Annotated in this window: 93 protein-coding genes and 1 pseudogene (2 of these 94 running past the window's edge); 60 read left to right on the forward strand and 34 right to left on the reverse strand. The window is 66.2% G+C overall.

From position 1 onward, the window contains the following. Positions 1 to 404, forward strand: the 3' end of a protein-coding gene (locus tag ABD231_RS23810) for a chymotrypsin family serine protease (protein WP_344156010.1). 841 nt of this gene lie to the left of the window's left edge; the window shows 404 of its 1245 coding nt (coding positions 842-1245); the start codon falls outside the window, past its left edge; its stop codon occupies positions 402 to 404. A gap of 6 nt (positions 405 to 410) precedes the next feature. Here the strand turns inward: ABD231_RS23810 and ABD231_RS23815 are convergent, their stop codons facing one another. The 7 genes from ABD231_RS23815 to ABD231_RS23845 form a co-directional block, all read right to left on the reverse strand. Continuing rightward, positions 411 to 3245: an AfsR/SARP family transcriptional regulator gene (locus ABD231_RS23815; RefSeq protein ID WP_344156013.1), complete on the reverse strand. Its 2835-nt coding sequence runs from the start codon at positions 3243 to 3245 to the stop codon at positions 411 to 413. A gap of 66 nt (positions 3246 to 3311) precedes the next feature. Then, positions 3312 to 4592, reverse strand: coding sequence for a guanine deaminase (gene guaD / locus ABD231_RS23820; RefSeq protein WP_344156015.1), 1281 nt, complete (start codon positions 4590 to 4592; stop codon positions 3312 to 3314). Further along, positions 4589 to 5425 carry a xanthine dehydrogenase accessory protein XdhC gene (gene xdhC / locus ABD231_RS23825; RefSeq protein ID WP_344156018.1) on the reverse strand — a complete coding sequence of 279 codons (837 nt, stop codon included), beginning with the start codon at positions 5423 to 5425 and terminating at the stop codon, positions 4589 to 4591. Before xdhC ends, guaD begins: the two co-directional genes overlap by 4 nt. Then, positions 5413 to 7752, reverse strand: coding sequence for a xanthine dehydrogenase molybdopterin binding subunit (gene xdhB / locus ABD231_RS23830; RefSeq protein ID WP_344156021.1), 2340 nt, complete (start codon positions 7750 to 7752; stop codon positions 5413 to 5415). The genes xdhC and xdhB overlap by 13 nt, the downstream gene beginning before the upstream one ends. Next, a complete protein-coding gene (locus ABD231_RS23835; RefSeq protein WP_344156024.1) occupies positions 7749 to 9170 on the reverse strand; it encodes a xanthine dehydrogenase small subunit in 1422 nt (473 codons plus the stop codon). Before ABD231_RS23835 ends, xdhB begins: the two co-directional genes overlap by 4 nt. After that, on the reverse strand, positions 9167 to 11077 hold the full coding sequence (gene uraD, locus ABD231_RS23840; protein WP_344156027.1) for a 2-oxo-4-hydroxy-4-carboxy-5-ureidoimidazoline decarboxylase: 1911 nt from the start codon (positions 11075 to 11077) through the stop codon (positions 9167 to 9169). Before uraD ends, ABD231_RS23835 begins: the two co-directional genes overlap by 4 nt. Before the next feature lie 122 nt (positions 11078 to 11199). Continuing rightward, positions 11200 to 12732: a PucR family transcriptional regulator gene (locus tag ABD231_RS23845; RefSeq protein ID WP_344156030.1), complete on the reverse strand. Its 1533-nt coding sequence runs from the start codon at positions 12730 to 12732 to the stop codon at positions 11200 to 11202. Positions 12733 to 12897: 165 nt separating this feature from the next. Here ABD231_RS23845 and ABD231_RS23850 point away from each other — a divergent pair, with 165 nt between their 5' ends. The 11 genes from ABD231_RS23850 to mads8 all read left to right on the forward strand — a co-directional run bounded on the left by ABD231_RS23850 (position 12898) and on the right by mads8 (position 35770). Further along, the gene (locus ABD231_RS23850) at positions 12898 to 13698 is read left to right on the forward strand and encodes a hydroxypyruvate isomerase family protein (RefSeq protein WP_344156033.1); all 801 of its coding nucleotides are present in this window, start codon (positions 12898 to 12900) and stop codon (positions 13696 to 13698) included. Then, entirely contained in the window at positions 13695 to 14594 is a 900-nt protein-coding gene (locus ABD231_RS23855) for a 2-hydroxy-3-oxopropionate reductase (protein ID WP_344156036.1), read from the forward strand. Before ABD231_RS23850 ends, ABD231_RS23855 begins: the two co-directional genes overlap by 4 nt. After that, a complete protein-coding gene (gene gcl, locus ABD231_RS23860) occupies positions 14594 to 16369 on the forward strand; it encodes a glyoxylate carboligase (RefSeq protein WP_344156039.1) in 1776 nt (591 codons plus the stop codon). Before ABD231_RS23855 ends, gcl begins: the two co-directional genes overlap by 1 nt. Continuing rightward, entirely contained in the window at positions 16369 to 17619 is a 1251-nt protein-coding gene (locus ABD231_RS23865; RefSeq protein WP_344156041.1) for a glycerate kinase, read from the forward strand. The genes gcl and ABD231_RS23865 overlap by 1 nt, the downstream gene beginning before the upstream one ends. Then, positions 17616 to 18953 (forward strand): allantoinase AllB, encoded by a 1338-nt coding sequence (gene allB / locus ABD231_RS23870; protein WP_344156044.1) that lies wholly within the window; start codon positions 17616 to 17618, stop codon positions 18951 to 18953. The genes ABD231_RS23865 and allB overlap by 4 nt, the downstream gene beginning before the upstream one ends. Further along, a complete protein-coding gene (locus ABD231_RS23875; RefSeq protein ID WP_344156047.1) occupies positions 18950 to 19765 on the forward strand; it encodes a bifunctional allantoicase/(S)-ureidoglycine aminohydrolase in 816 nt (271 codons plus the stop codon). The genes allB and ABD231_RS23875 overlap by 4 nt, the downstream gene beginning before the upstream one ends. Positions 19766 to 21011: 1246 nt before the next feature. Further along, a complete protein-coding gene (gene mads2 / locus ABD231_RS23880; RefSeq protein ID WP_344156050.1) occupies positions 21012 to 23096 on the forward strand; it encodes a methylation-associated defense system DNA methyltransferase MAD2 in 2085 nt (694 codons plus the stop codon). Then, positions 23093 to 24496, forward strand: a complete 1404-nt coding sequence (gene mads5, locus ABD231_RS23885) for a methylation-associated defense system restriction endonuclease subunit S MAD5 (protein WP_344156053.1) — start codon at positions 23093 to 23095, stop codon at positions 24494 to 24496. The genes mads2 and mads5 overlap by 4 nt, the downstream gene beginning before the upstream one ends. After that, a complete protein-coding gene (gene mads6 / locus ABD231_RS23890; protein WP_425554200.1) occupies positions 24496 to 28719 on the forward strand; it encodes a methylation-associated defense system protein kinase MAD6 in 4224 nt (1407 codons plus the stop codon). The genes mads5 and mads6 overlap by 1 nt, the downstream gene beginning before the upstream one ends. After that, positions 28710 to 30347: a methylation-associated defense system protein MAD7 gene (gene mads7, locus ABD231_RS23895; protein ID WP_425554201.1), complete on the forward strand. Its 1638-nt coding sequence runs from the start codon at positions 28710 to 28712 to the stop codon at positions 30345 to 30347. Before mads6 ends, mads7 begins: the two co-directional genes overlap by 10 nt. A gap of 2 nt (positions 30348 to 30349) precedes the next feature. After that, positions 30350 to 35770 carry a methylation-associated defense system ATP-binding protein MAD8 gene (gene mads8 / locus ABD231_RS23900; protein WP_425554212.1) on the forward strand — a complete coding sequence of 1807 codons (5421 nt, stop codon included), beginning with the start codon at positions 30350 to 30352 and terminating at the stop codon, positions 35768 to 35770. Between the two features lie 585 nt (positions 35771 to 36355). On the opposite strand, the gene serS is transcribed toward mads8, so the two are convergent. Further along, positions 36356 to 37648 (reverse strand): serine--tRNA ligase, encoded by a 1293-nt coding sequence (gene serS / locus ABD231_RS23905; protein WP_344156064.1) that lies wholly within the window; start codon positions 37646 to 37648, stop codon positions 36356 to 36358. 413 nt (positions 37649 to 38061) lie between these two features. Between serS and ABD231_RS23910 the strand changes: the two genes are divergently transcribed. Continuing rightward, entirely contained in the window at positions 38062 to 39108 is a 1047-nt protein-coding gene (locus ABD231_RS23910) for an NAD-dependent epimerase/dehydratase family protein (RefSeq protein ID WP_344156066.1), read from the forward strand. On the opposite strand, the gene ABD231_RS23915 is transcribed toward ABD231_RS23910, so the two are convergent. Both ABD231_RS23915 and ABD231_RS23920 read right to left on the reverse strand, forming a co-directional pair. Continuing rightward, on the reverse strand, positions 39096 to 39635 hold the full coding sequence (locus tag ABD231_RS23915; protein ID WP_344156068.1) for a GNAT family N-acetyltransferase: 540 nt from the start codon (positions 39633 to 39635) through the stop codon (positions 39096 to 39098). The two genes, ABD231_RS23910 and ABD231_RS23915, sit on opposite strands and share 13 nt — an antisense overlap. Continuing rightward, positions 39632 to 41044, reverse strand: a complete 1413-nt coding sequence (locus ABD231_RS23920) for an NsdA family TPR-like regulatory protein (protein WP_486336023.1) — start codon at positions 41042 to 41044, stop codon at positions 39632 to 39634. Before ABD231_RS23920 ends, ABD231_RS23915 begins: the two co-directional genes overlap by 4 nt. 582 nt (positions 41045 to 41626) lie before the next feature. Between ABD231_RS23920 and ABD231_RS23925 the strand changes: the two genes are divergently transcribed. Then, a complete protein-coding gene (locus tag ABD231_RS23925) occupies positions 41627 to 41953 on the forward strand; it encodes a hypothetical protein (protein WP_344156074.1) in 327 nt (108 codons plus the stop codon). Between the two features lie 379 nt (positions 41954 to 42332). On the opposite strand, the gene ABD231_RS23930 is transcribed toward ABD231_RS23925, so the two are convergent. Beyond that, positions 42333 to 43088 carry an alpha/beta fold hydrolase gene (locus ABD231_RS23930; protein ID WP_344156077.1) on the reverse strand — a complete coding sequence of 252 codons (756 nt, stop codon included), beginning with the start codon at positions 43086 to 43088 and terminating at the stop codon, positions 42333 to 42335. A gap of 84 nt (positions 43089 to 43172) precedes the next feature. Here ABD231_RS23930 and ABD231_RS23935 point away from each other — a divergent pair. The 11 genes and pseudogenes from ABD231_RS23935 to ABD231_RS23985 all read left to right on the forward strand — a co-directional run bounded on the left by ABD231_RS23935 (position 43173) and on the right by ABD231_RS23985 (position 53680). Further along, a pseudogene (locus tag ABD231_RS23935) lies at positions 43173 to 44030 on the forward strand (helix-turn-helix domain-containing protein). Between the two features lie 29 nt (positions 44031 to 44059). Next, entirely contained in the window at positions 44060 to 44278 is a 219-nt protein-coding gene (locus ABD231_RS23940; RefSeq protein ID WP_344156080.1) for a DUF397 domain-containing protein, read from the forward strand. Positions 44279 to 44287: 9 nt separating this feature from the next. After that, the gene (locus ABD231_RS23945; RefSeq protein ID WP_344156083.1) at positions 44288 to 45523 is read left to right on the forward strand and encodes an MFS transporter; all 1236 of its coding nucleotides are present in this window, start codon (positions 44288 to 44290) and stop codon (positions 45521 to 45523) included. Positions 45524 to 45739: 216 nt separating this feature from the next. Further along, positions 45740 to 45928, forward strand: coding sequence for a hypothetical protein (locus tag ABD231_RS23950; protein ID WP_344156086.1), 189 nt, complete (start codon positions 45740 to 45742; stop codon positions 45926 to 45928). Positions 45929 to 46269: 341 nt separating this feature from the next. Next, positions 46270 to 46410 carry an FxLD family lanthipeptide gene (locus ABD231_RS23955; RefSeq protein WP_344156089.1) on the forward strand — a complete coding sequence of 47 codons (141 nt, stop codon included), beginning with the start codon at positions 46270 to 46272 and terminating at the stop codon, positions 46408 to 46410. A gap of 64 nt (positions 46411 to 46474) precedes the next feature. Further along, positions 46475 to 49534: a lantibiotic dehydratase gene (locus ABD231_RS23960; RefSeq protein WP_344156091.1), complete on the forward strand. Its 3060-nt coding sequence runs from the start codon at positions 46475 to 46477 to the stop codon at positions 49532 to 49534. Next, entirely contained in the window at positions 49531 to 50688 is a 1158-nt protein-coding gene (locus ABD231_RS23965; protein WP_344156093.1) for a lanthionine synthetase C family protein, read from the forward strand. The genes ABD231_RS23960 and ABD231_RS23965 overlap by 4 nt, the downstream gene beginning before the upstream one ends. Before the next feature lie 83 nt (positions 50689 to 50771). Continuing rightward, the gene (fxlM, locus tag ABD231_RS23970; protein WP_344156095.1) at positions 50772 to 51986 is read left to right on the forward strand and encodes a methyltransferase, FxLD system; all 1215 of its coding nucleotides are present in this window, start codon (positions 50772 to 50774) and stop codon (positions 51984 to 51986) included. Positions 51987 to 52103: 117 nt separating this feature from the next. Then, positions 52104 to 52772, forward strand: a complete 669-nt coding sequence (locus ABD231_RS23975) for a YdcF family protein (protein ID WP_344156098.1) — start codon at positions 52104 to 52106, stop codon at positions 52770 to 52772. A 129-nt stretch (positions 52773 to 52901) separates the two neighbouring features. Continuing rightward, entirely contained in the window at positions 52902 to 53441 is a 540-nt protein-coding gene (locus ABD231_RS23980) for a hypothetical protein (RefSeq protein ID WP_344156101.1), read from the forward strand. A 47-nt stretch (positions 53442 to 53488) separates the two neighbouring features. Beyond that, positions 53489 to 53680, forward strand: a complete 192-nt coding sequence (locus ABD231_RS23985) for a hypothetical protein (RefSeq protein ID WP_344156104.1) — start codon at positions 53489 to 53491, stop codon at positions 53678 to 53680. A 187-nt stretch (positions 53681 to 53867) separates the two neighbouring features. Here ABD231_RS23985 and ABD231_RS23990 read toward each other — a convergent pair whose 3' ends face one another. Continuing rightward, positions 53868 to 54845, reverse strand: a complete 978-nt coding sequence (locus tag ABD231_RS23990; RefSeq protein WP_344156107.1) for a GlxA family transcriptional regulator — start codon at positions 54843 to 54845, stop codon at positions 53868 to 53870. A gap of 52 nt (positions 54846 to 54897) precedes the next feature. Here ABD231_RS23990 and ABD231_RS23995 point away from each other — a divergent pair, with 52 nt between their 5' ends. The 4 genes from ABD231_RS23995 to ABD231_RS24010 are packed head-to-tail and all read left to right on the forward strand — an operon-like array spanning position 54898 to position 58132. Further along, the gene (locus tag ABD231_RS23995; protein WP_344156110.1) at positions 54898 to 55293 is read left to right on the forward strand and encodes a cupin domain-containing protein; all 396 of its coding nucleotides are present in this window, start codon (positions 54898 to 54900) and stop codon (positions 55291 to 55293) included. A gap of 42 nt (positions 55294 to 55335) precedes the next feature. Then, positions 55336 to 56733, forward strand: coding sequence for a purine-cytosine permease family protein (locus tag ABD231_RS24000; protein WP_344156113.1), 1398 nt, complete (start codon positions 55336 to 55338; stop codon positions 56731 to 56733). Then, positions 56730 to 57176 carry a nucleoside deaminase gene (locus tag ABD231_RS24005; protein ID WP_344156116.1) on the forward strand — a complete coding sequence of 149 codons (447 nt, stop codon included), beginning with the start codon at positions 56730 to 56732 and terminating at the stop codon, positions 57174 to 57176. The genes ABD231_RS24000 and ABD231_RS24005 overlap by 4 nt, the downstream gene beginning before the upstream one ends. Beyond that, positions 57173 to 58132: an isopenicillin N synthase family dioxygenase gene (locus ABD231_RS24010; protein WP_344156118.1), complete on the forward strand. Its 960-nt coding sequence runs from the start codon at positions 57173 to 57175 to the stop codon at positions 58130 to 58132. Before ABD231_RS24005 ends, ABD231_RS24010 begins: the two co-directional genes overlap by 4 nt. Here the strand turns inward: ABD231_RS24010 and ABD231_RS24015 are convergent. The 4 genes from ABD231_RS24015 to ABD231_RS24030 form a co-directional block, all read right to left on the reverse strand. After that, positions 58129 to 58536: an ester cyclase gene (locus tag ABD231_RS24015; protein WP_344156121.1), complete on the reverse strand. Its 408-nt coding sequence runs from the start codon at positions 58534 to 58536 to the stop codon at positions 58129 to 58131. The two genes, ABD231_RS24010 and ABD231_RS24015, sit on opposite strands and share 4 nt — an antisense overlap. Positions 58537 to 58554: 18 nt before the next feature. After that, entirely contained in the window at positions 58555 to 58932 is a 378-nt protein-coding gene (locus ABD231_RS24020; protein ID WP_344156124.1) for a nuclear transport factor 2 family protein, read from the reverse strand. A 194-nt stretch (positions 58933 to 59126) separates the two neighbouring features. Further along, positions 59127 to 60161 carry a hypothetical protein gene (locus tag ABD231_RS24025; protein ID WP_344156127.1) on the reverse strand — a complete coding sequence of 345 codons (1035 nt, stop codon included), beginning with the start codon at positions 60159 to 60161 and terminating at the stop codon, positions 59127 to 59129. A 90-nt stretch (positions 60162 to 60251) separates the two neighbouring features. After that, a complete protein-coding gene (locus tag ABD231_RS24030; protein WP_344156130.1) occupies positions 60252 to 60638 on the reverse strand; it encodes a nuclear transport factor 2 family protein in 387 nt (128 codons plus the stop codon). Positions 60639 to 60843: 205 nt separating this feature from the next. Between ABD231_RS24030 and ABD231_RS24035 the strand changes: the two genes are divergently transcribed. From ABD231_RS24035 to ABD231_RS24050, 4 genes are read left to right on the forward strand one after another with little or no spacing between them, the layout of a single operon-like run. Continuing rightward, positions 60844 to 62424: a pre-peptidase C-terminal domain-containing protein gene (locus ABD231_RS24035; protein ID WP_344156133.1), complete on the forward strand. Its 1581-nt coding sequence runs from the start codon at positions 60844 to 60846 to the stop codon at positions 62422 to 62424. An 18-nt stretch (positions 62425 to 62442) separates the two neighbouring features. Further along, on the forward strand, positions 62443 to 63660 hold the full coding sequence (locus ABD231_RS24040) for an MFS transporter (RefSeq protein ID WP_344156136.1): 1218 nt from the start codon (positions 62443 to 62445) through the stop codon (positions 63658 to 63660). Next, positions 63657 to 64589 carry a TolB family protein gene (locus ABD231_RS24045; RefSeq protein WP_344156139.1) on the forward strand — a complete coding sequence of 311 codons (933 nt, stop codon included), beginning with the start codon at positions 63657 to 63659 and terminating at the stop codon, positions 64587 to 64589. Before ABD231_RS24040 ends, ABD231_RS24045 begins: the two co-directional genes overlap by 4 nt. Beyond that, positions 64586 to 65728 carry a YibE/F family protein gene (locus ABD231_RS24050; protein WP_344156142.1) on the forward strand — a complete coding sequence of 381 codons (1143 nt, stop codon included), beginning with the start codon at positions 64586 to 64588 and terminating at the stop codon, positions 65726 to 65728. Before ABD231_RS24045 ends, ABD231_RS24050 begins: the two co-directional genes overlap by 4 nt. On the opposite strand, the gene ABD231_RS24055 is transcribed toward ABD231_RS24050, so the two are convergent. After that, the gene (locus ABD231_RS24055; RefSeq protein ID WP_344156144.1) at positions 65701 to 66645 is read right to left on the reverse strand and encodes a hypothetical protein; all 945 of its coding nucleotides are present in this window, start codon (positions 66643 to 66645) and stop codon (positions 65701 to 65703) included. The two genes, ABD231_RS24050 and ABD231_RS24055, sit on opposite strands and share 28 nt — an antisense overlap. 116 nt (positions 66646 to 66761) lie before the next feature. Between ABD231_RS24055 and ABD231_RS24060 the strand changes: the two genes are divergently transcribed. Continuing rightward, a complete protein-coding gene (locus ABD231_RS24060; RefSeq protein WP_425554202.1) occupies positions 66762 to 67472 on the forward strand; it encodes a GAF and ANTAR domain-containing protein in 711 nt (236 codons plus the stop codon). On the opposite strand, the gene ABD231_RS24065 is transcribed toward ABD231_RS24060, so the two are convergent. Further along, positions 67469 to 68158 (reverse strand): GAF and ANTAR domain-containing protein, encoded by a 690-nt coding sequence (locus ABD231_RS24065; protein WP_344156148.1) that lies wholly within the window; start codon positions 68156 to 68158, stop codon positions 67469 to 67471. The genes ABD231_RS24060 and ABD231_RS24065 overlap by 4 nt on opposite strands. A gap of 60 nt (positions 68159 to 68218) precedes the next feature. After that, entirely contained in the window at positions 68219 to 68965 is a 747-nt protein-coding gene (locus ABD231_RS24070) for an SDR family oxidoreductase (protein WP_344156150.1), read from the reverse strand. A 129-nt stretch (positions 68966 to 69094) separates the two neighbouring features. On the opposite strand from ABD231_RS24070, the gene ABD231_RS24075 reads away from it, so the two are divergent. The 6 genes from ABD231_RS24075 (at position 69095) to ABD231_RS24100 (ending at position 79719) form a co-directional block, all read left to right on the forward strand. Then, on the forward strand, positions 69095 to 71866 hold the full coding sequence (locus ABD231_RS24075; protein WP_344156152.1) for an AfsR/SARP family transcriptional regulator: 2772 nt from the start codon (positions 69095 to 69097) through the stop codon (positions 71864 to 71866). Between the two features lie 72 nt (positions 71867 to 71938). Continuing rightward, positions 71939 to 72289, forward strand: coding sequence for a hypothetical protein (locus tag ABD231_RS24080; protein WP_344156155.1), 351 nt, complete (start codon positions 71939 to 71941; stop codon positions 72287 to 72289). Between the two features lie 60 nt (positions 72290 to 72349). Beyond that, entirely contained in the window at positions 72350 to 75052 is a 2703-nt protein-coding gene (locus ABD231_RS24085) for an AfsR/SARP family transcriptional regulator (RefSeq protein ID WP_344156158.1), read from the forward strand. 84 nt (positions 75053 to 75136) lie between these two features. Then, entirely contained in the window at positions 75137 to 75553 is a 417-nt protein-coding gene (locus ABD231_RS24090) for a hypothetical protein (protein ID WP_344156161.1), read from the forward strand. Between the two features lie 104 nt (positions 75554 to 75657). Next, positions 75658 to 76473 (forward strand): twin-arginine translocation signal domain-containing protein, encoded by an 816-nt coding sequence (locus ABD231_RS24095; RefSeq protein ID WP_344156164.1) that lies wholly within the window; start codon positions 75658 to 75660, stop codon positions 76471 to 76473. Between the two features lie 66 nt (positions 76474 to 76539). Continuing rightward, on the forward strand, positions 76540 to 79719 hold the full coding sequence (locus ABD231_RS24100) for an AfsR/SARP family transcriptional regulator (RefSeq protein ID WP_344156167.1): 3180 nt from the start codon (positions 76540 to 76542) through the stop codon (positions 79717 to 79719). 108 nt (positions 79720 to 79827) lie between these two features. On the opposite strand, the gene ABD231_RS24105 is transcribed toward ABD231_RS24100, so the two are convergent. Further along, positions 79828 to 81807 carry an APC family permease gene (locus ABD231_RS24105; RefSeq protein ID WP_344156170.1) on the reverse strand — a complete coding sequence of 660 codons (1980 nt, stop codon included), beginning with the start codon at positions 81805 to 81807 and terminating at the stop codon, positions 79828 to 79830. A 126-nt stretch (positions 81808 to 81933) separates the two neighbouring features. On the opposite strand from ABD231_RS24105, the gene ABD231_RS24110 reads away from it, so the two are divergent. Next, entirely contained in the window at positions 81934 to 82491 is a 558-nt protein-coding gene (locus tag ABD231_RS24110) for a hypothetical protein (RefSeq protein ID WP_344156173.1), read from the forward strand. Here the strand turns inward: ABD231_RS24110 and ABD231_RS24115 are convergent. Beyond that, a complete protein-coding gene (locus ABD231_RS24115) occupies positions 82460 to 83095 on the reverse strand; it encodes a response regulator (protein ID WP_344156176.1) in 636 nt (211 codons plus the stop codon). The two genes, ABD231_RS24110 and ABD231_RS24115, sit on opposite strands and share 32 nt — an antisense overlap. Then, positions 83092 to 84180 (reverse strand): sensor histidine kinase, encoded by a 1089-nt coding sequence (locus tag ABD231_RS24120; protein WP_344156179.1) that lies wholly within the window; start codon positions 84178 to 84180, stop codon positions 83092 to 83094. The genes ABD231_RS24115 and ABD231_RS24120 overlap by 4 nt, the downstream gene beginning before the upstream one ends. 110 nt (positions 84181 to 84290) lie before the next feature. On the opposite strand from ABD231_RS24120, the gene ABD231_RS24125 reads away from it, so the two are divergent. The 4 genes from ABD231_RS24125 to ABD231_RS24140 all read left to right on the forward strand — a co-directional run bounded on the left by ABD231_RS24125 (position 84291) and on the right by ABD231_RS24140 (position 88403). Continuing rightward, the gene (locus tag ABD231_RS24125; RefSeq protein ID WP_344156182.1) at positions 84291 to 85277 is read left to right on the forward strand and encodes a DUF418 domain-containing protein; all 987 of its coding nucleotides are present in this window, start codon (positions 84291 to 84293) and stop codon (positions 85275 to 85277) included. Further along, entirely contained in the window at positions 85256 to 86383 is a 1128-nt protein-coding gene (locus ABD231_RS24130) for an FAD-dependent monooxygenase (RefSeq protein WP_344156185.1), read from the forward strand. Before ABD231_RS24125 ends, ABD231_RS24130 begins: the two co-directional genes overlap by 22 nt. 177 nt (positions 86384 to 86560) lie before the next feature. Next, complete coding sequence (locus ABD231_RS24135; protein ID WP_344156188.1) at positions 86561 to 87412, forward strand: EamA family transporter; 852 nt, start codon at positions 86561 to 86563, stop codon at positions 87410 to 87412. Between the two features lie 85 nt (positions 87413 to 87497). Beyond that, positions 87498 to 88403: a hypothetical protein gene (locus tag ABD231_RS24140; protein ID WP_344156191.1), complete on the forward strand. Its 906-nt coding sequence runs from the start codon at positions 87498 to 87500 to the stop codon at positions 88401 to 88403. On the opposite strand, the gene ABD231_RS24145 is transcribed toward ABD231_RS24140, so the two are convergent. Then, positions 88369 to 88812: a hypothetical protein gene (locus ABD231_RS24145; RefSeq protein WP_344156194.1), complete on the reverse strand. Its 444-nt coding sequence runs from the start codon at positions 88810 to 88812 to the stop codon at positions 88369 to 88371. The genes ABD231_RS24140 and ABD231_RS24145 overlap by 35 nt on opposite strands. A 336-nt stretch (positions 88813 to 89148) precedes the next feature. On the opposite strand from ABD231_RS24145, the gene ABD231_RS24150 reads away from it, so the two are divergent. The 3 genes from ABD231_RS24150 to ABD231_RS24160 all read left to right on the forward strand — a co-directional run bounded on the left by ABD231_RS24150 (position 89149) and on the right by ABD231_RS24160 (position 91446). Beyond that, positions 89149 to 89604, forward strand: a complete 456-nt coding sequence (locus ABD231_RS24150) for a response regulator (protein ID WP_344156197.1) — start codon at positions 89149 to 89151, stop codon at positions 89602 to 89604. A gap of 70 nt (positions 89605 to 89674) precedes the next feature. After that, the gene (locus tag ABD231_RS24155; RefSeq protein WP_344156200.1) at positions 89675 to 90799 is read left to right on the forward strand and encodes a sensor histidine kinase; all 1125 of its coding nucleotides are present in this window, start codon (positions 89675 to 89677) and stop codon (positions 90797 to 90799) included. After that, positions 90796 to 91446: a response regulator gene (locus ABD231_RS24160; RefSeq protein WP_344156203.1), complete on the forward strand. Its 651-nt coding sequence runs from the start codon at positions 90796 to 90798 to the stop codon at positions 91444 to 91446. The genes ABD231_RS24155 and ABD231_RS24160 overlap by 4 nt, the downstream gene beginning before the upstream one ends. A gap of 74 nt (positions 91447 to 91520) precedes the next feature. Here the strand turns inward: ABD231_RS24160 and ABD231_RS24165 are convergent, their stop codons facing one another. The 4 genes from ABD231_RS24165 to ABD231_RS24180 all read right to left on the reverse strand — a co-directional run bounded on the left by ABD231_RS24165 (position 91521) and on the right by ABD231_RS24180 (position 96210). Then, positions 91521 to 92810 carry a family 43 glycosylhydrolase gene (locus tag ABD231_RS24165; RefSeq protein WP_344156205.1) on the reverse strand — a complete coding sequence of 430 codons (1290 nt, stop codon included), beginning with the start codon at positions 92808 to 92810 and terminating at the stop codon, positions 91521 to 91523. A 72-nt stretch (positions 92811 to 92882) separates the two neighbouring features. Further along, entirely contained in the window at positions 92883 to 93974 is a 1092-nt protein-coding gene (locus ABD231_RS24170; protein WP_344156207.1) for an acyltransferase family protein, read from the reverse strand. Positions 93975 to 94062: 88 nt separating this feature from the next. After that, positions 94063 to 95436 carry a condensation domain-containing protein gene (locus ABD231_RS24175; RefSeq protein WP_344156209.1) on the reverse strand — a complete coding sequence of 458 codons (1374 nt, stop codon included), beginning with the start codon at positions 95434 to 95436 and terminating at the stop codon, positions 94063 to 94065. A gap of 204 nt (positions 95437 to 95640) precedes the next feature. Further along, the gene (locus ABD231_RS24180; protein WP_344156212.1) at positions 95641 to 96210 is read right to left on the reverse strand and encodes a TetR/AcrR family transcriptional regulator; all 570 of its coding nucleotides are present in this window, start codon (positions 96208 to 96210) and stop codon (positions 95641 to 95643) included. A 74-nt stretch (positions 96211 to 96284) separates the two neighbouring features. Between ABD231_RS24180 and ABD231_RS24185 the strand changes: the two genes are divergently transcribed. The 3 genes from ABD231_RS24185 to ABD231_RS24195 all read left to right on the forward strand — a co-directional run bounded on the left by ABD231_RS24185 (position 96285) and on the right by ABD231_RS24195 (position 100698). Continuing rightward, positions 96285 to 97157, forward strand: a complete 873-nt coding sequence (locus ABD231_RS24185) for an NAD(P)-dependent oxidoreductase (RefSeq protein WP_344156215.1) — start codon at positions 96285 to 96287, stop codon at positions 97155 to 97157. Between the two features lie 291 nt (positions 97158 to 97448). Continuing rightward, complete coding sequence (locus tag ABD231_RS24190; protein ID WP_344156217.1) at positions 97449 to 100277, forward strand: AfsR/SARP family transcriptional regulator; 2829 nt, start codon at positions 97449 to 97451, stop codon at positions 100275 to 100277. Between the two features lie 19 nt (positions 100278 to 100296). Continuing rightward, on the forward strand, positions 100297 to 100698 hold the full coding sequence (locus ABD231_RS24195) for a hypothetical protein (RefSeq protein ID WP_344156219.1): 402 nt from the start codon (positions 100297 to 100299) through the stop codon (positions 100696 to 100698). Positions 100699 to 100784: 86 nt separating this feature from the next. Here the strand turns inward: ABD231_RS24195 and ABD231_RS24200 are convergent, their stop codons facing one another. Genes ABD231_RS24200 through ABD231_RS24210 form a run of 3 tightly spaced genes read right to left on the reverse strand, consistent with a single transcriptional unit; the run spans position 100785 to position 103126 of the window. Then, positions 100785 to 101720 carry an SDR family oxidoreductase gene (locus ABD231_RS24200; protein WP_344156222.1) on the reverse strand — a complete coding sequence of 312 codons (936 nt, stop codon included), beginning with the start codon at positions 101718 to 101720 and terminating at the stop codon, positions 100785 to 100787. 30 nt (positions 101721 to 101750) lie between these two features. Then, a complete protein-coding gene (locus tag ABD231_RS24205) occupies positions 101751 to 102374 on the reverse strand; it encodes an NADPH-dependent F420 reductase (protein WP_344156225.1) in 624 nt (207 codons plus the stop codon). Between the two features lie 17 nt (positions 102375 to 102391). After that, positions 102392 to 103126, reverse strand: coding sequence for an SDR family NAD(P)-dependent oxidoreductase (locus ABD231_RS24210; protein WP_344156227.1), 735 nt, complete (start codon positions 103124 to 103126; stop codon positions 102392 to 102394). A 131-nt stretch (positions 103127 to 103257) separates the two neighbouring features. Between ABD231_RS24210 and ABD231_RS24215 the strand changes: the two genes are divergently transcribed. Then, positions 103258 to 104142 (forward strand): LysR family transcriptional regulator, encoded by an 885-nt coding sequence (locus tag ABD231_RS24215; protein ID WP_344156230.1) that lies wholly within the window; start codon positions 103258 to 103260, stop codon positions 104140 to 104142. 43 nt (positions 104143 to 104185) lie between these two features. Here the strand turns inward: ABD231_RS24215 and ABD231_RS24220 are convergent, their stop codons facing one another. Continuing rightward, positions 104186 to 104683 (reverse strand): DoxX family protein, encoded by a 498-nt coding sequence (locus tag ABD231_RS24220; RefSeq protein WP_344156233.1) that lies wholly within the window; start codon positions 104681 to 104683, stop codon positions 104186 to 104188. 217 nt (positions 104684 to 104900) lie between these two features. On the opposite strand from ABD231_RS24220, the gene ABD231_RS24225 reads away from it, so the two are divergent. The 3 genes from ABD231_RS24225 to ABD231_RS24235 are packed head-to-tail and all read left to right on the forward strand — an operon-like array spanning position 104901 to position 106551. Then, the gene (locus tag ABD231_RS24225) at positions 104901 to 105563 is read left to right on the forward strand and encodes a hypothetical protein (protein ID WP_344156236.1); all 663 of its coding nucleotides are present in this window, start codon (positions 104901 to 104903) and stop codon (positions 105561 to 105563) included. Next, positions 105560 to 106378 (forward strand): hypothetical protein, encoded by an 819-nt coding sequence (locus ABD231_RS24230; protein ID WP_344156239.1) that lies wholly within the window; start codon positions 105560 to 105562, stop codon positions 106376 to 106378. The genes ABD231_RS24225 and ABD231_RS24230 overlap by 4 nt, the downstream gene beginning before the upstream one ends. A gap of 35 nt (positions 106379 to 106413) precedes the next feature. Continuing rightward, positions 106414 to 106551: a hypothetical protein gene (locus ABD231_RS24235; protein WP_344156242.1), complete on the forward strand. Its 138-nt coding sequence runs from the start codon at positions 106414 to 106416 to the stop codon at positions 106549 to 106551. 17 nt (positions 106552 to 106568) lie between these two features. On the opposite strand, the gene ABD231_RS24240 is transcribed toward ABD231_RS24235, so the two are convergent. After that, complete coding sequence (locus tag ABD231_RS24240) at positions 106569 to 107162, reverse strand: TetR/AcrR family transcriptional regulator (RefSeq protein ID WP_344156245.1); 594 nt, start codon at positions 107160 to 107162, stop codon at positions 106569 to 106571. A 97-nt stretch (positions 107163 to 107259) separates the two neighbouring features. Between ABD231_RS24240 and ABD231_RS24245 the strand changes: the two genes are divergently transcribed. Genes ABD231_RS24245 through ABD231_RS24255 form a run of 3 tightly spaced genes read left to right on the forward strand, consistent with a single transcriptional unit; the run spans position 107260 to position 111141 of the window. Next, entirely contained in the window at positions 107260 to 108396 is a 1137-nt protein-coding gene (locus tag ABD231_RS24245) for an FAD-dependent oxidoreductase (protein ID WP_344156248.1), read from the forward strand. Beyond that, positions 108393 to 109010: a DUF3159 domain-containing protein gene (locus ABD231_RS24250; RefSeq protein ID WP_344156251.1), complete on the forward strand. Its 618-nt coding sequence runs from the start codon at positions 108393 to 108395 to the stop codon at positions 109008 to 109010. Before ABD231_RS24245 ends, ABD231_RS24250 begins: the two co-directional genes overlap by 4 nt. A gap of 1 nt (position 109011) precedes the next feature. Beyond that, positions 109012 to 111141, forward strand: a complete 2130-nt coding sequence (locus ABD231_RS24255) for an MMPL family transporter (protein WP_344156254.1) — start codon at positions 109012 to 109014, stop codon at positions 111139 to 111141. Here the strand turns inward: ABD231_RS24255 and ABD231_RS24260 are convergent. Both ABD231_RS24260 and ABD231_RS24265 read right to left on the reverse strand, forming a co-directional pair. Further along, a complete protein-coding gene (locus ABD231_RS24260; protein WP_344156257.1) occupies positions 111138 to 112256 on the reverse strand; it encodes a hypothetical protein in 1119 nt (372 codons plus the stop codon). The genes ABD231_RS24255 and ABD231_RS24260 overlap by 4 nt on opposite strands. Further along, entirely contained in the window at positions 112253 to 113260 is a 1008-nt protein-coding gene (locus ABD231_RS24265) for a hypothetical protein (protein WP_344156260.1), read from the reverse strand. Before ABD231_RS24265 ends, ABD231_RS24260 begins: the two co-directional genes overlap by 4 nt. Positions 113261 to 114203: 943 nt before the next feature. On the opposite strand from ABD231_RS24265, the gene ABD231_RS24270 reads away from it, so the two are divergent. Together ABD231_RS24270 and ABD231_RS24275 are read left to right on the forward strand one after the other, a co-directional pair. Further along, positions 114204 to 115202, forward strand: coding sequence for a multicopper oxidase domain-containing protein (locus tag ABD231_RS24270; RefSeq protein WP_344156263.1), 999 nt, complete (start codon positions 114204 to 114206; stop codon positions 115200 to 115202). Positions 115203 to 115211: 9 nt separating this feature from the next. Next, positions 115212 to 115343 carry the beginning of a ThuA domain-containing protein gene (locus tag ABD231_RS24275; protein ID WP_344156266.1) on the forward strand. 3819 nt of this gene lie beyond the right edge of the window, so only the first 132 of its 3951 coding nucleotides appear in the window; it begins with the start codon at positions 115212 to 115214; its stop codon lies off the right edge, out of view.

A 115343-nucleotide genomic window follows, 5' to 3' on the forward strand; every position in this document is an offset into this window, starting at 1 on the left:
GGAACAACTACGACGGGCCTACCCGCAACATCGAGTACCTCGGTGGGAACGCCATCGGCAGCTGGGTATGCAACGAGGGCGCCAACAGTGGAGAGCATTGTTCACTGCAGGTGTACTCATCGACGGTGGACACCAACGGTTGGACCCTGTGGAAGGCATCGAACCCGTTCAGCCAGTCTCAGGTGGTCAACGTCGGCGGCGACAGCGGCGCTCCCATCATCTCCAAGGGAGAGGTCGAGGCAACGGCGCGTGGCCTCAACCTGGGTTACACCCCGAGCCGGGGGGAGTCCTGCGCCGGGGTGCCGATGCGCAGAAGCGTCAGTAAGTGTGGCTCTGATGTGGTGTACCTGTCGTTGAGCCAGATCATCAATCATCACCCCGGGGCGACACTGATCGAGTACTGAGGCCCGTCACCCGGCCGACAGGAGCTTGTCCCGCTCGGGGTCGGCTCCGGGATCAGCGGCGGCCGTGAGCACTTGGGACCGGGCAGTCACCTGCCCGGCCCCTTCACACAGGTCCAGCGCTCGAGCCAGCTCGTCCTCGGCTTCGGTGACCTGGCCGAGACGATGGAAGACCTGCATCCGGGCGGTACGGCCCTCCCGTTCGAGGTCACGGGCGGACAGGTCGAACGACAGCTCGACCAAGGCGTCCAAGTGAATCAGCGCATCGTCGAGCAGGTCCGAGGCCAGATACGCCCGGCCGAGCTGGTACCTGGTGTAGGCCTCCCCCATGCGGTCCCCGATCCTGCATCGGATGGCCAGGCTGGCCAGCAGGTGGTCGGCTGCCTGACAGGTGTCACCGCGCCAGCGCGCGTTCATTCCCCGCGTGTTCAGAAGGAGTCCGGTCGCGGCCTCATCACTGTCGCCAACCAGGCCAAGTGCCTCGGCCAGCAGCGACTCGGCCAGATCGAAGTCACCGGACTCAGTGCTGAAGATCGCCAGGGTGTTGAGCGCGATCACGAGGTGCTCGCGCTGCCCTGTCTGCCGGCACAGCTCGATACCACGCGCGACGTACTCTCGAGCCAGCGTCCGGTTGCCCAGCCGCTGGTGGCAGCTGGCAAGGTACCGCCAGCCCTCGGCCGCCTCGACGTTGTCCCCGTTCCGCTCGGCGATACGGACCAGCGTCTCGTTGAGCTCGATCGTCTCGGGCAGCCGCTGTTCACGTTCCAGGTCGACCGACAGCGCGTCGACGACAACAGCGGTCGGCGCGTAGAGCACAGCTGACCCACGATCGGCAATCCGCACCATCGCCCGGAGCGCTTCGCGCTCGGCGTCGAACCAAGCTGCCGCTCGCTCGACCGTGTCGCACTGTGGAGGCGCTGCTCGCCGAGCGGTCGGCAGCACGACGGGAAGACTGTGCCGGATCGGCCGGAACTGCTCGCGGGCCTGTCGCGACGCGGCAGCACAGTAGGTGAAGGCACGCTCCAGGGCGGCCGCGCGTGCATTGCCCGCCAGATCGTCCTCGGCAAGCTCAGCAGCGAACAGCCGAAGCAGGTCGTGTAACACGAATCGGCCGGCCCGGGGCTGAACGAGGTGCAGATCGATGAGACGCTGCAGTGCCAGCCTGAGCTCTGCCGCACTGACATCAGCCAGCGCGGCCAGCACGCTCTCACCGAATGTGGGTAAGGGCAGCGCACCCATCAACCCGAAGAGCTCGGCGGCCGCGGACTCACCCGGCTTGTCGCCGAAGCGCAACGCGTCGTAGCTCGCCGCGAAGGTCGCCCGAACACTGACGTGCTCGGCACTCAGCTCGTCCAGCCGGCGGCGGTCGTCGGCGAGCTGCCGAGCCAGGTCAGCCAGCGTCCAGTCCGGGCGCGAAGCCCTCCGGGCGGCCGCGATCCGCAACGCCAGGGGCAATCGCCCGCACAGTTCGGCCACCTCGGCGACCGCACCCTCGTCGTGTTCGTCGGACGGTAGGTACTGCGTCAGCGTGGCGCGGGCTGCCGCCGACGACAAGACATCCAGCGACAGACTCAACGAAGCGTCCAGAGTCGTCAGCCGCTGCCTACTGGTGATCAGGGCCGTACAACCCGCGCTGGCCGGCAGCAGCTGCAATACCTGCCGGGTGTGAACAGCGTTGTCGAGCAGCAGCAAGAGCCTGCGGTCAGCCGTGAGGGTGCGAAAGCGGGCGGCCAGGCCGTCCTCATCCAAGCTGGTCTGTTGCCGATCGCCCAGAGACCGCAGCAACCCAGTGAGCGCGTGCACCCCGGACAGCGGCTCGAGACCCGCGCTGGTCCCGCGCAGATCGACGTACAGCTGGCCATCGGGGTGCAGGTCGGCGAGCAGATGCGCAGCCCTGAGGGACAGCGCCGACTTGCCGACCCCGGCCTGGCCGTCGATCGACACGACGGTCGGCCGAGCCCGATCTCGTGCCGCGCCGGAACAGACCGCCATGATCGCAGCCAACTCGTCCTCACGGCCCACCATCACCCGGCTGTCCCGCGGCAGTTGCCGCGGGATATCGGGCTTCAACGCCTCTGGGGTCCTCCGCGTCGCGCCGCCACCTTTCAAACCAGGATCCCGGGTGAGGATCGCCTGATGAAGGTCATGCAGCTCCTGGCCTGGCTGCATGCCCAGCTCCCGGTCCAGAGCGTCGACCGCTGCCCGGTAGACGGCCAATGCGCCAGCGGTGTCACCGCACCGGTACAGCGCCGTCATCAGCACCATCCACAACGGCTCCCGCGTGGGGTGCTCGGTCAGCAACGCGCGGATCTCGGTCACCGTCTGATGCAGGTCACCGAATTCCATCCGCAGGCTCAGACTGTCCTCCAGAACCTGCTGCCGCTGCTCGTCGAGCAGGTGCAGATGCCGGGTCAGCGGGACATCACTGGGCAGATCCTCACCACACCGGCCACGCCACTGGCCGAGTGCCTCTCGCAACCGGCTGTCCGCGGATGCTCTGTCTCCGGCGGCGAGATCTGCCCGGCCCCGCGAGACCAGTTCACCGAACCGCGCGATGTCCAGCTCGCCGGGAGCAATGACCAGTTCGTACCCGCCGTCCCGGGCCACCAGGCGATCACCGATGGCCCGGCGCAGGCCGGAAGCGTAGGTCCGAAGATTCGCGGTCGCTGACGCGGGCGGCTCGTCCCACAGCAGTCCGGCCAAGCGCTCCATCGCAACCCGCTGGTTCGCGCTCAACAGCAGCGCTGCAAGCAGCCCGCGCTGCTTCGGCCCGCCCAGCGCCAGCTCCTGGCCCGCGCGCGTGACGGAGAGCGGTCCGAGGATGCGGAAGTCGAACTCGCCCAACGACGCCTCCCCAGGACCTCGGCCAACGTGCCACCCGCGAGTGTCACCTCGTGGTGATGCTCAAGCCTAGGTGGTGAGTAGGTCGCCGTTGATCCAGACAGCCTGTACGTCGGTGGTGGTGCCTAGGGTGAAGATTCGGGCTACTGCTTCTTCGTAGTCTTCGGCGTGGTTGATGCCGATGGCCAGGGGGGAGTCTTCGGCGGGGCGGATTAGTTGGGCGTCGAAGGCTTGGCCGGGGCTCAGGTGGCCTACTTGGGGGAGGTTGAGGGCTTCGGCGCCGGCGGTGGTGGCTAGGTAGAGGAGGTGGGTGCCGGTGAGGGGGCGGCCCTGGTCGGCTAGGAGTTGCTGGCAGAAGTAGGCCTGTAGGCCTTCTTTGAGGAGGGAGAAGCCGGCGCCGGCGCCGACGTCCGAGCCTAGGGCCACGCGGACGCCGTACTGGAGGTGGCGGTGCAGGGGGAACAGGCCGCTGCCTAGGGCTGCGTTGCTGGTGGGGCAATGGGCGACGCTGGCGCCGTTGACTCCTAGGAGCTTGAGCTCGACGTCGGTGGGGTGGACGTTGTGGGCGAGCACGGTACGGCGGTCGACCAGGCCGTGCCGCTCGTACGTCGTCACGTAGTCGCTGCCACCGAACAAGTCGGCGACGGTGGCGATCTCGGCCTTGTTCTCGTTCACGTGGGAGGTGAAGAGGGCACCGGGAATCGCTTCCATGAGTTCGCCGCAGGTGGCGAGTAGTTCGTCGGTGCACGACAACGAGAACCGTGGTGTCACGGCGTACCGGTTGCGGCCGGTGCCGTGCCAGCGGTTGGCTAGCGCGAGTGATTCGGCGTACGCGCGGACTGGGGTAGTGAGCAGGTCGGGGCGCAGCAAGCGGTCGCTGAGGACGAGACCGCTGGTGATCCGGAGGCCGACCTCGGAGGCGGCGCCGAACAGGGCGTCCATCGCGTCGCTGTAGTGCGCACCGAAGACGAGGGCGGACGTCGTACCGGCCGCGGCCAGGCCACGCACGAACTCCTTCGCGACTCCGGCGGCATAGATAGCGTCAGCCATCCGGGCTTCCTCGGGGAGCGCGTACTTGTCCAGCCACTCGAGTAGCGGCAGGCCGAGACCGCCGACCGCGCGGATCTGCGGGAAGTGCACGTGCGAGTCGACGAACCCGGGCAGTACGACGCCGCCGGTCAGGTCGACCACCGGTTCGGCCGGGTGCGCCCGGCGGATGTCGAGGAAGGGGCCGCGGGCAACGATTGTGCCGTCCTCGACCAGCAGTCCCGCGTCGGAGTCGACGCGCAGGACACCACCGGTGAACGGGTTCTCCGGGATGTCGATGAAAGTGCCACGGAAGATCGTCATGCCTTCGCCTCACGATGAGCCGGCGCAGGGCGACGCTCGGCGGTGAACAGTTCGAGCAGCCACGCCGCGACGCTGACTGCGATGACGGCCGGCTCCTTACCGGTGATCCCGGAGACTCCGATCGGAGTGGTGATGCGCGCGATGGATTCGGCGGCGTTGCCGTCCTCGGCGAGCTTGCGCTGGAAGCGGGCCCACTTGGCCCGGGAACCGATCAAGCCGATGGTGGCCAGGTGATCGTTGCGGATCGCCGCGTCACACAGGGCCGCGTCTTCGGCGTGATCGTGGGTCATGATCACCGCGTGTGTGCCCGGGGGCAGCTCTCCGACGACCAACTCGGGCAGGACCGGCACATTGTGCACGTGCACAGAGGCGATCGCGTCATCCAGTACGGCGAGTCGTTCCGCCGTGAGTTGATCGGATCGTGAGTCGACCAGGTGCAGCTCGATGTCGTGGCGGGCAAGGATCCGCGCCAGCTCGAGCCCGACGTGGCCGACCCCGAAGATCGCCACCGACGGCACCACGGGCAACGGTTCGAGCAACAACGTGACCTCGCCTCCACAACACTGCACCCCATGCTGGTACGGCGCTTTGTCCGATAGCGCGGCGGTGAGTTCCTCAGGCGTGGTGACCGCCGAGGTGATCATCTCTCGTGCCCGCTCGATCGCCAGAGCTTCCAGGTTGCCGCCGCCAACAGTTGCCCAGACGTTGTCCAGGGCAACGACCATCTTCGCCCCGGCCTCCCGCGGCGCGTGACCGCGAACCGCGGTTACCGTGACGAGCACTCCGGCACGCCGACCGGCCCGCAAGGTCTGGATCGCTTTCACCCACTCCACGAGACACCTCCACGGGCGCGTTGCAGCGCCCAGTAGACAGCCTCGGGGGTGGCAGGCGACGGCAGGTCGACGCTGGTACCGGCGGGACCGAAGGCAGCGGCCGCGTGCCGCAACGCCTCGCGGACCGAGAAGGCCAGCATCAGCGGCGGTTCCCCGACAGCCTTGGAACCGTAGACGGCGCCGTCCTCATGAGCCTTCTCCAGCAGCTGGACGTTGAAGACCTCGGGCATCTCGGAGAAGCTCGGGAGCTTGTAGGTGCTGGCGGCCTGAGTCGCCAGCCGGCCACGCCGCTCGCCGGTGCTCTCGTCCCACCGCAGGTCCTCGAGCGTCAGCCAGCCGGCGCCCTGAACGAAACCACCTTCGATCTGCCCGATGTCGATCAGCGGACTCAGGCTGTCGCCGACGTCGTGCACGATGTCGACCCGACGCAGCCGGTACGCACCGGTGAACCCGTCGACCTCCACCTCGGACGCAGCAACGCCGTACGCGAAGTACTTGAAGGGCTCGCCACGCATCGCGTTGGCGTCCCAGTGCAGACCCTCGGTCCGATAGAAGCCGGCCGCCCACAGTTGAACGCGCTGCATGTACGCGGCGGCGACCAGCTCGTTCCACGGTAGACCGTCTCCCGACAGCCCCCGTACGACGCCGTCCGCGAACCGTACGTCGGACGGGCTGATGCCGAGTCGTCCCGCGGCTACCTGCGCCAGTCGCTCCCGGATCTGCTCGCACGCGTTCTTCACCGCAGCCCCGTTGAGATCGGCGCCGGAGGAAGCCGCGGTCGCTGACGTGTTCGGGACCTTGTCGGTGCGGGTGGGAGCGAGCCGCACTCGGCTGAGCGGTAGCCCCAACGCGGTCGCGGCAACTTGCAGCATCTTGGTGTGCAGACCTTGACCCATCTCGGTGCCACCGTGATTGATCAATACTGATCCATCTTTATACACATGGACCAATGCGCCGGCCTGGTTGAACGCAGTCAGGTTGAACGAGATGCCGAACTTGACCGGCGTCATGGCGAGTCCACGTTTGACGTGATCGTGCGACGCGTTGAACGCCGCGATCTCCGCCTGGCGAGCCGCGACTTCGCCGCCGGACAGCACCTGACTCCAGCAGGACTCCAACCGATCCGCGTGCCGCACCGGCTGCGCGTACGGCGTCGAGTCGCCCGGCTGGTAGAAATTCCGCCGGCGGAGCTCCAGGGCGTCGTACCCGAGTAGTGGTGCGCAGCGGCCGAGGATGTCCTCGATGACCAGCATTCCCTGCGGGCCGCCGAAGCCGCGGAAGGCCGTCTGCGAGGTCTTGTTTGTCTTGGCGATCCGGCCGTCCACGCGCACATGCGGGATCTCGTAGGCGTTGTCGATGTGGCACATCGCCCGGGCCAGGACAGGTTCAGACAGGTCCAGACTCCACCCGCCGTCCGCCGTCAACGTCGCGTCCAGGGCAACCAGCTTGCCGTCGGCGTCGAATCCGACTGTCCACGAGCTGTGGAACCCGTGCCGCTTCCCCGACATCGTCATGTCCTGAGTCCGGTTCAGCCGCAACCGCACCGGCCGTCCGGTCAGCGTCGCGCCCAGTGCCGCGATCGCGGCGAACCCGTGCGGCTGCATCTCCTTGCCGCCGAAACCGCCGCCCATCCGCAGGCACTGCACAGTCACCGAGTGACTGGACAACCCGAGTACATGTGCGACGATCTCCTGCGTCTCGGACGGGTGCTGTGTACTTGACTGGATAAAGATCTGTCCATACTCGTCAACCAAAGCCAATGCCGAGTGCGTCTCCAGATAGAAATGCTCTTGCCCGGCGAACTCGAACTCGCCCCGGAACACATGCGCCGCACCAGCCAACGCAGCCGAGACATCGCCGCGCTCCAGGTGCCGCCCGATGCCCTGGAAGCTCTCAGCCTCGATCGCCTCGCGAACCGTCACCAGCGAAGGCAGCGACTCGTACTCAACCTCCACCGCCAACGCACCGAGCCGAGCAGCCTCCAGCGTCTCGCCGAGCACCCAGCAAATCGCATGCCCGTGGAACATCACCTCGCCTGGGAACAGCGGCTCATCGTGCTTGATCCCCGCGTCGTTTACCCCGGGAACGTCCTCAGCCGTCAACACCCGCACCACGCCAGGTACGTCGTACGCCGGCTTCACGCGCAGCGCGGTGATCCGTGCATGCGCGTACGGCGATTGCACCGGCCAGGCATGCAATACGCCGTGGGTCCGCTGCACCAGATCGTCGGTATACAAGGCGTTTCCGGTCACATGCAGCGCAGCACTCTCATGCGGCATCGGCACCCCGACAACCGCGGCAGCGGGTCGCTCCGACAAGAGACTCATACGTCCAAACCCCCGAAATAGAAGCGCAGCAACGACTGCCCGAGCATCGCCGACCGGTACGACGAACTCGCCCGGTGATCGTCCATCGGCGTACCCTCATTCGCCATCACCGCGGCCACGGTCCGCACGGTGGTCTCGGTCCACGGCTGCCCGATCAACGCGGCTTCGGTGTCCCGCGCCCGCAGCGGTGTCGCCGCGACCCCGCCGAGCCCGATCCGCGCATCCCGGACGATGCCGTCCCGGATGTCGAGCGCGTACCCGATCGCGACGCTGGAGATGTCGTCGAAGCGGCGTTTGGCGATCTTGTGGAACGCCGTCATCGGTGCCAACGGCAACGGAATCACGATCGTCCGAATCAGCTCGTCGGCAGCCTTCACGGTCTGCCGGTACCCGGTGAAGTAGTCGGCCAGCGGCACAACCCGCTCACCGCGGCGGGATGCGAGCACCAGCGATGCATCCAGCGCGAGCAACGCGGGCGGGAGATCCCCGATCGGCGACCCGGTGCCGAGATTGCCACCGATCGTGGCCCCGTTACGGATCAGCCGCGACGCGAACTGCGGAAACACCTCGGACAGCAACGGAACCCGCCCAGCCAGCCGCCGCTCGATCTCGGTCAGCGTGAGCGCGGCGCCGAGCCGCACCTCTCCAGCAGAGACCTCGAACTCGCGCAGCTCGTCCAAGCGGTCGATCGCGACGGTCAGCGCCGGCCGCGAGCCGAAGATGTTGACCTGGACGCCAGTATCGGTGCACCCGGCAACGACCTGCGCATCCGGCCGATCCGTCAGTAGCGCGAGGGCAGCGTCGAGTGTGGTCGGCCGAATGAACTCGCCCTCGCTGGAATGCATGCCAGTGGCAACCGCCGCGGGCGCGGGTTCCGCAGCGCGCGCCCCAAACGCGTCGTTCTCACCAGGCGACCCGAGCGCATAAGCAGCATCCCGGATCGGCCGATACCCGGTACACCGGCAGAGGTTGCCGCTCAACGCGTGCAGATCGAACCCGTTGGCCCCATGCTCATGGTCACCAGCACAGGCCGACCGACCAGGACGGTAGTACTCCGCCGCCATGCTGCACACGAAGCCCGGCGTACAGAATCCGCATTGCGAACCACCGCGGACCGCCAGCTCCTCCTGCACCGGGTGCAGTGCGGCCGGCGTACCGAGACCCTCGGAGGTGATGACCTCCTGCCCGTCCAGCGAGGCGATTGGCAGCAGACACGCGTTCACCGCGGTCCACTCGGTCGGCGTATCGATCCCCGGCCGCGCGACCAGCACCGAGCACGCACCGCATTCGCCCTCGGCGCACCCCTCCTTGGCGCCGGTCAGGCCGCGATCACGCAGCCAGTCCAGCGCGGAGGTGTGCACCGGTACGGCGCCGATCGCGGTCCGCTCGCCATTGACGGTCAAGGCCAGGTTGGTCATCGGTTGCTACTCCAACGGGTTCTCGCACTGTGAATCGGGTTGGCCTCGGAGACGTAGTCGTCGAACCGGTAGCCGGCGATCTTCGCGATCTCGAGCAGCGCGGCGGCGTGCTCCTGGTTCTCGCAGTTGCCGAGCCGGATGCGGCCTTGCTCGACAATTCGAGCGTACGACTCGGCGTCCCGGACGCTGATCACAAGTGGGAAACCAAACCGTTCGCGGTAGGCGCCGGTAATCGTGGCCAGTTCGTCACGCTCCGGGTCGGACAGGAAGGTCAGGCCCTTGTCGGACTGGTCCTTCAGGGACGCCGGACCGCTCAGACCGTCGGCGACGAACTGCGACCCGAGCTGCGGATACGCCTCGATCAGCGCCCGCTGCTCATCACGCGAGCCCGAGAACAGCGCCTCCTGGAACGACCGCCGGAGCGCGTGAGTGTCGGCGTACGGGCGCAGTTCCCAGGCGCGCTCGACTGCCCAGCGCGGCCCCTGGAAGAGCTCGCCGAACGTCTCGACGAACTCTGCCTGGGTCATCTTGTTCACCTGGTCGAGCCGGATCGAGTCGCCCGGCTGCCCGGCCACGGCGGGTCCGAAGTCCTTGCCGACGTGGTGGAACAGGATGTTCAGGAAGATCGCGGTCAGGCTGCCGAGGGTGATGCCGCTGCCGAAGATGATCTCGGCCCAGTCCGGGACCGCTTGCGCGACCTGCGGTTGCGCGGTGACATACATGGCCAGGCCGACACTGGTTGCCACGATCACCACGTTGCGGTGGTCGTTGAAGTCGACCTTCGCCAGGGTCTGGAAGCCGACCACTGCAACGGTTGCGAACATCGCCAGCGCCGCGCCGCCGAGCACCGGGTGCGGGATGCCGGCAACGATCGCACCGGCCTTCGGCAGCAAACCCAGCAGGATCATGATCGCGCCGGCCGCCGCGACCACCCAGCGGCTGCGGATCCGGGTCAGCCGGACCAGACCGACGTTCTCGGCGAAGCAGGTGTAGGGGAACGAGTTGAAGACGCCGCCGATCGTGGTCGCCAGGCCGTCGGCCCGGAGCGCCTTCGCGATGTCCTCCTTGCCGATCCGCTTCTCGACGATCTCGCCAGTGGCGAAGACGTCACCGGTCGTCTCGACCGCGGTGATCAGCATGACCACTACCATCGAGATGATTGCTGCCACCGAGAACTTGGGCCAGCCGAAGTAGAACGGCTGGGTCACTCCGACCCACGCGGCATCGCCGACTGCGCCGAAGTGGGCATCCCCGAACGCCCAGGCCACCAGGGTTCCGATCACCAGGCCGGCCAGTACGGCGATGGTCGCCATGAAGCCCTTGAACACCCGCTGGATGAGCACGATCAGCGCGAGCGTGCCGAGCGCATAGGCCATGTTCTTCCCGCTGGTCGGCGCTGCAGTCGGACCCGCGCCACCGACGGCGTCCCCGGCCGCGACCGGCAGCAACGCCAGGCCGATGATCGTGATCACCGAGCCGGTCACCACCGGCGGGAAGAAGCGGATCAGCTTGCTGAAGAACGGCGCGATGAAGAAGGTGGCCAGTCCGGCGACCAGTACGGCGCCGTAGATCACCAGCAGACCGTTGGTTCCGCCGCCTGCGGCCATGCCGATCGCGATCATCGGCGAGACCGCCGTGAACGTGACGCCCTGCAACAGCGGCAGCCGAACGCCGACCTTCCAGAAGCCGACCGACTGGATGATCGACGCGATCCCGCAGGTGAAGAGGTCGGCGTTGATCAGGTGGATCAGCTGCTCGGTCGTCAGCCCGATCGCGTTCGCCAGCAGAATCGGCACGATCACGGCGCCCGCGTAGAACGCGAGCACGTGTTGCGCGCCGTACACGGCGAGTTTGCCGGGAGGCAGTACCTGGTCGACAGGGTGGCGGCTGGTGCGGGCTGCCTTCATCGGACATCGCTCCTCAGGGTTTGACCTGCACGCCAGCATCGGCCCGGAGCGGCCCGGATTGCACCCGAGGAACCTCCGAAGATGGACCGGCGACTCACCTCCGGATTTGGAGGATCCACCAATCAGAGTGACTTCAGCGCCAGAAACACGTCAACCCGGTTCTCGAGGGTCGACAGATCGCGCCCGGTCAGTTGCTCAACGCGTTCGATCCGGTACCGAACCGTGTTGACATGCAGGTGCAGGAGGTCCGCCGTACGGGTCCAGGAACCGTCGCAGCCGAGGAAGGCCTGCAGAGTGGTGAGCAGGTCGGCGTTGGTACGGCGGTCCTGTTCGAGCACCGGGCCGAGTACGCGCTGGGTGTAGGTACGACGGACGTCGTCGGGCAGCGTGGAGAGCAGGAGCACGTGCGAGGCGACCTCGTCGGACGTGACGACCGAGACCGGGGCCCGGCTGCCCGCGGCGGCGCGCTGGGCGAACCGGGCCTCCTCGAGCCCGCCGGCGAGCGCGTCGACGGCCGTTTCGCCGCTCACTCCGACCGCGAGCCGGGCTCTGTGCAGGCCGGGTGCGAGCCTTCCGAAGGCGCGTCGTAGCTGCTCCGCGAGACCGGGGGCGGCTGGCAGGAATCCGACGAGCAGACCGTCCCGCGCCGCTGCGACCACGGCCGGTCCGACGGTCAGCGCAACGTCCTCGAAGAGGCTGAGCGCCACCTCGCTGGGGCCGTCGTCCCGCAGGTCACCGACCGCCACAACCAGCGGCTGACCCGACAACGCGCCCGCCTGCCGCAGCCTGGCGGCGACCTCGGCATGAGGTGCGCCTGACTCGACCAGGGCAAGCGCATCGGCCACCAAGGGCCGCAGCGCACGCCTGCCTTCGTCCCGTCTGGCCCGATCCAGCGCGCCGATCGCGCACAGTTCGTGCACAGCTTCGACGTGATCGCGGGACCAGGTGGTGTAGTCGCCGTCTATCACCAGCACCCACGCAGTCAGCCGGTTGCCAAGCCCGGAACCGACCGGAAACAGGCTGTACGACGCCTCGCCCGCTGTTGCTGTTGCCGGAGTCCGATCCGCCGTGAGGAACCGATGGGTGATCGTGTCCAGGACCTCGGCCGGCAGCTCGCCGGGGCCGGGGACTACATGGCGCCCGGTCGGGGTGAGTACCCGGCAGTCGTGCCCGATCTCGGAGGAAATCCGGGCGGCGAGCTCGTCCAGACTGCGGCCGGACGCGATCGACGACAGCAGTTGCCGCTGACGGATCAGGCTCGCGGACAGGCGGGCTCCGGTCTCCGCCGACCCGGCAGCAGCGACGTACTCCGTGATGTCGGCGAACGCGATCTCGATCGGCACCTCGATCAACGTGACCTCGTGCCGCTGACACGCGTCCAGCAGGTCGGCCGGTACGTCGCCTAGTTGCGCTCGCCCGGCCAGGATCGTGCTGGCGCCGCGGGCAGCCATCGAGGCCACGAACAGCTCGCTGTCGAGCGGTCGGCGACGCCAAACCAGGCCGGTCAGGACGACTTCGCCGCCGTTCAGATAGCGGCCCGGATCCAGGAGATCGGTCGTCACCAGTCGCCCGACATGCCGGTCCAGTGCGCCACCTGCGGCATGCATCAACCGCAGTCCGAGCTCCGGCGCATCCAGCAACTCCGACAGCAGCACGCCGTACCTCCTGATGTTGTGCCTGTTCAGGCCCCAGCTCTGCCTTTAGAGGAACGTACAACGCGCACCCGCGTACGTGGGGCGCTTGACTCCTGGTTCTTCGTGAACTTATGGTCCTTTCGCAGAACAGAATTCAAATTCCGCAATACGGAAACTGGAGTGACCATGGCTCATCAGCTGCGCCACACGGTGAACTGCTCGCTGCTCTTCACCGAGCTGCCCCTGCTGGAGCGCCCGGCCGCGGCGAAGCAGGCCGGATTCGGAGCGGTCGAGTTCTGGTGGCCGTTCGTCGAGGCGGTCCCGCCGGACCGGCAGGTCGATGCGTTCGTCGCCGCGATCACCGATGCCGGGGTGCAGCTGACCGGGCTGAACTTCTTCGCCGGTGACATGCCGGGCGGCGATCGCGGTCTGGTGTCCTGGCCGAAGCGGGCCGGCGAGTTCCGCGACAACGTCGATGTCACCGTGGGTATCGGCTCGCGGCTCGGCACGGTCGGCTTCAACGCGCTCTACGGCAACCGCCTGGACGACGTTTCAGCTGCCGAGCAGGACGAGCTCGCGGTTGAGAACCTCGCGCTGGCGGCTCGTGCGGCCGCCCGGATCGGCGCGACCGTGCTGGTCGAACCGGTCAGCGGGGCCTCTCGCTACCCACTACTCACAGCTGCTGACGCCTTGGCGGTGATCGACCGCGTCGACGTACCGAATCTTGGTCTGCTTGCGGACCTCTATCACCTTGCCGTCAACGGGGACGACGTCGAGCGCGTGATCGCCAACCACACCAACCGGATCGCGCACGTGCAGATCGCAGACGCGCCGGGCCGGGGTGAGCCGGGGTCCGGCACCTTGCCGCTCGACCAGCAGCTGACCGCCCTCGAGGCGCACGGCTACACGGGGTGGGTCGGGCTCGAGTACAAGCCATCCACCACTACCGACGAATGCTTCGGCTGGCTGCCGTTCGAGCGCCGATGAACTTGTATAGGAGACACGACATGACGAATATCGCCTTCATCGGTCTCGGGATCATGGGCAACCCGATGGCTGTTCATCTGGCTCAGGCCGGTCACACGGTCGCTGGGCTGGACCGCAGTGTGGAGCGCACCGCGGAGTTGGTTGCGGCGGGTGGTCGCGCCGCCTCGTCGATCGCCGACGTGGTCAAGGGCGCCGACGTGATCTGCGTGATGGTGCCAGACTCACCGGACGTCCAGGACGTCCTCGAAGACGTCTTCCAGGAGGCCGAGACAGGCACCCTGATCATCGACTTCTCCAGCATCCGTCCCGACGTCACTCAGCAACTCGCCGCACAGGCTCAGGCGCTCGGCTTCCGGTTGCTCGATGCACCTGTCTCCGGCGGCGAGGCGGGCGCGAAGAACGCCGTACTGTCGATCATGGTCGGCGGGTCGGCCGAGGACTTTCTTGAGGCCAAGCCGCTGTTCGACGTGGTTGGCAAGACCGTTGTCCACGTCGGGCCCAGCGGTTCCGGCCAGACGGTCAAGGCAGCCAACCAGCTGATTGTTGCCGCGAACATCCAAGCTGTCGCGGAGGCCGTTGTCTTCCTTGAGGCGTACGGCGTTGATACCGCCGCGGCTCTCGAGGTTCTGGGTGGTGGGCTCGCTGGTTCGACCGTGCTTCAGCAGAAGAGGGCGAACATGTTGTCACGTTCCTTCGAACCTGGGTTCCGGATCGACTTGCACCACAAGGACATGGGCATCGTGACTGCGGCGGCTCGGGAGGCGGGCGTCGTCGCACCGCTCGGGTCGTTGGTGGCGCAGCTGGTCGCGTCGGCGCGCGCCAACGGTGACGGCGGACTGGACCACTCCGCGCTGCTGCGTGGCGTCGAGCGGTTGTCCGGCAAGGCGGTGTCCTGATGGCTCGCATGCGGGCGGTCGACGCGGCGGTGCTGATCCTGGAGAAGGAGGGCTCGACGCAGGCGTTCGGGTTGCCGGGAGCCGCGATCAATCCCTTCTACAGCGCGATCCGTGCTCACGGTGGGATCAAGCACGTGCTTGCGCGGCACGTTGAGGCCGCGTCGCATATGGCCGAGGGCTACACCCGGGCGGCTGCGGGCAACATCGGCGTGTGTATCGGTACGTCGGGGCCTGCTGGAACCGACATGATCACCGGGCTGTACTCCGCGTCTGCGGACTCGATTCCGATCTTGTGTATCACCGGGCAGGCGCCCGTGGCGAAGCTGCACAAGGAGGACTTCCAGGCGGTCGACATCTCGTCGATCGCGGCGCCGGTGGCGAAGTGGGCGGTCACCGTGATGGAGGCCGCGCAGGTACCGGGGACGTTCCAGAAGGCCTTCCAGATCATGCGATCCGGGCGTCCCGGTCCGGTGTTGGTCGACCTTCCGCTCGATGTGCAGCTGGCCGAGATCGAGTTCGACATCTCTTCTTATGAGCCGCTGCCGCTCGCGCGTCCGGCCGCGACTCGTTTGCAGGCTGAGAAGGTGCTGTCGATGCTGGCGAGCGGTTCGTGTCCGCTGATCGTGGCCGGCGGTGGCATCATCAACGCGGACGCGGCCGACCTGCTGGTCGAATTCGCCGAGCTGACCGGGATTCCCGTCGTACCGACGTTGATGGGCTGGGGTGCGATCGGCGACGACCACCCGCTGAGTGCGGGGATGGTGGGGCTGCAGACCTCGCATCGGTATGGCAACGCGACGATGCTCGCGGCGGACGTCGTACTGGGGATCGGGAACCGCTGGGCCAACCGGCACACGGGTGGACTCGATGTGTACACGGCTGGACGGAAGTTCATCCACGTGGATATTGAGCCGACGCAGATCGGGCGGGTGTTCGCGCCGGACTACGGGGTTGTGTCGGACGCGCGGGCGGCCCTCTCGGTGTTCGTGGAGGTTGCGCGTGAGTGGGCGGCGGACGGTCGGTTGCCTGACCGTACGGCGTGGGCCGCGGAGTGCCGTGAGCGCCGTACGACGTTGCAGCGGCGGACCCACTTCGACGCGGTACCGATCAAGCCGCAGCGCGTGTACGAGGAGATGAACCGCGCGTTCGGACCGGACACGCGGTACGTCTCAACGATCGGGCTCTCGCAGATCCAGGCCGCGCAGATGCTGCACGTGTACCGGCCGCGGCACTGGATCAACGCCGGCCAGGCCGGCCCGCTCGGCTGGACTGTCCCGGCCGCGCTCGGGGTCGCTGTCGCGGACCCATCGGCCACAGTCGTCGCGCTCTCCGGCGACTACGACTTCCAGTTCTTGATCGAGGAGTTGGCGGTCGGGGCCCAGTTCAACATCCCGTACATCCATGTCGTGGTGAACAACTCTTATCTAGGGTTGATTCGACAGGCTCAACGTGGATTCAACATGGACTACTGTGTTCAACTCTCGTTCGAGAACATCAACAGTCCGGAGGTTCACGGCTACGGTGTCGACCATCTCAAGGTGGCCGAAGGCCTGGGCTGCAAGGCCTTGCGGGTCGTCGAACCGGACGACATTCTCCCTGCTTTGGAGCAGGCGAAGAAGCTGATGGTCGAACACCAGGTCCCGATCGTCGTCGAGGTCATCCTGGAACGCGTCACCAACGTCTCGATGGGCCTCGAGATCGACAACATCATCGAGTTCGAGGACCTGGCCGTCGACCCGTCGGACGCGCCGACCGCCCTCGCCTTGCTCGACTGATGGTGCGGGTGCTCATTGCCTCCGACAAATTCAAGGGCAGCCTGACAAGCGCGCAGGTGGCCGCTGCGGTCGAAGCCGGGGTACGGCGAGTGCACCCCGGCGCGACCGTGGTCGCCGTACCGGTGGCTGACGGTGGCGACGGCACCCTGGCCGCCGCCGTGGCGGCCGGGTACACCCTGGTCCCAGTTGTCGCCTCCGGACCCACCGGCCTACCAGTCCACTCCGGCTACGCCCGCCGCGGCGACACCGCGGTCGTGGAGCTCGCAGATGTCTGCGGCCTCGTCCGCCTACCCGACGGCTTCGCCCCACTAACCGCCTCCTCCTTCGGCTGCGGCGAACTAATGGCCGCAGCCCTAGAAGCCGGCTGCACCCAACTAATCCTCGGCATAGGCGGCAGCGCCTCCACCGACGGCGGAATCGGCATGCTCCAAGCCCTCTCAGCCCCCGCCACCGCACAGCCCCGCGCCTTGGCCACCGCACCGCCCCCCGCCTCCGCCACTGCACCGCCCCCCACCTCCGTCACCGCACCGCCCCGCGCCTCCGCCACTGCACCGGCCCTCGCCTCCGTCACCGCACCGCCCTCCGCCTCCGCACCGCCCTCCGCCATCTCACCTGGTTGGACGCTCGACCTCGCCGCCCTGCGGGCCCGCCTCGACGGCGTGCAGGTCGTGGTGGCGTGCGACGTGGACAACCCGCTCACCGGACCACGGGGCGCGGCGTCCGTCTACGGTCCGCAGAAGGGCGCGTCCCCAGCAGAGGTCGCCATCCTGGACGCCAGACTCACCGACTGGGCCGACCACGTCGCCGCAGCCACCGGTCGCGACCTCCGCGACGAGCCAGGCGCGGGAGCGGCCGGCGGCGTCGGCTTCGCCGCACTGGCCCTACTGAACGCCGAACTGCGCCCAGGCATCGACCTCATGCTGGAGCTGGTCGGATTCCGCAACCAGCTCACCGGTGCAGACCTGGTCATCACCGGTGAAGGCGCCCTCGACGAACAGACCCTGCACGGCAAGGCGGTCGCCGGCGTCGCGGCAGCCTCCGACGTACCGGTCGTAGCGGTCTGCGGCGTCAACAGACTGCGCCCCGACCAACTGACCACGATCGGCGTACAAGCGGCGTACGCATTGACCGATGTTGAGCCGGATGTTGCGCGTTGCATCGCGGAACCGATTCCGCTGCTGGAGAAACTTGCCGGGCGGATCGCGAGCGAGCACCTTACGATGGCGAAAACCGGGGAGGGCAGCGCATGACTGGACTGGATCTGGTGATCCGGGCTCGACGAGTAGTACGCGCCACCGGCGAGCAGGCTGGTTCGATCGGCATCACCGACGGCCGGATCGTTGCCATCGCGCCGTACGACGCGGAGCTGGTAGCCGCCGCCGAGGTTCGGCTCGCAGACGACGAGGTGCTGTTGCCGGGTCTCGTCGATTCACATGTTCACGTGAACGATCCGGGCCGGACGGCGTGGGAGGGGTTCACTTCCGCGACCCGAGCCGCGGCCGCCGGTGGCGTCACCACGATCATCGACATGCCGCTGAACAGCCTGCCGCCGACCTGCGACGTACCGGCGCTGGCGTTGAAGCGGGAGACTGCAGCACCACAGGCGTTCGTCGACACCGGCTTCTGGGGCGGTGCGATCCCAGGCAATCTGGCGGAGCTCCAGCCGCTGCACGAGGCTGGTGTCTTCGGGTTCAAGTGCTTCCTGCTGCATTCGGGGGTCGACGAGTTCCCGCCGCTCGACTCGGCCCAGCTGGAACAGGCGATGGTCGAGCTCAGTTCGTTCGACGGTCTGCTGATCGTGCACGCGGAAGATGCCCACAGCATCGACCACGCCCCGCCGCCGCGCGGCGCGTCGTACGAGGACTTCCTGAACTCACGCCCGCGCGCGGCCGAGAACCAAGCCGTTGCCCAGGTCATCGATCTCGCCAAGCAGACCGGCTGCCGCGTCCACATCCTGCACGTCTCCAGCGCTGAGGTCCTGCCGCTGATCGCGGCCGCGAAGGCCGACGGCGTCCGGATCACCGCGGAGACCTGCCCGCACTACCTGACCTTCGCCGCCGAAGAGATTCCCGACGGCGCCACGCAGTACAAGTGCTGCCCGCCGATCCGCGAGGCGTCGAACCGCGACCAACTGTGGGCCGGGCTGCGCGCCAGCACCATCGATCTCGTCGTCTCCGACCACTCGCCGTCGACGATCGACCTCAAGCACCTGGACACCGGCGATTTCGGTACGGCGTGGGGCGGTATCGCATCCCTCCAAGTCGGCCTCCCGGCGGTCTGGACCGAGGCCCGCCGCCGCGGATTCACCCTCGCCGACGTCGTCGGCTGGATGTCGACCGCACCCGCCGTCCAGACCGGTCTGACCGCGAAAGGCCGGATCGAGGTCGGCGCCGACGCCGACCTCTGCGTCCTCGCCCCCGACCAGACCTTCGTCGTCCACGCTGACGAACTCCACCACAAGAACGCCATCACGCCGTACGACGGCCGCACCCTGTACGGCGTCGTCCGCGGCACCTGGCTTCGCGGCGTACCGATCGCCTCCGATCCGTCCGGCCGCCTGCTGACCCGAGGAGAACCCCGATGAACTACTACGCCCCCAAGGGCGGCCTGCCCGGCCAGACCGACCTCACCACGGACCGGGCAGTCTTCACCGAGGCCTACGCGGTCCTGCCCCGCGGCACCATGCGCGACATCGTCACCAGCCGCCTCCCGTTCTGGGACAACACCCGCCTCTGGGTCATCGCCCGCCCCCTCTCCGGCTTCGCCGAGACCTTCTCGCAGTACATCGTCGAAGTAGCCCCCGGCGGCGGCAGCACCAAACCCGACACCGACCCCGCCGCCGAAGCCGTCATCTTCGTTGTCGACGGCAACATTACGTTGACAGTCTCCGGTGTCGAACATGCTTTGTCGCCAGGCGGTTACGCCTACCTACCGCCAGGCGGCGACTGGACGATCCGCAACACGACCGACGCCACCTGCACCTTCCACCTGATCCGCAAGGCCTACGAGCAGATCGAAGGCATCGACGTACCAACTCCTTTTGTCACCAACGAGACCGACGTCGAAGGCATCCCCATGCCCGGCACCGACGGCGCCTGGCAAACCCAACGCTTCGTAGACCCCGACGACCTCCGCCACGACATGCACGTCAACATCGTCACCTTCCAACCCGGCGGCGCCATCCCGTTCCCCGAAACCCACGTCATGGAACACGGCCTCTACATCCTCGAAGGCAAAGCCGTCTACTTGTTGAACAAGGATTGGGTAGAAGTCCAAGCCGGCGACTTCCTCTGGCTCCGCTCCTTCTGCCCCCAAGCCTGCTACGCCGGCGGACCCACCCCCTTCCGCTACCTCCTCTACAAAGACGTAAACCGCCACCCCAAACTCACCCTGTAAGAGGGGGAAGGGAAGAAAGGGAAGGACCTTCCCCGCGTGCTACGCAGTCACTCCTTCGTCGCGCCTGCTACGCGCGCACCCGCCCACCCTTAGCTCCCTCCGGGCTACCGCCCGGTCTTGCGGGCTACCGCCCGCGCCAACCACCCGTGGCCGGCGTCATCCGGCGATTGCCGCCGTCACACCAACCGACGCCTGCCACCCACAGGAGGCACAGATCTCCTCATGAGGATCGTGAGCGAGAGGCGGCCTTGTCAATGACCGGTCCGACAGACACATTTGAGTCGAACTTGAAGGCTGGGTCAGGTGTGCCAGCCGGGTAAGCACGGAGAGCCGGGCGTGCGTCTCGATCCTCGTTCCAGCCCGCGATCTCGTCGCTGAGCTCCTGTGCGAGGTTGAGCCCACAAGTGCCGCGGCCGATAACGCCCAGCTCATGGATGCCGTCACCGACCCGCCGAATCGCGAGATAGGCCGCCAGCTTCCGCCCTGTCCCTTCGTATGTACCCGGCCGGCGCAGCACCAACCGGGCGTTCGCCAAGCCGCTACAGGGCGAGCACTAGAAGCCTGTCTGCTCGCTCCGGCGCGATGCCAGGTTCGGCGGTGCGTTGGTGGTCGCCGGCGCGGCCATTGACCTGCATCAACGCCGAGGTGGCCGAGCGGTCTCGCGAAGTACTGCACGTACCGGATCTGTCCGCCGTCGCAGTACGGTCACCGACCAAGGTGTGGAAGGCATCGCGGGTCTCAGGGGCGGAGAGTAGAGCGCCGTCCCACCGTACCGCGTGTGAGCAGAACCTCGTGAGTGTTGCGACGAGCGGGACGCAAGTCAGTCAGGCCTTCGAGGCACCGTCCCGTGCGGCGGATCGTGGTTGGCGTCGCGGTCCTTGCGAGCGTGCGGAGCCAGCTCTAAGCTCTGACCTGGGGTTCTTCGGGGGAGGGAGGGACCATTGCGCTGGCGGTACGACAGCGATCGCCCGAGAAGCGAGATGCGCTAACTGGCATACGAGAACTTGCGCTCTGTGTCAATCGCGTGTCGGTTCCGGGGGGCCTCGTCCGACGTCGCGAGGCGACGCCTCAATGCAGGCCGCGAGCGGAGCCGTCAGGGGGCGGGGCGCGACGATTCCGGATAAGTTTGGCTGCTGCCTGTTCCAGGTAGCTGATCACGAACTCCAATGGACTGGACGTACTGGTGACTTTGACGGGATCTGCTTTGGATGACGCAACTCGTGATGAGGGACCTTCTCGGGACGCCATGACCGAGTCTCAGGTGCATCATCTTGACGAGGGCTACCTCGTCGATTTCCTCACCGACAAGCCCATCAAGGACACGCCGAAGGAGCAGGTCAGACAGCGAATTGTGCGCGTCCTCTTTCATGAGTACCAGTTCGCTCCGGAGGACATGCAGCTCGACTTCGCGGTGAAGGTGCAGTCGGAGAAAGGGCGGCGGGCCAAGAAGGTCGACATTGCGATCTTCGCCCCTGGCAGCGAACATACCGAGGCCAACCTTCGTCGTGTCGTGGTCTGCAATAAGGAGCCCAAGCGCGGCAAGAGCGTGGTCAAGCTGCGTACGTACGAGCAGATGAAGTCGGAGATGTCCGAGCTCCAAGACCTTCTGGGGGCCGAGGACTGCCCCGAGCGCAGCTGGGGCTTGTGGACCGACAACGTCGACTTCTTCTTCGTTGAGAAGGAGACCACCCGCTGGGGCGCCGACTTTCACGAGCGCGCCGACTGGCCGATGGCCGACGGTTCGGTCGGCAGCGGCCAGGTCGTGTCGGCTCAGCAGTTGCGCCGCGCCGAGCCGGAGATGCTCAAGATCACCTTCCGGCGCTGCCACAACTACGTCCACGGCAACGAAGGCATGCCTAAGGACGCCGCCTTCTGGCAGTTCCTCTACCTGCTCTTCGCGAAGATGTACGACGAGCGTGCCGTCCGCACGGGCAGCCCGCGTCGCTTCTACACCTCTATGTCCGAGCCATACAGCGACGACGGCCGTACCGCGATCCGGAAGCGAATCGTCGACCTCTTCGAGGACGTGAAAAAGCAGTACGCCGCATCGGGGCTCTTCAAGCTCAGCGATGAGATCATCCTCTCGGACCGCGCGCTGGCTTTCATCGTCTCCGAGCTTGCTCCCTACGACCTCGGCCTGACCGACATCGACGCCAAGGGGCTCGCCTACCAGGAACTGGTCGGCACCAACCTGCGCGGCGATAGGGGGCAATACTTCACTCCGCGCGGCGCGGTGAAGCTGATGATTGACATCCTTGACCCACAGGAGGACGAGACGGTCCTCGACCCCACCTGCGGTACCGGTGGGTTCCTCCATGCCACGCTGACGCATCTGCATCACAGGATGCAGGACGAGGACGGCACACGCGGCCTGCCGGACAGCCCGGAGCAGGCCGAGCGCTACCGCGATCGGCTCCGCAGGTACGCCGACGAGCACCTCTTTGGCGCAGACTTCGACCAGTTCCTCGTGCGCGCCACTTCCATGAACATCATGACCCTCGCCGACACCCCCGGCAACGTATTCCACATGGACTCCCTCTCCTTCCCGAAAGGACACCTCAGCGGCGTCGAGAAGGCTGCCAAGCGAGTGCCCCTCGCCAAGGACGGTCGCACTGGGGTCGTCGACGTATTGCTCACCAACCCGCCTTTCGGTGCGGACATCCCGATCAGCGACGAGTCTGTGCTCGGCGACTTCCGCGAGGGCGTCGCTAAGACCTGGTCGCGCGATAAAGCCTCTGGCGAGCTGATCGCGAGTCCGAACCGGCCGAACTCCATGGCGCCCGAGCAGCTCTTCGTGCAGCGGGCCATCGAGTGGATCAAGCCCGGTGGCCGCCTTGGTATCGTGCTGCCCAACGGCATCCTCTCCAATCCCGGCCCGGCCGACGAGGGCATCCGTCGGTTCATACTGCAAGAGTGCTGGCTACTGGCCAGCGTCGAGTTGCCGGTGGAGACCTTCATTGTCGACGCAAACGTCAACATCCTAACCAGCCTGCTCTTCTTGAAGCGCAAGACCTTCGATGAGAAGGCCGCTGAGAAGCTTAACGGCGCCGTTTCCTATCCGGTTTTTATGGCGGTTGCGGAGAAGGTCGGCTTCGACCGGCGTGGCAACGACCTCTACAGGCGTTCCCCCAACGGCGATCTCATCATGGAGACCTACGAGGAAAGCGAGTACCTGACCATTGGCGGCGAGAAGCGGACCCGCAGGGTGACGCGTAGCCGCCCAGTCAGGGACAATGACCTGCCGGTGATCGCCGAGCGCTACCGGGAGTTCCGTGAGCGGCACCCTGTCCCGGGAATCAATCTCCGTGATGCCCGGGGAGCGGGCGCGTGAAGGTCTCCGACATCGACAGCCCTGTCCGTGCAGACTGGTTCTTCGACCAGGGCTTGAGGCTCGACGCCACTCCCTACCTGTCGGGTGCGATCGAAGCTCGCAAACGACTTGAATCTCTGCCCAACACTGTTCGTCTCGACCGGATCACGACAGACATCCACCATGCTGGACGATTCAGCCGCAAGTGGGTGAACGACCCGGAGCACGGTGTCCCATTCTTCTCCAGTACGGACATTCTGGAAGCCGACTATTCGTATCTGCCATACATTGCCAAGAGTGCTGCGGCACAGGCGCCGGAGCTGCTGATCGAGCCTCGATGGACGCTGATCACCCGCTCCGGGACAGTGGGTCGCGTCGCCTATGCCCGCCAGGATGTGGCGGGGTTTGCATGCAGCGAGCACGTGATGCGGGTGATTCCGAATGAGTCGGAGGTCCTGCCTGGCTACCTGAACACCTTCCTACGCAGCCGGTTCGGTGTCCCAATGATCCTGGCATCGGCATACGGCGCCATCGTCCAACACATCGAACCGCACCACCTGGTTGACCTACCGGTGCCGCGGTTCGACTCCGACCTGGAGATTCGAATCCACGAGCTCGTCGAGGCGAGTGCTCACCTTCGCGCGGCGTTCCAGTCCGGGCTGGAGAGGGCTACCGAAGACTTCTTTCGCAGCGTCGGTTTGCCAGATTTGATCGATTATCGCTGGCATGACGCTGATCGAGAGCATGGATTCGAGGTCACCAACTTCGGTCCCGAGTCGATTCGGGCGCTCAACTTCTCACCCCGTGCCCGTCGAATCGTTGAGAGGCTTGCGGCAGTCGAGCATCGGCAGCTGGGAGAGATTTGCGAAGGGGGTTTGCTCGGGTCTGGTGTCCGCTTCAAGCGGATCGACGCTGATCAGCAGCATGGCGTGCAGCTGATCGGGCAGCGACAGGGATTCTGGATGCGACCGGAGGGCCGCTGGATCAGTGCACTTGCCGCGCCGCCGGATATCTTCGCGCCAGAAGAAACGATTCTGATCGCCTCTCAGGGGACACTTGGGGAGAATGAGGTCTTCTGCCGTGCGCTGATGGTGTACGGCGCATGGAAGGAACACGCCTACACGCAGCACTTCTTGCGGGTCATCAGCGGCGATGATGACGTGAGCGGCGCCTACCTATACGCATTCTTCCGCTCCGAAGTGGCGTTCCGACTTCTCCGGTCCATGAGCGTTGGCGGGAAGCAGCAGGACATTCATGCCCACCTGCGTCGCAAGATTCCGATCCCGATGGCGGCGGTGGCTGATCGAGAGCGGATCTCCGAGACGGTTCGTCAGGCGTACCGGGACCGTGACCAAGCGGACCTCCTGGAGGACGAAGCGTTGGCGTTGCTGACGGCGGCGATCGAGGGGGCCGAGGGCTGATGGCGAAGATCGTTCAGATCGGGCAGCCCGTGAACGACGCGGAGCGGCGAGTCATCGCGCATCTGCGTGACCACGGGCCGGAAGATTGGACGGTCCTGCATTCCCTGGAAATCCCGGACTCCCGCGGCCGGCTCTTCGAGGTCGACCTGGTGGTCGTCACACCGCACATGGTTTACGTGATCGACGTAAAGGGCACGTTCGGTCGGATCGATGTACAAGGGTCGCGATGGATGCCGGCCGGGCGTTCGCCGTTTCATACCCCGCTGCCCAAGTTGCGAGAGAACGCCAAGCGGCTCAAGACCCTTCTTGAGGACGCCCACCGGGAGCTCTCGCGGGTCTACGTGGATGCGGTCGTCGCGTTGCCAGCGGGCGACGCGCGGCTGGTCGATCACAACACGCCGCAGCGTGACGCTGCCTCTACGGTGAACCTGCAGCACCTGGTGGCGCTGCTCTCCGACCTCTCCCGGGTGCCGACTGGGTCGTCCGCAGTCGACGCTGACATCGCGCGTCACCATGAGACGATCGTCGAGCAGATAAGGGCGATCGGACAGGCGCCGACCGGGCCGCTGCAGTTCGGCAACTGGCTGGTGCTCGACACGCTCAGCGAGACGATCCACGCCGCTGGGATCGATGTGGTCGGGGAATACCGGGCGAAGAACGCCAACGCGGTGCAGGGATCGGGCACGGTGCGACTCGTGGTGCGCCAGGCCGACCCATATTCGCCCTCCGCCGAGCGGGAAAGGAAGCAAAGGCAGATCGGGGTCGCCTACGAGGCGCTCGGCAAGCTTTCCCCGCACCCATCGATCGTCGGAGTGCGGGATTTCTTTCCGGATCCGGAGGACCGGGGATTCGTCACGGTCTACGACGACATCCCGGGCCATGCACTGCGGCTGCACCTGGGGGAGAAGCCGGTTGAGCCCCTCACCCGCGACCGGAAGCTGCTGATCCTGCGGCAGGTACTCGCCGGCCTGGCACACGCGCAGTCGCGCCGGATCGTCCACCGGGCACTGAGTCCCGCTACGATCCTGCTCACGCAGGACGGCCGGGCGATGATCACCGGCTTCGACTATGCAAAGACCGCCCAGATGCGGGCCCACACGGTTGCCCTCGATGCGCACGCAGCGGCCGATCAGGCCTATCTGGCTCCAGAGGCAATCGCGGATCCGACGAAGATGACCGACAAGGCCGACATCTACGCCCTCGGCGTGATCGGGTTCGAGATGCTCACTGGGCATCTGCCGTTCAACTCGGTCACATCTCAGGTGAAGGCCAACGGCAGGCTACCGGAGAAAGACCTGGAGCAGGCCGATGTTCCGGCGCCGCTGCGGCACTGGCTCTCGCTCTTGAGCGCGGCCAAGCCGGAGGACCGTCCCGATGCTCGGGAGGCGATCCGGCGCTTCGAGCTGGCGATCGGTGAGGTGCAGCGGCCGAAGCGCCGTGTGACCGGTGGCGATGGCGGGCAGCCGCCGAGGCCACCCGAGCAGGCTGAGGGCGGCGAGGACGACAAGCGGAGGGATCCGTCGTTCTGGAAGAACCTCCCGCGCGACTTCGCGCTGGGGACCAAGTACATCGTGCAGCATCGGCTAGGGAAGCCGGGCGCGAGCGGTGTGGCGTACAAGGTCTTCGACACTATGCGCAACGTCGACAGGGTGATCAAACTGATCCTGCGCGACGAGGAGGACAGCAAGGAGCGAGCCCGTCGTGAAGGGATGGTGCTCACCCGGCTTCAGGACGCGACCCCACATCCGAACGTCGTGCGGATGCTCGACGTGGACGTGTTGCCCAAGCCGTACCCCTACCCGTTCCTTGTCTTCGAGTTCGTTACCGGCGAGGACCTGGGCGAGGTAATTAGGAGCCGTACTCTGACCCCGAGCGACGTGCTGAGGATCGGGCTCGACGTCGTTGAAGGACTGAAGTACCTCCACAGCCTCGACGTGTGGCACTGCGACATCAAGCCGGGCAACCTGCTGTGGGCCGAGGGAGGAGTGAAGATCCTCGACTTCGGGATCGCCAAGACCCCCGAGTCCACCCAAGGGCACACCGCCAGCACACCTCGCTACACGCCGCCGGATCTCGACCAGGTCCCGGCGAGCGCCGCGGGTTATGTCGATCGGGACCTTTACGCGCTAGGGATCACGCTGTACGAGGCCCTGACGGGCGCCTATCCATGGGATGGGGCGAGCACACCGCCACCAGCGGTCGCGGCAGAAGACCCTCGCGACCGTTTCGCCTTGCCCGGCGTTCCGGTCAAGCTGGTCGAGACGATCCTTACGGCGATCTCGCCAGAGCGGGGCAGCCGGTTCACCAGCGCCGAGGAGCTTCACTCTGTGCTGCAGATGGTCGCCCTACCATCGAAGTCGGCGAGCTTGTCGCCGCCCGTCGTTCCGGTGACGCTCGACGGCGGTGGTGGGGCCACCAGTGATCACAACCCGTTCGTCTCTTACCTGCAGACCCTCTACAGCCAGAGCCGGCGCAGCAACCGCGGTACCCGCGGCATGGACGCTCCCGACGTACGTGTCTACGTGCCCACCGCCCTTGACCTTGCCCTGACCCCGAGTGTCCTGGCCGGAACACACTCGCTGGTGGTAGTGACCGGCAACGCCGGTGACGGCAAGACGGCCTTCCTGGAGAACCTCGCCGCCACCGCGCGAGAGCAGGGTGCGGTGTTTATCTCGAAGCGGGCCAACGGTGCCGACTTCGAGCTGAACGGACGCCGGTTCCACACGAACTACGACGGCAGTCAAGACGAGGACGGTGTCGTCAGCGACGAAGTGCTCACCGAGTTCTTCCGTCCTTTCGCCGGCGATGACCAGGTCGGTACGTTGGCCGGTGAAGTCCGCCTGATCGCGGTCAACGAGGGGCGCCTCGTCGACTTCCTCAGCCACCGCATCGAGGAATTCGCCGCCCTGACCAAGATCGTCGAGGTCGGCCTGCGTGGTGAGGACGACGAACCCGGGCCTGTCGCGGTGGTGAACCTCAACCTGCGTGACGTCACCGTCCGTCCGGCCGGTGCGGTCGACGGGGAGGGGTCGGCGGGGTCGATCTTGGAGCGGATGCTTGACTCGATGGTGCGGGCGGAGGTCTGGGGGGCGTGTGAGGGGTGCGCGCTCTTCGACGGTTGTTATGCCCGGCAGAACGCCGCCACGATCGCTCACCCCGTCGTCGGACAGCAGGTCAAGGAGCGGATGCGGCGCATTTACGAGGTCGCCCAGCTCCGCGGCCGGCTGCACATCACCTTGCGTGACCTGCGCTCGGCGCTCGCGTACACGCTGACCTCGGGGCGGGACTGCGCTGAGATCCATAAGCTTTATGCCACCTCCGAGTCGGCGACGATTCTGGCGAGCCACTACTTCAACGCCTATCGCGGCGGCCCCTCGATTATCGAGCGCGACCGGCTACTCATCCAGCTTCACGGGGTTGATGTCGCTCGCCCACCGCAGCCGGTGTTTGACCGGCGGCTGGCCGGCGAGGGGCTGCTGGAGCATTACCTGATCAATGCTGCCGACCGTGCGACTCCGGAGCGGGTGCTGCTCCGCGAGCTGCATGCGGCAGTGTCCTCCGCTGATGCGAGCCCGGACGAGGTCGTCGGCTTCGTCGCGGCGGCCAGGCGGCTGTCGTACTTCGAAATGCGGGACTCTGGCGAGGCGGTCAAGATGCTGCCGTATGCCTCTGTTCAGCACTTTCTGCAGCTGCTCGATGGGCAGCGGCCGGTCCCGACCGATCTTTTCCTCACCGCTCTCAACCGCAGCGAGGGGATCGTCTCGCCCGAGCTAGCTGACGGCGGCCTTGCCATCCGTGTCCGGGACGTGGTGCGTGGAACCGTCCGCAGCCTGCGGCGCTTCCCTGGAGAGGGTTTTCACGCCAGCCGGGTAGGCACAGACGCGCACCCATACCTGGAGACTCGGCCGACCGCGCTGCGGCTCACCTATACCGACACGTCGCGGGACGGCGTGCCGCCTGCGGAGCTGCGGGTCGGGCTTGACCTTTTTGAGCTGGTCGAGCGGTTCCGCCGCGGTTACCAGGCAAGCATCGACGATGATCAGGGGTATGCCCTGGCACTGACCGTGTTCAAGAATCAGCTCGCTGCCGTGCCGTACCGGGAAGTTCTGCTGACAGTCGATGGGTCCTCGATCCACACCGTTCGCCGCGACGACGACGGCGTTCTCCACTTGATCACACAGGCGGCGCTCGTGCCCGAGACCGAAGAGGCGGAATGGCGCTAGATAGCAAAGATCGCGCCTTTCGATGCGACGCCATCAGTCGGATCGACTACAAAACCCTCACTATGGATCGCGTCCTGACGGCGTTCCTCGCCCGCCTGTGGCACGGGGGAGTGACGAGCCGGATGCGCCGGGCCACCGACCTCGACGTCGATGCCTACGTAGAGCTGCTCGTCGACGATAAGACCGGCAAGTTCGTGGGGTTCGCTGTTAACGAGGACATCAGCCGCCGCTGGGTTGCTACCCATGTGCTGGACCTGGTCAACCGTGGCCGAGCCACCGAGGCCGTGGCCGGCCCACGGCCGCTGCATGGATTCGCCTACCGGCTCCGCAATGCGGCCCGGTCGCGTCCCTACGGTGCCGACGAGCAGCTGTACGAGCTCGTCGCCATTAATGACGTCGCACTTCAAGGGCTCAAGGAGTTCTTCTTCTCCGACATCGACCCCGCTACCGGCGAGGCCGTCTCTGGCCCGGACATCGACGTGGAGTCTCAGGCGCTGCTCAACATGGTCGAGGCGACCCAGGGCAAGGCACAGGACCGGCCGGGTGACGCCAACCGTCGTGAGCAGAGGCAGATGTGCCGCCAGCCAGCCGAGCTGCTCGGTGAGGACGTCCTGCGGCTCCTGCTACACCGCCAGTTCATGCCCCGCACCGTGCTGGTCGAGCACCTCAAGATCCTGCTCTCCTTCCACCTCGCTCTCTACCACCTGCGGATGTTCAAGCTCGTTCCTGCCGCCGTCCGCGACAGTGCCGTAGATCGCGCGTGCACCACCGGTCACCAGCATGGCGAGAAATGCCGTTATCGGCCGCACATCTTCGTTGACCTCGTTGGCTCCGAGACAGGGTTGCCGGCGGCGTACGCGACCAAGAGCGCCGCGACGTGGTACGGGAGGCTGCCACAGTTCGTCCGCGGAACCTTCGCGGTACTCAAACTCACCGACTTCGCCAAGGACCTTCAGCGGCAGGGCAAGTTTTCCATGCCGCCCGGCAAGGAGGATCTGCCCGCAACCGACGCGATCGGTCTACTCGACGACAAGTACAAAGCCGATCGGGAGATCTTCTTCGACATGCGGGTACGACGCATCCTCGATGACGAGGAGGAGCCGCTCGCCCCGGAGGTGCAGACAATCATCGACCTGGGGCTCTCGCGGTTCGAGACGTACCTAGAGCTGATCATGCACTACCGCGGAGCCTTCCAGCGCAAATACCTGGTTGACTGCCTCGATTCGATGTTCCTCAAGGGCCGTCCAGGGGAGTTGCTGACCCAGCCGCGCGGCAAGTCCAGGGCACGCCGCTTTGTGCTCGACTCCCGGCTCCTTGAGGTATTGCTCCAGGTGTGCCTAGTGCAGCACGACAAGGATGGTCGACCGCGGACTCGTCCGATGCGGGTCGACGAGGTCCTCGATACACTTCGGACCCGATACGGGATCTATATAGATACCCTCCCGATCGAGGACGGCTTCCACGGACCTGACCTGCCCGACCAAACTGCGTTGCGTGCCAACACTGCCGCTTTCGTGGACCGACTCCGGGAGATCGGCTACTACCGCGACCTCTCCGACGCCTACCTGACCCAAACCGTGACCCCGCGCTTCACCATCGGCGCCAACCCGGAGAGGACCCCGCGTTGACGGTGCCCGCGGTCGGACTGACGGAACCCACTGCCGCCGATGTGCGCAGCGCACTGGAGGAAGTGCTCGTTCCGCACTTGCTCGGTCTGTTGTCGGCCCGTCAGCCTGGGCACTGCATGCGCGTTACCGAGCTCGACGGCGGCCTCAGCTCACGGCTGGTCACCCGCTTGCGCACTGCCACCATGCCGGGCACCGTTGTGTGCCTGCTGGCCGCCGACGAGGAGGTCGCCAACGGCGATGACACGCTCGTGACCAGCACTCAGCTCGTCGAGCTGCGCAACCGGCCTGTTAACGAGTCGTCCGGGCCGCTCCTGGTCTTCGTGCCGCCCGGGTTGCGGGCGAGCGCTGAGGACTCCTTCGGCGTCGCGACATTCGAGGAGATCGAGGTTGGTAACGCTTACACGATGCTGCGCGAGGAGCTGATGGGTCGGATCCCAGCCGCACTGCGGGACAAGCTTGGGAAGCTTGCCACCATATTGGGCGGCAAGAAGGACGGCCGCTCCACCGACCAGGCCTGGGTACGCTACCTGCTCACCGTTGCCGCGAACGACTACGAGGTCGATGCGGCCGGAGCCGCGGTCTACTGCTTCGGGCTTGTCCCTGACCTTGCCCTTTTCACGTCGGGTGACGAGGTGCCCGAGCGTGTCGGGCGCAATCGTGTTCATGTCGACGATCTCAGCCGTGGTGAGATCGACGAACGTCAGCGCGTGCTTTCCCTAGGGTTGCCCGACCTCTCCTTCACCGCCAGCCTTGCTCGGTTCGCAGGGAAGGTCGGGCTCGAGGATCGCAACGTATGGACCCGACGAATTATCATCGACCGGGACAGCCGGGGACTCACCTTTGACAAGTGGCCGGCGCCAAGCGAGCGGGAGATCGCGCTCAAGGTCGACGTCCACACGATCGCCCTGCCCGTCGTCGGCGACGACCCCGGGCACCTCAAGCGGTACCCCACCCTGGAACGCCTCGCCGGCCAGCCATATCTCATCGCCGGCCCGAGCGGGGCAAAGGATGTCGCGGTTGCTTTCACCGTCGACCCCGCACTCACGCCGACGGATGGACTTCTGAAGCTGCGGGTCGAGCTGGTCTCCGAGGACGGCACACCGACTGGCAAGGCCATCAATGTCACCGCCGGAGCGCGGCCGAAGAGCGCCTACAAGGGCACCATCCGAAACCTGCGCAAGGCCCAGCTCGACGAGGGCTGGCACCGGCTTATGGTGACCCCCATCGCCGAGACCGATCGTCGGATCGTTGTTGCGACGGGTTCGGGGCAGAGTGAGTTGTTCTACGTCGTCAACGCCGACGACGATGAGGAGCCGCCAGAAACGCGTGCCCAGCGCCACGAGAGCCTCACGCATGCGATCGAGCGGCTCTCCTTCGGCCGGCTCGTCGACGGCCGCCCCGAACGCGAGCTCACCCCTGGGGAGGCCTCGTGGGTCATCGGGTCCCGCTCCTCGTCGTACGCCAGCGCCAACATCCACGTCCCTGGCGGCGGCAGCGTCGAGATCAGGCTGTCGCGGCTGCTGACCCAGATCGAGCGCGACACCCTAATCAGCCCTCGCGAGTTGGGGATCTGGCAGCTCGCGCTCGGTCAGGAGGGGGCCCCATCTGCGCCGGTCCGCGACGAGACCCCGTGGGTCGATGCGCTCGGGCCCGCGGCCGAAGGCGCGTTCGGCGAGTTCATCGACGTCCGGGACGCCCTTTTCGCCGCCATCGCGAAAGTTGACGGACGCGACGAGAGCGAACCGATCGGCGTTGTTGAGACCGTCTACGTCCCAGCCCTGAGTGCCGAGATGACCGCCTACGCGGCCAGTTTTCAGAAGATGATCGCCGAACAGGCCGCGTATGCGAGCTCAGTCACGGCAAGCGAGCAAGGTGCTGCGCTGCGCGCATTGGCAGGGCTTCAGCAGATCGATGCGGTCGCGGTGCGCTATCTCGATGCCCTCGGCAACTTCCACCGTATCCTGCTAGTCGGCCCGACCCATCCGCTAAGACTGTTGTGGGTCTCAGGCTGGTGCGGTGTCGCGAGCACGTGGCGCAAGGAGCTCGCCGAGCACACCAAGGAGGCCGCCGCCGACGCGGAAGCTAGCTTCTTCGACCGGCTCGACCCGCTCGGTTTCCCCTTCGCGGTGCCCCGCCAGGACAACCACGCCTTGCTCGTCGCTGTCGGCAATCTGACCCCGTTCTGGACCGTGCTCGTCCATCCGCGAACGGACGACGCCGTCGGGCTCCTCAATAGGGTCGGCACCGCGCTCGGCGTGCCTGATGTACCTCGTACGGGCAGCAGCGGTGCCCAAGCCGCCGTGGTTCTCGCCGAGCGCGTCGAGCGGTACGTACGCCAGCATTCCTACGTCCGCACGCTGGTCATCAATGTGATCAACCCCGGCGACGCCGGCCTGATCGTAGAAATGCTCCTCGATCTCCAGCTCCGCGCCGCGACGAAGGAGCTCACCTACGACCTGCGGCTGTGCACGCCTCAAACCGCGATGCCCGGCATAGGCGAACAGCTGGCCGAGCTGACCCGATCCGACAGCCGCTTCAACAGCGACGAGGCCGACGCCTTCAGTGCACGTGGTGGCAGCAGCGTGCCGAAGCTCGCCTACTCCATCCGCTCCATGGAAGAGTTCGAGGAGCGCCCCAGCGAGTTCGAGGCCCACCTAACCATCTTCGTCGATGCCTTCTCCGGCGAGGAGCACGAAACAGGCCCGCTGAACGAGATCGCCCACCCGCCGGCGTACGGACTCGTTCAGCACGCCACCACCGCCTTCGACGTCAACGATGACGGCACCAGCGTCACCTGGCGCAAGACTCCCGTCTTCGCCCGGCCCGGATCGGCCGCGAACTCCCTCGGCGACCTGCTCGCCGAACTCCCCCGGACGCTCGCCCTCGCGTCGGCGTCCGTAGCTACCGACGGTACCGCTTCCGGCCATGTCCCCACCACGACGCTCAACCTCGACGGCCAGCAGCGCTCGTTACTGCACCAAGCCCACGACGTCAGCGATTGGGTGGTCATCATTGACCGTACCCTTGGTCTTGAGTACTTTGACCGCGCCACTGACGCCACGCGCCGCAGCGATTTCGTGATTGACTACATCGCTGGCCGAGTCGGGCTCGGCCGCCAGGTGCTGGTCAGCTCGCGCAAGATCGAGGAGCTCCGCGGGCTGCTGACCGCGGTGGTCAGCGACCACGGCGTCGCGGTCGAGGACCGGCACTTGCGGACCTTCTTCGAACAGCTTCGACTGCTTTCGGGAAGCCTCGCCTTCAAGCTCTCCTCGGCGGCCCGCAACCAGCGCTCCGAGGTCCTCGGCCTCGCGTTGGCGCGGCTCTACCTCGAGGGCCAGCGGGCCCTCGGAGACCAGATCGTCATTCCCCTCGATGCCCACCAGGAGCTGTACGCCGAGGCACGTCGCCGTCCCGCGGTGGAGAGGTCGCTGCGGCGTACCGACCTTGCGTTGATCTCGTTCGACGCGAAGGCGCGGACCATCACCTGTCGACTGGTGGAGGTCAAGGCGTACTCGGCGATCCGCAATGTCACCGACTACGGGGTGCTGCAGCAGTCGATCATCGACCAGGTCGAGACCTCCCGGGCGGTGCTGGCTGCGCAGTTCGATCCGAACATGCACGACCCCGACCGGGTCGACCGCGCCGTGAAGAACGTTGAGTTCGCCGAGCTGTTGCGTTTCTACCTGGAGCGCGCCGAGCGTTACGAGATGGTCGGCCGCTCCGTCAGCACGCACGCTCGCCGTCTCCTGCAGACCCTCGATGACGGCTTTACGCTCTCGTTCGAGCGGATCGGGCTCATCTTCGAGCTCGCGGGGGACGGTAGCGAACCGGAGATCGTCGACGGGGTCGAGTTCCACCACATCGGCCGCGATGAGATCGACGAACTACTCGACGCGATCCCGACAAACCTCGACCGCCCCGGCGATGGCACCGAGTCGTATGCCACGACGGTTCCAGCCCTCACCCGCACGCGACGGGAAGACGCCGCCTTCCGGGCGGCGCCCCTCGAGGCTATCGATGACGTGGCGCCAGCTGAGGCTGACGAAGTGCAGACGAGTCGTAGTGGGCAGGCTTGGCAGGAGCCTCTCAAAGGGACGCCGACGGCGCCCACTGTACTCACAACAGGTGCTACCGCTGAATCCGTCGCCGCGTCAGTTGCATCCGTTACCAGTGGCGAACAAGCAACGGGTTCGGAGCCAAGAGACGCGGAGAAACCCCAAGATGCAGTGCCGTCGATTCTGGTCGGCACCAATGGGACCTCGCCCCAATGGGCAATGCTCGGCGAGGTTGCTGGCGGGCAGAAGACCGGCCTCGACCTCAACGAGACCCATACCATCAGCCTCTTCGGCGTCCAAGGGGGTGGCAAGAGCTACACCCTGGGATCGCTCATTGAGGGTGCCACTCTGCCTGCCTCAGGAATCAACGAACTGCCCCGCCCGCTTGCGACCATCGTGTTCCATTACAGCCGCACTCAGGACTACGCACCCGAGTTCACGTCGATGATTGAACCCAACGATCAGAACGCGCAGCTAGCGATTTTGCGGAACCGATACGGTGCCGAACCCACGGCCCTGGAAGATGTAGTGCTCCTTACTCCGGTCGCCCAAATGGTGGAACGACGCGCTGAGTTTCCGGGCGTTGACGTACAGCCGCTGCTCTTCGGGTCCGAGGAGCTCCAGGCCGCACACTGGTCATTCCTGCTTGGTGCGGTTGGGAATCAGGCAATGTACATACGTCAGCTCAAGCAGATCTTTCGTGCCAACCGGACGTCGCTGAGCCTCGACACGATCCGGCGCGGCGTCGGCGCCTCGACGATGGCCGACAACATGAAGGACCTCGCCTTCCAGCGCCTCGATTTGGCGGCCGAGTACATCGACGACTCGGTGCGGATCTCTGACTATGTCCGCCCTGGGCGGCTGATCATTGTCGACTTGCGCGACGAGTACATCGAGAAGGACGAGAGCCTGGGGCTCTTCGTTGTCCTCATGCAACTCTTCGCTGAGGCAACCGACACGGATGGCCGATTCAACAAGCTTGTCGTCTTCGACGAGGCTCATAAGTACATCGACAGTCCTGACCTCGTTGATGTGCTCGTCGAATCGGTCCGGGAGATGCGGCATAAAGGTATGAGCATCCTGGTGGCCAGCCAGGACCCGCCATCGGTCCCGACCTCGCTGATTGAGCTCTCTGACGTCGTCATCATGCACAAGATGACGTCGCCCGCTTGGCTGAAGCACATCCAGAAGGCCAACTCCGCCTTGACCGCGCTCCGTCCGGAACAGCTGGCGCGCCTGCAACCAGGTGAAGCCTATGTGTGGGCTGGAAAGGCCTCAGTGTCGGCCATCACACACTCGGCCGTCCGGATGACCTTGCGACCTCGAATCACCAAGCATGGAGGCCAGACCAAGACAGCGACCGGCTGACCTGAACGTCCCAGCTGGTAGGGCAGGGTGAACCACTCGCCCGAGTTGGGAGGGCGACGTTCAGGGTGACATCCCGGCGAGGTCGGTGCCAAAGAGCAGACCGCATGCATTTGGAGTCAAAGCGACGTGACTCGTCAGCGGTTGCGTCACGCAGCGGCAGCGGGCCAGCTCGCGGACGTACGAAGCACGCAGCCAGCAGAGCCAGTATTGGAGAATCATGCGTCTGTCGGTCGACACAATCTGAAGCAGCTGGCATGGAGATTTAACGTACACAGCACACACGATCACCTATTTAGCCGAGCGATCTTCGTCGCCAGGGACTGGGCTGAGAGCTGCGGTGACACCTCGGAGGGCCCACTGTCCGGTCTCAACGTTCTGTGAACGGTCCAAGCGGGCCACCTCAACGACGCTCTCGCATCTGCTGAGCGACCTCGGCACGGCCGGTCCTCAATCGTCGCGGTGATCTGGAACTCACAGGCCAGTCGCGCAGTCACAACAGCGACCGCCCAGAGTCAGCGCCCGACGCCGCCATAGGCGGTTGGAGAAAGAGGTAGTCACTTGGGAAGTCACAGACACCGACAAGCACTATTCCTCCGCTGATCCGTCCGCCGCGAGCCGGCGGAAGCCGAGATAGGTGACGAGAGATTGAGGGAGCGGGATCGATCCGTCTTCTTGCTGGTGTTGCTCGAGCAGGGCGGCCATGGTGCGACCAATTGGAAGGCCGGAACCATTGAGGGTGGCGACCAGTTTTGGTTTGCCGTCGGCGGCTCGGGTGCGGATATTGGTGCGGCGGGCTTGGAAGGTGCCGAAGTTGGAGACTGAGGAGATCTCGCGGTAGGTGTTCTGGCTGGGGAACCAGACCTCGATGTCGTAGGTGAGTTGTGCTGAGAAGCCGGTGTCGCCGGCGGCGAGCATGACGACCCGGTAGGCGAGGTCGAGCTCTTTCAGGCATGCCTCGGCGTGGCTGAGCATGTTCTCGAGTTCGGCGTCGGCTTGCTCGGGTTCGACGATACGGACGATTTCGACCTTCATGAACTGGTGCTGGCGGATCAGTCCGCGAGTGTCGCGGCCGTATGAGCCGGCCTCGGACCGGAAGCACGGCGTGCTTGCCGTCATGGCAATCGGCAGGTCTGCGGCCGGGATGATCTCGTCGGCGTACAGGTTGGTCAGTGGGACTTCCGCTGTGGGGATCAGGAATAGGTCGCGGTCGGCGACGTCGGTCTTGAACAGGTCTGCCTCGAACTTCGGCAACTGTCCGGTGCCGGTCATCGTCTTTCGGCTCACGAGGTAGGGGACCGAGTGCTCCACATAGCCATGGCGGCGGGTGTGCAGGTCGAGGAAGAGGGTGGAGAGCGCCCGTTCGAGTGCTGCCCCCGCTCCGCGAGTCACTGCGAAACGCGGCCCGGACAGTTTGGTGGCCCGGGCGAAGTCGAGAATCCCTGTCGCCTCTCCGAGGTCGACGTGGTCCTTCGGGGCGAATGCGAATGTGGGCGGGGCTCCGACACGTCGGATCTCGGTCGCGAACTCGTCTGAATCACCGTCGGGTGTCCGGTCGTCCGGCAGGTTCGGGATGCTCAGCAGGAGAGTGGTGAGTTCCTCTTGGACATGTTCCTGGTCGACCTCGATCTCTCGGATTTGATCCTTGTGCTTGCGCGCGGTCTCCTTCAGGGCCGAGATGTCTCCGCCTTGTCGTGCCGTCGCCTGAACCTCACTGGCAACCCGCTTCGACTCTGCTCGCAGCTCGTCGATCGAATGGATACCCCGGTTCCGCCGAGACTGCAGGTCCATGAGTATGGACAGGTCCAGGCTGTAGCCCCGACGAGCCAATCGACGGACCGCTTCGGGACCCATCTCGATGAGAGCACGAGCATCATGCATGGCGAGATTCCTTCATTTCCTGCAGTTGATACGAGACGTCGAAGTTAGCAGTCAGGCCAATTTCCGGGCGCGGGATTTATTGGCTGTCCTCGCGCAGCGCGCTGTTGCGTAGCGGGAGGACGCTGATGTCCTCGACTGGCCAGTGGGCGTAGGTCTGGGTGCTGCCGATCTTCTCCCAGCCCCATCGTTGGTACATCGCGTGTGCCTGAGCACCTGGTCGTGAGGTAAGGCTGGCGAATGCTTCTGGCCGGCTAGCTAAGAGAGCGTCGACCAACTGGCGTGAGTGGCCGCGGCCGCGAGCCTCCTTGTGTATGCCGCGAACAAGATTTGAGCTGAGGTGCACGGCACTGGCTGACGGCAGTAGCCAGACCTGGTCGCGCCCAACATCCAGAGCCGAACGATAGGTTCTCGCCATGAGCGACTACCGGGCACCGTGCCCCCGGCGACTGCTGTTTCTTGGCGGCTCCTGGTTCGTTGGCAGCGCCTTGATCACGGCCGCAACGGAAGCCGGCCACGACGTCACGGTCTTCAACCGCGGTCGGGCTGCGAATGCCTACCCGACGGGCGTGAAGCACGTCCGGGGCAACTGGGAATCAGAGGAGGACGTCGCGCGTCTAGCTTCGCTCGGGCCATGGGATGCGGTGATCGACGTTGCAGGCGTTATCCCCAGCCTGGTGCAACGCTGTGCGTATGCCCTGGCACCAGTGGCCGACCGATACGTGTTCATGTCGACTATCTCGGCCTATCGGGACTGGCCATATGAGGCGGTCGACGAGAGCTCGCCGCTCTGGGACGGTGACCCCGACTGGGATCCAGGCACTCGCACATGGGATCCAGACGCCTACGGACCACTCAAAGTGGGCTGCGAGCTGGCTGTGTCCCGAGCGTTCGGTGCAGACCGGGTGTTGGTCCTTCGGCCTCATGTCGTTCTGGGGCCGCGGGAGTACGTCGGTCGGCTGCCTTGGTGGCTCGCCCGAGTCGACCAAGGCGGGCGGCTGGTTGTGCCAGCGCCGGACCGCAGTATTCAACCGGTCGATGTCCGCGACCTGGCGGCATTCGCTCTCAACCGAGCCGAAGCCCTTGATATTGGCGTCTACAACGTGGCCGCTCCACCAGGACGAGACAGCTTCAGCGGGCTTCTCGACGTCTGTCGTGAGGTGACGGGCGGGGATGTGGACCCGGTCTGGGTCGAAGAGGAGTGGCTCATCGATCAGGGCATCACGCAGTGGACAGAGCTGCCGCTATGGCGAGCACTGCCGACCGCCTGGTCGATGGCGACCGATCGCGCTGAAGCGGTTGGACTTCGTTGCCGACCACTCAGACAGACCGTCGCAGACACCTGGGCTTGGATGCAGGCTGGTGGGCGTTCGGTCGAGCATGAGCGCACCGCGGAACACGGCCTCACCACAGAGCGGGAAGCCGAGCTATTGGCTGCATGGGACCGGCTTCAGCAGCCCTGATCGGCCGCCAACGTCTTGGCAAAGGCCCGATTGGTCTCGCGCCGCCCCTCGACGTACGACGGAATCGCCTCGTACCCGCTCGACGTGTACAGCCCGATCGCCGCGATGTTGAGTGCGCCCGTTTCGAGCACCATCTGCGTGGCGCCGCGGGCCGCGGCCTCGTGTTCGAGCTTGCTCAGGATCTGGTACCCGAGCCTCTGGCCACGCGCTGAGGGGTCGACGTACATCTTGCGGATCTCGGCGGTCTGCGTCGCTGCGTCATACGTTCGGTAGCCGCCACAACCGACCGGCTTGCCCGCAGAGGTGTAGGCCACAAGCAGCATGCCAAACGGCACAACGTAGTCGCTGGCAACTTCAGACTCCGGCGGATCGGCGAAGCCGTAGGTATCCAGTTGCTCGGCGTAGAGCGCTTGGACCAGTCGCTGTGCGTCTGGATTCTCGTACGGGCGGACAACGAGCCGGATCATTGACAGGACATTAGTCGCGCGATGCGAGCCGTCCTTACCCGAGGCCCAGGTCGTGGTCACCGCCCCTCCAGCACGGCATCAAGCTCTGGCAGGAAGTCAGCCACAACGGTCGCCCTCCGGCGCTGCGCCAGGCTCTTCCGCAGCTCCCGCAGCGTGGCCATGCAACGCCCTGACTGCACCTCAGGCGCACGAGCCAGCGCGACGCGCACCGTGGCAACCGTCCCATCGAGATCACGGCGCAGCATGTACGCCCGCGCCAATTGGCAGCCGTGGAGCAGCGCCGAACGCTGGTACGCCGGATCGTCGCCAATGCTGGAGAGCGGCGTCAGTAGTTCGATTGCCTGCTTCAAGAGCGGTTGCTGATAGAGGTCGGTGCGTTCGGCAATGGTCAAAAGCCCGTATCCCGCCTCCGCCGATAACTGATCTGGGCTCAGGTAGTACAGGTACGACGACAACTCGTCGCGTGCCGCGGACGCCAGCAGTTCCTGTGATCGGTCAGCTGCGATCCGAAACGCGCCGAGATCACCCACGCTGGCATAGGCAGTTGCAGCCCGGCCGGTGGTGCGGGCCTGCAGCAATTGGCTCGAGGTCTGCACGGTGTTGGCAGCGTCGATGATGCGGAGCGCATCAGACCCCGATCCGGTGTACGAGGCGACGTAGGCCAACATGCCGATGTTGTTGACCATCCGGCCGTCGTCGCCAGCCGCCCGAGCAAGGCGGATGGCCAGTAAGAGGTACCGCTGAGCGATGGCCGTCCCACCAGCGTCGAACTGCATCCAGCCTGCCAGCTGCGCCAGGTCTGCGACGATCATGAGGAGGTCGCGGCCAACCTCCGGCTCGTAGCTGGCACTGCGCACTAGATCGAGAACGCCGGCCAGTTCGTGCGTGACGTACCTCAGACTGAGGGCTCCACCGCCTTGCCGATCGTCGAGATGTCGAAGTGCCTTGACGTGCGACGCAATGAGCTCAGTCTGCGGCTGCCGGACTCGGTCTCGGCTGGTCTGGGCAGGGATAGAGGTGACGGTGGTCTGGATGCCCTCCAGAACCGCGGCTATGAGGTCCGGTCCACCGGTTGGCAGCGGTCGAGAACCGTTGGTGAGCTGTTCAAGCGAGCGGACGACGTCGTCCAAGCTGCTAGTCGTTGCGAGTTCGGCGACCCTGGTAGTCGTCCGTCGAGCCCGAGCGTGTCCCGGCCATAGCTGCTCGGCAGAGACATACACGCCGAGTTCATCGGTGAGGACCGTGGCAACGACTTCGGGGATTGAGCCGTGCGGGCAGTAGTTGACGCGTACCCAGGGGTACGCCGCCGTGATGTCCACTCGCTCAGAGGCGCGCCCCCGACGGCTGAGCCAGGTGTTAACCGCACGAGCCAGGTCTCGCGGCCCCCATCCGAGGGCTTGCAGGACTTCGGGTAGGGATCCTGGGCGCGATTCGTCGCCGTTACCCGGTGTCCCCCGTCCACTACTCATCTTGACAATTTACGCCCGAGATCGGGCGGCAGAACCGGCCACCGCGTGCCGGATTCGCCGTTCTGGCCAATGTTCACGACCTTCACGCCCCCTCCCATGGGGTTCGCACCGTTCACCGATTCATCCGGTTACGGGCGGTCAACGGCCGGTGTTCCACTGAATTGGTCAGCACATCGACCTAGTGAGGAGGCGGACATGGCGGATCTGATCGCCAGCTCGTGGCCGTTCGTCATCGGATACGCCATGGCTGTCGGGCTGTACGTCATCCTCCGCGACATCGCAGCGGAGGTGCGTGGCGAATGACGAAACTCGTCGGAGTTCCACTCCCGACTGATCGCCACGTTCGCGTCTGGTTCGGTTCACACGTCATCGCAGCCTTCGTCGGCCCGCCTGCAGATGCTGCAAAGTATGCGGCCGGGATGCAGCGGCGTTTTGCAGGGCTCCGGGTCACCAACAAGCCGGCAACTGTGGCGGCGGAATCAAATGCTGCTAACTCGTGAACGGGCAGCATCGTCGCGGCTGGTGGTCCCGAGTCGGGGAACGCTTGGTCGCTACCTTCCGCCGCTGGATGGACGAGGAGCGGTGACCGACTACACCCGGCCGCTGCTGCTCGGCTATGTGAGGCAAGATCTCTTGCCACCGGACTACGACGCCGAACGCATGAAGCGGCTGTTTGAGGGGTTCGCCCGGGCTGAAGGGTTTGCCATGGGGTCGGTGTACGCCGAGCATCGCTCAACCGCACCGGCCGCCTTCCACGCGCTGATCGAGTCGCTCGACCGCTACGAGCTGACTGCGGTGGTCATGCCGAGTTGGGAGCACCTTGAACTCGTCGGCGACCCAGCCGCGGTGAAGCAGCAGTTCGAGCGGGTCACGGGGGCTCGCTTCCTGCTACACGACCCAAGCCCATGATCTGGCGGAGCGGGTAGGGATCCGTCCTTACACCTCCTCGTGTGCAGCGGATCAACCTGCACACCCAGCGGTTCCGTCACCAAAGCGGTTCCTGTCTGAGTTGGCCCGGTGTTCCCCAACCCGGCCCCGGACTCAGGCAGGAACCCCTATACCGGCTGTCCCGGCGTTGAGAGCGAGTTAGCGGCGGGGCAGCCGTTCCAAAGCACCGAGGCCCGGACGGAGTCCTCGGTAAGGGCGGCCGGATGGTTGAGGCGCAATGCGCCTTGGCGAACAACCATCCGGTCACCCGTCAGCAGTTCAAGCGGATCGCAACAACCCGAGGAGAGCTGATGCCGAAGAAGCACAGAGCCCGGCGACGAGTCGTCGATGAAGTTCCGCGTTACAGTCGCGCCTTGGCGGCGAGCTGGACGAGCTCGTCGATCGCCCCTGCTACGAGTTCCGGCTGATCGTTCTGCACGTAGTGTCCGCCTACCTCGGCCACCCTCTGCGTTGCACCCAAATCGGCGGCCAGCGTCTTGTGCCAGCTCTGCCAACGCTGGTCTAAAACCTCGAGGCTGAACGGCCGAAAAAGCTCAGGGGTCTTCGCATCCAACCACCGGCCGACACGACTCGTAACAACAAAACTTGGCGCACTTAGGGGCCGTCTGCTCGCCGTGACCTCGGCAGCGCCGAGCCTCACGTCAAAGGAGGCATGGTCATCACGGTCGCCATCAGCCATCACAAGTTTTGGCTTGTCGTAGTCGAGCCAAAGCTGGGCGTCGCTCGGGTCAACGAGCACCAGCCCCGCAAGATCAGGTGGCCACCGGGCAGCAAAGATTTGCCCGATCAGAGCACCAATTGAGTGACCAACAACTACATAGGGCCCCTCTACATTTGCCGCTGTCAGGAGCCGATGCAACTCTTCGGCAGCTGCTCCGAGCGACCGAGGTGTCGAGTCCGCTAGCGAGTCGCTGGCGCCGATGCCGGCACGCGCGTATGTCACAAGCTGAACGGAGGATTCAAGCGCGGCGATGGTCGCATCCCATGCTTCACCCGCGTCGCCAAGCCCGGAGCTGAACACCACAGTTGGTGCGCCACTGCCAGTAATCTCTGCAGCCAACTTGTAGCCGCCGACGTCGATTTGGGTAGCCGCCATGGCGACGATCGTACGGCAGATGCCGCTAGGATGCATGAGAGTGCATAGACCTTGGGTGCGTGAGAAGGGCGGCTGGCAGTGGCAATGACACCTCCGCAGCAGCGTGCCCGCCTCGGCCAGGAGCTACGGCGGCTCCGCAGTCTGGCAGGCCTCAGCGGTGATCAGCTCGCGACCCGAGTTGGCATCTCACAGGCGAAGGTGTCGCGTATCGAAACCAACGTGACGGCGCGTCCAGCCATGGACGTCATCGCGCGCTGGCTCGATACCGTCGAAGCGAAAGCAGAAGATCGCGACCGGGTGATGGCGTTGGCTGAGGCCGTCGTCACCGACATCAGCAGCTGGCAGGCGATTCACCGCGGCAGCCTCGAGGATCGACAGCGACAACTGCTTGAGCTCGACGAACTAGCCAGCAACATCCGACACTTCCAGCCCTTCATGGTGCCTGGACCGATCCAAACAGCCGAGTACGCCCACGCCGTCATCGAGTCGACCCGGTTCTCAGCCGGCACTGACGTCGACGAAGCCGTGGCGATGCGCATGAAGCGGGGAGCCCGCATGCGCGACGACCAAGACGGCCCGAACTACCACGTCGTAGTTACCGAGGCCGCCACACGCTGAGTCCCACAGGGAAGTACGCACCTGCGGAAAGCCCAGCTCGAACACCTGCTGCTCACCGCAAAGGCACCGCGAATCAGCCTGCAAGTGATCCTGAACGACGCCGTCATGGAGATGCCTCCGATGACTGGTTTCGTCTGGGTCACATACAAGGATCCCGATCAGGCAGCTGTGGTGCGAGTCGAGACGCCGACCGTTGGTCTCGCCTTGGGCGGCAGTGATGATCTGGCGACCTACGCCGAGATCTGGCACCGAATGCTGCGGGCGGCCATGTCCCCCGAGGAATCGCTGGACTGGCTGACCGCAAACGCGCGCAACGCTTCCTAGTCGAACACCAACCGATTGGAGAACTCCCGATGATGTCTCCGAACCGCCCCGAACTGACCACCTTCACCAACTGGCACAAGGCCACCATCAGTGGCGACGACGGTGCTTGCGTCGAGGTAGCCACCGAGCCGGGCGGCTGGACCGCTGTACGCGACTCGACTGACCGCCAGGGCCCGGTTCTGATGTTCACGCCCAAGGAGTGGTCTGCCTTCATCGACGGCGCCCGCAAGGGCGAGTTCGACCAGTAGTCGCTAGAGATGGAAGACGCGACCATCCCGGTCCGCAGTCGACCGGCCATCCCGGCAAGGCTGCGTGCCGTCATTGCAGCGGCTTCCATCTCGTCCATTGGCGATGGCGCCTGGACGGCGGCGGTCCCCCTTGCGGCTGCCGCCGTCACGCGCGATCCCATCGCTATAAGTGTGGTTTCTGCCGCATCTCTTCTTCCGTGGCTGGTGGTGTCACCGTTTGCCCGCGCCCTCGTCGACCGATGGCCACACCGCTCAACACTCGTGATTGCAGACCTCACCCGCGGTATCGCTGTCGCTCTCATAACTGTGCTGGTCGTCGCCGACAAGGCGAGCGTTCTGTTGCTCGCCGCTGGTGCTTTCGTCGTCATGGCTGGCGCGGTCTTTCACGGAGCAGCAGCGCAGTCAGTCGTGGCAGACATGACTGATCACGATCCGGATCTACGGAACCGGGTCAACGGCTCGGTATCCGCAGCCGAGACAACGGGAACGTCTCTGGTCGGGCCACCCGCAGGGTCTGCCGCTTTCGTCGTGGCGCCATGGCTGCCGTTCCTGGCCGACGCCATCTCGTTCATTGGCTCGGCCGTGCTGCTCAGCACAGTACCCAAACGGCCTCGTCAGGCCGACGACGCTCCAACGCCTGCACGGGAATCTGTCCGGGTCGCCATCTGGTCAGGCATGAAATGGCTCGCTCGCCATCGCGAGCTCCGCACGTTGGCTCTGCTGACCGGCGCAGCTAACTTCACGACGACGATGGTCTACGCGCTACTAGTTCTCTACGCCACCAACAGCGATGGCCTCGGCCTGCATGATCGAGAGTTCGGCTTCTTGATCGTCGCACTCGCGATCGGCGGCATCATCGGTGGTCCAGTCGCACCGCGCGTCCTGCGCCGATTGAGCTTCCAACGAGCTGTCGTCCTTGCCATAGCCATTCGGACGCTGCTTTGGCCCCTGCTGGCACTCACCTCTTCCGCGATCCTTGCTGGTGCCTGTCTGGCGGTTGCCGGCCTCGCATCGTCCATCGTGACCGTCTCGGTGGTCTCGGCCCGCCAGCACTTCACTCCGCGCGAGATGCTCGGGCGGGTCGTCACCAGTTTCCGCACCATCGGCAACGGGGCAGGGCCGCTCGGCGCTCTCTTTGGTGGCCTTATCGCGAGCCACTGGAGCATCAACACCGCTTTCTGGATCGCCGGAATCGTCATGGCCTGCTGCCTCCTGCTGGCTAGTCGCACCATCCTTCGCCGCTAACTCTCTCGCTGGTCACTGCCAGCCACTTGCATCCAACTGAATGAAACTGCATACTCGATTCTGTTATGCAGTCTCATTCACTCTGCAGTCGTCCGATCCTCACATCGACGGCCCGAAACAGGGGAGCTGAAGAACCATGCCGGTCCTGACGCCAGGCACGCTGGCGCTGCGCGTAGTCGTCCTGAAAGACGTGCGATCCGGGCTCGGGAACGACTAATGACCACGCTCACGGGGTTGCCACAACCAGCCGACCGCTGCGTCAAGGTCTGGTTCGGTGAGCACGTCATCGCGGAGTACACCGCAGAGCCAGAGGCCGCGATGCGATACCAAGCCGCCATGACGCGCCGCTTCGCCAGTCTGTGCATCACGATCGAGCCAGCGGTGTCAGATGCAGCCCGCTCGTGAAGAGACAGCGTCACCACGGATGGTGGGAACGATTCCGGGAACGGCTCATCGCCAAGTTCCGGCGCTGGCAGGACGCGGAACGTTGAGCAGCGGCACCGACGACACGCGCCCGCTCCTCACCCCCTGATCTGGCGGGATCGGTGAGGAGTCGTGGTCCTCAGCCCCCTCACGTGCAGTGGATCGTCTGCACACCCATCGATCCCGTCGACGACGGTCTGTGCTCGAGCTTTCCCCTCCCCTGTGGAGGGCTCGGCCACAGATCCCTACATACCGGCTGCCCCGGCATTCGCAGCGAGTCAGTGCCGGGGCAGCCGCTCCATCACCAACCGAAGGGAATCGAAATGGATCCGAAGCAGGCACTCAACGCCGAGTTCGAATTGGACGTCCGTGTGATCACGGACGTCGTACCGCAGGCCAACTCCGGCTGCGGGACCAACGACGGCTGTGCGCCGTCATGTGCGTCGAGCTGCACCAGCGACTGACGTATCAACCGAGGGGCCGGAACGTTGCTCTGGCCCCTCTTCCGATCTCATCGCCGGAGGACTGATGGGCAACGACGACAGCAAGCTTCTGTACCGCCACAGCGGGGTTGGTCTGCTCCGAGCAGCCGCGGCGTCCGCACAGGATCGGCCTGCTCGCTGGCCTGACCTGAGCGACATCGACGATTGTCGTTCCTGGCTGCGGGAAGCCTGGTCCGATCAGCGTCTTGCGGCCGCAATTCGGCAGGCCAGCTACGGGCTGGCCAAGCGGGCCGATGCCATTGACGCCGGCGCCGATCTCTCGGACAAGCAGATCCGACGGGCAGCGCTGTCCGTCGTCCGGTACATCCTCCGGCTCACCGGTCGCCAGATGCAATTTGGCCTCTTCGCTGGTGTCGCACCGGTCAGTATCGGCGCACGCAGCTCCGCACACTGGGGAGCGGAGCATCGAGCATTCATCCGGGCAGACACTCAATGGCTCGAGGACGTGATCGATCGGTTGGAGCGGGAGCCCGGCCTCCTCGATCACCTCGAAGTCGTCTTCAACAATCTCGCGGCCAAGCGAGGAGACGACATCGCCGTACCTCAGGGGACGTCGCGGGTACTGATTCGTCGTACTCGACCAGTCCAAGCTGTCCAAGATCTCTGTCAGTCGCCGATTCAGTTCGTTGCTTTGATCAACAAGCTCAGCGGACAGTTCGAAGGTGTGCCTAGGTTAAAGATCCGGGACCTCGCCGCCAGTCTGGTGAAACAGGGGTTCTTGATCACGAGCCTTCGCGCACCGATGACGGTCACTGATCCCCTGACGTATGTCATCCAGCGGTTGCACGAGATCGAGCCCGAACCGGCTGCGGGCCTCGCAACGACCCTTGAAGACCTCGGGGTGATCGCGGCGGGCATCGAACGCCACAACCATCTGGACTCAAGCGACGAGGCGAAGGAAGCTATCCGTGCGGAACTTGCGATGCGGATGCGTCGACTGTCATTGGCTGGCCGGACACCGCTCTCGGCTGACCTTCGCCTGAACTGCGATGTACAGATACCCGAGCACGTTGCCGTCGAGGCGAGCTACGCGGCCACTGCGCTGATGCGACTCACTCGTCAACCGACCGGATCTGCGATTTGGCGCGACTACTACATAGCCTTCTGTGACCGCTACGGCATCAATACTGCGGTGCCGCTCGGCGACGTCGTCAACCCTGAGATGGGCATCGGGCTTCCCGCTACCTATCCCGGGAGCACGGCGACCACGAACTCCATCGGCCCTACGGAGCACGACGAGCGGCTGCTCGCCTTGGCCTGGGGTGCCATGGCCGACAACAGTCCTGAGATTGTCCTGACCGATCAGATCATTCAGAGTCTGGCAGTGGGTGACCCAACGGTCGAGCGGTCGATCCCACCGCATGCAGAAGTGACCGCGCAGATTCGAGCCGCGTCGACCGATGCACTTGATCGCGGAGACTACACCTTGGTGGTCCGCCCAGGGCGTTCAGCCGGGACGTTCACCTCGCGGTTGGCGTACTTGGTGCCAGAGGCCGGCCTGCAGGATGCCTACCGAGGCGTCCCGACCGGCGTCGACGGGGCATTGCCAGTCCAGCTGTCGTATCCGCCGACGTTCACCCACGCGGAGAACATCAGCCGCGTACCGGCCTACCTCCCGCACATCGTGTCGCTCGGCGAGCACCGCACGGAGGACGGCGACACGATTCCACTCGACGATCTCGCGGTGACCGCCACCCGCGACAACCTTTACCTCGTCAGCATCTCTCGGCGACGAGTCATCGAACCGCAGTCCTTCCACGCGCTGGCGATCGAGAAGCAGGCACCACCGATCGCGCGTCTGCTGGCCCATCTGTCCCAGAGCATCGGCGCATCCTGGCATCGCTTCGATTGGGGCCCTGCCACTCAGCAGCTGCCCTACCTGCCACGGGTGCGCTATCGCCGATCGATCCTGTCACCGGCCACGTGGCGATTGGACGCCACGGCCTTGTCGTCGCCCGCTGACGAATCGACTTGGCGCGCATCGCTTGAAGAGTGGCGCGCACGATGGGGCTGCCCGGTGACGGTGGAGCTGCAGGACGCTGACCGGTCGCTCCCCCTCACACTGACCGAACCAGCCCACGCGGCCATCGTGCGGGGCCAGCTCATACAGCATGGCTTCGTCACCCTTACCGAGACCGCCCAAGCTGGCGACTTCGGCTGGATCGGCGGCTACGCACACGACATTGCCATGCCCCTGGAGACCACTCGGCCGCCGGTTCCTCCACCTGCGGCAGCGACAAGCGGCGTGGTCACAAGTCGCAACCACGGACAGTTGGCTGGTTCCGCTGACTCAAGATGGCTCTTCCTCAAACTTCACTCGCACCCCGACCAGATGAACGCCGTGATCACTACCGAGCTCCCGCGACTGCTCGGTGAGATCGCCGAACCTGACTACTGGTTTGCGCGATACCGCAGCCCGCGCGAGACCGATCACCTGCGACTACGCCTGAGGGTGAGAGGCCAGATCCAGATCACACGGTTGCTCATAGCAACAGGTTCGTGGGCTGAGCAACTGCGAGACGAGGGTAAGATCGGGCGCCTGGTAGTGGATACCTACTATCCCGAGACCGGTCGATACGGCGGCCCGGCTGCAATAACCGCAGCCGAGACCGTCTTCGTTGCAGACTCGCAGCTGGTGGCCGCCCAGCTGCATCACCTACCAGCCACTGTCATCGATCCCGCCGCGTTAGCCGCGGTGAACATGCTCGGCATGCTCGAGGGCTTCTTTGGCGACATGGCTTCGGCTTGCACGTGGCTCACAAGCAACCCGCCGCCGCTCGCTGCACGCGCAGATCGGATTCTCACCCATCTGGTGGTCAGGTTCGCCCGGAGCGGTCTGCCGTTCAGCGTGCCGCGGTGGAACGGTGAACTGAGTAGTGCATGGAAGAGGCGTGCGGAGGCGCTGGAGGCCTACCGCGAGCAGCTACCAGATGCAGCTCGGACCAACGACGTTCTCGAATCGCTCCTGCACATGCACCACAACCGCGCGATGGGGATCGACCGCGAGGGCGAAGCGGTGGTTCGTCGCCTGGCCCGCCAGGCCGCGGTTGCCTGGAGCGCACAACCGACGAGGGTGCCCCGATGACCATGCAGCAACTTGTATCGGATGCAGCTCGGCAGTCGTTGGGGCGCGGCGCCGCTGGTCAGGCGCTGTTTTGCATTGAGCAGGCGCGGGCTGGCGAAGGCAGTTGGCCGAAAGCGCACGAGCACGTCATGCGGATGAGTGCCGCGCCCATCTCCGCACACGCCACGAGCGGTCTGTTCCAAGGCGCGCCCGCGATTGCCTATGTGCTCGCGTCAGCCGAACAGGCAGCATACGAACCTGCTCTCAGCACCCTCGACAGCTACATCGACAAACTCACCCGGGAACGAGTCCGACAAGGACATCAACGCATCGACAGCGGTTTGCCGCCGCATCTTCGCGAGTTCGACTTGCTCAGCGGGTTGACTGGTCTTGGCGTCTATCAGCTCCGTCGGCGCTGCGGTGATGACGTCCTCACTGAGGTGCTGCACTACCTCGTCCGCCTCTGCCAACCGCTGACCAGCGACGGTCTACCGGGGTGGTGGACCGCCAACGACACCGCAGATCTCCCCTCGGGCCACTGGCCGGGTGGGCACGGCAACTTCGGCGTCGCACACGGCATCTCGGGGCCCCTCGCCCTGATGGCTTTAGCCGCGAGGCACGGCATCCAGGTCGCCGGACAGCTCGATGCGATACATGCCATCTGCTCGTGGCTCGACCGCTGGCAGCAAGGCGACGGAGAGGCGGCCTGGTGGCCCGGGACGATCACGACACATGAGTTCGAGTCGAAGCGGCTGGGCCATCTAGGTCCTCAGCGGCCCTCGTGGTGCTACGGCACACCTGGCATCGCCCGAGCTCAGCAACTGGCAGGCATCGCGCTGAATGACACCGAGCGCCAGCACCTTGCCGAGTCGGTACTACATGGATGCATCACCGACGCCTCTCAACTCGCCCAACTCAGTGACACGTCCCTGTGCCACGGGTGGGCTGGGCTCACGCAGGCGACCAGACGTGTCACCGCGGACGCCGGCCCCGATAGCCCGCTCGTCTCTGCGCTTCCTGAGCTGGTTCTCCGGCTGAACGAACTAGTACGCGCTGACGAATCGCAGGGACGCGCGGAGCTGCTGGAAGGCAGTAGCGGTGTCCGCCTTGTCCAAGTCTCTGTTGCGTCAGCCGTTGAGTCCGTATGGGACGCCTGCCTGCTCCTGAGCGGCTAACTGTCGTCTCCGAGAACTGTCCGTCCGCCCAATTACGATCAGCCCGCCGCCCATCAGAGGCCCGGGCTTCACGAAAGGAACCAATGAACACCATCACGAACTCACCGGAGACCTTGCGCGCGGCCATGGTCGACAATGTCAAGGCGGCCGGCCATGCCACAAGCCCGGCAGTGGAACAGACGATGCGCTCCGTCCCGCGGCACAAGTTCGTCCCCGAAGCCAGCATCGAAGACGCATACGCCGACATCGCAGTTATCACCAAGAGCGCCAGCGATGGCTCGGCGCTGAGCTGCGCCTCCGTGCCCACGATCGTCGCCATGATGCTCGACCAGCTCCAGGTCCAGCCCGGCAACCGCATCCTCGAAATCGGCGCAGGCACCGGCTACAACGCAGCCCTGCTGGCACAGTTGACCGGCCCTGGCGGGGCTGTCACCACTGTCGACATCGATGCTGAGGTCACCGCTGGCGCCCGCCGAGGGCTCGACGCCACCGGTAACGAGCACGTCGACGTCATCACCCGCGATGGTTCGCTCGCCGCGGCCGAGAACGCCCCGTACGACCGGATCATCTTTACCGTTGGCGCTTGGGACCTGACGCCGGAGTTCTGGCAGCAGTTGGCCCCTGGGGGCCGCCTGGTCGTGCCACTGCGCTGGCGCGGACAAACCCGCAGCGTCGCCTTCGTACGCGACGGTGACGCTCTCGTGTCGGACTCGATGGACCTGTGCGGCTTCGTGCCCATGCTCGGGCAGGAAGGCGAGCGCAGCGGCACAATCGACACGGGCGACCTCGTCACGCTGTTCTGGGACATCGACCAGACGATCGACACCGAGAAACTGAGTGGTGTCCTCGACCAGCCAAAGGAGGTGGCGTGGTCCGGAGTGACAGTCGGACCATACGACTCCTTCGATGGCATTTGGTTGCGCATCAGCGGGACGGACTCAAGGACCTGTCGTATCGCCACCGACAAAGCAGCGGTCGAGGCGAAGCTATGCACGCCCGCCATCGCCGTCCGCAGCCCTGCACTGGCGGAGGATGACAGCCTCGCGTACCTCGCCATCCGGAAGGCCGGCGATGGCACCCACGAACTGGGCGCGATTGGCCACGGGCCCTACGGTCACGCCCTGGCTGGACAGCTCTGCGACGAGACCAAGGCCTGGAACAAGGACCGCGAAGCACTCCCGGCCCTACGCCTGTATCCGGCCGGCACACCCAACTCGGCCTTCAAGTTCGACTCGGACATCTTCTTCGGGCAGGTCATCGAGAAGACCACATCTCGGCTCATGATCAGCGTGAGCTGAGAGGTTATCCATAGGCTCAGCCAATGCCCGTTGCGCTCGCGACGATGTCGGATGGCACTAGAGCATCGTGCGTCTCTCGGTAGATCACACGACGAAGTTGGAGAGGGATATCAGCCAGTGGAGAAGAGTCCGACGGACGAGCAGTTCGAGGACGCCCAGATGATTTGGGACTACCACCTGATGCATCACGATCTGCATGCCGTGGATGTGGGCATTGGTCTAGGGAGTCATGACCTAGGGGTCGCGACGTTGGCTGCTGAGCTTTACGAGCGGGACTTGTTTCCCGCGCTTGTCTTCACCGGAGCGAACAGCCGGACGACAACCGCTCGGTTTCCTCGGGGTGAGGCGATCCACTATCGCGAACATGCGGTCGCGTTGGGTGTGCCGGAGTCTGCGGTGTTGGTTGAGTCGCGGGCGACGAACACGGGGCAGAACCTTGCTTTCACTCGTGACTTGCTGGCTGACTCGGCTGTATCCGTCGAGTCAGTGTTGCTGATCTGCAAGCCCTACATGGAGCGCAGGGCGTTTGCTACCTGTCGGAAGGTGTGGCCTGAGGTTGAGGTCATCTGCAGGTCGGAGCCGGTCGCTTTTGCTGACTACGTTGATGGGATCGGAGATCCGGTGCTTGTGATCGACATGCTCGTGGGTGATCTGCAGCGGGTGATCGAATATCCGGCTCTTGGCTTTGCGGTCGAGCAGGACGTGCCGGGAGAGGTGCGCCATGCGTACGAGCGTTTGGTCGCCGCTGGGTACATCAGCCGGCTGATCGGGCCTGGCCCTGGGTGACCACCAGACCGCGGAGTTTCATCGGCGCCCATTGACGAGCCGTCATCGGTTGGCGCAAGACGAAAGAGGAACGGTGAACACGAATACGAACCGTAGAACCGGGCGAAGTAGAGTGCGAAGGAGATGGTGATGTCCCACGGATCGTGGTGGCCACGACCCAAGCCGGACAACGATCGCGAAGTCTGGGATCTTGTTCCCTTGCTGCGGGTTGGACCTCTGCTCCTGGGCGGAGGGATGGATCAGGGTGACGTCGAGAAGGCTCTCGACGAACAGCCGAGCAGCTACGGGCAATACAACAGCTACGTGAAAAACGCGCGGTTCTCGAGGAACGGTGTGAAGACGCTTTACGATGCCGAGACTGGGCGGCTCAAAGCCGTTGCGGTTGATGCTCTGATTGGTCCTCGCGTCAGGTTTCTCGACGAGGTCGAGTTGATCGGTCGGCCTCCATCTGAGGTGGCCGGTTGGTTCTTCGACAACCACGAAGGCCTTGGCCTGGAGTTCCGGATCAATCAATGTGGGGACCCGGCTTTCGATGAGCTGGGCCTGGTTCTCTCGACTCAGCGTGCCGGCGATCACTTGTTGAGCCGGGCGATCTTCGTCGCCAGGGACTGGGCTGAGAGCTGCGGTGACACGTCGGAGGGCCCACTGGCTGGTCTGAACCTTCTGTGAACGGTCCAAGTGGGCTCACGCCGAACGAGGCAGCTGATCAGCTCGGTATGAGTCGTACCCACCTGTACGAGCTGCCCGACAGTGGCGGTCGCGATCGACGTATCCGCATGTGCGATCTTGCTGCCTTCGAGGTGCAGCGTGATGGCGATCGCTGCGAGCTCGCCGAGCGTTTCACGCGCCAGAGCAAGACGACCGTTGGTGCGATCGACGAGGTCGTCGTCTCCGCTGCCTCTACCTGACACGGGTTGGAGGACATGGGCGCGGCAGCGGGTATCTGGCGAATGGACGCCGACCCCGGTGGTTGGGCGCGGGCGGTAGCCCGCAGATGCCGGGCGGTAGCCCGGAGGAGAACTAAGGGTGGGTGGGTGCGCGCGTAGCGGGCGCGACGAAGGAGTGACTGCGTAGCACGCGGGGGAAGGTCTCTTCTTACTTCATTCCGTGGGCGGCGAGGCTGAAGCGGCGGCGGTAGGTGGTGGGGGTTAAGCCGGTGGTGCGTTTTAGTTGGAGGCGCAGGTTGGTGGGGGTGCCTAGGCCGGATTGGCGGGCGACTCGGTCTAGGCCGGGGGTGCCTCGTTCTAGGAGGCGGCAGGCTAGGGCTACTCGTTCGGTGGTTAGCCAGGCTAGTGGGGTGGTGCCTAGTTCGGATTGGAAGCGGCGGTGGAGGGTGGCTGGGCTTACGGCTGCTTGGTTGGCTAGGTCGGTGACGGTTAGTGGGTGGGCTAGTTGGGTGCGGGCCCAGGCGAGTAGTGGGGCTAGGGAGGTGTCGGGGGTGGTGGGGACGGGGTGGTCTATGAATTGGCGTTGGCCGCCTTCTCGGTGGGCGGTGAAGACTAGGCGGCGGCTTACTGCGTTCGCGATTTCGGCGCCGTGGTCGGTGCGGATGAGGTGGAGGCCTAGGTCTAGGGCGGCGGCGCTGCCGGCTGCGGTGTAGACGTTGTTGTCGGCAACGAAAAGGACGTCGGGTTGCAGGTCGACGGACGGGAACATCTGCTCGAACAACTGAGCCCATTGCCAGTGGGTGGTGGCTTGGCGGCCGTCTAGTACGCCGGCTGCGGCGAGGGTGAAGGCGCCGGTGCAGAAGCTGACCAGGCGAGTCCCGCGCGCGGCAGCCCGGCGTACGGCGGCTAGTACGGCGGGATCGACCGGCGCCTCGGGGTCCGGGCGGTTCGGGACGATGACGGTGTCGGCGGTGTCGACCTCGGACAGGTCGCCGACGCCGCTCAGGGTGAAGAAGCCGAGGTGCATTTCCACGGAAGGGGTCGGGGTGCAGAGGGCGAGGTCGTACCAGGGGATGTTGAGTTCGGGGCGGCGTAGGCCGAAGAGCTCGGTGGCTACGCCTAGCTCGAAGGGGTTGGAGCCTTCGTCGACGATCACCACGACTCGGTGCGAGGATTCTTTCGGCATGTGCCATTTCTAGCACTCACTACACAAGAGACGTAGCGGTCAGGCTGACGGAATGAATCAGCCAGTGGACCTGCACGCCGTACTGAAGACCTTCGATGATCTGTGGAGCCCGCGGATCGTGGCTCGGATCAACGACTACGACGTGCGGGTGACGAAGGTGGCCGGGTCCTATGTCTGGCACCTGCACGAGACGACTGACGAGTTCTTCCTGGTCCTCGAAGGCGAACTCGGGATCGGGCTACGCGATCCCGAGGAGCGGACGGTCATTCTGCCTGCGGGTTCGGTGTTCGTCGTTCCGAAGGGGGTCGAGCATCGGCCGTTCTCCGAGGACGGTGCCTCGATTGTGGTGATCGAGCCTGCTGGGATTCCGACCACCGGGGATCGGCATGAGGCAATCCCGGATCACATCAAGACCCACACGGGTTTGCCCCTAGGGGAGATGTCTTAGGAATCCGTTGCGGGCGCGATCAGCGCGGGACACAATCCTTGAATGACTGGGGCTGAGCCGACGACGGATGGCACGTACCGGGATCGCACGTTCGCCGTCGAGCCCGGCGGGAACGAGGTCATCGCCGATGAGGACCGGCACGGCAGGCCCAGCCAGTTGTTCTGGACCTGGACCTCGCCGAACCTCGAGTTCGCGACGATCTTTGTCGGCGTACTGTCCGTAGCCGTTTACGGGATGAGCTTCTGGCAAGCGCTCGGTGGCGTCGTGCTCGGTACCGGCCTGGGTGCGGTGGCCCATTACTTCCTCTCAGCGCGTGGTCCGCGGCACGGGGTTCCGCAGATGGTGTCGGGGCGGTTGGCGTTCGGGTTCAAGGGCAATGCGGTGCCGGCTGTGCTGATGTCGATCACTGCGGGCGTGGGCTGGTTCGCGACGAACAGCGTCAGTGGCGCGTATGCGCTGGCTGCGTTGTTCGGCATCGGTCCGTTGCTGGGGCTGGTCATTATCGTGCTAACCCAGACGGCGCTCGCGTTCGCCGGGCACAACCTGGTGCAGGCGTTCGAGCGGTACGCGTTTCCGGTGCTGGCGGTGATCTTCGCCGTCGCCTCGATCGCCATCCTGACGAAGTCGCACCTCGGTGCGCCCGCGCTGGAACCCCTTGTGGGTAATGGTTCTCTCGGCGGATTCTTGCTGACAGTCGGTACGGCGTTCGGGTACGCCGCGGGTTGGACACCGTACGCCGCCGACTACACCCGCTATTTGCCATCCACGGTGTCGGGTCGCCGTACCGGGTTGTTCGCAGCGGCTGGGCTGTTCGTGTCGTGCGTGGCGCTGGAGTTGGTTGGCGCTGCGTCGGTGACGATCGGGCCGGCGCTGTCCGAGAACCCGACTGAGGCATTCACCGGTGAGTTGGCCTCGCCGATTGCCAAGGCCACGCTGCTGGCCATCGCGATCGGGGCGATCGCTGCCAACTCGATCAACATCTACTCCGGCGCGATGGCCTTCGTGACGATCGGGGTGAAGCTGCCGGGGCACATCGCCCGCGCGCTGGTCACGGTGTTCTTCGGGATCGCCGGCTTTCTCGTTGCGTGGTGGGCGTTGCCCGACGCGGCCGCTAGCTACGAGACCTTCCTGTTGATCATCGCCTACTGGGTCGGGCCCTGGCTCGGCGTGGTGCTTGCCGATCAATACCTCAGAAGGGAACAGGCGATCGCCGGACTCCTGTACGACCGGTCGTACGCGAACTGGGGTGGTCTGCTCTCGTTCCTCGTCGGCTTGGCCGGATCGGTGCTGTTGTTCTCCAACCAGGAGCGGTTCACCGGTCTTGTCTCGAAGGCGATTCCCGGGATCGGGGACATCACCTTCTTCGTCGGATTCCTGCTCGCGGGTGGCGGCTATCTGCTGCTGTGCCGCGCGAGGATCAACCGGGAGGTGCTGGTATGACTCCCGAGGAGATGCTCGACGTCGCCATCGCAGAGGCTCAGAAGGGGTTGGCCGAGGGCGGGATTCCGATCGGGGCGGCGCTGTTCACCTCGGATGGCGTGCTGCTGGGGAGCGGTCACAACCGACGCGTGCAGAACGACGATCCGTCGGTGCACGGTGAGACGGATGCCTTCCGCAACGCCGGCCGTCAGCGCGACTACCGGTCGACTGTGATGGTGACGACGCTGTCGCCGTGCTGGTATTGCAGCGGTCTGATCCGCCAGTTCGGTATCGGTGCGGTGGTCATCGGCGAGAACCGGACGTTCGACGGCGGCCAGGACTGGCTGGCCGAGTACGGCGTCACGGTGACACTGCTCGACGATCCGCGGTGTGTGACGATGATGACCGAGTTCATTGCCGCGAATCCGGCACTGTGGAACGAAGATATCGGGGTTTCCGAATGAACGCGATTGCCACCATTGACATCTCCCGCTGGTACGCCGGCGGTGCCGAAGCCGACGCGGTTGCGGCGGAAGTCGACGCGGGTCTGCAGCGAGCCGGGTTCATCCTCGTCACCGGACATGGCGTCGATACCGACCTGGCTGCGCGGGTCCGGGCCGCCAGTCGCGAGTTCTTCGCGCTGCCCGACGACGTCAAGGCGCGGTACGAAGTGCCGGTCGGCGGACACGGCTGGCTCGGCCCCGGCGCGGAAGCAAACGCCCTCGTCGAAGGCACCGAAAGCCCGCCGGATCTCAAGGAGAGCTACAGCCTGGGAGCCGAGACCACGACCGGCGACCCGGAGGTCGACCGCGTCTGGTTCGCGCCTAACGTCTGGCCGTCCGAGGTTCCTTCCCTGCAGACGCTGGTGAACGAGTACACCGCAGCGATGCGCCGGCTGTCCGATGATCTGCTGGCGCTGTTCGCGCACGCACTCGGTCTGCCGAACAACCCGTTCGTCATGTTGGCCGATCACCCGACCTGGACGATGAACATCAACCACTACCCGCCGGTGAGCGTGGTGGGGGAGCCCGAGCCAGGACAGTTCCGCATCGGTGCGCACACCGACTTCGGGACCGTCACTGTCCTGGACCGAGAGCCCGGTGCCGGTGGCCTGCAGGTCTATTCAGAAGAAGGCGGCTGGGCCGACGCCCCATGGGAGCCAGGCGCCCTGACGGTCAACATCGGCGATCTCCTGGAACATTGGACCGGCCGCCGCTGGCCGTCCGGGCGCCACCGCGTGCTTCCCCCACAACCGCACGCGCCCGAAGAGGACCTGGTCTCCCTGATCTACTTCTACGAGGCCAACCACGACGCGGTAGTCACGCCGCTGGAACCTCCGATCGGTAAGGCAACAAACCTGAACCCAGTCACCACAGCCGCCTTCATCAAACAACGCCTGGACGCCATCACCGTGGGCTAGGGCGGCGGCATGTGGCCGAGCTGGACCATCATCGTGGTGGTGTCGTAGTAGATCGCGCCTTCGACGCACTTGCCGTCGCTCCACCGCAGCAGCTCGCAGAAGGGTGTGGCCAGTTCTTTGCCGGTGGGCGGGAGCTCGCCGAACGGGCCGTCGTTCGTGCCACGCGCCGTGAAGCGCGCGATGGTCCAGTCGCCCGCCTCCAGGTACGTCGCGTCCGCCACGCGGGCGTCGGAGAACGCGGTCTTCCACTCGGTCAGCCAGCCGGTGGTCTCGGCCTTGTCCTTCATCGTGAGACCGCGCGCCTCGTCGGTGTAGACGATGTCCGGCGCGAAGTAAGCCGACGCCTGCTCGGCACCCTCATTGCTCATCGCCTCGTGTGCCGCCTGGTGAAGCTCTATCGACATGATGTTTCCCCCTGCTCTTCAGTTCTCCGGCAGCGGAACGCTGTGGATCAGCGCCGCCCGCCATTCGCCGTCGACGCGCCGCAGCACGACCGAGGTCGGTGCTGAGACCTTCTGCGGCTCACCATCGAGCGTGTAGGACTGGTCCAGCCAGCAGGTCACCAGGCCGACCTCGCCCCACGTTCGCTCCTCGAGGTCCGACACCGTCGTACTGACGTCGTCGACCGAGCCCGCGAGCTGGTCGAAGTACGCCCCGATCTCGTCGGCGTCGCGCAGCCACCGCCGCGTGATCTCGTCGACCCCTTGCCCGTCCGGCGCCAGCATCGTCCGCAGCGCCGCGAAATCCTGACGGTCGAACGCCGTCATGATCTCCATGAAAGCCGTCGCCAATTCCCCCATCGCACTACCCCCTCAGGTCTGCGATAGCAGTCCCGGTCCTACTGTCGACCAGGGGGCAGGAACCCGCCCTCGACCACCCCGGTCACCTCCAGGCGCGCAAGTAGGCGCCGTGACCCCACAATGCCGCGCCCTCGGCGAGCATCTCCAGTTCCCACGCTCGCCCCACCGTGCGCCGCAGTCAAGCCCCAGCGGAGTCAGGTACCGCGGATGGTGAAGACGTTGCTCGGGCCGGGGACCTTGTCGGGGGTGCAGAAGGCGGAGGCGGGGAGGTAGGCGCGGTAGTAGATGGTGCCCTTGTACGGCGGCTGTGCGTTCAGCGTGAACCGCTCGCTCTCACGGACCTTTCCGGAGCCGACGACCCGCCACGCGGTGGCGCCGTACAGGCGTTGCAGCTGGACCTGGCAGCCGGAGCCGTCGAAAACGGTCCCGTTCACCGGGACGATGGTGCCGACGGGAGCACTGGTCTTCGACGGCGTGGCGGAGATGGCGGCGGGGCGCTTGACGCGGGTTTTCAGGTAGGCAATCTTGGTCGGCTTGCCGGGGATCTCCAGGCAGCTGGTCCAGTCGCCGTACTTGTCCGGCGGGAAAGCCCGGACAAAGTTGCCGCTGGTATCGCTCAGGACGGACTCTCCGGGGCTGTTCTCGAGACACCGTTCCTCGTACCCGAACAGCAGCTTCAGCCGGGTGCCGTACGGCTTGCCGGTCTGTGAGTCGAGGACGGTGTAGCGCACCGACCAGGGCTTGCCGTACGGGACCACCTTCGGCGTCAACAGCGACACAACCTTCGGGATGTGTACGCCGTTCACTGTCAGCCGCGGCGGATCCGCAACGGGCGCCGGGAAGCTGGCCGGTTCGCCTTCGACGAATTCGAACGCGTCCACCGTGGTCGCCTCGACGGCCCCATTGGCCGTGGACGGCACGTTCACCGTGCCCTTCCAGACGCCAGGTGTCCCGTCACCTTCCACCAACGCGAGCGGCATCGACGAGAACTCCTTGAGCGGTCCAGTCCCGGCAACCCGCTTGAACTGGACAAAGACCTCGTTGTCGGACCCAAGGTCCGCAAAGGACCCCTCGACCGTGACGGTGACCGGCACGGTGTTGAGCGACGAGACCGCGACATCGGCCCGGCTCAACTTCACCGTCATCGCCGGTGCCTCAGCAGCCTGCGCGACGCTCATCGGCAGACCGAGGGCCGGCACCACAAGAAGGGCCGCGAGAGTTCTATGCATACAACCGAGAATGCCGCCCAGCCACCCCGCGGCGCCAACGCCATGCCGCAAGGTTGCACGATCAGGCGCTCCGAGTAGACCAGTACCCGGTCAGTCGGCGACGGTCATCCGAGGACCGGCGTGACCGGCCAGGCATCGCCACCCGTCCCCGTTCCGGACCCAGGTCTGCGTCATCGGCATCCGGAACTCCTCGGGCCCCTGCCCGGCATCCACCCGGTCGCTCACAACACACCGCAGTACGGCGGCATCACCCACGACCGTCACCTCGATGTCGGCCAACGTCTGTGCGGCCCATTTCAGCGAACCGCCGGTGTTGCTCGCGAGGTAGCTGTCCCGATCGAAACTGTCGCCGACGTGCGAGGTCCACCTGAACTGCGGATGCAACCAGGCTTCCAGCGCCACCGCGTCCCCGGCCGCCAGCGCCGCGGCTCGCGCCTCGGCCGCCGCGACCACCTGCGCTTCGCTCGTCTCCATCATCAAGTCCCCTCAATACACGGAACAATCCGTTTCGGCTGGGTGAATTCGCCGTACCCACCGCTCGATCAGGGTAGTCAGCAGCGGCGTTCATTCACTGAACATCTGATGGCCAACGACGTGGTCTTGATCCTGGTTGGCAGGCCGCTACCTTGCTGTCTCAGAGCGTTACTCCGCCCCCTCCTCCGCCCCGAGGTGTGTGACAACCATGGTCCGATTCCGTACGACGTACAGCCGCGCAACCCTGGCTGCCGTGACTGCAGATGGTCTCTTGGTCGCTGCCGCGATCAGTACGGCGGTTGCGTCCGCAGCCGAAGGTGATGGTCCGCCGGCCGCCGCCCCGCTCATCGGCGAAGCGAACGAGCGTCAGCAGGTCGCCGAGAAGGGTGCCAGCACCGGGAAGGCTCTCACGACCTCTGCCGGTCAGGTCTGTGCGCCAGCGGGCGCGAAGTGGTTGCGGGTCCGCGTCGCGAAGCTGGATCTTCGTGGTACCGACTCGCTCGTGGTGTCCGGTGCGACCGGCGATTCCACCAGGTTGACCGCGACCAACTGGCAGGGCAAAGCCTTTCACACCAAGGCGTTCTCCGGCAGTTGCGTGACCGTGACACCGAAGCTCGCGGACCCGGCCAGCAGCTACTCGATCGATGCGTACCAGTCCGGAACGCAACCGTTGTCCTTGGCAACGGTCACGGTGGCGGGTGCCGGTGACATCTGCGGTTCCGCCTGCAACCAGACCCGTGATCTGCTCGACAGTATCAACCCCGACGCCGTCTACACCGCGGGCGACAACGCCTACGAGAGCGGCACACTGTCGGAGTACAACAACAACTACCACCCCGAGTGGGGTGCCTATAAGAGCATCACGCACCCGACGCCCGGCAACCACGAGTACGGGACCAGCGGCGCCTCCGGGTACTTCAGCTACTTCGGTTCCGCGGCCGGTCAGTCCGGCAAGGGCTACTACTCCTGGGACATCGGCGACTGGCACTTCGTCGCGCTGAACTCCAACATCTCCAAGTCGGCCGGTAGCGCGCAGGAGGTCTGGCTGCGCAACGACCTCGCCGCCAGCACCAAGCCCTGTACGGCGGCCTACTGGCACCACTCGCGTTTCGCCGCCGGGAACTACAGCGACGATTCGTCCCTGAAGCCGTTCTTCCAGGCGCTGTACGACTACCACGCGGACCTGGTGCTGAGTGGACACGACCACAACTACATCCGCTTCGCGCAGTCCAAGCCGGACGGCACCAAGGACACCGCCAACGGCATCCGCCAACTCCTCGTCGGCACCGGTGGACGGGCGCTCTACGGATCCGGCGGCAGCACCGCGGCGACCATCGAGAAGAGCAACTACAACACCTTCGGCGTCGCGAAGCTGACCCTGAACAGCACCAGCTACACGGCCGACTTCGTCCCGGTTGCGGGCCGCACCTTCACCGACACCGTAACCAGCAACTGCCACGCAAAGACGGGCAGTAGTGGCAACGTGCTCAGCAACGGGGTGCCGGTGACGGGTCTGTCAGGTGCACAGGGTGCGGTGCTGAAGTACACGATGGCAGTCCCGGCCGGCGCCACGAACCTGAAGTTTGTGACGGCGGGTGGATCGGGTGACGCGGACCTGTACGTGAAGTTCGGTTCGGAGCCGACCACGTCGAGCTACGACTGCCGACCGTACAAGGACGGGAACGACGAGACCTGCACGATCACGACCGCCCAGGCCGGCACGTACTACGTGATGATCCGCGGGTACGCCGCCTTCTCCGGTCTGAGTCTCACCGGCAGTCACTCGTAGCCGATGTACCTTTCTTCGATGCGAGCCGCGGACACGGCCCGCGCCGGAACCGTCGATGGCGGTCTCCGGCGCGGCCGGGTCCCGGTCACGGTCGTTGCCTTGGGCATCGTCAGCTTCGTGACCGACGCCTCCGCGGAGATGATCACCGCGGTGCTGCCGATGTACCTGATCTACGGGCTCGGCCTGGGCTACCTGCAACTGGGTGCGCTGGACAGTCTCTACACCGGCGCGACCGCGCTGCTGCGGCTCGCAGGCGGTTACGCCGCCGACCGGCTGAACCGGCCGAAGGCGGTCGCCATCGCCGGGTACGGCGTCTCTGCGCTGACCCGACTCGGGTTCCCGCTGGCCGGTGGATCGCTCGCCGGTATCAGCACCTGTGTCGCGATCGACCGGGCAGGCAAAGGCGTCCGAACTGCGCCCCGCGACGCGATGATCACCTTGGCCACGCCGACCGCCGATCTAGGTCGCGCCTTCGGGGTCCATCGCGCGCTCGACACCGCGGGCGCGCTGCTCGGGCCGCTGCTCGCCTTCGGCCTGCTCGCGCTGCTGCCGGGCGGGTACGACTCGGTGTTCGCAGTGAGCTTCTGCCTCGGCGCGATCGGCGTACTGGTTCTGGTGTTCTTCGTCCGCCAGCCCCGCCGAGCCGCTGCTCAACGCGCTGCGACCAGCCTGCGCGCGGGCCTGCGGGTCGCACTGCGGCCGGGCGTCCGCTCGCTGGTGCTCGCCGCGGCGTTGCTCGGTCTGCTGACCGTCGGCGACATGTTCTTGTACGTCGCCCTGCAGCGCCAGGCGGGTTTGCCCAACGAGGTGTTGCCGCTGCTGCCACTCGGAACCGCCGGAACCTTCATGCTGGCGGCGATTCCGCTCGGCCGATTCGCCGACCGGGTCGGTCGATGGCGGATGTTTCTGGCCGCGCACGTCCTTCTGGCGGGCGCGTACGTGCTGGTCGCGGGCGGTATCGAGGGCTGGGTCGTCGCGGGCGGTGTACTCCTGCTGCACGGCTTGTTCTACGCCGCGAGTGACGGCGTGCTGATGGCCAGCGCGGGTCCGCTGATTCCGGCGGAACTGCGTGCCACCGGGCTGGCCGTCGTACAGACTGCACAGGCCTTGGCGCGGGCGGTTGGGGCGCTGGCGTTCGGGATCGCGACGGCGGCGGCCGGTGCGCGGTCGGCCTTTGGTGTGTTCGCGGTGTTGCTGGTGGCCGGGGTTCTCCTGGCTAGGCGAGGTCGCACATGAGCCGAATCGTCACAGGGGTTGCGTTGATCGCGTTGTTCGTTGCTGCTGGCATCGGTTATGTCGGCTGGCGGGCGAGTGCGGCCGACGAGCCGACCGCGGCGCCGCTCGATCTTTCGCGCACCGGCACCCTCCTGTACGTCGACCGAACCAGTACCGTCCGGCAGGTGGCTCGCGACCACCCCGACCAGGTGATCGGCTCGGGCCCGTCATGCCACCGGGTCTACGCCGGGGCGGGAATACTCGGGTGCTTGCGGACTACCGGCGTACCGATGTCGGCCGAGCTCGAGGTCTATCGCAACGGCGAGCTGGCCAAGAGTTTGCCGGTCTGGGGAGATCCGAGCCGGGTGCGCGTTTCGCGGGACGGTCGGTTGTTGGGATGGACGGTGTTCCGCGCTGGTGACAGCTACATGCGGCAGGGCGCGTTCTCGACCACGGCAGGAATCTTCGACTTGAGCAGCGGCACGCAATACGGGTCGTTGGAGGACTTCACGACGTACGTCGACGGCAAGCGGTACAGCTCGCCGGACGTCAACTTCTGGGGCGTGACCTTCCTGAAGGACTCGACGTTCTACGCCACGATGGCGAGCAAGGGGCGGACCTGGTTGATGCGCGGCGACCTCTCCAGTCGGCGACTGACGAGCGTTCGGGAGAACGTCGAGTGCCCGTCGGTGTCGCCTGACCAGACTCGGATCGTCTACAAGTTCCGCACCGGTGATCAGTGGCGGCTGCACGTCCTTGACCTCGCCAGCGGTGCGGACCACGCGCTCGCCGAGACCGCGCACCTCGACGACCAGGCGACCTGGTTGGACGACAAGACCATTGCCTATGGCAAGAATGACGGTGCGGGACCGGCCATCTTCACAGTGCCGGCGGATGGGACAGGTTCGCCGTACCGGCTGCTGTCCGGCTCATCGCCAGCGCCGCTATGAGTCACGGTGCCGAGGTAGCTGTTGCGCGACGGGTGCGGATCCTCCTCGGCGCGATCCTGGCGCCGTTGCTGGTCGCGGCCGGGGTCGGCGTCGCCCTGCTCTGGCCCAGCCATGCGGTGCAGGTCGACGCGCTGGAGACTGCGAAAGCGCGCGGCGTCGTACTGTCCATCGCCCCTTGTGCAGAACGGCCCGACGAATGCGACCGCGCCCGAGTCAAGGTGACCGCCGGCGAGGGCACCGGCACCGAGGTCGACGCGCGCGTGGTCAAGCACCCGCTGGTCCCACGCGTCCAGCCCGGCAACCGGATCCTCATGCAGGTCATTCCGGAGGCCGGTGCCGACGAGCGATACAAGTACGTCGACCAGGACCGCGGCCGCCCGTTGTTGCTGCTCGTCGGGATCTTCGCCGCCGCGGTGATCGCCTTATCGCGCTGGCGCGGTTTGGCCGCTCTTGGCGCGCTGGCCGTCACTGCCGTGGTGCTGACCCAGTTCGTGATGCCCGCGATCCTGACAGGAGGCGATCCGTTGCTGGTCGCCGTCGTCGGATCGTTCGTGATCATGGGCGTCACGTTGCTGCTGACCCACGGTCCGAACGTGCAGACCGCGATCTCGATGGCCGGTACGGCGGGTGCTCTGGTGCTGACCGCCGGTCTCGGCGAACTGTTCGTGCGGGGTAGCCGGATCAGCGGATTGGACGGCAATGGCGCGTCCGAGGTGGCGTCGTACGTTCCCGGCGGGGTCAACCTGCAGTCGCTGGTGGTGGCGGGGCTGGTGATCGGAGCCCTCGGCGTACTGGACGATGTGACTGTCACCCAGACCGCGGCGGTGTGGGAACTGTCAGCGGCTAACCCTTCTGCGAGGCGGCGTGAGCTGTTCGCGGCGGGGCTGCGGATCGGCCGCTCGCATGTCGCATCCGTGGTCAACACGCTCGTGCTGGCCTATGCCGGTGCGGCCCTACCGCTGCTGATGCTGTTCGCCATCACGGGCACCCCGGACGCGTACGTCGTGTCGCTGGAGACCGTGGCCACGCAGATCGTCAACGGGCTGGTCGGCAGCCTCGGGATCATCGCCGCCGTACCGTTGACCACCGCTCTTGCGGCCGCCGCGGTGGGTCAGTCCCAAGCCCACGCGACCCGGTAGATCCCCGGCGACGGGTTCACCTCGACCAGCTGGGCCGTGTGCGACGCACCGAGCCACAGCTCGGTCTCCTTCGGCTCGCTGTCCGCGATCGACAGCCGGTGCGTGCGGTAGACCCTCACCGGGAGGCAGGACGGATCGAAGCGCACCTGAATCGAGAAATCCAGCAGCCCGGGCGCGGCCCGATGCGACTGATACGCGTCGATCTCCGCCGTCACCGACCGCAGTGTGTACCGCAACACCGTCAGCTCGCCCGCCCGCAACGGCCGCTCCAGCAACAGCTCATACGTGCAGAACCCAGTGGCCGCATCATCGCGCAGCCGGCCCAACCGGCAGCCGACAGTGTCCTCGATCCGCAGCGGCTCGACCATCCCGGCGTCGGTCCGGAACGCACCGACGTACCGATCGACGTCTTGCGCCGCGCGAACCACGACCAGATAGCTGGACTCGAGCATTTTGTGGTTCGACCCAACAGTGCTGGTGATGTGCACGCCCACCTTGGTGAGCCGATGCAGCGCATCCAGACTCGTCCCCATCCGCTGCAGTGCACGCGACAATCCATCCGGCCGAGCCCAAGCCTCATCCAGCCGCAAAGAATTCGGCTGCTGCGCCAACCACCGCCCTCGAGGCCGCGGCGGCCCCAACAGCGACGACAACGCCCCCGCCTCAAGCCCCAACACCTGCTCAACAGCCGCCAAAGCCCGCAACGACTCCGGCCGCTCCGGCCGCGTCCGCCCATGCTGCCAGTAACTCAACGCCGTCTTGCTGACCCGAGTCCCACGCTCTTCCAGCTTGTGCTGCAACCGATCAAGACTCAGCCCACTACCCCGGATCGCCAACTTCAACGCAAGACTGAACGGACCGCTGGCAAGCACCTCATCCAACCGCACGCGGTCACCATCGCGCCCGTCCACAACCACGAGCCCACCGTAACGGATCCGGGCTGGCGCTGCGGGCGTTGTCGTGTAAGGCTGTAGAGGAGCCGCTGTTAGGAATCCAGCAGAGGTAGTGGAGACACGTCTTTGCTGGAGTGCAGATGGCAATTGGTGACATCGATACGTCGTATCGAAAAGTGCAGGCGGACCACTTTGCGGCGCTTGCGTTGGAGCTTCACGAGTCTCGAGGGTTGACCGAGACGGTGCAGGCGGTTGTCGAGTTCTCTTTGCAGGCGTTGACGTGCTCGCATGCCGGGGTTGCGTTGAGTGTGCGCGGTCGGCCTGAGGTGCCGGCGGTGACCGATCCGGTGGTTCGGCAGATCTACGAGTGGCAGATGGAACTGCGAGCCGGTCCGCTGATCGAGTCGATGCGCGAGCACCGGACGGTTCTCGTGCGCGACACCGCCGTGGATACGCGTTGGCCCGACTGGTCGGCGAAGGTGCTGTCACTCGGGGTGCGCAGTGTCCTCGACGTACCGTTGACGACGGCGAGCGGGACGGTCGGCGTACTGGGGTTGTACAGCGTGGAGCCGGATGCTTTTGCTGCTGACGACCAGGCGATCGCGGCGATTCTGGCGCGGCACGCGTCGGTGGCTGTTGCGACTGCTCGCAAGGAGCAGGGCCTGAGTGTGGCGATCGATGCGCGCAAGTTGGTCGGGCAGGCGATGGGGATCCTGATGGAGCGGTACGACCTCGACGCCGACCGAGCCTTCGCGATCCTGAAACGCTATTCCCAGGACACGAATACCAAGCTGCGCGATGTCGCCGTACACCTCATCAAGACCCGCCAACTACCGGATTCGCGGTCTTAGGACTTCCGCAGTACCCGGGTGTCGATCAGTTCGCGGGCGACGTCGTGGAGTTTGCGGTTGTTGTCCTGGGAGTAGCGTTTCAGGACTGCGAACGCCTGCTCGTGGTCCAGGTCGTAGCGCTCCATCAGGATGCCCATCGCCTGGCCGACGAGGTTCCGCGCATCCGCCGCGAGGGACAGGTCGACCTCCCGACGGGCGCCGGCGATGGCGACCGTCGCGTGGTCGGCCAGGATCTGGGCCACCGCCAGCTCATCGGCGCCGAACCCGTTCGGTACGTCGCTGTACAGGCTCATCACGGCCCGCGCCCGGCCGCCGATCGGCAACGGCAGATGAATGGCCGAGTGGATGCCTTCGGCAATCAATGCGTCGGACCAGGCAGCCGGCCACCGGCAGTCGTTCGCGATATCCGGAACGAGCACCGCGACGTTCTCCCGGATCACCGTCAGCAGCGGCCCGTCGTCGGCCTCGATCACCGCTTCGTCGAGCTTGGTCAGCCGAGGGTCCGTCATAGCCATCACCTGCGGCTGCCGGTTCGGACCGATCAGCACCACCGACGCGTACTTGCACCAGACTGCAGTCAGAGCGAACTGGACGATCCCGTCGATCGTCAACTCGAGGCCGTCAGCGGCCTGCAGCTCGGTAGCCAGTCTCCCGAACGCTTCCGCGGACGAGTTGTGTTGGGGCATGCCGTGCTCCCGTAACTCCGTTCTTCCGGCAACCCACTTTCTGGAGCGGCCTAGACCATCCTACGACTTCTCGGCGAGGTAGTCCGCCCAAGTACGTGTGCCGGTGGTGGCGCCGACCAGGCTCAGATTCTCCGCCGCGCGATAGGCCCGACCCACCTTGCCCGGCATCCGAATCGGCAGGTGCAGCCGGCGCTTGCCGTGGCTCTGGAGGTAGCCGTCAACCAGCTCGCCCATGCCATAGACGGTCGGCCCCGCCAGATCCGGTACGGCGCCTGCCGGCTCACCCATGGCCAGTTCCGCGATCCGGTCAGCCACGTCCCGCTCGTCAACCGGCTGAAACCGCAACCCACCCGGCACCGGCACCACCGGCAGCCCACCCATCTTCTGCGCAACCGCGTAAGTAAGGCTGTTGAACTGAGCCGCCCGAAGAATCGTCCACGGCACCCCGGACGCCCGCACCGCCTGCTCAGCCCCCAGCTTCTCCCGGAAGTACCCAATCGGCATCGTGTCGGCCCCAATCACCGAGATATGCACCAGATGCCGAACCCCCGCCGCCGCAGCCGCCCGCGCCAGATTCCCCGCCGCCAGCGCATCCCCCTTCGCACCACCGGCCAGATGAACCACGGTGTCGATCCCGCTGACATCCAGTCCGCCGTCCACCAGCAGATCGCCCCGCACGTGCTCGACCCCGTCCGCGTTCACGCCCCCACGCCGGCTCAGCACACGCACGTCGTACCCGGCCGCCGTCAGTTGCGGAACCACCAACCTGCCGAGCGTCCCCGTCCCACCAGTCACCAGAATCGTCATCATCACTCCTCAGCGATCGTCTCTGATCTGCTGACGGATCCCCCGCAGACTCTGTGACCAACTGTGTCCCAGCTCACCAGCCGCGGCCCCGGCACGCGGTAAATTGCAGACCCGGCGTTGGAGGCGTCATTGGAGATTCGGCTGCTCGGTCCGGTTGAGGTACAGGTCGGCGACGCGCGGCTGGAGATCGGCTCCGCCAAGCCCCGGCTGGTCCTTGCGGTGCTGGCCGCATCTCCTGGAACCCTGGTGCCGGTCGAGGTGCTGATGGATCGGGTCTGGGGGCAGGAGCTGCCCGGCCGTCCGGCCGCGACGCTGTATCCGTACCTGAGCAAGCTCCGCAAGGTGCTCGAGCCGGCCGGCATCGAGATCGTACGGCGATCTGGCGGCTACCTCTGCGATGTCGCGGCAGCCGATGTAGATGTGGCGAGGTTCCGCGATCGGGTGCGGGCCGCGAAGGAATCCGATCAGTCGGGCGCGATCGAATTGCTCGACGAAGCGCTCGCGTTGTGGCGAGGTCGGCCGCTGGCTGATCTGTCGGGCGACTGGGTGGACAGCTTTCGGGCAACGCTAAGCCAGGAACGGCTCGCCGGGTGGCTAGGGCTCGCTCGACACCGGGAACGGGCGGGGAGCCTCGACCTGATCGCGGACGAACTGCTCGCGCTGACCGAGGACTACCCGTTGTCGGAGCCGCTCGCCGGGTACGTGCTGAGTGCGCTGACGCTCGCCGGGCGACGGGCCGAGGCCCTCGACCACTACGCAGGACTGCGGGAGCGGCTGGCGGATGAGCTCGGTGTGGAGCCCGGGCACGAACTCAGCGATCTGCATACGACCTTGCTCCGCAGCCCACCGGCCCGGTTGGCGGAACCGCGCCGCGATACCACTGCCGCCGTACCGCGCCAACTGCCTGCGGTCGCGCGGCCCTTCGTCGGTCGGGTGGAGCACCTGAAGCGGCTCGACGAGCTGGCCGACACGGTGGGAGTCGGCGCCGAAGGCGCGGCCGTGGTTGCGGCGATCACCGGCCCCGGCGGTATCGGCAAGACGACGCTGGCAGTGCACTGGGCGCATCAGGTGGCCGGGCGTTTTCCCGATGGACAGCTCTACTTGAATCTCCGCGGCTTCGACCCTCTCGGTACGCCGATGCCGCCCAGCGAGGCCGTCCGCGGTGTGCTGGATGCACTCGGACAACCGCCGCAGGACATTCCGCCCGGCTTGGAGGCGCGGGCCGCCTTGTTCCGCAGCCTGGTGGCCGGCCGGCGCGTGCTGGTGCTGTTGGACAACGCGCGCGATGCCGAGCAGGTCCGCCCGATGTTGCCGGGTGCCGGCGGCTGCCTGGTGCTGGTCACCAGCCGCAACGCGTTGACCGGTCTGGTCGCCGAGCGCGGCGCCGAGCCGATCTGCCTCGACCTGCTCGCTGCAGCCGACGCCCGGGCCCTACTGCAAGCCCGCCTGACCGAGGAACGACTCGCAGCCGAACCGACCGCAGTCGACAACCTCCTCCGCCCTTGTGGCGGCCTGCCACTGGCACTCGCCGTGGTCGCCGGTCGCGCAGCCCGATACCCCACGCAACCACTGGCCGAGCTGGCAGACCAGATGGCGACCATCCAGGGTCGACTGGATGCCTTCGACACCGACGATCCGAGGACGACGATCCGAGTCGTGTTCGATTCGTCGTACGACGCCCTCGAACCGGAAGCCCAGCGGACCTTTCGGCTGCTCGGGCTGCATCCGGGCCCGGACATCTCCCTGACCGCGGCCGCAAGCCTCACCGGCAACGCCGAGGTACACATCGCCTTACGCCAGCTAGAGGCGGCTCATCTGGTGACCGCGCAGAACGGCCGCTACGGCATGCACGACCTCGTCCGCGTCTACGCCGCCGGCCTCGCGGAGTCCGACCCCGACCGCCCAGCCGCCGCCCGCCGCATGCTGGACCACTACCTGTGGGGCTCGTACACGAGCGAGCGGTCGTTGACCCCACATCGCACTCCGCCTCCTCTGGTACCGCCGCCCGTTCAGCCTGGCGTGCGGCCCGATGAACCGGCCGACATCGAGGCGGCCGTGGCCTGGTTCGCCGCAGAACGCCCGATCCTGCTGAGGATCGTCCAGTTCGCCGCGACGACGGGCCTCGACGCGGCTGTGGTCCAGCTCAGTGACACGTTCGGGACATCCCTGTGGCAGCGGAAGTTGTTCGACGAGTGGATCACGGTCGAGGACCTCGCGCTGTCGGCTGCGGAGCGGCTCGGGGACCGGGCGGCGGTGATCATGGCCCGTCTGGGGATGGGCAGGGCCTGCATCGGCCTGGGCCGGTACGCGGACGCGAGCTGTCATCTCGAAGCCGCCCTCGAGATCGCCCGTGACAGTGGTGATCCGGTCAGCGAGGCGCAGTGCCACCAACTGATGGCCGCGCTCCATGAACACCAACTCGACTACGCAGCAGCCAGGCGGCACGCCCAGGAAGCCTGCGAACTCCACACGCGTCTTGGCAACGCGGCCGGCCGTGGAGGTTCGCTGAACCAGGTTGGCTGGTTCAGCGCACTGCTCGGCGAGTACGACGAGGCTGTGTCCGCCTGTCAGGCGGCGATCGCGATCGCCACCGAGATCGGCAGCGACAGAGGCCAAGGGGCCGCCTGGGACAGCCTCGGCTACGCGTACCACCAGACGGGCGATCACCGCGATGCCGTTGACGCCTATCGACATGCGGTTGCGGCCTGGAGAGACGCCGGTGACCAGCATTTCGTGGCCGATACCCTCGCGCACCTCGGCGACGCACTGGAGTCGGCCGGTGATCACGCCGCCGCTCGCCGTACCTGGCGACAGGCCCTCGACACACTCGCCGGCTTTGCCGGACCGGCCGCCGTACAGGCCCGTAGCGCTCTTGCTGAGCGGATGGGGGCCTCAAGGTAAGTCGAAGCTTTTCCCAAGCGCCTGCTGTTTGAGTCGTCGCACCGAAGCAACGGCACAGAACAGGAGAGCGACATGATCAAACTGGCATCGGCAGGCCGCGTACTCGCGGGGGCTGCTCTGGTGGGCTCGTCACTTGCGGTCGTCAACATGGGCGCGGCCCACGCCATCGACTGCAGCCAGTCCTTCCCGGACCGCGACACGAACAGCGTCCTGTGGACCGACGGATCCGTGCCGTACCACACCGGACCGGCCGGTCAATGCGCATCCGTCAACAAGTCCGGTCACGCGAACATCTTCTGCTACAAGTACAACGAGTTCGGCAATCTCTGGTACTACGCGAAGGACACCTCGTCCGGCTACAAGGGCTGGGTGTTCTCCGGCAATGTCGCCAGCACGGCCGGCGGTCCCCACGCGCGCTGCTGACTTCTGGCCTCTCCTCTGTCAGCATGTGCAGGCTGTTGTTGACGGGGGAGAGGTTTCGGGGTGGCAGAGATACGTCTGCTGGGGGCGGTCGAGGTGTGGGCCGATGGCGTGGAGGTCGACATCGGGTCTGCGAAACCGCGGATGGTGCTTGCCGCTCTCGCGGTGGCGGCTGGAGACGTCGTACCGACTGCTGTGATCGCCGACCGGGTGTGGGGCGGGCGCCCGCCCAAGCAACCGGCGGCGACGCTTTATCCGTATATCAGCCTGCTCCGCAACGCGCTGCGTCCGGCGGGCATCGAGATCGTACGCCGTGGTGGTGGTTACGTTCTTGAGGCTCAGGACGAGGTCGTCGACTCGGTGCGGTTGCTGCGGGTGCTGGCCGAGGCCAGGGCAGGGCGAGCGACAATTGCCGAGTTGGGCGAGGCGCTTGCGTTGTGGCGGGGTGTTCCGCTCGCGGGGATGGACAGTTGCTGGAGTACGGCGTACCGGGCTGAGCTGTCGAGTGCGCGGCTGTCGGCGTGGCTGCTGCTGGCGGAGCAGGCGGAGCATGCGGGGCAGCTCAGCGGATTGGCGGATGAACTCGCTGGGCTCGTCGGCGACTTTCCGTTGTCGGAGCCGTTGTCCGGCTATCTGATTCGGTCGTTGACACAAGCGGGGCGCCGCGCCGAGGCTTTGCAGCAGTACGTCGAGTTGCGCGAGCGGCTCGTCGCCGAACTCGGTGAGGAGCCGGGTGACGAGTTGCAGGCGCTCCACTTGTCGGTCCTCCGCCGCGATCCGATCGGTCGGGCTCGCGAGGTGCCGCGGCAACTACCGTCGACCACGCGGCATTTCGTCGGCCGGGCTGTCCAGTTGGAGGCCCTTGACAGGTTGCTCGCCGGTGGCGACTGGGTTTGCGCCATCGCTGGCACTGCTGGGATTGGCAAGACCACACTCGCGCTGCACTGGGCTCATCGAGTCGTGGATCGGTTTCCGGATGGCCAGTTGTTCGTTGACCTGCATGGCTTCGACCCGACCTGCACGCCAAAGGATCCGGCCGATGCGGTGCGCGCCTGTCTCGATGCCCTCGGCATCCATCCGACTCGGGTGCCCGAGGGGCTGGAGGCCCAGGCCGCCTTGTTTCGCAGCATTGTTGCGGGTCGGCGATTGCTGATCGTTCTCGACAACGCCCGGAACGTCGAACAGGTGCGGCCACTGATCCCGGCAGCTCCGGGCTGCGTTGTCGTGGTCACCAGTCGCAACCTCCTGACCGGGCTGGTCGCTGAGTTGGGCGCCCACGCGATGACGCTAGACGTGCTCAGTCCTGCGGAGGCCAAAGCGTTGCTGTCCGATCGGATCGGCCCAGGTCGGGTCGACGCCGAGCCGGGCGCTGCGGCCACGCTCGCCGAGCGATGCCACTTTCTTCCACTGGCCTTGTCGGTGTGTGCGGCCGAAGCCGCGCATGCGCCTGACCGGCCGCTGGCGAGCTTGGCCGACCACCTGACCGGCGACAGCAACCGGCTCGATCGACTCGACACCGCAGACCCGATGACCTCGGTGCGCACAGTCCTGTCGTGGTCGTACGCCGCACAGGATCCTGCCGAACGGCGTCTGTTCCGGTTGCTCGGCCTGCATCCCGGACCGGAGATCTCCCTGGCGGCGGCAGCAAGTCTCGCTGGTGCGACTTCGACCGAGACGGCTCAGCAACTGCGTCGACTCTGCCAGGCAACCCTGCTCAACAGCCCTGCCCACGACCGCTACTCCCACCACGACCTGCTCCGCGCGTACGCGGCCGAGGTGGTCGTCGCCGGGGAGTCCCACGCTGCCCGCCGGCGTCTCGTCGACCACTACCTCCACACGGCGTATCGAGCAGTTGGGCGGCTCAATCCAGGTCGGGACGAGTACACGCTCGGCGCACCCGGCCCGGACGTGGAACTCGAAGACATCAAGGACGTCGAGCAGGCACTCGCCTGGTTCGCCGCGGAACTCGCCGTCCTCGTCAGAGTGATCGACCTGGCGGCGAGCGCCGGTCTATGGGCCCGGTGCTGGCAGCTAGCTGATCTGACCGCCACATATCTCGGGCGCCAGGGCCGCTGGCGTGATGCGCTCGCCATCATTCGCGTCGGTCTGTCGTCGGCCCAGCTGCTCAACGACCCCACCGCGCTCGGGCTGGCTCACCGTGGCGTCGCCTACTGCTCCGCCCGGACGGGCGACTATGTCGAGGGTCGGCACCACCTCCGTCGTGCGCTCGAACAGACGCGAGCGACCGGTTGCCGCCTTCGCCTGGCGTACGTTCTGGGAATCGGGGGATTCGTCGCTGCCCGCGGCGACCGCTACGCGCTCGCGCTTGGCTACGCCGAGAACGCCCTTGCGCTGTTCGTGGCGCAGGGATCCCGGCGCGGTCAGCTCCGTACCCTCGAATCGATCAGCTGGTACCTGGCACGGCTCGGCCGGCTGGACGACGCAACCACCCACGCCCGAGCGGCTCTGCGGATCGCCGATGAACTCGGCGACGGCAAATCCGCGGCCGGCGTCCACGCCACCCTCGGCTATCTGAGTCAGCGAGACCGCCGCCACGACGAGGCGGCCCGCGCGTACCAGCACGCCGTACAGCTGTCTCGCCGTCACGGCGACAGGCCGTACCTCGCGAACGCCCTGCAGTCGCTGGGCGAGGTCCACGCCGACCTCGGCGCAGCCCGCGCCGCCAAGGTCGAAGCACTGCGCATCTTCGAGGAACTCGACCACCCCCAAGCAGAGTCCCTCCGCGCCGAACTCAGCGCTGGGTAACCGGCACAAGCAACTCCGAAGGTTCTCCGAAGGTCGCCCCGGCAGGCTCTGTCTCGACAATCGCCCAACCGGAGGAACATTCTGATGAAATCCACCCGGCGCATCGCCGCACCCGCCGCTATTGCCCTTGCCCTGCTTGTTGTCTCGACCGGGCCGGCTGCGGCCGCCGCTGAGGTTTACGTCGAAGCGGCCGCTACGCTGGACGGGAAGTGGAAGGCGCTTGGCACCTATTACCGCAATCTTGACGGTACGGTGAACGACCAGCTCTGTGTCCGCACGTACAACTCGGTGGCCGGGGCCGAGTCGTACGCCGCGATCAAGGACGCGCACACCGGCGAGTTCTACGCCTGGGTCTTCGACACTCAGGCCACCGACGGGGAACCGGCCTGCACCCCACGCCGCGACTTCCGGCTCGCCGGCAAGGATTTGGTGCTCATCGTCGAGCACAAGAACGCTTCCGGCAACCTGGACGCCAGAAAGACGAAGCCCTTCACAGGCTGACGCCCACGCTGTCCTGACCACGGGTTGGGACGGCGCTTTCTGGGGGCTTTCCGCGCAGTTTCGGGGGACTGCGCGGGGCCTTCGGGCGCGGTTAGCGTCGCGCCATGGTTGAGATGACATCGGAATCCAACGGACTGTCACGTCGACGACTACTGAAGATCGCGGGGGCGGCCGGGCTCGGCGGTGCCGCCGGTCTGATCCTGCCCGGTCAGGCGACCGCGGCGACGGCTGCGCTGGTGTCCAGGAACTACCTGGGCGTGACCAGTTGCGATCTGTACTACGAACCGGACGGCAAGGCGCGGAGCTTCAGCTTCGAGTCGAACTTCTACAACCAGCTCAGCTCGTGGCGAAGCTACCTCGACTCCAACGCTCCGACCTCGTGGGGAGCGCCGACCCGGGTCTACTCGTACGGTGCCTATACCGACAAGCCGGGGATGCACGGGGCGGGGCGGGCGTTCGATATCGGGCGGATCATGTTCGAGAACAGCAGTGGCACGCGGCAGTGGGTCAGCATGCGGTACGACGTCTGGCGCGGTTACGCGAACGCCGACTACTGGAAGCGCCGCTACTGGGGTACCGCGGCGGGTCTGATGCGCCGCTTCCGGCATGTGCTCACGTACATGGACAACCGGGAGCACTGGAACCACATGCACGTGGACAACGATCTGTACGGCGAGTTGGGCGACTGCAAGTTCACCACCAGTTCGTCGTCCCAGACGTACATCGTCCAGGCCGCGTGCCACCACGCCTGGGGTATCTCCACCGTGGTCGACGGGGACTGGGGCCCGAAGACGCAGGCGAACTCCACCGCCGTTCTGCGCCGGATCGGGCGGCCCTCCGGCACCATCACCGACAAGGCCAACTTCCAGGCGTTCTGTACGGCGTCGTACCGCAAGGCGCTCGGGACGCAGGCCTACTGACCCGCCGATCCTGAGCCGTCGCCCCCACCATCACCGATGATGGGGGTTCGGCTCGGGGAGGCGTGTGTGCGATTCGAAGTACTGGGGACTGTCCAGGCGATCGTCGACGCGCAGGTGGTGGCTCCGATCTCGGAGCTGCGCCGCCGGCTGCTCGCTGTTCTTCTGGTCAGAGCGAATCGCGCCGTACCGGTCGAGACTCTCGCCGAGGCGCTGTGGGGCGACGAGCCACCGAACAGTCCGTCGAACAGTCTCCAGGTCCACGTGCACCGGTTGCGTCAGGTGCTCGACCGCCCGGAGCGCCTCCGTGGCGTTCCGGGCGGTTACCTGTTGGAGGTCGGCCCGGACGAGTTCGACGCTGTCGAGTTCACCGACCGGCACACCGCGGCCCGGAACGCGGTCGCGGCCGGTGAGCTCGAGCGGGCGGTACCGCGGTTCCGGTCGGCGCTCGCGTTGTGGCGCGGGACGCCGTACGGCGATGTGACCGAGCCGCGCGTCGTCGCGGCCGAGGCCAACCGGCTCGCGGAAGCCAGACTGATCGCGTACGAGGAGCTGTACGACGCCGAACTCGCACTGAGCCGGGCCCGCGAGATCGTGCCCGAGTTGACCGAGCTGGTCGCGTCGTACCCGCTGCGGGAGCGGATCGTCGGTCAGTTGATGCTGGCCCTGTATCGGTCCGGCCGGCAGTCCCGGGCGGAGATGACCTACCAGGCCACTCGGCGTCGACTCGCCCAGGAGCTCAGGGCCGAACCCGGCCGCGCACTGCGTGAGCTCTTCGAATCGATTCGCTCCGAGAACCCGGAGCTCGACGGACCTCCCGCCCGGACCGGAGCGACGCCGGCGCAGCTGCCGCCCGCGCCCGGTGCCTTCCTCGGCCGCGAAACCGAGCTGGCCGCCCTGGATGCGGCAGCGGACGGTCCGATCGTCCTGTCCGGGATGGCCGGGGTCGGGAAGACCACGCTGGCCTTGCACTTCGCCCACCACGTCGCCGACCGGTACGGCGACGGTCAGCTGTACGTCGATCTGCGCGGACACTCACCGGCTCCCGCGCTGGAGCCACTGGATGCCTTGGGTCATCTGCTCCGCGGACTCGGCCGGGAGCAGGTCCCGGAGTCGGTCACCGACGCAGCCAACGAGTACCGAACGCTGATCGCTGGGCGCAAGATGCTGATCCTGCTGGACAACGCGGCGTCGCCCGAGCAGGTGCGCCCGTTGCTGCCGGCTGGTTCCAGCTGCCGGACGCTGGTCACGAGCCGCACCCGGATGACCGGACTCGTCGCCCGCGAAGGTGCGCACCGGCTCGAACTCGGCACGCTGGAGATGGCGGTGGCTCGAGACCTTCTGAACCGGCTCCTCGGCACCCAGCGGGTCGAGGCTGAGCCGGCGCCGGTCGCCGAGTTGATCGAGGCTTGTGCCGGTCTCCCGCTGGCCTTGCGGATCGCGGCCGCCCAGCTGACCGACGAGCCACATCGCACCATCGCCGACTACCTCCTCGAGCTGCAGGAACGCGGGCTCGCCGCGTTCGCCCTGTCCGACGACGAGCAGTCCGCGGTCGCTGGTGCCTTCGACCTGTCGTACCACCGGCTGGAGCCAGCAGTACGACGGCTGTTCCGGCTCGCCGGTCTGGTGCCCGGACTGGACTTCACCGCTCCCGCAGTGGCGGCCATGAGCGGGCTGTCCGCAGCTGACGCGCGGGCCGCGCTCCGGACGCTGACCGGCGCGCACCTGGTCGACGAGCATGCGGCTGGCCGCTATCGCTTCCACGACTTGCTCCGTGACTACGCACGCAGCCGCGCTCTGACGGAGGAGACGGAGCCGCAACGCGCCGACGCGATGAACCGCCTCTGTACCTGGTACTACCGTGGCCGCGAGGTCGCCGCCCGGCTGCTCATCGCCTGGCGTCTCGAACCACCATGCCCGCCACTGCCCGACGTACCGGTGGTGCAGCTTGCCTCCCGGACCGAAGCCCGTGGCTGGCTGAGGGACGAGTTCGACAACATCCACGCCGCGATCCGGGACTGTGCCGACCACGGCCCCGTGCACTGGTGCTGGCATCTGGCGATCGGCGTCGTCGCGGACATGGAGCGGTACGGCCGGCGGGTCGACGTACTGTCCATGCTGGACATGGTCGTGACGGCTGCCCGCGCTGCGAACGACCAGCAGGCGGTCGCGCTCTCCCTCGGAGAGCTCGGCATCACCAGCACCGGCATCGGTCGGCCCGTGGATCCTGAACAGATCACTCAGCTGGTCACCGCGGCCGAGCAAGCGGGTGACGACGCCATCCTGGGTTTCGGCCTGTACGCCGCCGGGACGATCGAGCTCCGCCGTACCGATCGGCCGGCTGCGCGTGAATATCTCCAGCGCGCCCGCGAGGTCCAAGAGCGTGCCGACGACACCGTCGGCCAGTCGCTGACGCTCCTCCAGCTGGGTTTTCTCAGCTACCAGGCGGGCGACCTCGGCTCCGCCGTCGACGCTTGGGAGCGATCGGTCGACCTGGCCGGCGAGGAGGCGCCGAGCATCGCGGTCGCCGGGGTGCTCTACGCCTGCCACGGCCGGACGACGCTGGGCCGTCTCGACGGGATCGACGAGCTGTTCGAGCGCGGCCGGCGACTGGTCGAGGAGCTGGACGACACGACCAGGCAGTGCGTCATCGGCTATCTGCGAGCGAGCCTGCTGCGCGACACGGGCCACCCGCGCGAAGGCAGAGACATGCTGCTGGCAGTGCGTGAGTTGGCCGACGAGCTCGACGTGATTCGGCCTCGCGCGCTCATTCGCAACGAGCTCGGGTTCTGTCACCTCATGCTCGGTGAGTTCGCTGCAGCACGCGAGGCGTTCGAGGAAGCCGCCGAGCTGGCGAGCGCGGACCTGCTGCGCGAGTACCGCGCCCACGCCGTTCGCGGACTCGCCGTCACCGCACTGGCCGGATCGGACCTCGACTCGGCCGAGTCACTCGCCCGAGATGCCGTCGAACTCGCGACTGGCTCTGACCGTATGCAGGAGGGCGAGGCAATCGTCGTACTGGCTCGCGTCAAACAGGCTCTCGGCGAAACCGAGGCCGCTGGCGAGCTTGCCGCTCAGGCCCTGTCCATCCTGGAGGAAACCGGCTACGCCCTCGGCATCGCCCGGGCTCACCACGCCCTAGGCGAAATCCGCGCCGATCGTGCCCACCTCCTGAAGGCCCTGCATCGCTTCGAGGCCTTCGGCTCCCCTGAAGCCGCCACCGTCCGCAAATCCCTCACCGACGTGTGAGAGCGGACCGCCCCCACTCACTAACCTTCGTCGGCTGGTCGGGATCACGCTCAGAGGCTGGTCCCTGGCCGGCGTTTTGGGGACTTGGTGAGTGTTGGCGGTCCGGGCTCAGCCGACGTGGATGCCGGGGCGGCGGGTTGGGTCCGACTCGTGTTGGCGGATGATTTCGCGGACTACGGGGGCGGTGTCGCCGCGGCCGAGGATCAGGTAGCGGAGGAGGTGGCTGAGGGGGTTGCCTTCGGACCATTCGAAGTGGCAGTGCGGGAGTACGTCGGTGGTGTCGCGGAGGGCGAGCAGGATGGCGGCGATGGCGTTGGGGACCGCGGGGCTGTCGGCGCGGAGGATGCGGTGCCCGTCGATCTCGACTCCGGTCACGCGGAGGACGTCGCTGAAGGTGGAGGGGTCGACGACGTCGATCTCCAGGAACAACACGTCGGTACGGCGGGGGACGGGGTCGGCGTCGCGGACGTCGGCCTCCTTCGCGGCGTACTCGGCGGCGTCGCCGGCCTGGCGCTGGTTGGCGATGATGTTGAGGATGCCGTCGTTGCGGATCGAGTCGGTGATGAAGGCGCGGGCCGCGTCGTCGAACTCGATCCGGTCGGCGCGGAGTTCGGTGGTGCGGGAGACGCGGGAGATCAGCGAGACGGTGATGATGCCGGCGATGAACAGGCCGGAGATGGCGATGCCGTCGGGCTTCTCGATGATGTTCTCGACCAGCGCGTAGAGCAGGATCAAGGTGAGAACGATGAAGGCGATGGTGGCCTTGCGTTGGCGCCGCCGGAGCGCGGAGATGGCGACCGCGACCGCGCCGGAGACCATCATGACCAGGATGCCGGTCGCGTAGGCGCCGGCCTGGGCGTCGACATCGGCGCCGAAGGCGATGGTGATCGCGATGCTGATCGCCGTGTAGACGAGAACGACCGGGCGGACCGCGCGGCCCCACTCGGGTGCCATCCCGTACGACGGGAGGTAGCGCGGCACGATGTTGATCAGCCCGGCCATGGCCGAGGCACCCGCGAACCAGAGGATCAGCACGCTGCTCAGGTCATACGCCGTACCGAAGGCTTCGCCGAGCTTCTCGTGCGCGAGGTAGGCCATCGCGCGACCGCTGGCCTCGCCGCCGGCCTCGAATTCCTTGGCGGGGATGAGCACAGTCGTGATGAAGCTCGTGGCGAGCAGGTAGACGCTCATGATCAGCGCGGCCGCCGTGAGCAGCTTCTTCGTGTTGCGGATCCGGTCGGCCAGCTTCTGTTCGGCGTCTTCGCCCTCGGCGGCGACCAGCGGCATCATGCTCACACCGGTTTCGAACCCGGACATTCCCAGCACGAGCAGTGGGAAGGCGACGATGGCCGGTCCGACGACTCCACCGATCCCTTCCCGGCCAGCGGTCAGCGCATCGACCCAGGCGTCGAACGCGCCGGGAACCGTAGCGACGTCGTACAGGCCGACGACGACGATGACGGCGTTGAGGGCGAGGAAGACGCCGACCAGCGGGATGGCCACGCCGACCGCTTCGCTGAAGCCGAGCAGGAAGACGCCGCCGAGGATGAGCAGCAGTACGACGGTGACCGCGACCTCTTGGCCGTGCAGGAAGTCCGGCGTGTACGGGTTCTCGATGAGGTGCACGGTGGCGTCGGCCGAGGAGAGCGTGATGGTGATGATCCACGACGTCGCCACGAAGCCGAGCAGTACCAGGACGAACAGCTTGCCGCGCCAGAACGGCAGCAGGTTCTCGAGCATCGCGATCGAGCCCTGCCCGTGCGGACTCTCCTTGGCCACCCGCCGGTACATCGGCAGCATCCCGAGCAGCGTCAGGGCAACGATCAGCAAGGTCGCCAGCGGCGAGAGCGCGCCGGCGGCCAGGGCGGCGATCCCGGGCAGATAAGACAGCGTCGAGAAGTAGTCGACACCGGTCAGACACATGACCTTCCACCAGGCCTGCGGCGGCGCGTGGCCCTCGCTCGCTTCCGGCCCGACCGGCTGCACCCGGTGCTGCAGCAGCCAACTCGTCAGCCCGCGCCCGGCGGCCGCCTGCTCATCCGGCCCCTTGACGACAGCAGGGACGACGTACTCGTCTGGAGTGGTCACGCGGGTCAGGATGCCCGATGCATGGGGCACGTCGAAATCGGTGTTAGAAACTTGTGAGAATCGCTGACAAGGGCTTGAAGTATTGAGCCGTGGGACGGTCGCCGGGGTAGCTGACAGGATGAGGATGTGACCAAGGACGAGGACCTCACGGTGGAGCAGGCGCGTCGCGCGGAGGCGGAAGCCGAGGCCGCAGCGGAGGCTGAGGCGGAACGCGTCCGTCAGCACATCGAGGATGCCACTGCCGATCCGGCGGTCCAGACGGAGTGGATCCGCCAGGCCAACCTCATGTACGGCGGCCTGGTCGCGGCCGGCCTGGTGATGGTCCAGCCGTTCCTGACCGAGACCGCACTCGACTTGTCTGCGCTGATCTGCGTCATCGCCTTCGCCGTCGCGATTCCGCTGCTGGCCGCCCTCCTGGTCCTGAACCGCCAGGAGGAGTTCCGGAGCCGGGCCACCCGGTCGCGACCGGTTGCGACGGCCAAGGCGATGGCCCAGGGCGCGGCGTTCGTCGGTCTCACGGCTGGTTTCTGGCACATGTCTCTCATTGCGGGGATCGTGTTCCTGGCCACGGCCGTCGTCGCGGTCGGGGTGCATTCCTCGGGATATGTGAATCTGGAATACGACTCGCGATTCCGCTCGAGGTTCCGTCGGTCTACATCAGACCGGACTGCCAAGCCCAAATAGCGATCTCGGTCCGATTGCGTACGCCGAGCTTGTTCTGAATACCGGCCACATGGCCTTTGACGGTGCTCAGCGAGATGAACAACTCGGCCGCGATCTCGTGATTGGTGCGCCCGCGCGCAATTGCCCGAATCACCTCGGCCTCACGATCGGACAACGGCTTCCTGGCTTGGCTCACCGGCGGCGTGAATTGCCGCAGCAGTCGCGCCGTGATCGAGGGCGACACGAGCGCATCCCCAGCATGTGCGGCCCGAACCGCCTCAGCCAGCAAGGCCGGTCCGGCGTCTTTGAGGATGAACCCGGCCGCCCCGCCGCGCAGCGCGCCGTACACGTATTCATCCAGATCGAACGTGGTCACAACGACTACCTTCAACGGCTCCGGTACGTCGGGTCCGGCGAGCGCGCGAGTCACCGCGACCCCGTCCAGCCGTGGCATCCGGATGTCGACCAGGCACACGTCCGGTCGCAATTCCCTCGCCAGCGCGATCGCCTCGACACCGTCCGCGGCTTCGGCGGCCACGCGGATATCGGGCTCGTTGTCCAGGATCAGCCTGAGGCCGTTGCGAACCATCGCCTGGTCGTCGGCCAGCAGCACGCTGATCGTCATCGGGTCGGCCCGAGTGGAAGGGATGCGGAGACGGCCCATCCTTTGGCGGCGCGAGGGCCGACGGTCAGGGTGCCGCCGAGCGCCTCGACGCGCTCCCGGATTCCGACCAGTCCGAATCCGGCCCGCTTGTAGCGCACAGGACCAGCCTCGGCGTCGTCCAGTACGTCGACGGTGACCTCGCGCCCGGTCTGTCGCACGTTCACCGTGACGGCGTCGGCGTGGGGAGCGTGCCGGGCGACGTTGGTGAGGGACTCCTGCACGATGCGACAGACGGTGGTTGTCACTTCCTGCGGCCACTCGGGTTCGCTGTCGGGGAGGCTCAGCTGCGGTGTCGGCCCGTTGAAGCGTTCGACCAGTTTTGCTAGTTGGGCCAGGCTCGTCGGACCGGAGACTGCGTCGCCGTCTCGCAGCAGTCCGACGACTCGACGCATCGCCGTCAGCGCCTCGGCACCGGCAAACTCGATGCCCGCCAGCGATTCGTCGTACAGGTTTGGTTGCCGACGGCCCGCAATTCGCGCACCCTGCGCCTGGAGGACGATGCCGGCGATGTGGTGGGCGACGACATCGTGCAGTTCTCGGGCGAGGTCCACCCGCTCCTCCTGCCGGATCCGCGTGGCGATCGCACGTCGCCGTACGGCGCGCAGTCTTAGCCAGGTCCCGATGGATACCGCGCCGAGCCAACTGATCACGTTCATCGTGGCGATGCCTGAGCCGTAGTTGAGCCCGAGCGTGCCGGCCGCGACCAGCAACCCGGCGGCCGCGACCACGCCTGCTTGTATTGCTGACAGCCTCGCGACCGCTTCGCCGACCAGCACGGCAAGGGCCAGCGCCATCGCCGGCCCTGGTTCGGTCGGCAGATCCGCCATCCACGCAACCCCCATGGTCACCGCCGCTGTGGTGAGCCCTGCGATCGCCGTACGCCATCGATTGCGCCTGCGCAGCAAGACGATCACGCTCGTCACCGCGCCCGCCGCAGCGTCAAGAATCCAGTACGTCGGCCCCCAGACGACCGCGAGCTGGTACGCCGTGAATCCGAGTAGTGCGGTGAGCAGGCCGCCCAGCGCGATGTCTCTCGCCCAACGCATCTGCCCAGCGTACTTTCGGGCGGTACCGGCGCAGAACCGGCCGAAAGTACCGTCCGGAACGTACTTCCGGCCGCTACCTCTCGCCGTACGGTCTCAGCAGGGTTGACCTCATGCCCACCTCATCAGGACAGCCGCGGATCCCGGAGCTCGACGTCATCCGCGGCTTCGCGCTGTGCGGGATCCTGCTCGCCAACGTCCAGCCGATCTCCGGCGGTCGCACGACCGCAGCGTCTACCGGCGTCGACGGCTCCACCTGGCTCGGCTTGCTCGTCGAGCAGCGGTTCATGCCGATCTTCGCACTCCTGTTCGGCATCGGCTTCTCACTCTTGCTCCGCTCTGCCTCCGCCCGTGTGGAGCGCCCGCGGATTCTGCTCTTGCGCCGTCTGCTCTGCCTGCTAGCGATCGGCGCCGCCCACTTCCTGCTCCTGTGGTGGGGCGACATCCTCTCCACTTACGCCCTGGTCGGCCTGCTCGTCCTACTCCCGTCAACCTGGCTGCCACGGTTCGCTGTGGCGACCTTGGGGCCGGTGTTCCTCCTCGTTGCGTTAGCCACCGGCGACGGTCGCTTCACCCTCACCGCAGCCCTGTTCCTCATCGGCTCAGCCTTGGTCCGCTACAACGTCATCGACCGCCTACCTAAGCCCGGCTTGGTCACCACCCTCGGGCTCGCTGTGGTCGCCGTACCAGTCCTGCTGTGGCAGACGACCGTCCAGCCTGGGGATCGGGCTTTCGCGCTGGCGTTGGCCGCCGGCGGTCTGCTCGTCGCGGCCTTCTACATCTGCGTTCTGCTCTTGCTCTTGAGGACTCGCCTCCGTGGTGTTTTGCAGGCGATCTTCACCCCACTAGGCCGAATGGCCCTCACCAACTACATCTCGGCAACCGCCCTGGTCCGGGCGATCGTGGCGGTCTTCGATCTAGACGCGATCACGACGACCGACGTCGTACTGATCGCCGCCGCAATCCTCACCACCCAATGTCTCTTCTCCACCCTCTGGCTCCGCCACTTCACCCAAGGCCCCCTCGAATGGCTCTGGCGCTGGGCAACCTGGACCCACCGCCGACCTATGCTCAAGACTTGGCAGAACGAACCGCGGTAATCGTCGGAGCGGGCATCGGCGGGCTAGCCGCCGCGATCGCCCTCCACCGACGCGGCTGGACCGTCAAAGTCCTGGAACGCGCCCCAGCCCTCCGCGAGGTAGGCGCCGGCATCTCCCTCTGGCCCAACGCAACCCGCGCCCTGGACCTACTTGGCGTAGGCGACCAAGTCCGTGCCTTCAGCGCAGTAGAAGGCCCAGGCGGCTTCCGCGACCACCAAGGCCGCTGGCTCTTCCGCTCAAACCTCCAAACCCCCTATGGCAACACCCTCATGCTCCGCCGCCCCCACCTCCTGGACATCCTCCGCCAAGCCGTCCCCACCGAAGCAATCGCCCTGAACACCACAGCCACCGCAGTCGAGTCCGTTGGCAACCAGGTGCTCGTCACCCACAACGGCGTACAGACCTCAGCCGATCTCCTAGTAGGCGCCGACGGCCTCCACAGCACCGTCCGCGCTTCCCTCTGGCCCGACGCCAAACCTCCCGTGTACGCCGGCTACACCACCTGGCGCCTCATCGCCCCACCCCTGGACCTCGACTCCGACGTCGCCGAATCCTGGGGCCGAGGCGAACGGGTAGGCCTCTTCCGCCTAGCCGACGAGTCCATCTACACCTACCTAATAGCCAAAACCCCACCGGGCACCCAGTACCCCGACAACCGCGCCGAACTCCAACGCCGCTTCAGCCATTGGCACGACCCAATCCCGACCATCCTCAACACCGTCACCAACGCCGACATCCTCCACCACGATATCTACCGCCTCCCCGCCCTACGCACCTACGTCGCCGGCCGCGCAGCCCTACTAGGCGACGCCGCCCACGCCATGACCCCCGACCTAGGCCAAGGTGCCGCCACCGCCCTGGAAGACGCAGTAGACCTAGCCGATGCCGTCGACAACGACATCACCCAAGGCCTCCACCGCTACAACGACAACCGACGCCCTCGAACCCAAGCCATAGCCCGCCGCGCGTCCACGTTCGCCACCTTCGCCCAAGCCTCCGGCCCCCTAACCGTCCCCCTCCGCAACACAGCCACCCGCCTCCTCCCCGAGCGCCTCTTCCAACGCGCCAACCAACCCCTCCTCACCTGGCGCTCGCACGAGCACTGAAAACGGTTCGGCAGCCGGGTTGAGCGGTTGCTAGGGTCGCCGACATGCATCGCATCATCACTCCGCCCTCCGCCGCTTAGCGGACGGCATTCTTAGCGCGCCCGGGTTGTGACCCGGGCTTCTTTGGGCTGTTCGCAGACGCCCCAATCTCTTCGTGCGAACACCCTGGAGTGTCTGATGCACCACCGTCTCGCGCCGTCCTCGGCGCGTGGTCTCCTGTACGTCGCTGTGGCCGGAATCGCCTGGGGTACCGGCGGCCCCGCCGGCGCCCTGCTCTTCCAGCACAGTGGCCTGAACTCGACAGCAATCTCTTTCTGGCGCCTAGTCGGCGGCGCCGTCTGGCTGGCCGCAGTCTGCCGGTTGCTCGGGCGGCGCCGGATAGGCCGCGAGTTCGCGGCCGCCCCGCTGCGTTATCTTCTGAGCGGCGTCGGCCTCGCCGTTTGCCAACTCGGCTATTTCGCCGCCATCCCGCGCGTAGGCATCGCCGTCGCTACCGTCGTCTCGCTCGGCGTAGGCCCACTCTTCATCGCCTTGGGCGCTCGCGAGCGCATCACCGGCGCCTTACTACTCGCAGTACTCGGCCTCGCCCTCCTCGTCTGGGGGAATGGAGGATCCGGCAGCGCGTCCATCCCGGGCATCGCCTTCTCGCTCGTGTCAGGTGCCGGTTACGCGCTCAGCACCCTGCTCAACCGCAACCAGCAAGACCCAGTCACGAGCGCCATGCTCGGCTTCACCACCGGCGCCCTCATCCTGTTGCCCTTGGCAATAACAGCAGGAATCACTCCGTCATCGTCCAGTTGGCCGTTGATCGCCTATTTCGGCCTCGTTCCAACCGCGCTCGCCTACACGACGTTCTATCTAGGTCTCAAGGCGATCCGTGCGTCGACCGCGGCCGTCGTCGCGCTGATCGAACCCCTCCTGGCCGCACTGATCGGCGTACTGGCGTTCAATGAGCACCTGACACCCCTCAGTCTCGTTGGCGCAGCCGTACTCCTCGTCGCGGTCGTCCTCCAAGCTCGCCGCGAGTAGGTACGGGCGCGGTACGGGCAGCGGGACGGCGGGGGTGCTTTCTAGGGTCGGCGGTCAGGCTGATTACTAGAGAAGGACTTGTGTCTTGCGTAAAACCATCTTGTCTGTCGCGGTGGCGTTCGTCGTCGCCGCGACTGGGCTTGTTGTTCTTAGTTCGTCGTCCGGGGCTGCTGTTGGTGATGTGCCGGATGACTGTGCGGTTGCTACGGCGGCTTACCGGTCTGATGGGCAGCGGCTTGGGTATCGGTATGAGCGGAACCATGACTCGCCGGCTCAGGTGTTGGCGATCGAGGGGGACAGGCTGCCTTGGGTGCCGACGTCGGTCACGTTGGGGAACCGGTGGGGTGGGGGCGGCGACAGCTTCAATCGGCTGGAGTTTGCGGTGCATCCGAGTGACGGCTATGTGTATGAGTTGGATCGAGCGGCCGAGCGGGGCGACGACCATGTGTGGCGGATGACCAAGAACACGGCCAAGCGGCTGACTGGTGGGTTCGCCGGGACTCGGATCATCGCGTACGCGTATCCCTACCTGTATCAGGTCAAAGGCACCGCGCTCTATCGGTACACGTTGACCTCGGAAGGGCTGACTAGTCGGGTGAAGATGCCCGGTACGGCGTGGGACACGGTCAAGACGCTGGTTTACGAGCGCGCGGGCGGAACCGACGCCGTACCGGTGCATGTATTGATCGGTACCAAGGCCAACGGGGAATTGAAGGAGTGGCGGATCAAGGCGACTATCGCCCCGCCCACCAGCATCCCCTCGTCCGTACTGCGGTCGACCGGTTGGGGCTCGTTCACCAGCGTCTCGACCGGTGTCTGCGAGACCCACCTCAGCGGCCGGGCGCTGCTCGGCATCGCCGCGACCGGTTCTGTCTCCGTGTACTTCGACGCCAACGCCAAGGACTGGGACGGCACCGACATCAAGGGCGGCTCCCTCGGCGACCTCGATTGGACTGCTAAGGCCTACGGTCAGACGGGCGCCGGGATGTGACAGACGGTTTCCAGGCCAGCGCCAGCACGGCGAGCGGCCAGATGACGCTCACGTAGGAGTAGCCCTCCAGGACCCTCGACCAGGTGACTGAGTCGCCGTGCAGGTGTTCCAAATGGAAGAGGCTGTGCGGTACGGCGAAGGCCAGGTAAGCGACCAGTGCGACGAGGACCAGCCTGCGCTCCATCCAGATGGTCGCGGCAGCGAGCATGACGCCGAGCCCGAGGGTGGCGCCGCCGAAGTCGCTGAAGAGATGCTCGCTGTACGGCGGCGTCCAGTCGACCGTCGGAACTTCGTTGTAGAAGTTCTCGGGGAAGAAGGTCGTCCACACCCCGAGGGTGAGTTCGAACGCCGCCAGCACGAGCAGGCTCAATCGGACGAGCACCCAGCGCGTGGCAGGAATTGTCGACATGTTGTTCTCCTTTGAGGTCACCAAATCCAGACACCCCGGCCCCGCCGATGTGTGACATCGGCGGGGCTTAACGTTTTCGCGGTCGATGACTCCTACTTGTCGAGAGGCCGTCGTCCGGGCGGTTCGGGAGTGAAGGGAGGAGCCGATGAGTCTCCTGATCGCGGGGATCGCGGCTGGGCTGATCAACGTGCTCGCGTTGTGGGTGCGTGAGCGGCACCGGCAGCGCCGGATCCCCAAGGTGGGCGGAGATCGACAACCCGCGGGCCTATCTGCGGGTGGCGATCCGCAACGGCTACTACCTGCAGCAACGCGGTGGGCGCCGCGAGGTCCTCGACCGTGCTGGTGGTCGAGGACGACAGCACCCTCGCCGAGCTTCTTGCCCGCCTTCTGGAGCTGAAGTTCGACGTCGTGGGTATCGCCTCCCGCGGTAACGATGTTCTTCCGATGGTTCGCCGGCACCGGCCGGATGTCATCACGATGGACCTCGGCCTGACGGATGCCGACGGGACCGATCTCACGACGATCATCACCCGCGAGCACCCGTCGTCCCGAGTGGTGATGGCGACTGCGCGGAGCGGACGTCGAGACCTGATGAGGGGGCTCGCAGCCGGGGCGGTCGGCTTCTTGACCAAGCCCTTCAGCGGCGACGAGTTCCTGGCCACCGTCGAAGAGGCCGCCCGCGGCGGCTTCCCGATCGCCGCCCAGACCCACCTGTCCGCCGAGGAGATCATCGAGACCCAGGAGCTGATCGTCGAGAAGATCAACCTCCGCAACGCCATCGAGAACCGCTGATCGTTATCGGCGTGGAAAGGTTTCCATCAATCGATGGAAACAGTTCAACGACGACCGCTATCCTCCCCCCGTGACCGACCTTCGGTGGATCCCGGAGCAGTGGCGCCGGTTCGACAGCGCTGTCCTGTACGGCGTGATCGGCGTACTGCTGTTCGCCGGGTCGCTGGTGCCCGCGTTGCACGGCCAGGGGACGGTGCTCGGCGGGATGCCGAACCGCCCGTTGGACCTGCTGGCCGTCGTGGCGGTAGGACTCCAGTGCGTGCCGCTCGTCAGCTGCCGCCGATCGCCGATCGCCTGTCTCGTGCTGGTGTCGATCGGCTTCGCCCTCGATCAGCTTCGCGGCTACCACTCGTTCGCGGGCACCGCCTTCGCGCTGGCGGTGCTGAATGCCGGGTGGCGTCTGGAGCGAGGCCGCCGTATCACCGTGCTGGCGTTGTCTGCGGGATACCTGCTCCTGGTCGCCGGGTTCCGCCTTCTCGGCGGTGGCGAGCCGCCGGGCGAGTTCCTGACGTTCTACCTGGCCATGGCCCTCGCCTGGGGCATCGGAGCCTGGCTGCGCTCCACGCGGGCGCTGGAGGCTGAACGCGCTCGCCTCCTGGCCGAAGAGACCCGCGTCGCCGAGCGTACCGAGCTCGCGCGCGACCTCCACGACATCGTGACCCACCACGTGACGGCCATGGTGATGCAGGCTGAGGCGGCCCGATATCTACCGTCGGAGCGGCTCGACCAGTCACTGACGTCGGTCGCCGACTCGGGCCGTCAGGCGATCACCGACCTGCGGCAGTTGCTCGACGTACTCGATCCCGGCGATCCTGGCGATGCCGGCCCACGCGATCTGCGCGCGCTCGTTGAGCAGACGCGGCGGGCCGGGCAGCCGGTGGAGTTCACCGAGGAGGGCACGCCAAGCGCAGATCCGGTGGCCTACCGCGTCGTGCAGGAGGCGCTGACCAACGCGCTCAAGTACGCGCACGGCAGCCGCACAGCGGTTCAGGTGCGTCACGACCACCAGCAGATCGCCGTTGAGGTGACCACGGACGGCTCCGGCACGGGTGTTGCCTCACCCGGCGGCAGCGGACGCGGGCTCGCCGGGCTTCGCGATCGGGTCGACATTCTCGGTGGTGACTTCAGCGCGGGCAAGCGAAAGGGTGGCGGCTTCGTGGTCCGGGCCAGGATTCCCGTCGGAACACCGTCGTGATCCGGGTCCTCGTTTGCGACGACCAAGTGCTGCTCCGCACCGGACTCGTGACGATCATCGACGCTCAGCCGGATCTCGAGGTGGTCGGTGAGTGCGGGGACGGCCGCACTGCGGTCGACCTTGCGGGCAAGGTGAACCCGGACGTCGTGGTGATGGATGTGCGGATGCCGGTACTCGACGGCATCGAGGCGACCCGGCTGCTGGCCGGTGCCGGTGTGCCGAATCCCGTCAAGGTTCTGGTGGTGACCAACTTCAACCTGGACGAGGCCGTCTACCAGGCGCTGCGCGCCGGCGCGAGCGGCTTCCTCCTGAAGGACACACCCACAGCGCAACTCCTGCAGGGCATCCGGACCGTGGCGACCGGCGCGGCGCTGCTCGACCCCGAGGTCACACGTCAACTGGTCGGCAAGTACGCCACCCGGATCCGGCCGGCCGACGGCGAACCGCAGGACATTCCGCTGACGTCGCGTGAGTTGGAGATCCTTCGCCTCATCGCGCTGGGCCTGTCCAACCAGGAGATCGCCGAGACCCTGACGATCAGCCGGGAGACCGTCAAGACTTTCGTCTCGCGCATCCTCGCCAAGCTGGGGCTCCGCGATCGCGTCCAGGCGGTCGTCTACGGCTACCGCCACGGCATGCTCGACTGACTCCGTCCCGCGCTCACCCGGAGTCCTGCTCGTCACCCCACAGAGGACACCTGCTGGTAGCTCACCTGGGGGAATCACTGCACTTCGAGGTAGTCGACTTCGGTGAAGGCGGTGCCCTTGGTCAGGCGGATGGTGTTCCAGCCGGCTTTCAGGGTCACGGAGGCTGACGACTGTTTCCAGTTGTCCCAGCCGGTGACGGGGTAGCTGACCTGGCCCTGGTTGGTGCCGTTGACAACTAGTCCGTGGGTGGCGGTCGTCGCTGAGCCGTTGGCGTAGGCGACGTGCACGGTGTAGTTGCCTGCCACGGGTGCGAAGACCGAGTTCTGGGTCCAGGAGTCGGTAAAGTCGATGTGGGCGACGACCTTGCCACCCGATGCGCCGGCGGCGTTCGACCGTACGTCACAATGATTGCGGGTGCCGCTTTCCGCCTCGTACCGGACGCGGCTGCCACGGACGACCGGATAGTCGTTCGCCCAGCCGAGATCGGCGACGTACACCTGTCGGGCGCCATTCACCCAGCCATGCAGGAACACCTTGTCCTGCACGAAGTCTGCGCCGCCGGGGCCGCAGACGTGGTCGTCGAACGTTGCCGTGGTCATCAGAGGTCGGGACGCCGTGGTCCACGGGCCGGTCAGACTGGTCGCGGTTGCGTACGACGTCAGGTAGTTGCAGCCCGTGTAGCTGCCGCCCGAGTAGAACAGCACGTACCGGCTACCGCGCTGGACCAGGTCGGGCGCTTCGATGATTCCGGTGGAGGTCAGGAGCGCGGTGTTCCCGCCGGAGAGCTTCGTGCCGTTGTTCGTCGTACGGGTCAGCCAGAGTGTCGACGGCTTCGAGACGGCGTTGCCGTCGTTCTTCCAGACCAGGTAGCGGGAACCGTTCGTGTCGACGAAGGTGTTCGCGTCGATCGCGCCGCCGAGGTCGAGCGGGCAGATCAGCGGCTGGTCGCCGACCGGCGTGAACGGGCCGAGCGGGGAGGACGCCGTCGCGGCACCGATGCATTCGCGACCGGATGCCTTGTGCCAGGCGGTGTAGGTGAGGGTGTAGCTGCCGTCAGGGTTCGGGTGGACGTCCGGAGCCCAGGTCCGGCCCGGCTGGGCCCAGGCGCTGGACGGTCCACCCGGCATCGCGTTGCCGCGAACGGTCCACGGACCTCGCGCACTCGGCGCGGTGGCGACCGGGACATGGCCGCGACTGCCGTTCGTCGCGTACGCGTACCAAGTCCCGTTCTGCTGGAAGACGTCCGGATCCGGGAAGTTCTCCCCGATGATTACCGAAGGGAACACGGCAGCCGTTGTCGCGGCCTGCACCGGCAGCGGGAAGAAGACAGCCAAGCTGAGCACGACCGCAAGAAGTCGTCGCATCGGGCACTCCTCAGGTTGGGGCGGGAACCTGCAGGAGCTACCTTTCCATCGATTCACCCAGAAGGCGAGGCCCTACGTTCGAGCGGCGCGAGTTGCGCGACGCGCGGCGCCTGGAAGGACACGGTCGAGGAGTCGCTTCAAGCGAGGCGCGAGTGGTTGCTCGACCCAGTAGTGCAGCGCGGCAGCGACCCCGAACATGGCAGCCGTCGTCAGCGTGACCAGGAGGATGCGGCCGAAGCGGTCGCCGAGACGCTCGAAGATGATGAACCCGATGTGTGCGTGCACGAGGTAGAGCGGATAGGTCAGGGCGCCGAGTACGGCGAACCACGGGCGGCCGAGCCGGATGGTGAGCTTGAGAGCGATCGCCATCATGATCGCGAAGATGGCCACGATCGTAGCGACGACGGCGGTCCGGTCGATCTCGGTGCCGTAGCGAAGACCGACCCGGTCGGCGAATCCGATGGCACGGTAGATCGCGTTGCCTAGACAGATCGCCACGATCAACAGGGCTTCCCGCGTGACGTCGTACCGGTAGATCAGGCAGAGTGCCATCCCGGCGATGAAGTAGTGCGAGAACTGCGTGTTCAGCACCAGATCGGTTGCTTGCGGCAACAGACCGGTCTGGAAGACGAAGGTGGCGGCGAGCCAGATCCACAGGAAGTTGGTGACCCGGCGACGGGTGATCCCGATCCAGGTGAGGATCAGGATCATCACGTAGAACCGCAGCTCGGCCCAAAGTGTCCAGTAGACCACATCCACGTTCTCGATGTTCGGCAGTGAGTTGAACATCGTCAGATTGGCCAGGTACTGCGGGATCGACACCGGGAACCGGCCCTGGCTGAGTCCGATCGACACGATCGTCGTCAGCGTGACGGCGACCCAGTACGCCGGATAGAGCCGAACCGCGCGCGAGATGACGAACGACCGTGGCGACCGCTCCCAGGCACTCAGCAGCACAACGAAACCACTGATCGTGAAGAACAGATCGACACCCAGATAGCCGTAGCGCGCCACCAGGCCGGCATCCGGGAAGTGGAGCGGCGACAAGCCTCCGGCGTACCCCGAGAACAAGTAGTGATAAGCCACCACCGACACGGCGGCGATGATCCGTAGCAGGTCGATCTCGTGCAAACGTGCCGCCGGGCGCAGCGGTGAGTGGTCCACTCCGAAGACGTTAGGTATCCGACCTGCTGACCGTCGTCACCCCACAGTGGACACTGATCCGTAGCTCTTCTGGGGGACAAGACCTACGTCAGGCTGCGGCGAGCATGACGTCCCGGAGGCGTTCGACGTACAGGCGCATGCTCTTGTACGCCGCGTCCGTGTCGGGGTACCGGCAGGCGAACTGCAGGCCCTCGTGGACTCGGCTGATCCACACGCACACCTGGTCGCCGTACGAGACCCGGATCAGGCCGTAGGCCTTCAGTTCCTGCCACCGCTCGGACCCGGCGACACCGCGGCCGTCAGCGAACGAGACGATCGAGTAGAGGTCGGGAGACGTGGGGCGGAAGTCGGTGCCGAGGAGTTGGAGGATGCGGGCGACAGGTACTCGCGACATCGGCCGGTTCTTGCGGAGTTCGGTGCGGACCGAGTCGAGCGCGGTGTCGAAATCCGTTGCCTCGGACACCGGAATCTCGAGGGGCGCACCACCGACGTACCAGCCGACCGATTCGGACAACTCCGACTTGACCCTCGTGTGGAACGGGGCGACGGTGCGATAGACCTCTTGGCCGGTCAGCTCGCGGACGATGAGGGCGGTGGCTGCGAGCACGCCGACCAGGCTCCCGCCGTACGGGCGGCAGTGTTTCTCGAATGCGGCCGCATCGGCGTCGTTCACCAGCATCTCGTGCAGGAACTTCTGGGTCGGCAGTGGGCCTTCGGGGTCGAGGCCGAGGTCGAGCGGGAAGTTCGGGAGCTTGCCGTCGCAGTTCGCCACGAATTCACGCCAGCGGTCGACGATCGGGTGGTTCGCGTCGATCTCATCGGCCTTCGTGCGTTCGGCGGCGCTGAAGTCGACGTAGCTGGCGACCGGTACGGCGTTCTCCGTTCGTCCTTCGAGGCCGGCTGCGTAGAGCTCGTGGATCTCCGTGGGGATGCGGTAGATCGAGTACGCGTCGACGTTGCTGTGGTCGAAGGCGAGGTAGACGCTCGTGCTGTCGTCTCGGACGACCGCTGTGTAGATGAAGTTCGGCCAGCTCAGCGCGTCCGCCGCGACGTCGAATCTGTCTTGCAAGTACTGCGTCAGTACGTCGGCATCGGGGAAGTTGCCGGCGTCTTCGCGATGCAGTACCAGCGAATCGGCCTCCAGCGTGAAGCGCTGCATCTGGCCGTCGACGGCGCGGAAGCCGCTGCGCATCGTCTCGTGCCGCAGCGTCCAAAGGCGAAGAGCTTGTTCGAGTACGTCGAGGTTGATCGGGCCCGGGATGTCGAAGGCCGTGCCCAGCCAGGTCGGTACGAACAGACCGCCGTCGCGCACCGACCGCGCGGTCTGCACGTGGGACTCCTGGACATAACTCGGCGGACGCGAGTCCTCCGGCAGCGTCGCCGCGGCCTCGATGGCCATCGGGTGAACAGTCCACTCCACCAGGTGGCCGGGACGAATCTCGCAACGCTGGATATCGGTCATGCGCATAGGTGTACTCCGGTTCGCAGGGGGCGTCGAAACATGAGTAGGGCAAGGGAAAGTAGCCGCGGACTGCCGGAAATGCGGAAGCACGTCCCAGCCCGATCGGACGTCAACAACCCTTGGGGGAGACGCGGACGCAGGTCAAGTGAAACTGGAAAAACCTACGGTGATCTCACAAGCTGATTGCCCTGGGCACCCATACGGCTAGCCGACGAGGGCTGGGGAGAGCGTGCTGACTGCCGTGGTGAGGGGCGTGAGGTCCTGGCGGAGGCGCGCGAACATGATGGCGCCTTCGAGGGTGCTGATCATCAGAACTGCGAGGCGGCGGGCTCGGCTCGGAGCGATGTCCATCCGGACCAGTTCGTCGGTGACGGCTTGCTCCCAGCGGTCGAGCGCGGTGCGGATCTGACTGGTGAGCGGCGCGTCGGTGCCGCCCAGGTCGGCGACCGAGGCCATCACCGGGCAGCCGCGCTCGAAGCCGCGCTTGGTGAACTCGTCCTTCCACTGCTTGACCATGTGGGCGAACAGGCCGGCTGGGGTCGGGTTGCTGGTCGTCTCCGGGTAGCGGGCAGCCCACGCCGCGGCGAAGTCTCCCGCCCACAGCAGCGCCTCGCCGACCAACTGGTCCTTGCCGCCGGGGAAGTAGTGCTGGAACGATCCGCGCGGCGCGCCGGCGTGCTCGATGATCTCGCGGACGCCGGTGCCGGCCGGTCCGCGTGCCCGGACCAGCTGAGCCGCGCTGTACACCATCCGCGCCCGCGGACTCCGCTCCATCTGAGAACTCCCTTGGCTATATGACAGCCGTCATAGTACCGTTCTATGACAGTTGTCATAGAACGGAGTCGGCGATGCGTATCGGGTTCCTCGGTCTCGGTGTGATGGGTCAGCCGATGGCACTCAACCTGGCCCGGGCCGGTACGGCGCCGATCGTCTGGAACCGGTCGCCCGATCGCTGCGACCCGGTCCGCGCGGCGGGCGCGAAGATCGCGGACTCGCCCGCCGAGGTTCTCCAGCAGGCCGACGTCGTGCTGATGATGCTGGCCGACGAGCCGGCGATCGACGCCGTACTCGGCCGTGGCACGGAGGCATTCGCAGCGGTCGCCGGCAGAACGATCGTGCACATGGGTACGACGTCGCCCGAGTACTCGCGTGAGCTCGAGGCCGCCGTCCGTGCCGCCGGCGGCCGGTACGTCGAGGCGCCGGTGTCCGGTTCGCGTAAGCCCGCCGAGGCCGGTGAGTTGGTCGCCATGCTGGCCGGTGAGCCCGCCGCGGTGGCGCAGGTTCGCGCCCTGCTCGGCCCGGTCTGCCAGCAGACGTTCGACTGCGGCCTGGTGCCGAACGGCCTGCTGACCAAGCTCGCGGTGAACATCTTCTTGATCACGATGGTCACCGGTCTCGCCGAGGCGACCCATTTCGCCGCCGAACACGGGCTCGCGTTGAATCAGTTCGCCGAGGTGCTCGACGCCGGCCCGATGGCGAGCAGCGTGTCCCAGGTGAAGGTACGCAAACTCGTCACCGGCGACCTCGACGTACAGGCCTCGATCTCGAACGTCCTCGAGAACAACCGGCTGATCGCCGAACAAGCCCGCGCCACCGGCATCGCCGTACCGCTGCTCGATGTGTGTCACAGCCTGTACGGCGAGACGCTGGCGCTCGGGCTCGGCGCCTCGGACATGGTCGCGGTGGTGCGCGCAATAGAACGCCGTACCGCTTCGGAATGACCTGTCGGCGGCGTTGCAATGCCGGTTAGCACCACGAGCCGGTACGACGTTGTGCACGGGTCAACCACGTGCGTGATCGAAAGGTGGTTGAGGGGTGCTCAAGGTGAGCTGGTCGGCGCGACCTTGAGCACGGTTCGACCGTTTCGGCGGCTCCCGGATGGTTGGTGGGCGCTCAAGGTGATCGCCGGGCAGTGGCCTGCTGGCAGTCGGCCCGCACCGCACCTCACCAAGACCGCACGGGCGTTGGGTAGATTGGGGGTGCGCACTGGGGCTCTGGGGGAGGGGACGCGCATGGGTTCTGCCGTGGACGCCGCGTTCGAGGTGCTGGTCCTCGGCCCGACCCTGCTTCGCGTGAGGGGTGCGGAGTTGCGTGTCGATCGGCCGTTGCAGCGAGCGCTGCTGGTTCGGCTTGCTATGGCCCGCGGTCATGGGGTGCCGGATGAGGTGTTGGCTGGGGCGGTGTGGGGCGAGGTCGAGAAGCCGCGGGAGCGGCTGCGGGTGCTGGCGCATCGGCTGCGGCGCTCGCTCGGGGACTACGCGGGGCTCGTGCACCGTACCGAGAACGGCTACGCGCTCACCGGCAGCGGACCGGCTGATCTGATCAAGGTCGAGCAGTTGCTGCCGGCGGTGGAGGTTGCTCGCCGGGACCAGGGTTACGGCGCGGTGAGTAGCGCGGCGGCCGATGCGCTCGCGCTGTGGCGTGGTCCGGCCCTGGCCGATCTTCGCGATACGCCCTTTGGAGCCGTCGAGGCGGCGCGGCTGGACGACCTGTTCATCGAGTTGCAGACGAACCGGATCGAAGCCGAGCTGGCCCGTGGCGCCGTCGTGGTCACTGAGGCTGACCAGCTCGCACGGCAGAATCCGCTGAACGAACGCCTGGTCGGGTTGGCCGTGATCGCGCTGTACCGGGCTGGTCAGCAGGCCGAAGCGCTGGCCCGGATCGCGACTCTGCGGACTGCACTCGCCGACCAGCTCGGCATCGACCCGTCCCGCGAAACCACCGACCTCGAACTGAAACTCCTGCGCCAGGACCCCTCGCTGCTACCACCCGTCCAGCCGCCCGCAGTCGCCGTACGGGCCGGTGTCCGCCGTGCCGCAACACCAAGGCCCGGGGCACCGACGCCCGCAACGCCGGCGGCCGCACCACCGACGGCCGGCGCTTCGCGGGCTGGTACGTCGATGGTTGGGCGGGACGGCGATCTCGCGGTCCTGCTGGATCGGCTGAGCGGACCTGCCGTGATCACGCTGACCGGCGGCCCCGGGGTGGGGAAGACACGGCTGGCCAAGGAGGTTTCGGCGACTGTCAGTGGGTCGGGCAGAGCGGCGTACTGGCTGGATCTCACCGCGATCACCACGCCAGAGGCGATATTGCCCAGCCTCGCCTCGGTGACGGGGGTCGAAGCTAGCGCGGATGGGTTGTTGTCGCGCTGTGTCGAGAGGCTCGCCGGCGGTCTGCTGGTCCTCGACAACGCGGAGCACCTGGTCGAGCCTGTCGGGACCCTGCTGTCCGAGATCGGCGATCAAGGTGTCTCGATCCTGGTGACGTCGCAGCAGCCGGTTCGGGTCGTCGGCGAGCAAGTGCATCCCATCGGACCTCTCGACCGCGAGGCCGCCGCTCGCCTGTTCCGGGAGCGCAGTCGGCTGCCACCGGACGGCCAGACACAGCTGATCGACGAGATCTGCACTGCCGTCGACCGGCTGCCGCTGGCTATCGAGCTCGCGGCCGGCCTGACGCGGACCATGACCGTCGAGCAGTTGGCACTGCGGATCGAGGACCGGTTGCGGTTGCTTGTCGGTGGCATGCGCTCGGCCGGTCGACGCCATACCAGCCTCCGTCGGGCGATCGACTGGAGCAGCTCGCTCCTCGACCCGCTCGGCCGTGAAGTCCTGTACCGCGTCGCCGTCTTCGTCGGCGGTTTCACCCTCGACGCCGCCGAACAGGTCGTGTACGACGATCCGGATCCCGTGGACCTGAAGGCGATTCTGGCCGATCTCTGTGAGCGGAGTCTGGTCACGATCGAGTCCGGCGACCGCTTCGTCCTGTTGCAGAGCATCCGGGATTACGCCCTGGAGCAGTTGCATGCCACCGGCAACGAATCCGCGGTTCGCGGTCGACACGCGACCTGGTGCGCCGAGCTCGCCGCGCGGACCTTCCGCGACGGCGGCCCCGACCACGAACTGGTGGTCGCCGAACTGAACAGCGAAGCAGGCAACCTGCGAGCGGCGATTGAATGGGCCTTGCGTACTCCGGGCGAGGCCGGTCGGGTCCTCGAGATCGCGGCACCCACCGGTTGGTACTGGATGGGCCACGGCCTGATCGCCGAAAGCCGCGACTGGCTGCGCCGAGCCCTCGATGCCGAGGACGGTTCGCCGACCGAGACCCGAGCCGCAGCGCTCCGGGCCGCGGCCTCGCTCACCCGCAACAACGGTGACCCGGCCGGCGCCCGACTGCTCGGCGACGAGGCGCTCCGCATCTACCGACACCTCGACGACCTGCCTGGCATCATCTCCGCGCTGATAGGACTCTGTTTCACCAACCTGACCCTGGGTGACCTTGACCTCGCCGCGCAACAAGGGCAGGAGGCCGTCGCCCTCGCCGAGCCGACCGGAAACGCCCGGCTGCTCGCTACCGCGCTCAACGTCACTGCCGCCGTACTGCAACGGCTGGGCCGGACTGCCGACGCGGTGCAGGCGTACGTCGACGCGTGCGACCTGTGGCGCAGTTCCGACGACCAGCGCGGCCTGGCCGGCACCCTCAGCAACCTCGGCCAGCTCTACCTGCAGATGGGAGACCTGGCCGCCTCGCGAGAGCGAGCCCTGGAAGCGTTGCGGATCTACCACGAACTCGACCTGCTCGACGCGCTGGTGGACTGCATGGACCAACTCGCCGCCAGCGAGCTCGCACTGGGCAATCACCAGCAGGCCTTGCGATTGGTCACAGCGGCCGAAGCCCAACGGGTCAGGGCCGGCACTCCGCTACTGATCTCCGACGAAATCGAATCCAGGAACGCCGTCGAACAGACCGCCCGTGCCGCACTAGGCCCCGCAGCCGAAGCAATAGCCGCCAAAGCCCACGACGAACCGATCACCGACCTGGTCGCCGAACTGCTCCGCGGGTGACGCTCTATCGTTGGGCGGCATGAGCTACCAGCAACAGCCGCCGCAGCCTCCGATGGGAATGCTGCACCTGACCATCCAGGGCAGCGTCATGACCAGCAGCATGATCCCGCCGACCGTCCACCTGAACGGCCACCCGGTGCGCGTGAAGTACGGCGAGAACGCCATCCCCGTCTTCGCCGGCCCACTGCACATCGACGTTCACTCCCAGTGGATGCGCCGCTTCGGCCAAGCCGCCCTCGACTGCACCGTCCAGCCGAACCAAGCGGTCCCGGTCTTCTACGCGTCGCCGTACCACCAGTTCACCACCGGAAGCATCGGCCACACCAAGGTGAAGCGAAAGGGCCTCGGCTTCTTCGTAGGCCTGATGGCCGTAGTCCTCGTCGTAGCCGTCCTGGTAGTCCTAGGCGCAGCACTGGGCTAACCACCCACGAGAAAGCGTCGGTCCGCGACCCCACGGACCGACGCGTACGACGACGGTGTCGTCCGTAGCCTGCCGACTGGCAGACGTCAGGGGCCGGGGAAGTAGTGGCCGTTGTCCAGGTCGGCGAGCAGGGTGGGTTGAGTGGGTTGCCAGCCGAGGGTTTGGCGGGTGAGGTGGTTGGACGCGGGGTAGGTCTGCGTGACTATGTTCGCCAGGAATCCGAAGTAGCCCGGCAGCATCAGTTCGTCCAAGGGGATGCTGACGGTGGGCAGGTTCAGGCGGTTGCCGATGGCCTTGGTGAGCTTGTGGAGGGGGATGCCCTCGTCGTTGACGGCGTGCCAGTAGGAGCCGGCTGGGGCCTTCTCCAGTGCGAGGCGGAACAAGGTTGCGACATCGCGGATGTGTACGGCGTTCCACAAGTTGTCGCCGTCTCCGGGGTAGCCGGCGAAGCCCTTCTGCTTGGCGAGTGCGATGAGCGTGGGGAGGAAGCCGGCGCGATCGGTGGTGCTGTGCGCGATGTTGGCGATCCGCACGACTGATGAGCGCACTCCTTCGTCGGCTAGGTCGATGACGGCGGTTTCGACGATGTTGCGGGCCCGGAGGGTGCCTTTGTGTTCGTCGCCGACGGGGAGAGCGGGGTCGGCCTCGGTGGCCGGTCGGCCCAACTGGCCTGGCGAGCCGATGCTGCCCGCAACGACCAGCGGCTTCCCGGTTCCGGCGAGAGCCTCGCCGTACGCGTGCATGATCGGGAGTTCCGCGGCGGCCACGGCGTCGATACCGCCGGACGGCAGCAGGTCTTGCCGGTGCGCGACGTGGATGACGCCGTCGGAGTCTGCGGCGGCCGCCTTGAGGCCGTCGAGATCCGTAAGGTTGCCGCGACGCACCTTTGCGCCGAGTGCGGACAGCGTTGCCGCAGCCGTGTCCGACCGGGCCAGGCCGGTGACCTCGTGCCCGGCGGCGACTAGCTCCGGAACGATGTACGAACCGGAATGGCCGGTCCCGCCAGTGACGAAAACGCGCACGCTACTGCTCCTTGTGAGATCGAATGGGGCTCAGCCGGCGAATTCGTCGACGCCGAGCGCGAAGTCCCAATGGCCGACTCCGTTGCCGGCGAGGCCCATGGTGATTAGGCCCATTCCTTCCAGCCAATGCGCCATTTTCAGACCGCCGACGTCTCGCGGGCGAAGGCCGAGACTTTCGATGAATGCCGCCACGCTCGCCTTCGCCTGCGCATTATCGCCAGCGAGAAATACGTTGGGTCGGCCCTTCTCCAGGACATTTCGGAAGATGGTGTTGAAGGCTTTCACCACGCTGGCGTCGGCGGGGGCGACCTTGGCGGCTTCCTGCGCGATCGAGGTCTGCTCGCTGTGGGCCAATCCGTCGAAGGTGGCATTGAAGGGGTTGCTGATATCGACGATGACCTTGCCCGCGAGGGCGTCTCCGTACTCGGCGACGACCGGCACAACGCCGGCGTACAAGAGGGCTGTGATGACGATGTCCCCGGCCGGTACGGCGCCCCACTTGCCCGCCGTCGCGCCGTTGCCCAGAGCCCCGGCGAGGTCGTCGGCCTTGGACTGATCGCGGCCCAGGACCTCGACGGTGTTGCCGCCCGCCACCGCGAGTGTGCCGATGGCACGGGCCATGTTCCCCGTGCCGATAAGGGTGATGCTGCTCATGAGGTGCTCTCTTCCAATTAGATGGCAGTGGTGCCGCCGTCGGCGACCAGTTCCAGGCCGTTGACGTAACTGGAGTCGTCGGATGCGAGGAACAGAGCCACGGTGGCGATTTCTTCAGGGCGGCCCATCGCGCCGCGGGGGATGAGGGATTCGAAGGCGGCCTTCGTGGCCTCGTCGAACAGTTCTGCCTGCTTGGCGGTGGCGACCTGGCCGGGAGTCAGGACGTTGACCCGGATCTTGCGGTCGCGCAGTTCGTTGAGCCAGACGCGGGCCCAGGCCTGCTGGACGGCCTTGCTTCCCGCGTACAGACTCCAGCCGGGGAAGGCACCGAGGGAGGCGTTGGATCCGGTCATCAGGATCGAGCCGTTGTCGTTGAGCAGCGGCAATGCCTTCTGCACGGTGAACAGCGTGCCGCGAGCGTTGAGCCAGAAGGCGCGGTGGAACTGCTCCTCGGTGATATCGCCGAGTACGGCGGGTTCGCCCATCCCGGCGCTGGCCCACAGCACGTCGATCGAACCCGCTTCCCGCCGGACGACGTCGTACAAACGGTCCAGGTCGGCGAGGTCGGCCGCATCACCCTGAACGGCGGTCACGTTGCGGCCGATCAGTTTGACGGCGTCGTCCAGTGCCTCTTGTCGCCGAGCCTGGATAAACACGTGCGCGCCTTCTTCGACAAACAGTTTGGCGCCGGCCAGCGCCATACCGGTCGATCCGCCGGTGATCACCGCTATTTTTCCGTCGAGCTTTCCCACGATCACTCCGTTGTATTGATAAGGCAGAAAATACTCTGCTCAATCAACGATGCCATCGGCGTGAAGTTGATGTCCAAGACCCTTTTCAGACGTGGTGATACCTTGGAGGCATCGCCGGACGGGGAGGCTTCATGGATCTCGACCTGCGCAAGGTGCGCTACTTCGTCACTGTCGCCAATCGGCTGCACTTCGGCCGCGCCGCCGACGAGCTGCACATCGCGCAGCCGGCGCTCAGCCGGCAGATCCGCGCGCTGGAGAAGGATCTCGGCGCCACGCTCTTCACCAGAGACAGCCATGGCGTAGCCCTGACCGACGCGGGCCGGCAACTGCTGGACGACGCCGGCCCGCTGCTCGCCTCCGCGCATGCAGTACGGCGTCGCCTGTCCGTGGCCGCTCGCGGCAGCCAGCGTTTGGTGGTCGGCTTCCGAGCCGGCATCCCGGTCATCCCGGCGATGCGGGAGTTCGAGGCCCAGCACCCGGACGTGGTTGTCGACGTACAGCGAATGGAGTGGGACGACCAGGCACTGATGCTGCTCGACGGCCGCGTTGACGTCGGCTATGTGCGGCTGCCCATCGATGAGACCGGTCTGCGCCTGAGCCCGCTGTACACCGAGCCGCTTCTGGTCGCGTTGCCCGTCGGTCACCGATTGGCAGGCAAGGAGGAGGTCACCCAGGCCGACCTGGCCGGTGAACCGCTGGTCTGGCACGCCGACGCGAACACCCAGCCCACCAGGCGCCCGCATCCCGACTCCGGGCTTCGGGTGCGCGGGGTGGACGAGAAGCTCGAGCACGTCGCGGCCGGCCGTGGCATCTCATTCGTGGGGCGTTCGGAGACCTTGTTCTATTCACGTCCGGACATCAGCTACGTGCCCGTCCCCGATCTGGCGCCCGGCCAAGTGCTGGTCGCGATGGCGGCGTCGCGGACTTCGCCGTTGGCCGACGACTTCTTCGCCGCCGTACAAGCGACAGCCGAGCTCACCGCAGAATGCGGGAACTACGAAGCGTTCCGAGACTAAAGCTTGCGACCCACGGCTGCGTGGGTCGCAAGCTTTCCTACGGTCACGCAGCTTTGATCAGATCGGATCGGGTCGGCTTCGCGTCGTACTGGGATCGGTCGAGGTTGAAGGCGCTGCAGGCGATCACCAGGGCGGCGGCTGCGAGCACGATGTCCTTCAGGACGTACTGCCCCTCGATCGTCGGAGTCCCGCCAGGGAACAGATCGCTGAAGAACAACACCAGCGGCGCCATGATCCCGCCGAGCGACACCGCGAGGACGAGCAGCCCGGTACGGAGCAGCCGGCCCGTGATCAGGGTGAGCCCGATGAAGCACTCCAACGCGGCTGTCATCAGTACGGCGTTGCGCCCGTCGACCACGCCGAAGGTGAGTGCGTCGACGGTCCGCGCCACCAGCGCCTCCGCCGGGCTCGCCCCGGGGAAGAACTTGAGGATGCCGAAGCCGAAGAAGATCAGTCCGAGGCTGACCCGCAGGATGTCGACGTTGTGCCGGCTCAGCCAGCCGAGGGTCTTGGTCAGTCGGGTGTCGAGCAAGGTGCTCATGGTGGGTTCTCCTGTCGCTGTGGTGTGGCACCAGCCTCCCCGCGACCACCCGCCTACCGCGTCGCCTCGACGGCTGCACTCGCCGTACCGCTTCTGCAGTACCGATCAGGGTCATCACCTAGTCGCTGCGGGGTACACGATGACAAATCGGTGACTACGCAAGGTTCAAATGATCGATCCATAGACTCACGCACAGTAGCTGCGTAGCATCGCGCAAATGTGGGGAACCAGGGGTGGGAACCGAACATTCGGGGTGGGTCTGTTGGCCGGAGCGCTGCTCCTGGCCGCCGGATGCGGGGGAGCAGCTGAAGGCAGTGGTCAACCAACGGCCACCGTCACCGTGACGACAACGGTCGAGGCGCCGTCGGCGTCGTCACCGCCGACCGAGGCACCGTCGACGCCGGTGGTGAGCGACGACTCGAGTGAACCGACCGACTCGGCGACGCCGGTCGCGCTGGCCGCGGACGTCGCCGGACGACCATTGGTGCTGAGCAATATCTTCAAGTATCCCGATGGCTGGAAGGACGGCCGGTACGACGTTGCCGACCGCAAACAGGCGACCGGTATCGGCGGCACCCTGTCCGCTTGCGGGTACGACGAGACGCTGGAGCTGCGACTGGCGAACAACTTCGGCCGGTTGAAGCTGGAGTTCGGCCAGAGCAACTCGTCGGAGAGCTCCGACCTTGAGTTGGTGGTCCGGATCGACACCAACGGTCAGTACCGGGACCAGAAGAGCGTGAAGCTCAACCAGATCGCCGCCATCGACCTGCCCGTACCGAAGGTCAACGCGCTGAAGATCATCGTTTCGCTGAAGAACACTGCGGCGTGCGGCACCAGCGGCGCCGTCGAGGCGGTGCTGATGAACATGGTCCTGTCTTGACCGATCCGGACAGCCCGGAGGTGCAGCCACCTCCGGGCAACCGGTCCGCCACGCTGTTCCGGCATCTTCATCGCTTCAACGACCACCCGGTCATCACGACGCTGGTGGTGATCGGTGAGATCGCGGGACTGGTCGCGCTGGTCGTCGGCCTGATCAAGTGGGTCCTCCCCAATGACCCGGCCACGGCCGAGGTCCCTATCGTGACCGTCAGTACGTCGAGCACCCCGCCGCCGGCCTCTTCGAGTACGCCGGTGTCCTCGCCTGCTGCAGAGCCGGGCTGCTGGACCTCACGCCGTACGGCGATCGACTGCCGCGAGCCGCACCAATACGAAGAGATTCCGCAGGCGGCGACCTGCGACTACGCCGCCGTGATTGATTTCCTCGGCGGTCAGGTCGGCCTGGACATCACGGTCGCCAAGGTCGCGCAGCTATCCGCCGGACGGTGCTCGGTCGACGCCGGCCGGGAGGTCAGCGGATCGGCACGCGATGCTCTGCAGGGCCCGACCAGTGCAGGCTGGCGACGCTGCGTCGACCGGCGGGTCACCAAGAACGTGCCCTGCTCCGCCTTGCACAGCGGCGAGTACGTCGGCACCGGCAGCCTGCGCCGTGCGACCGACCCCGAGTGCCAGCTTGCGGCCGCCAAGTACCTCGACCAGGTGCCGGGAGCGCTGGTCGAGGATCTCGAGGTCAGGGTCTTCGCCGTCGCGAGCGGAACCAAGGACCCGGCCCGCTGCATCATCGATGCCCGAGGCAACCACCTCCTGACCACCTCGGTCCGCAACCTGGGCACCCGCCCAGTCCCAATCCTCTCGTAGCAGCCGAGGTCACCCCGACACCCGCCGTACCGACCATGCTGACCTTCTTCGTGCTGTACTTCCTGGTCGACGACATGGAGGTCTCGTCCGCCTACTGCGTCGGCAGCGCCGGCGAATTCGTCCTGCTCCAGCAGCAAGCTAACCACCGGGGGCGACGGTTGCCGGCTCGGTGAGTCGTCGTACCGGAGATTTAGTCGGTGAGGCAGCGGTTGATGATGGGGCCGAACCAGGCTGCTAGGTCGTCGACGGTGGCGGAGGCGATGGGTTCGAGTTTGACGATGTATCTCGACACGGTGAGGCCGAGGATCTGGACGTTCACCATGCCGGCTCGGGCTTGGGCGTCTGGTGTGTCGATCAGGTCGGCTAGGCGGCTGGTGATTTCGCGGTCGATGTACTCGCGCACTAGTGACTCGGACTGGTCTGCGGGTGGGCCGAAGCGGGTCAGTAGGCCTAGCGGGGTGCGGTCGGAGTTGTCGACGTTGGTGATGAGGGTTCGGACGATGCGTTCGCCGATGCCGTCGAGGCCGTCGGTGAAGATCGATTCGATCGCTGGGGGGACGGCGGCGGACATGTCGACGGCGGCGCCGAAGAGGCCCTGTTTGGTGCCGAAGAAGTAGAAGACCATCGCCGGGTCGACGCCGGCCTCGGCGGCGACGGCGCGGACTGTGGTGCCGACGTAGCCGTGGCGGAGGAACTGGGCGCGGGCGGTGTCGAGGATCCGCTGCTTGCTCTCCGCACCGGAACGCCAGCGGCCGGGGCGGCCGGAAGGGGTCGGCTCCGTCATGACCCTGAGCGTACCCCCAGATTCTTCATCGCTTGGTGGAGTTTCGGCGATTCGCCCGCTACGGTTTCTCCATCAGTGATGAAGAAAGGGTGTCGCGATGCGGGTGATGGTGGTGGGAGCGGGGCTCGGCGGGCTGACTCTGGCTCAGGGGTTGCGTCGGGCCGGGATCGACGTGGCCGTGTACGAGCGCGATGGAGCAGACGGGCGTCCGCAGGGTGTCAGCCTCCATTTCGACGACCGGGGAGCCGCGGCGTTGCGCGCCTGCCTGCCGCCGGCTCACCTCGCCATAGCGGAGGCCACCATGGGCGCACCCCGTGGACAGGCGTTGGCCCTGAGCGAAGTGGATGGCGAGCTCGTTGTCGTGGGCAACCGAGTGCTCGACGGTACGGCGGGCCGCGTGCCGCCGGGTCGTCAGGTCAGCCGGCGGTTGCTGCGAGCCGTGTTGCTGGCGGGTCTCGAGGACGTGGTGCGGTTCGGGGCGAAGTTCACGCATTTCGAGCAGCGGCCCGATGGGACTGTGCAGGCGTGGTTCGCCGACGGCAGCACGGACACGGCGGATGTCCTGGTCGGTGCGGACGGGATCGGTTCCGGTGTGCGGTGGCAGTACCTGCCGCAGGTCCAGGTGTACGACACAGGCAAGCGCATGCTGATGGGTGCGTCACCGCTGCGGGCTGTGGCCGATACAGGCGTGCCTGAGCTGATCGGCGACAACCCAGCCAGCGCTCAGATCGGCACCACGATGATGGCGATGGGGGCGTTGCGATTCCAAGAGTCGCCGCGCGCCGCCCGCGACCAGTGGTTGCCTGACCTGCGATCCAGCGCAATCGACGACGCAGAAGACTTCCTGATGTGGGCGGTGCCGGTCACCCAGGAACGACTCGGCGCTGCCGCAACGCCGGCCGCGATCTGGCGCCGTACCCGAGAGGTTGCAGCAGACCTCCCCGCGGTGTTGCGGGCTGTCGTCGATCACGCCTGGCCGGACCTCACGGTCGCGCTTCGAATCGGCATGATCCCGCCGGTGCCGGCGTGGCCGAGCAGTCAGGTGACAGTCATCGGCGACGCCATCCATGCGGCCCCGGGGTTCGGCGGCAATCTGGCGATGCAGGACGCACACCTCCTTCGCGATGCCTTGGTCGAAGTGGCGCAGGGGAGGAGTGAAGTGCGTACCGCGATCAGTGAGTTCGAGGACGCTGTACGACGGAACAACGCTCCGGCGCTGGAGCCGCACCCATGAGTTTCGCCATGGTGACGAGCAAGTCGCTGTCGCTGTTCGGGGCGATGGGTGGATGGCGGACGGTCATCGAAGCCGTCGTGTCCCGGGCGCTGTTCTTCGTCGTCTACCTGCTGACGGACGACGTAATGGTGTCGGCGGCGGTGGCCGTTGGCGGCGTGCTGGTGCTCGCGGTACTGCGGGTGCGGACCGACGGGAAGTACTGGCAGGCAGGAGTAGCGCTTGGTGTGGTTGGGTTTTCAGCGCTTCTGGCCGGGACAACCGGGCAAGGGGCGAACTTCTACCTGCCGGATCTCGTGCGGGCCGCGGCGATGGGCACGGCGTTCCTGCTGTCCATGCTGGTTCGATTCCCGCTGATCGGGATCGTCGTCGGAGTCGCACTCGGCGAACGCCTCGCCTGGCGAAAGAACCGTTGCCAGCGGCAACGCTATCAACTGTGCACCGGGGTGTTCGTGGTCAAGTCCGCCATCATCCTCGCGCTGTTGGGGCCGCTCTACCACGCCGGCAACGTCGCACCGCTCGGCGTCGCTGCCACCTTGCTGGGTGCACCTGCAACCGGCCTCGCCCTCTATTTCTGCTGGCGAATCTTGCGCGTCCACGATGAAAGGACTAGTTGACATGGCTATCTTTCTTTACCGGCTTGGCCGGGCTGCGTTCCGGCGGAGACGCCTGGTTGTCTTCGTTTGGTTGGCGCTACTCGTTGCGGGAGTCGTGGGTACCGTCACTTTGTCGTCGCCAAGCGATGGCGGTTTCTCGATCCCTGGCACCGAGTCCCAACGCACCGGCGATCTACTCAACGAGCGGTTCCCGAAAGCCAAAGCCGACAGCGCGACAGCCCGCGTGGTGTTCGAGGCCCCGGACGGTGGAAAGCTCAGCGAGCCGGCCAACCGCGCTCTGCTGACGGACGCCGTACGGCGGCTCTCGGCGGCACCGCAGGTCGGCGCGGTGACCGACCCGTTCACGGCACGCGGTATCTCTGCCGACGGCCAGATCGGATATGCCCAAGTCGCCTACGAAGTTGCGGCGAAGGACGTGACGCCGGAGGCGAGAGCTGCTGTGAAGGCCGCGATCGAGCCGGCCCGAGCGGCTGGGCTGACGGTCGAGTACGGCGGCAACGCGATGGACGAGACCGAGCCACAACATCTGAGCGAGATCATCGGGGTCGGTGTCGCGGCCGTGGTCCTGTTGATCACCTTCGGATCGCTGGTCGCGGCCGGTATGCCGTTGCTGTCAGCAATCATCGGCGTGGGTATCGGAGTGACCGCGATCAGTACCGCGTCCGGGTTCTTCGACGTCGCGTCGACCACTTCGGTGCTGGCGGTGATGATCGGCCTGGCGGTCTCGATCGACTATGCCTTGCTCATCGTTTCCCGTTATCGGCAAGAGTTGTCCGCAGGTCTCGAACCCGAAGACGCGGTCGGGCACGCAGTCGGTACGGCGGGCTCGGCGGTCGTCTTCGCCGGTCTGACGGTGGTGATCGCCCTTGCCGGGTTGGCGGTGGTCGGCATCCCGTTCCTGACCCAGATGGGGCTGGCCGCGGCACTCACCGTTCTCTTGGCAGTGGCGATCGCGCTGACTTTCCTGCCCGCGATGCTAGGCATGGTGGGGTCTCGAATCAGAGGTCCTCGCAAGACCCCGGTGAAGCCCGTTGGTCGTCGGTGGGTGGAGCTGGTCACTCGGCGGCCGGTAGCTGTGCTCGTGGCGATGGTGATCTGCCTCGGGGCGGTGGCGGTTCCGGCGTTCGATCTGCAGTTGGGTCTGCCGAACGACAGCACGGCCAAGCCGGGTTCGAGTCAGCGCGAGGCGTACGAGCTTCTCAGCAAGGGCTTCGGCCCAGGTTTCAACGGTCCACTCCTGGTCGTGGTTGATGCGGCCGCGTCGGCCGACCCCAAGGCTGCGGTTGCCAGCAAGGCTGCGGCCGTGCGCACCCTTCCCCATGTCGCGATGGTCGCGCCGCCGACCATGAACCCGGCTGGGAACACCGCGCTGATGACGGTCATCCCCACCGAAGGTCCCAGTGCGACGGAGACGACGGATCTTGTCAACGCGATCCGTGACCTGCCGAGGATGGGCGATGGCGCCACTGTCTCGGTGACCGGTGCGACCGCCGTCAACATCGACGTCTCCGCCAAGCTAGGCGCCGCGCTGCTGCCGTACTTGCTCTTGATTGTCGGTCTCGCGTTCTTGCTGCTGATGCTGGTGTTCCGGTCGGTGCTGATCCCGTTGAAGGCAACGCTCGGGTTCCTGCTGACGATCGCCGCTACGTTTGGTGCGCTCGTCGCGGTGTTCCAGTGGGGCTGGTTCGCCGGGCTCTTCGGGGTCGAAGGACAGACTGGACCGATCCTGAGCATGCTGCCGATCTTCATGATCGGAGTCGTGTTCGGACTGGCTATGGACTATCAGGTCTTCCTGGTCACGCGGATGCGCGAGGCACATGTGCACGGCGCGACGCCGAAAGGCGCGGTGGTGGAAGGGTTCAGCCAGGCCGCCCGGGTCGTCACGGCTGCTGCGATCATCATGATCGCGGTCTTCTCCGGCTTCATCCTCTCGAGCGACACGATGTTCCGTGAGCTCGGATTCGGGCTCGCGGCCGCGGTCGCGATCGACGCTTTCGTCGTACGGATGACGCTCGTGCCGGCCGCGATGGCCCTGCTCGGACGCCATGCCTGGTGGCTTCCTGGATGGCTCAACCGCCGGCTCCCGGACGTCGATGTCGAGGGCGAAACCCTGCAACGGGGCCAGGTTTAGGTTGCGTCCATGGTCACTGTTGTCGGGCCACGGGTGCAGGAGCCGAAGTGTCCGGTCCTCTCCGACTCGGCGGCTGACGTGGACGCGCAGGACCAGCCGTCTACCTCGGCGTGGCCGCCGCTGCCCTGCTTGGGGATCGACGCGTCGTTGTAGTAGCGGTCGGTGATCCGCAACGCCTCCGGGCAGGTCGTCGTACCCTTCTCGATCCGTACGACGGCCTTCGTGGTGGCTGTGCGAACCGTGCCGCACGATGGGTCTGCGGCACGGCAGATCGCCGGGTCAGCGCAATAGTCCTTGGCATCGATGACATGCAGACCATCCGGATCGACGTGATACACGGCTCGATACCGTACGGCGTAGGCCGTCATCCGGAACGGCGGTTGGTCGGCGGCCGGGACGACCACGGTGCGTTCCTCGTCGTGGTACCGGTAGGTGACCTGCAGCCGCCAGGTGCAGTCGCAGCGCTGGGTGACGGTGCGCAGGTTCATCAGATGCGTCTCGCCGGGATCAAGCGTGATGTTGTTCCTGGCGAAGAACGGCTCCTTGGTGGGTTGGCCGGATTCGGTCCGCCCGGTCGGCAGCGGCTCGGGAGAATCGAGGTCGAGATCGACCAGCGTTGTCTCGGAACCGCCCTGACTGAAGAACCGCACCAAGGTTCCGTCGAGAGGTTTCTCGTCCTTCTCGACGACCGGCTTGATTCCGGTCACGACGATCGTGCTCGAGCGGTGATTCCGGAAGGTCAGTCGCTGACCGGACACACCGGCCGGTTGCCCTCCGGCTTGGCGGGCAAGGTCGTCGATCGCGTGCGGGTCGTCGGTTTTCGGTATCGTCCCGGAGGTGGCCAGGATCGGCACACCGGTGAGGGTTTCGCTCACATCAGCGGACTCGATGGTGACCGGATCGTCGTTCCACAGATCCCGGACCGAATCGATCGTCGCGGGGAAGGCCGCTGGAATCGCGGTGGCGACGATTGCGGTGACCAGTATGACCAGGAACCAGTTCCTGCCGCTCAGAGCGTGACGCCAGCGAGGTGTAGGCGTCGCTGGAGTTTCAGTCCTGGCCGTCGCCTTGCGTCGAAGTTTCGCGCCCATGGTGCTGGGCTTCCTCGGCGTCACGATGACTCCTGTTCTGAGGTTTGACGACGGACGACCTCATCGAGAGCCGCGTCGAGGAATGCGATCGCCAGCAACGCTGCGGCGCCGATCGCCAGGTAGTACGTCGGGCGAATCTCGACCTTGACGTCCGGGAGCCAGGCGATCATCAGCCCGGTCAACAGGATCGCCACCGTCACCTCGCAGGTGACGAGGCCGGCCTTCGCCACCCGCGTGCGAACCCGTGCCGACTTCGACAGCACCAGGACGGTCAGCAGAATCAAGGCGGCGATCGTCGTGAACCGGAAGACCACCAGCCAGGACTCGAGCTGGGGCGGTCCGCCCCAGACCGGTTGCGACTCCAACGGATCGGCCGGTTGCCGCAGCCAAGGCTCGGAGAACGAGGCGAACAACATGACCAGGGCAACCCCGGCACACACATAGCCAAGCCGATGCACCTGCGCCGGCGCGACTCGGCGGTTGGAGACCGGCCGGATCGCCAGCACCGAGCCGGCCGCCATCAACATGACCCCGAGACAACACAGGCCAAGCCCGGTGCTCGGCACCGTGTTGTAGATCGTGCGATCAAGCCGAACCGACTGGCCGAACTCACGCGAGTAGCCGTACTTGACCGTGGGGAGTACCAAGACGTAGAGCACCCCGATGAACCATGCCCCGAAAATGCCGATCGCCGGCGTGACGATCCGCAGTACTGAGTTGACCGGTCCCGTGGTCCCGAAGCACGCAGCCACAATCAGCGCGAACACGATCACCAGGAGCACGGTCACAACCGAGGCTGGCTCGTAGTTGCTGATCCGGGTGAGAAACGGCTGCTCGGGTCCGCCCGGCGCGACCGACTGCCCGGGCCGCGGATAAACAAACGTCCAAGGCAGCGTCACCGAGACAACGGCGAGCAGAAAGCCGAGCGAGGACGCGACGACACCGACCAACCAGACGATCGTGATCTCGATACTCGCGTGCTCGGCCCACCGACGGCCCGGGGTGCCTTCGACGTCTGCGTCAACCATCGGTCTCTCTCGGTAGCCCGCCAGTGCCTGACAATGATGTCGCATCAAGCCCCCGCCAGCGACTTCGGCGAGAGCCGAAATGACCGTTGGTGATGTCTGTGTGCTCGGACTCGTCGGTCTCGGCACAGTCCGCGCTGTCCTCGGTGGGCGTTTCGCGTGGCTTGCCGAGCGGGCCCGTCCGGGCCGGCGTGGTCGGCGAGTGTGAGCAGTAGGCGGTCGAGTGTGACCGCCGTGTCGCTGTCCATCGTTTACCGGCGGCATTCTCCTCACACTCGAGGCAGGGCCGCCTGTGTGATGCGTCGAGCGAAGCCACCGTGGCGGCGGATGATTCCGTGAGCAGACGGCGGACCGCCAGCACTCACCAACTCTGCGTGGTCTGCTTGATTCACGCTCAGCACACCCTGCCCGCACAGCTCACGAACGGGTTGGTGAGTGGCACAGATCCGCCGCAGCCCCGGTGGGTGGGTGTGGCGCTCGGCTGACAACGTCCGAAAACACGCTGACCACATGCTGCGCGTCTTCGGATGTAGTGACAGCCCGCACGACGGCTCGCTGTGCTCGACCGGCCCTCGGACATCAGCGCCCAACGACTATGCGCCGGAACCGGTTGAGGGGTGGTCGCCGGGCGGGGATGTAACTGACGGCCAGCCGACGTGGCGGTCGTACTTCGCCGATGGACGCCGGCCACGGGCGGTCGGTTGCGGGCGGTAGCCCGCAGGTTCTGGGCGGTAGCCCGGGTGGGGAGGAAGGGCGGGCGGGCGCGCGCCTAGCAGGCGCGACGGAGGAGTGACTGCGTAGCACGCGGGGATGGTCTTTCCTTGCGGATCTGACAACGAACGACAAAAAACCTATGACCAGGTCTTAACAATTCTTCGCTGACTACATAGTGTGCTGGCTGAACTACACCTGGAGACATGCGTTCCCGCCCGAACGGAGTCCCTTGATGGTTGAGCGTGCCCAAAAGTCGCGGTTGTCCCGTCGGTCGGTGCTGGTTGCGCCTGCTGCGGTTGCCGGGGGAGCGGTGTTGACCGGGGTGGCTATGGCCCCCGACAGTGCGGCTGCGGTTCGGCAGATCACTTTGTACGCCGAGCCGTTGCCAGGCGGGTTTTTCGGCTACGGGCTGGCGCCTGGTGAGGCGACTGTTCCGGGGCCGCTGTTGGAGATCTACGAGGGGGAGACTCTCGAGATCGAGTTGGTCAACAACACTGACCAGCGGTTGTCGATCCACCCGCATGGTGTCGACTACGACGTGAACTCCGACGGGAGCCCGCTGAACGCTTCGTTCAACGCGCCCGGCGAGACGCGCACGTACGTGTGGCGCACCCGCAAGCAGGTTGACATCGGCAGCGGCCGGTTCATGCCGGGCAGCGCGGGCTACTGGCATTACCACGATCACGCGATGGGCAACGATCACGGCACCGTCGGGATCCAGAAGGGCCTGTACGGCGGGTTGATCGTCCGCCGGCGCGGTGATCTGATCCCGGATCGGCAGTTCACGGTGGTGTTCAACGAGATGCTGATCAACAACAAGAAGGCGCCGGACACCCCGATGTTCGAGGCTCGGCAGGGGGAGCGGGTCGAGTTCGTCTGCATCGGGCACGGGAACCTGCCGCACACGTTCCATCTGCATGCGCATCGCTGGGCCGACACTCGCACCGGCATGCTCACCGGCGCTAACGACCCGAGCCCGGTGATCGACAACAAGAACCTCGACCCGGGCAGTTCGTTCGGCTTCCAGGTGCTTGCCGGCGAAGGCGTCGGGCCGGGCGTGTGGATGTACCACTGCCACGTGCAGATGCACTCCGACCAGGGGATGGTCGGCCTGTTCCTGGTCCGCAACCCCGATGGCGGGATGCCGGCCGGCGCGCAGGCGGCGATCGACCGCTTCCACCAGCATCACGTGGCCGCGACGCAGTCCGACCACTCCAATCATCACGGCTGAGGGGGAACGATGAGGCGACGTACGACGGCCGTCCTGGTCACCGCAGCACTGGCGTTCGGTACCCAACTAGCACAACCCGGCAGTACGCCGTCAGTCGCGCAGGCGGCTCCCGTCACCGCGACTGCCGCCACCGATGTCGCG

Source organism: Kribbella yunnanensis (genome assembly GCF_039529655.1).
Classification (GTDB): domain Bacteria; phylum Actinomycetota; class Actinomycetes; order Propionibacteriales; family Kribbellaceae; genus Kribbella; species Kribbella yunnanensis.

Coding starts and splice junctions, on each gene's coding strand:
- guaD (WP_344156015.1), bottom strand. CDS start 4,592: ATGACGATCTTCCGTGGCACTTTCATCGACATCCCGGAGAACCCGTTC.
- xdhB (WP_344156021.1), bottom strand. CDS start 7,752: ATGAGTCTCTTGTCGGAGCGACCCGCTGCCGCGGTTGTCGGGGTGCCG.
- ABD231_RS23835 (WP_344156024.1), bottom strand. CDS start 9,170: ATGACCAACCTGGCCTTGACCGTCAATGGCGAGCGGACCGCGATCGGC.
- uraD (WP_344156027.1), bottom strand. CDS start 11,077: ATGAAGGCAGCCCGCACCAGCCGCCACCCTGTCGACCAGGTACTGCCT.
- ABD231_RS23850 (WP_344156033.1), top strand. CDS start 12,898: ATGGCTCATCAGCTGCGCCACACGGTGAACTGCTCGCTGCTCTTCACC.
- ABD231_RS23855 (WP_344156036.1), top strand. CDS start 13,695: ATGAACTTGTATAGGAGACACGACATGACGAATATCGCCTTCATCGGT.
- gcl (WP_344156039.1), top strand. CDS start 14,594: ATGGCTCGCATGCGGGCGGTCGACGCGGCGGTGCTGATCCTGGAGAAG.
- ABD231_RS23865 (WP_344156041.1), top strand. CDS start 16,369: ATGGTGCGGGTGCTCATTGCCTCCGACAAATTCAAGGGCAGCCTGACA.
- allB (WP_344156044.1), top strand. CDS start 17,616: ATGACTGGACTGGATCTGGTGATCCGGGCTCGACGAGTAGTACGCGCC.
- ABD231_RS23875 (WP_344156047.1), top strand. CDS start 18,950: ATGAACTACTACGCCCCCAAGGGCGGCCTGCCCGGCCAGACCGACCTC.
- mads2 (WP_344156050.1), top strand. CDS start 21,012: ATGACCGAGTCTCAGGTGCATCATCTTGACGAGGGCTACCTCGTCGAT.
- mads6 (WP_425554200.1), top strand. CDS start 24,496: ATGGCGAAGATCGTTCAGATCGGGCAGCCCGTGAACGACGCGGAGCGG.
- mads7 (WP_425554201.1), top strand. CDS start 28,710: ATGGCGCTAGATAGCAAAGATCGCGCCTTTCGATGCGACGCCATCAGT.
- serS (WP_344156064.1), bottom strand. CDS start 37,648: ATGCATGATGCTCGTGCTCTCATCGAGATGGGTCCCGAAGCGGTCCGT.
- ABD231_RS23910 (WP_344156066.1), top strand. CDS start 38,062: ATGAGCGACTACCGGGCACCGTGCCCCCGGCGACTGCTGTTTCTTGGC.
- ABD231_RS23920 (WP_486336023.1), bottom strand. CDS start 41,044: ATGAGTAGTGGACGGGGGACACCGGGTAACGGCGACGAATCGCGCCCA.
- ABD231_RS23930 (WP_344156077.1), bottom strand. CDS start 43,088: ATGGCGGCTACCCAAATCGACGTCGGCGGCTACAAGTTGGCTGCAGAG.
- ABD231_RS23940 (WP_344156080.1), top strand. CDS start 44,060: ATGATGTCTCCGAACCGCCCCGAACTGACCACCTTCACCAACTGGCAC.
- ABD231_RS23945 (WP_344156083.1), top strand. CDS start 44,288: ATGGAAGACGCGACCATCCCGGTCCGCAGTCGACCGGCCATCCCGGCA.
- ABD231_RS23950 (WP_344156086.1), top strand. CDS start 45,740: ATGACCACGCTCACGGGGTTGCCACAACCAGCCGACCGCTGCGTCAAG.
- ABD231_RS23955 (WP_344156089.1), top strand. CDS start 46,270: ATGGATCCGAAGCAGGCACTCAACGCCGAGTTCGAATTGGACGTCCGT.
- ABD231_RS23960 (WP_344156091.1), top strand. CDS start 46,475: ATGGGCAACGACGACAGCAAGCTTCTGTACCGCCACAGCGGGGTTGGT.
- ABD231_RS23965 (WP_344156093.1), top strand. CDS start 49,531: ATGACCATGCAGCAACTTGTATCGGATGCAGCTCGGCAGTCGTTGGGG.
- fxlM (WP_344156095.1), top strand. CDS start 50,772: ATGAACACCATCACGAACTCACCGGAGACCTTGCGCGCGGCCATGGTC.
- ABD231_RS23980 (WP_344156101.1), top strand. CDS start 52,902: ATGTCCCACGGATCGTGGTGGCCACGACCCAAGCCGGACAACGATCGC.
- ABD231_RS23985 (WP_344156104.1), top strand. CDS start 53,489: ATGAGTCGTACCCACCTGTACGAGCTGCCCGACAGTGGCGGTCGCGAT.
- ABD231_RS23990 (WP_344156107.1), bottom strand. CDS start 54,845: ATGCCGAAAGAATCCTCGCACCGAGTCGTGGTGATCGTCGACGAAGGC.
- ABD231_RS23995 (WP_344156110.1), top strand. CDS start 54,898: ATGAATCAGCCAGTGGACCTGCACGCCGTACTGAAGACCTTCGATGAT.
- ABD231_RS24000 (WP_344156113.1), top strand. CDS start 55,336: ATGACTGGGGCTGAGCCGACGACGGATGGCACGTACCGGGATCGCACG.
- ABD231_RS24005 (WP_344156116.1), top strand. CDS start 56,730: ATGACTCCCGAGGAGATGCTCGACGTCGCCATCGCAGAGGCTCAGAAG.
- ABD231_RS24010 (WP_344156118.1), top strand. CDS start 57,173: ATGAACGCGATTGCCACCATTGACATCTCCCGCTGGTACGCCGGCGGT.
- ABD231_RS24015 (WP_344156121.1), bottom strand. CDS start 58,536: ATGTCGATAGAGCTTCACCAGGCGGCACACGAGGCGATGAGCAATGAG.
- ABD231_RS24020 (WP_344156124.1), bottom strand. CDS start 58,932: ATGGGGGAATTGGCGACGGCTTTCATGGAGATCATGACGGCGTTCGAC.
- ABD231_RS24025 (WP_344156127.1), bottom strand. CDS start 60,161: ATGCATAGAACTCTCGCGGCCCTTCTTGTGGTGCCGGCCCTCGGTCTG.
- ABD231_RS24030 (WP_344156130.1), bottom strand. CDS start 60,638: ATGATGGAGACGAGCGAAGCGCAGGTGGTCGCGGCGGCCGAGGCGCGA.
- ABD231_RS24035 (WP_344156133.1), top strand. CDS start 60,844: ATGGTCCGATTCCGTACGACGTACAGCCGCGCAACCCTGGCTGCCGTG.
- ABD231_RS24040 (WP_344156136.1), top strand. CDS start 62,443: ATGCGAGCCGCGGACACGGCCCGCGCCGGAACCGTCGATGGCGGTCTC.
- ABD231_RS24045 (WP_344156139.1), top strand. CDS start 63,657: ATGAGCCGAATCGTCACAGGGGTTGCGTTGATCGCGTTGTTCGTTGCT.
- ABD231_RS24050 (WP_344156142.1), top strand. CDS start 64,586: ATGAGTCACGGTGCCGAGGTAGCTGTTGCGCGACGGGTGCGGATCCTC.
- ABD231_RS24060 (WP_425554202.1), top strand. CDS start 66,762: ATGGCAATTGGTGACATCGATACGTCGTATCGAAAAGTGCAGGCGGAC.
- ABD231_RS24065 (WP_344156148.1), bottom strand. CDS start 68,158: ATGCCCCAACACAACTCGTCCGCGGAAGCGTTCGGGAGACTGGCTACC.
- ABD231_RS24070 (WP_344156150.1), bottom strand. CDS start 68,965: ATGACGATTCTGGTGACTGGTGGGACGGGGACGCTCGGCAGGTTGGTG.
- ABD231_RS24080 (WP_344156155.1), top strand. CDS start 71,939: ATGATCAAACTGGCATCGGCAGGCCGCGTACTCGCGGGGGCTGCTCTG.
- ABD231_RS24090 (WP_344156161.1), top strand. CDS start 75,137: ATGAAATCCACCCGGCGCATCGCCGCACCCGCCGCTATTGCCCTTGCC.
- ABD231_RS24095 (WP_344156164.1), top strand. CDS start 75,658: ATGGTTGAGATGACATCGGAATCCAACGGACTGTCACGTCGACGACTA.
- ABD231_RS24115 (WP_344156176.1), bottom strand. CDS start 83,095: ATGACGATCAGCGTGCTGCTGGCCGACGACCAGGCGATGGTTCGCAAC.
- ABD231_RS24120 (WP_344156179.1), bottom strand. CDS start 84,180: ATGCGTTGGGCGAGAGACATCGCGCTGGGCGGCCTGCTCACCGCACTA.
- ABD231_RS24125 (WP_344156182.1), top strand. CDS start 84,291: ATGCCCACCTCATCAGGACAGCCGCGGATCCCGGAGCTCGACGTCATC.
- ABD231_RS24135 (WP_344156188.1), top strand. CDS start 86,561: ATGCACCACCGTCTCGCGCCGTCCTCGGCGCGTGGTCTCCTGTACGTC.
- ABD231_RS24145 (WP_344156194.1), bottom strand. CDS start 88,812: ATGTCGACAATTCCTGCCACGCGCTGGGTGCTCGTCCGATTGAGCCTG.
- ABD231_RS24165 (WP_344156205.1), bottom strand. CDS start 92,810: ATGCGACGACTTCTTGCGGTCGTGCTCAGCTTGGCTGTCTTCTTCCCG.
- ABD231_RS24175 (WP_344156209.1), bottom strand. CDS start 95,436: ATGACCGATATCCAGCGTTGCGAGATTCGTCCCGGCCACCTGGTGGAG.
- ABD231_RS24180 (WP_344156212.1), bottom strand. CDS start 96,210: ATGGAGCGGAGTCCGCGGGCGCGGATGGTGTACAGCGCGGCTCAGCTG.
- ABD231_RS24185 (WP_344156215.1), top strand. CDS start 96,285: ATGCGTATCGGGTTCCTCGGTCTCGGTGTGATGGGTCAGCCGATGGCA.
- ABD231_RS24190 (WP_344156217.1), top strand. CDS start 97,449: ATGGGTTCTGCCGTGGACGCCGCGTTCGAGGTGCTGGTCCTCGGCCCG.
- ABD231_RS24195 (WP_344156219.1), top strand. CDS start 100,297: ATGAGCTACCAGCAACAGCCGCCGCAGCCTCCGATGGGAATGCTGCAC.
- ABD231_RS24205 (WP_344156225.1), bottom strand. CDS start 102,374: ATGAGCAGCATCACCCTTATCGGCACGGGGAACATGGCCCGTGCCATC.
- ABD231_RS24215 (WP_344156230.1), top strand. CDS start 103,258: ATGGATCTCGACCTGCGCAAGGTGCGCTACTTCGTCACTGTCGCCAAT.
- ABD231_RS24220 (WP_344156233.1), bottom strand. CDS start 104,683: ATGAGCACCTTGCTCGACACCCGACTGACCAAGACCCTCGGCTGGCTG.
- ABD231_RS24225 (WP_344156236.1), top strand. CDS start 104,901: ATGTGGGGAACCAGGGGTGGGAACCGAACATTCGGGGTGGGTCTGTTG.
- ABD231_RS24235 (WP_344156242.1), top strand. CDS start 106,414: ATGCTGACCTTCTTCGTGCTGTACTTCCTGGTCGACGACATGGAGGTC.
- ABD231_RS24240 (WP_344156245.1), bottom strand. CDS start 107,162: ATGACGGAGCCGACCCCTTCCGGCCGCCCCGGCCGCTGGCGTTCCGGT.
- ABD231_RS24245 (WP_344156248.1), top strand. CDS start 107,260: ATGCGGGTGATGGTGGTGGGAGCGGGGCTCGGCGGGCTGACTCTGGCT.
- ABD231_RS24250 (WP_344156251.1), top strand. CDS start 108,393: ATGAGTTTCGCCATGGTGACGAGCAAGTCGCTGTCGCTGTTCGGGGCG.
- ABD231_RS24255 (WP_344156254.1), top strand. CDS start 109,012: ATGGCTATCTTTCTTTACCGGCTTGGCCGGGCTGCGTTCCGGCGGAGA.
- ABD231_RS24265 (WP_344156260.1), bottom strand. CDS start 113,260: ATGGTTGACGCAGACGTCGAAGGCACCCCGGGCCGTCGGTGGGCCGAG.
- ABD231_RS24270 (WP_344156263.1), top strand. CDS start 114,204: ATGGTTGAGCGTGCCCAAAAGTCGCGGTTGTCCCGTCGGTCGGTGCTG.